General features: G+C 43.6%; 87 protein-coding genes and 3 tRNA genes (1 of these 90 running past the window's edge). 55 read left to right on the forward strand and 35 right to left on the reverse strand.

Going from position 1 to position 115,343, the window contains the following annotated elements; translation table 11 throughout:
- From gloA to ACTXGL_RS04955, 3 genes are all read left to right on the forward strand, one after another.
- A protein-coding gene (gloA, locus tag ACTXGL_RS04945) for a lactoylglutathione lyase (protein ID WP_443525277.1) crosses the window boundary here: on the forward strand, positions 1-559 show its 3' portion. 5 nt of this gene lie to the left of the window's left edge; 559 of the gene's 564 nt are visible here — the last part of the coding sequence; the start codon falls outside the window, past its left edge; the stop codon is at positions 557-559.
- Positions 560-638: 79 nt separating this feature from the next.
- On the forward strand, positions 639-1,613 hold the full coding sequence (locus tag ACTXGL_RS04950; RefSeq protein ID WP_443525278.1) for a mechanosensitive ion channel family protein: 975 nt from the start codon (positions 639-641) through the stop codon (positions 1,611-1,613).
- A gap of 85 nt (positions 1,614-1,698) precedes the next feature.
- Positions 1,699-2,829: a hypothetical protein gene (locus ACTXGL_RS04955; protein WP_443525279.1), complete on the forward strand. Its 1,131-nt coding sequence runs from the start codon at positions 1,699-1,701 to the stop codon at positions 2,827-2,829.
- 74 nt (positions 2,830-2,903) lie between these two features.
- Here ACTXGL_RS04955 and ACTXGL_RS04960 read toward each other — a convergent pair whose 3' ends face one another.
- The 3 genes from ACTXGL_RS04960 to ribA form a co-directional block, all read right to left on the reverse strand.
- Positions 2,904-3,377, reverse strand: a complete 474-nt coding sequence (locus tag ACTXGL_RS04960; protein ID WP_319051174.1) for a c-type cytochrome — start codon at positions 3,375-3,377, stop codon at positions 2,904-2,906.
- A 398-nt stretch (positions 3,378-3,775) separates the two neighbouring features.
- Positions 3,776-4,762: an oxygen-dependent coproporphyrinogen oxidase gene (gene hemF / locus ACTXGL_RS04965; RefSeq protein WP_443525547.1), complete on the reverse strand. Its 987-nt coding sequence runs from the start codon at positions 4,760-4,762 to the stop codon at positions 3,776-3,778.
- A 31-nt stretch (positions 4,763-4,793) separates the two neighbouring features.
- A complete protein-coding gene (gene ribA, locus ACTXGL_RS04970; protein ID WP_443525280.1) occupies positions 4,794-5,483 on the reverse strand; it encodes a GTP cyclohydrolase II in 690 nt (229 codons plus the stop codon).
- A 590-nt stretch (positions 5,484-6,073) separates the two neighbouring features.
- Between ribA and dxs the strand changes: the two genes are divergently transcribed.
- Both dxs and ACTXGL_RS04980 read left to right on the forward strand, forming a co-directional pair.
- Positions 6,074-8,128, forward strand: coding sequence for a 1-deoxy-D-xylulose-5-phosphate synthase (gene dxs / locus ACTXGL_RS04975; RefSeq protein WP_443525281.1), 2,055 nt, complete (start codon positions 6,074-6,076; stop codon positions 8,126-8,128).
- 351 nt (positions 8,129-8,479) lie between these two features.
- Positions 8,480-9,307 carry an inositol monophosphatase family protein gene (locus tag ACTXGL_RS04980; RefSeq protein ID WP_443525283.1) on the forward strand — a complete coding sequence of 276 codons (828 nt, stop codon included), beginning with the start codon at positions 8,480-8,482 and terminating at the stop codon, positions 9,305-9,307.
- A gap of 98 nt (positions 9,308-9,405) precedes the next feature.
- Here ACTXGL_RS04980 and ACTXGL_RS04985 read toward each other — a convergent pair whose 3' ends face one another.
- Both ACTXGL_RS04985 and ACTXGL_RS04990 read right to left on the reverse strand, forming a co-directional pair.
- The gene (locus ACTXGL_RS04985) at positions 9,406-10,845 is read right to left on the reverse strand and encodes a WS/DGAT/MGAT family O-acyltransferase (RefSeq protein ID WP_443525284.1); all 1,440 of its coding nucleotides are present in this window, start codon (positions 10,843-10,845) and stop codon (positions 9,406-9,408) included.
- A gap of 120 nt (positions 10,846-10,965) precedes the next feature.
- A complete protein-coding gene (locus ACTXGL_RS04990) occupies positions 10,966-11,748 on the reverse strand; it encodes a thiazole synthase (RefSeq protein WP_443525549.1) in 783 nt (260 codons plus the stop codon).
- A gap of 464 nt (positions 11,749-12,212) precedes the next feature.
- Here ACTXGL_RS04990 and gspE point away from each other — a divergent pair, with 464 nt between their 5' ends.
- Positions 12,213-13,766, forward strand: a complete 1,554-nt coding sequence (gspE, locus tag ACTXGL_RS04995; RefSeq protein WP_443525286.1) for a type II secretion system ATPase GspE — start codon at positions 12,213-12,215, stop codon at positions 13,764-13,766.
- Between the two features lie 215 nt (positions 13,767-13,981).
- Here gspE and ACTXGL_RS05000 read toward each other — a convergent pair whose 3' ends face one another.
- The gene (locus ACTXGL_RS05000) at positions 13,982-14,653 is read right to left on the reverse strand and encodes a DUF4442 domain-containing protein (protein WP_443525287.1); all 672 of its coding nucleotides are present in this window, start codon (positions 14,651-14,653) and stop codon (positions 13,982-13,984) included.
- Positions 14,654-14,865: 212 nt separating this feature from the next.
- Here ACTXGL_RS05000 and ACTXGL_RS05005 point away from each other — a divergent pair, with 212 nt between their 5' ends.
- The 23 genes from ACTXGL_RS05005 (at position 14,866) to ACTXGL_RS05115 (ending at position 40,135) form a co-directional block, all read left to right on the forward strand.
- Positions 14,866-16,386: an McrB family protein gene (locus ACTXGL_RS05005; protein WP_443525288.1), complete on the forward strand. Its 1,521-nt coding sequence runs from the start codon at positions 14,866-14,868 to the stop codon at positions 16,384-16,386.
- A gap of 15 nt (positions 16,387-16,401) precedes the next feature.
- Positions 16,402-17,937: an McrC family protein gene (locus tag ACTXGL_RS05010; protein ID WP_443525289.1), complete on the forward strand. Its 1,536-nt coding sequence runs from the start codon at positions 16,402-16,404 to the stop codon at positions 17,935-17,937.
- Between the two features lie 287 nt (positions 17,938-18,224).
- Positions 18,225-18,301: transfer RNA gene (locus ACTXGL_RS05015), tRNA-Pro, on the forward strand.
- A 107-nt stretch (positions 18,302-18,408) separates the two neighbouring features.
- Positions 18,409-18,485 (forward strand) — tRNA-Arg (locus tag ACTXGL_RS05020).
- A gap of 39 nt (positions 18,486-18,524) precedes the next feature.
- Positions 18,525-18,600, forward strand: a tRNA-His gene (locus ACTXGL_RS05025).
- Between the two features lie 465 nt (positions 18,601-19,065).
- Positions 19,066-20,001, forward strand: a complete 936-nt coding sequence (locus ACTXGL_RS05030) for an AraC family transcriptional regulator (RefSeq protein ID WP_319051165.1) — start codon at positions 19,066-19,068, stop codon at positions 19,999-20,001.
- Positions 20,002-20,338: 337 nt separating this feature from the next.
- Positions 20,339-21,385 carry a hypothetical protein gene (locus tag ACTXGL_RS05035; RefSeq protein WP_443525290.1) on the forward strand — a complete coding sequence of 349 codons (1,047 nt, stop codon included), beginning with the start codon at positions 20,339-20,341 and terminating at the stop codon, positions 21,383-21,385.
- A gap of 72 nt (positions 21,386-21,457) precedes the next feature.
- Positions 21,458-22,660 carry a type II secretion system inner membrane protein GspF gene (gspF, locus tag ACTXGL_RS05040; RefSeq protein ID WP_443525291.1) on the forward strand — a complete coding sequence of 401 codons (1,203 nt, stop codon included), beginning with the start codon at positions 21,458-21,460 and terminating at the stop codon, positions 22,658-22,660.
- 514 nt (positions 22,661-23,174) lie between these two features.
- Complete coding sequence (gene gspG, locus ACTXGL_RS05045; RefSeq protein WP_443525551.1) at positions 23,175-23,612, forward strand: type II secretion system major pseudopilin GspG; 438 nt, start codon at positions 23,175-23,177, stop codon at positions 23,610-23,612.
- A gap of 260 nt (positions 23,613-23,872) precedes the next feature.
- Positions 23,873-24,439, forward strand: coding sequence for a protein-disulfide reductase DsbD N-terminal domain-containing protein (locus ACTXGL_RS05050; RefSeq protein WP_443525292.1), 567 nt, complete (start codon positions 23,873-23,875; stop codon positions 24,437-24,439).
- Between the two features lie 47 nt (positions 24,440-24,486).
- A complete protein-coding gene (locus tag ACTXGL_RS05055) occupies positions 24,487-26,634 on the forward strand; it encodes a cytochrome c biogenesis protein CcdA (protein ID WP_443525293.1) in 2,148 nt (715 codons plus the stop codon).
- Between the two features lie 391 nt (positions 26,635-27,025).
- On the forward strand, positions 27,026-28,477 hold the full coding sequence (locus ACTXGL_RS05060; protein WP_443525294.1) for a phospholipase A: 1,452 nt from the start codon (positions 27,026-27,028) through the stop codon (positions 28,475-28,477).
- Positions 28,478-28,518: 41 nt separating this feature from the next.
- Entirely contained in the window at positions 28,519-29,367 is an 849-nt protein-coding gene (locus tag ACTXGL_RS05065) for a ComF family protein (RefSeq protein ID WP_443525296.1), read from the forward strand.
- 272 nt (positions 29,368-29,639) lie between these two features.
- Positions 29,640-30,134, forward strand: coding sequence for a pilus assembly FimT family protein (locus ACTXGL_RS05070; RefSeq protein ID WP_443525297.1), 495 nt, complete (start codon positions 29,640-29,642; stop codon positions 30,132-30,134).
- The gene (gene pilV / locus ACTXGL_RS05075; RefSeq protein WP_443525299.1) at positions 30,134-30,700 is read left to right on the forward strand and encodes a type IV pilus modification protein PilV; all 567 of its coding nucleotides are present in this window, start codon (positions 30,134-30,136) and stop codon (positions 30,698-30,700) included. Before ACTXGL_RS05070 ends, pilV begins: the two co-directional genes overlap by 1 nt.
- Positions 30,700-31,683 (forward strand): PilW family protein, encoded by a 984-nt coding sequence (locus tag ACTXGL_RS05080; protein ID WP_443525300.1) that lies wholly within the window; start codon positions 30,700-30,702, stop codon positions 31,681-31,683. The genes pilV and ACTXGL_RS05080 overlap by 1 nt, the downstream gene beginning before the upstream one ends.
- A gap of 21 nt (positions 31,684-31,704) precedes the next feature.
- Positions 31,705-32,580 carry a pilus assembly PilX family protein gene (locus tag ACTXGL_RS05085; RefSeq protein WP_443525301.1) on the forward strand — a complete coding sequence of 292 codons (876 nt, stop codon included), beginning with the start codon at positions 31,705-31,707 and terminating at the stop codon, positions 32,578-32,580.
- A 31-nt stretch (positions 32,581-32,611) separates the two neighbouring features.
- A complete protein-coding gene (locus ACTXGL_RS05090; RefSeq protein ID WP_443525303.1) occupies positions 32,612-36,604 on the forward strand; it encodes a pilus assembly protein in 3,993 nt (1,330 codons plus the stop codon).
- 12 nt (positions 36,605-36,616) lie between these two features.
- Positions 36,617-37,165, forward strand: coding sequence for a type IV pilin protein (locus ACTXGL_RS05095; protein WP_443525304.1), 549 nt, complete (start codon positions 36,617-36,619; stop codon positions 37,163-37,165).
- Positions 37,165-37,614: a type IV pilin protein gene (locus ACTXGL_RS05100; RefSeq protein ID WP_443525305.1), complete on the forward strand. Its 450-nt coding sequence runs from the start codon at positions 37,165-37,167 to the stop codon at positions 37,612-37,614. Before ACTXGL_RS05095 ends, ACTXGL_RS05100 begins: the two co-directional genes overlap by 1 nt.
- Before the next feature lie 413 nt (positions 37,615-38,027).
- Entirely contained in the window at positions 38,028-38,558 is a 531-nt protein-coding gene (locus ACTXGL_RS05105) for a pilin (RefSeq protein ID WP_443525307.1), read from the forward strand.
- A 154-nt stretch (positions 38,559-38,712) separates the two neighbouring features.
- Complete coding sequence (gene tfpZ, locus ACTXGL_RS05110; RefSeq protein WP_443525309.1) at positions 38,713-39,456, forward strand: TfpX/TfpZ family type IV pilin accessory protein; 744 nt, start codon at positions 38,713-38,715, stop codon at positions 39,454-39,456.
- 229 nt (positions 39,457-39,685) lie between these two features.
- A complete protein-coding gene (locus ACTXGL_RS05115; protein WP_443525311.1) occupies positions 39,686-40,135 on the forward strand; it encodes a pilin in 450 nt (149 codons plus the stop codon).
- 133 nt (positions 40,136-40,268) lie between these two features.
- Here ACTXGL_RS05115 and fdxA read toward each other — a convergent pair whose 3' ends face one another.
- Entirely contained in the window at positions 40,269-40,592 is a 324-nt protein-coding gene (fdxA, locus tag ACTXGL_RS05120; RefSeq protein WP_194363584.1) for a ferredoxin FdxA, read from the reverse strand.
- Positions 40,593-40,793: 201 nt separating this feature from the next.
- The gene (gene mutS / locus ACTXGL_RS05125) at positions 40,794-43,799 is read right to left on the reverse strand and encodes a DNA mismatch repair protein MutS (RefSeq protein WP_443525553.1); all 3,006 of its coding nucleotides are present in this window, start codon (positions 43,797-43,799) and stop codon (positions 40,794-40,796) included.
- Between the two features lie 575 nt (positions 43,800-44,374).
- Here mutS and secA point away from each other — a divergent pair.
- Together secA and ACTXGL_RS05135 are read left to right on the forward strand one after the other, a co-directional pair.
- Positions 44,375-47,173, forward strand: coding sequence for a preprotein translocase subunit SecA (secA, locus tag ACTXGL_RS05130; RefSeq protein ID WP_443525313.1), 2,799 nt, complete (start codon positions 44,375-44,377; stop codon positions 47,171-47,173).
- A 216-nt stretch (positions 47,174-47,389) separates the two neighbouring features.
- Complete coding sequence (locus tag ACTXGL_RS05135) at positions 47,390-47,920, forward strand: hypothetical protein (RefSeq protein WP_443525314.1); 531 nt, start codon at positions 47,390-47,392, stop codon at positions 47,918-47,920.
- Positions 47,921-48,038: 118 nt separating this feature from the next.
- Here the strand turns inward: ACTXGL_RS05135 and ACTXGL_RS05140 are convergent, their stop codons facing one another.
- The 5 genes from ACTXGL_RS05140 to ACTXGL_RS05160 form a co-directional block, all read right to left on the reverse strand.
- Positions 48,039-48,611, reverse strand: coding sequence for a YsnF/AvaK domain-containing protein (locus ACTXGL_RS05140; protein WP_443525315.1), 573 nt, complete (start codon positions 48,609-48,611; stop codon positions 48,039-48,041).
- A 205-nt stretch (positions 48,612-48,816) separates the two neighbouring features.
- Positions 48,817-49,665, reverse strand: coding sequence for a DUF2382 domain-containing protein (locus ACTXGL_RS05145; protein WP_443525316.1), 849 nt, complete (start codon positions 49,663-49,665; stop codon positions 48,817-48,819).
- A gap of 398 nt (positions 49,666-50,063) precedes the next feature.
- Positions 50,064-51,245, reverse strand: a complete 1,182-nt coding sequence (locus ACTXGL_RS05150; protein ID WP_443525317.1) for a thiolase family protein — start codon at positions 51,243-51,245, stop codon at positions 50,064-50,066.
- A gap of 130 nt (positions 51,246-51,375) precedes the next feature.
- Positions 51,376-52,734, reverse strand: a complete 1,359-nt coding sequence (locus tag ACTXGL_RS05155; RefSeq protein ID WP_443525318.1) for a homoserine dehydrogenase — start codon at positions 52,732-52,734, stop codon at positions 51,376-51,378.
- Between the two features lie 285 nt (positions 52,735-53,019).
- The gene (locus ACTXGL_RS05160) at positions 53,020-53,889 is read right to left on the reverse strand and encodes a DsbC family protein (RefSeq protein ID WP_443525320.1); all 870 of its coding nucleotides are present in this window, start codon (positions 53,887-53,889) and stop codon (positions 53,020-53,022) included.
- Between the two features lie 443 nt (positions 53,890-54,332).
- Between ACTXGL_RS05160 and ACTXGL_RS05165 the strand changes: the two genes are divergently transcribed.
- The gene (locus tag ACTXGL_RS05165) at positions 54,333-55,265 is read left to right on the forward strand and encodes a DUF808 domain-containing protein (protein WP_443525321.1); all 933 of its coding nucleotides are present in this window, start codon (positions 54,333-54,335) and stop codon (positions 55,263-55,265) included.
- A 160-nt stretch (positions 55,266-55,425) separates the two neighbouring features.
- Here the strand turns inward: ACTXGL_RS05165 and ACTXGL_RS05170 are convergent, their stop codons facing one another.
- Entirely contained in the window at positions 55,426-59,586 is a 4,161-nt protein-coding gene (locus ACTXGL_RS05170; protein ID WP_443525322.1) for an Rne/Rng family ribonuclease, read from the reverse strand.
- Positions 59,587-60,178: 592 nt separating this feature from the next.
- On the opposite strand from ACTXGL_RS05170, the gene ACTXGL_RS05175 reads away from it, so the two are divergent.
- The 3 genes from ACTXGL_RS05175 to ACTXGL_RS05185 all read left to right on the forward strand — a co-directional run bounded on the left by ACTXGL_RS05175 (position 60,179) and on the right by ACTXGL_RS05185 (position 62,624).
- Positions 60,179-60,334, forward strand: a complete 156-nt coding sequence (locus tag ACTXGL_RS05175; RefSeq protein WP_443525323.1) for a hypothetical protein — start codon at positions 60,179-60,181, stop codon at positions 60,332-60,334.
- A 430-nt stretch (positions 60,335-60,764) separates the two neighbouring features.
- Positions 60,765-61,775 carry an RluA family pseudouridine synthase gene (locus tag ACTXGL_RS05180; RefSeq protein WP_443525324.1) on the forward strand — a complete coding sequence of 337 codons (1,011 nt, stop codon included), beginning with the start codon at positions 60,765-60,767 and terminating at the stop codon, positions 61,773-61,775.
- A gap of 135 nt (positions 61,776-61,910) precedes the next feature.
- Positions 61,911-62,624 carry an HAD-IA family hydrolase gene (locus ACTXGL_RS05185; protein WP_443525325.1) on the forward strand — a complete coding sequence of 238 codons (714 nt, stop codon included), beginning with the start codon at positions 61,911-61,913 and terminating at the stop codon, positions 62,622-62,624.
- 80 nt (positions 62,625-62,704) lie between these two features.
- Here ACTXGL_RS05185 and yihA read toward each other — a convergent pair whose 3' ends face one another.
- Positions 62,705-63,460: a ribosome biogenesis GTP-binding protein YihA/YsxC gene (yihA, locus tag ACTXGL_RS05190; protein ID WP_443525327.1), complete on the reverse strand. Its 756-nt coding sequence runs from the start codon at positions 63,458-63,460 to the stop codon at positions 62,705-62,707.
- Positions 63,461-63,851: 391 nt separating this feature from the next.
- Here yihA and ACTXGL_RS05195 point away from each other — a divergent pair, with 391 nt between their 5' ends.
- The 4 genes from ACTXGL_RS05195 (at position 63,852) to ACTXGL_RS05210 (ending at position 67,016) form a co-directional block, all read left to right on the forward strand.
- Positions 63,852-64,196, forward strand: a complete 345-nt coding sequence (locus tag ACTXGL_RS05195; protein WP_319051136.1) for a c-type cytochrome — start codon at positions 63,852-63,854, stop codon at positions 64,194-64,196.
- A gap of 320 nt (positions 64,197-64,516) precedes the next feature.
- The gene (locus ACTXGL_RS05200) at positions 64,517-65,185 is read left to right on the forward strand and encodes a c-type cytochrome (RefSeq protein WP_443525329.1); all 669 of its coding nucleotides are present in this window, start codon (positions 64,517-64,519) and stop codon (positions 65,183-65,185) included.
- Between the two features lie 338 nt (positions 65,186-65,523).
- Complete coding sequence (locus ACTXGL_RS05205; protein WP_443525331.1) at positions 65,524-66,657, forward strand: hypothetical protein; 1,134 nt, start codon at positions 65,524-65,526, stop codon at positions 66,655-66,657.
- On the forward strand, positions 66,645-67,016 hold the full coding sequence (locus ACTXGL_RS05210) for an RnfH family protein (protein WP_443525333.1): 372 nt from the start codon (positions 66,645-66,647) through the stop codon (positions 67,014-67,016). The genes ACTXGL_RS05205 and ACTXGL_RS05210 overlap by 13 nt, the downstream gene beginning before the upstream one ends.
- Before the next feature lie 52 nt (positions 67,017-67,068).
- Here ACTXGL_RS05210 and ACTXGL_RS05215 read toward each other — a convergent pair whose 3' ends face one another.
- Entirely contained in the window at positions 67,069-67,488 is a 420-nt protein-coding gene (locus ACTXGL_RS05215) for an outer membrane protein assembly factor BamE (protein WP_443525334.1), read from the reverse strand.
- 323 nt (positions 67,489-67,811) lie between these two features.
- On the opposite strand from ACTXGL_RS05215, the gene fur reads away from it, so the two are divergent.
- Positions 67,812-68,246 (forward strand): ferric iron uptake transcriptional regulator, encoded by a 435-nt coding sequence (gene fur, locus ACTXGL_RS05220; RefSeq protein WP_443525335.1) that lies wholly within the window; start codon positions 67,812-67,814, stop codon positions 68,244-68,246.
- Between the two features lie 111 nt (positions 68,247-68,357).
- Here the strand turns inward: fur and ACTXGL_RS05225 are convergent, their stop codons facing one another.
- Positions 68,358-69,479 (reverse strand): PilT/PilU family type 4a pilus ATPase, encoded by a 1,122-nt coding sequence (locus ACTXGL_RS05225; RefSeq protein WP_443525337.1) that lies wholly within the window; start codon positions 69,477-69,479, stop codon positions 68,358-68,360.
- Positions 69,480-69,598: 119 nt separating this feature from the next.
- Entirely contained in the window at positions 69,599-70,654 is a 1,056-nt protein-coding gene (locus ACTXGL_RS05230) for a type IV pilus twitching motility protein PilT (protein ID WP_443525339.1), read from the reverse strand.
- 363 nt (positions 70,655-71,017) lie between these two features.
- Here ACTXGL_RS05230 and ACTXGL_RS05235 point away from each other — a divergent pair, with 363 nt between their 5' ends.
- Positions 71,018-71,755, forward strand: coding sequence for a YggS family pyridoxal phosphate-dependent enzyme (locus ACTXGL_RS05235; protein WP_443525341.1), 738 nt, complete (start codon positions 71,018-71,020; stop codon positions 71,753-71,755).
- Between the two features lie 213 nt (positions 71,756-71,968).
- Here the strand turns inward: ACTXGL_RS05235 and paeA are convergent, their stop codons facing one another.
- Together paeA and ACTXGL_RS05245 are read right to left on the reverse strand one after the other, a co-directional pair.
- Positions 71,969-73,243, reverse strand: coding sequence for a polyamine export protein PaeA (paeA, locus tag ACTXGL_RS05240; RefSeq protein ID WP_443525342.1), 1,275 nt, complete (start codon positions 73,241-73,243; stop codon positions 71,969-71,971).
- A 212-nt stretch (positions 73,244-73,455) separates the two neighbouring features.
- Entirely contained in the window at positions 73,456-75,147 is a 1,692-nt protein-coding gene (locus tag ACTXGL_RS05245) for an NAD+ synthase (protein WP_443525343.1), read from the reverse strand.
- 812 nt (positions 75,148-75,959) lie between these two features.
- On the opposite strand from ACTXGL_RS05245, the gene ACTXGL_RS05250 reads away from it, so the two are divergent.
- The 3 genes from ACTXGL_RS05250 (at position 75,960) to epmA (ending at position 79,485) form a co-directional block, all read left to right on the forward strand.
- The gene (locus tag ACTXGL_RS05250) at positions 75,960-77,117 is read left to right on the forward strand and encodes an AI-2E family transporter (protein WP_443525344.1); all 1,158 of its coding nucleotides are present in this window, start codon (positions 75,960-75,962) and stop codon (positions 77,115-77,117) included.
- A gap of 86 nt (positions 77,118-77,203) precedes the next feature.
- The gene (locus tag ACTXGL_RS05255; protein WP_443525555.1) at positions 77,204-78,385 is read left to right on the forward strand and encodes a 4-phosphoerythronate dehydrogenase; all 1,182 of its coding nucleotides are present in this window, start codon (positions 77,204-77,206) and stop codon (positions 78,383-78,385) included.
- A 77-nt stretch (positions 78,386-78,462) separates the two neighbouring features.
- Positions 78,463-79,485: an EF-P lysine aminoacylase EpmA gene (gene epmA / locus ACTXGL_RS05260; protein ID WP_443525345.1), complete on the forward strand. Its 1,023-nt coding sequence runs from the start codon at positions 78,463-78,465 to the stop codon at positions 79,483-79,485.
- A gap of 171 nt (positions 79,486-79,656) precedes the next feature.
- Here epmA and ACTXGL_RS05265 read toward each other — a convergent pair whose 3' ends face one another.
- The 6 genes from ACTXGL_RS05265 to ACTXGL_RS05290 form a co-directional block, all read right to left on the reverse strand.
- Positions 79,657-80,295, reverse strand: coding sequence for an SDR family oxidoreductase (locus ACTXGL_RS05265; RefSeq protein ID WP_443525346.1), 639 nt, complete (start codon positions 80,293-80,295; stop codon positions 79,657-79,659).
- 275 nt (positions 80,296-80,570) lie between these two features.
- Positions 80,571-81,020 (reverse strand): YaiI/YqxD family protein, encoded by a 450-nt coding sequence (locus tag ACTXGL_RS05270; RefSeq protein ID WP_102093310.1) that lies wholly within the window; start codon positions 81,018-81,020, stop codon positions 80,571-80,573.
- On the reverse strand, positions 81,020-82,372 hold the full coding sequence (locus ACTXGL_RS05275) for a 5-(carboxyamino)imidazole ribonucleotide synthase (protein ID WP_443525348.1): 1,353 nt from the start codon (positions 82,370-82,372) through the stop codon (positions 81,020-81,022). The genes ACTXGL_RS05270 and ACTXGL_RS05275 overlap by 1 nt, the downstream gene beginning before the upstream one ends.
- Positions 82,373-82,553: 181 nt before the next feature.
- Positions 82,554-83,105 (reverse strand): 5-(carboxyamino)imidazole ribonucleotide mutase, encoded by a 552-nt coding sequence (gene purE, locus ACTXGL_RS05280; RefSeq protein ID WP_443525349.1) that lies wholly within the window; start codon positions 83,103-83,105, stop codon positions 82,554-82,556.
- Positions 83,106-83,204: 99 nt separating this feature from the next.
- Entirely contained in the window at positions 83,205-84,170 is a 966-nt protein-coding gene (locus ACTXGL_RS05285) for a metallophosphoesterase (RefSeq protein WP_443525350.1), read from the reverse strand.
- 136 nt (positions 84,171-84,306) lie between these two features.
- Positions 84,307-84,915, reverse strand: a complete 609-nt coding sequence (locus ACTXGL_RS05290) for a rhomboid family intramembrane serine protease (RefSeq protein WP_319051118.1) — start codon at positions 84,913-84,915, stop codon at positions 84,307-84,309.
- Positions 84,916-85,297: 382 nt separating this feature from the next.
- Here ACTXGL_RS05290 and ACTXGL_RS05295 point away from each other — a divergent pair, with 382 nt between their 5' ends.
- On the forward strand, positions 85,298-86,995 hold the full coding sequence (locus ACTXGL_RS05295; RefSeq protein ID WP_443525351.1) for a hypothetical protein: 1,698 nt from the start codon (positions 85,298-85,300) through the stop codon (positions 86,993-86,995).
- A 461-nt stretch (positions 86,996-87,456) separates the two neighbouring features.
- Positions 87,457-89,037, forward strand: coding sequence for an OmpA family protein (locus tag ACTXGL_RS05300; RefSeq protein WP_443525352.1), 1,581 nt, complete (start codon positions 87,457-87,459; stop codon positions 89,035-89,037).
- Between the two features lie 117 nt (positions 89,038-89,154).
- On the opposite strand, the gene nagZ is transcribed toward ACTXGL_RS05300, so the two are convergent.
- Complete coding sequence (gene nagZ, locus ACTXGL_RS05305) at positions 89,155-90,240, reverse strand: beta-N-acetylhexosaminidase (RefSeq protein WP_443525354.1); 1,086 nt, start codon at positions 90,238-90,240, stop codon at positions 89,155-89,157.
- A 585-nt stretch (positions 90,241-90,825) separates the two neighbouring features.
- Between nagZ and ACTXGL_RS05310 the strand changes: the two genes are divergently transcribed.
- Positions 90,826-93,036, forward strand: coding sequence for a carboxy terminal-processing peptidase (locus ACTXGL_RS05310; protein WP_443525356.1), 2,211 nt, complete (start codon positions 90,826-90,828; stop codon positions 93,034-93,036).
- Between the two features lie 568 nt (positions 93,037-93,604).
- Here the strand turns inward: ACTXGL_RS05310 and ACTXGL_RS05315 are convergent.
- Positions 93,605-94,090, reverse strand: a complete 486-nt coding sequence (locus tag ACTXGL_RS05315) for an FKBP-type peptidyl-prolyl cis-trans isomerase (RefSeq protein ID WP_319051113.1) — start codon at positions 94,088-94,090, stop codon at positions 93,605-93,607.
- A gap of 324 nt (positions 94,091-94,414) precedes the next feature.
- Here ACTXGL_RS05315 and ACTXGL_RS05320 point away from each other — a divergent pair, with 324 nt between their 5' ends.
- Positions 94,415-96,430, forward strand: coding sequence for a M61 family metallopeptidase (locus tag ACTXGL_RS05320; protein WP_443525357.1), 2,016 nt, complete (start codon positions 94,415-94,417; stop codon positions 96,428-96,430).
- A gap of 171 nt (positions 96,431-96,601) precedes the next feature.
- Here ACTXGL_RS05320 and copM read toward each other — a convergent pair whose 3' ends face one another.
- Together copM and ACTXGL_RS05330 are read right to left on the reverse strand one after the other, a co-directional pair.
- Positions 96,602-97,468: a CopM family metallochaperone gene (copM, locus tag ACTXGL_RS05325; protein WP_443525358.1), complete on the reverse strand. Its 867-nt coding sequence runs from the start codon at positions 97,466-97,468 to the stop codon at positions 96,602-96,604.
- A 215-nt stretch (positions 97,469-97,683) separates the two neighbouring features.
- Positions 97,684-98,295, reverse strand: a complete 612-nt coding sequence (locus ACTXGL_RS05330; RefSeq protein ID WP_443525360.1) for an rRNA large subunit pseudouridine synthase E — start codon at positions 98,293-98,295, stop codon at positions 97,684-97,686.
- Between the two features lie 455 nt (positions 98,296-98,750).
- Here ACTXGL_RS05330 and icd point away from each other — a divergent pair, with 455 nt between their 5' ends.
- On the forward strand, positions 98,751-100,010 hold the full coding sequence (gene icd / locus ACTXGL_RS05335; protein ID WP_443525361.1) for an NADP-dependent isocitrate dehydrogenase: 1,260 nt from the start codon (positions 98,751-98,753) through the stop codon (positions 100,008-100,010).
- Positions 100,011-100,397: 387 nt separating this feature from the next.
- Here the strand turns inward: icd and ACTXGL_RS05340 are convergent, their stop codons facing one another.
- Positions 100,398-102,617, reverse strand: a complete 2,220-nt coding sequence (locus ACTXGL_RS05340; RefSeq protein ID WP_443525362.1) for an NADP-dependent isocitrate dehydrogenase — start codon at positions 102,615-102,617, stop codon at positions 100,398-100,400.
- A 606-nt stretch (positions 102,618-103,223) separates the two neighbouring features.
- On the opposite strand from ACTXGL_RS05340, the gene ACTXGL_RS05345 reads away from it, so the two are divergent.
- The 4 genes from ACTXGL_RS05345 to ACTXGL_RS05360 all read left to right on the forward strand — a co-directional run bounded on the left by ACTXGL_RS05345 (position 103,224) and on the right by ACTXGL_RS05360 (position 108,891).
- Entirely contained in the window at positions 103,224-104,603 is a 1,380-nt protein-coding gene (locus tag ACTXGL_RS05345) for a GNAT family N-acetyltransferase (RefSeq protein ID WP_443525364.1), read from the forward strand.
- A 99-nt stretch (positions 104,604-104,702) separates the two neighbouring features.
- Entirely contained in the window at positions 104,703-105,203 is a 501-nt protein-coding gene (locus ACTXGL_RS05350; protein ID WP_443525365.1) for a chorismate--pyruvate lyase family protein, read from the forward strand.
- A 468-nt stretch (positions 105,204-105,671) separates the two neighbouring features.
- On the forward strand, positions 105,672-106,928 hold the full coding sequence (glyA, locus tag ACTXGL_RS05355; RefSeq protein WP_319051105.1) for a serine hydroxymethyltransferase: 1,257 nt from the start codon (positions 105,672-105,674) through the stop codon (positions 106,926-106,928).
- A 427-nt stretch (positions 106,929-107,355) separates the two neighbouring features.
- Entirely contained in the window at positions 107,356-108,891 is a 1,536-nt protein-coding gene (locus tag ACTXGL_RS05360; RefSeq protein ID WP_443525368.1) for an alanine/glycine:cation symporter family protein, read from the forward strand.
- Positions 108,892-109,026: 135 nt separating this feature from the next.
- Here the strand turns inward: ACTXGL_RS05360 and gltS are convergent, their stop codons facing one another.
- The 4 genes from gltS to ACTXGL_RS05380 form a co-directional block, all read right to left on the reverse strand.
- Complete coding sequence (gltS, locus tag ACTXGL_RS05365) at positions 109,027-110,301, reverse strand: sodium/glutamate symporter (RefSeq protein WP_443525370.1); 1,275 nt, start codon at positions 110,299-110,301, stop codon at positions 109,027-109,029.
- 130 nt (positions 110,302-110,431) lie between these two features.
- Positions 110,432-110,866, reverse strand: a complete 435-nt coding sequence (locus ACTXGL_RS05370) for a barstar family protein (protein WP_443525371.1) — start codon at positions 110,864-110,866, stop codon at positions 110,432-110,434.
- A gap of 58 nt (positions 110,867-110,924) precedes the next feature.
- A complete protein-coding gene (locus ACTXGL_RS05375; RefSeq protein WP_443525373.1) occupies positions 110,925-111,725 on the reverse strand; it encodes a ribonuclease domain-containing protein in 801 nt (266 codons plus the stop codon).
- 151 nt (positions 111,726-111,876) lie between these two features.
- Positions 111,877-113,178, reverse strand: coding sequence for a glutamate-5-semialdehyde dehydrogenase (locus tag ACTXGL_RS05380; RefSeq protein ID WP_443525375.1), 1,302 nt, complete (start codon positions 113,176-113,178; stop codon positions 111,877-111,879).
- A 435-nt stretch (positions 113,179-113,613) separates the two neighbouring features.
- Here ACTXGL_RS05380 and ACTXGL_RS05385 point away from each other — a divergent pair, with 435 nt between their 5' ends.
- Positions 113,614-113,913, forward strand: a complete 300-nt coding sequence (locus tag ACTXGL_RS05385; protein WP_443525377.1) for a hypothetical protein — start codon at positions 113,614-113,616, stop codon at positions 113,911-113,913.
- Positions 113,914-114,316: 403 nt separating this feature from the next.
- Positions 114,317-115,114: an ABC transporter ATP-binding protein gene (locus tag ACTXGL_RS05390; protein WP_443525379.1), complete on the forward strand. Its 798-nt coding sequence runs from the start codon at positions 114,317-114,319 to the stop codon at positions 115,112-115,114.
- The last annotated feature ends 229 nt before the right edge of the window (positions 115,115-115,343 follow it).

The following is a 115,343-nucleotide window of genomic DNA, read 5'->3' on the forward strand; positions in this document are numbered from 1 at the left end:
TGCTCCCTCTAACAATAATGACTCAATCATAAACCAGCCAGCCAGCAGCGTTAGTACTGATGGCGTTCAATCAATCTCCGCGCAAACGACAGGATTTACCTTTAACCATACGATGCTACGCGTCAAAGATCCCGCCAAATCATTAGCGTTCTACACGGGCGTTCTGGGTATGACACTGCTTGCGGTCAAAAAGTTCCCTGATATGGGGTTTGATTTGTATTTCTTAGCAAAATTGACCGAGAGCGAGCGTGAAAACCTACCATCCGGTGAGGATTTAGAAATTTTTGCGTTCCGTCAGCGTGGTATTTTAGAGCTGACTCATAACTATGGCACTGAGACAAAGCCAGGCTTTAGTTACCATGATGGCAATCAAGACCCGCAAGGTTTTGGTCATATTTGTTTTAGCGTACCGAATTTAGAAGAGGCGGTTGTTTGGTTTGATAAGAACGATGTCGAATTCAAAAAACGTCCAGAAGATGGCAGTATGAAAAACATTGCCTTTATCAAAGATGTCGATGGCTACTGGATCGAAATCGTACAAGCTGATTTGATGTCGTAATTGAGATATTGTAATTAGCAATGCAGCCAGTTATTTATCCCTTAAACACGCGCTAAAACAATAATAGGAGTAACCCTTTATGCCCACCCCTGATGTGAGCCGCATATCGAACACGCTAACCGATGGTGTGACCATCTATCAACAAGTGGTCTATACCACGCAAGATTTGGCGAGCGGCTTTATCGAGCGCATTCCATACTTTGTGGCGGCGCTTATTGTTCTGGGTATTTTTTGGCTATTGTCTATTGTATTCAAAAAAGTGGTACATAAAATACTAGGCGCGCGCGTGCGTCATCAAAACTTGGTAAAGGTGTTCCAGCGGATAGGCGGGGCACTTATTTTGTTTATTGGCTTTATGATTGCCATGGTCGTTGCTATTCCAGGATTTACGCCTGCTAAGCTCATCGGTGCGCTTGGTATCGGTTCGGTTGCGATTGGTTTTGCCTTCAAAGACATTTTCCAAAACCTACTCTCTGGTATTTTATTGCTGATATCAGAGCCATTTCGTATTGGCGATCAGATTGTCTCAGGGGACTACGAAGGTACGGTTGAAGATATCAAAATTCGTGCAACGACCATTAAAACGTATGATGGTAGGCAAGTGGTTATCCCAAACTCGGAGCTGTATACCTCGGCATTGACGGTTAATACTGCTTATAAACAGCGTCGTCTACAAGTGGCGGTTGGTATTGGTTATGAGGATGATATCGAAACCGCAAAAGCTGAGATCTTACAAGCACTAGACAAAGTCAGTAGCGTATCAAAGAAGGCCACACCTAGCGTAATTGCGACAGGGTTCGGTGGCTCGTCTATGGATCTGATGGTACGCTGGTTCATCGAAGATGGCACGCAGGCCAACAAAGTCACCTCGATTCATCAAGTGATCGTCGAGATCAAAAACGCTCTTGATGCAGCAGACATCAATATTCCGTTCCCAATCCGCACGATAGATTTGAGCGACCCTTCAGTAAAGTCTATTGTTAAGCAAATAAACGAGCAACAAGGTGAAGACGCTAACCACACTAACGAAACCAACAAACCGGTGACCGAGTAGCTTGGCTGGTACAGAGTTCTCATTTGACCCGCTGCATCCCTCAGTGACCGATAGAAATCTCGCTGTCGGTATTATGAGGCTCGATATGGCTGGACAAGAGAGCGACGGTGCTTTCAATGATCTGACGGCGGCAGCAACGGCTACCTTTAGTCAGATCGTCCAGCAGAATCTAGCGGTACAGGTCGAATCCTTTTCTTTTGCAGGTCCTAGTCTTAACTCGAGCGAAAACGGTTATTTGGCGCTTGATTTCATTCAAATCGGTATCAATGAGAAAACCGAACGCAAACTTGCTTTTCTGCTTATCATTACGGACGTAGAAGTTGCAGCGGCGTCGATGTCCTATCTTTTGGCCCTTCCTTCACAAATCACCAATGTCGCTGTGATCTCAACGCGCCGTTTGATCGCCTATGGAGAAAACAGCACTCCTAAGCCAGCGCTACGTACCGAGCGTTTAGCCAGCCTAATGTTGCATTGTTTTGGACGGCTACTCAATCTCAACTACGCAGACACACCAACCAACTATATGGCACGCGTCCAAGTGCCAGATGATCTTGATACCATGCGGCACTTCACAAGTACGCAGTATCAGCAAATGAGTAAAAACTTGCCACGTGAAGCTAATGATCGTTACTCTGAAGGCAGTAAATTTGCTTTTATTATGCGGCATGCTTTTGGTAATCTTCCACGTATTCTTCGCGGGGCTATTCGCGCCAATCCTTTGCGTATCGCTACCAAACTGCCAACCATGATCGCAACCGCGCTATCAGTGATTATTGTGCTCATCTTCGGCGGCGAGACTTGGGACTTTGCAGCCTCGGTCTCTTATAGTCAGTTAATGATATTTGTAGTAGCAAGTTTTTTGGCAGCCACGTTTGTACTGTATCGCGCTTTTTCCTTTCGGCTAGTATCCACGCGGCGAGGGCAGACGTCAGAGAGCTCTGTGGTCACGGCTGGAGCGACTTATGTCGCACTGATGCTGACTTTGATCTGTCTGTTTTTTATGTTTGGTGTGCTCATGTATGGTGTGGTGGTCTTTGTGTTTCCAGACCCATTGATGAGTACATGGACCTCTGACAAGGATAGCGCAACCTTTGCAGCTCACATGCGTCTAGCGGCTTTTTTGGCAGCTGTAGGGATACTATCAGGCTCGCTAGGTGGATCAGCAGACTCGCGCTCTGTGGTCCGCAATGTACTGTTTGCGGCTGACGAAACTTAATTTCAAAAACGAAAAAACCACGCTATTTTTGATAGGGTGGTTTTTGTTTGGCTATTTTTTATGAGTGCATAGTGTTAGTCATTCTTTGCTCTAAATTCTGTGTGGCACGATTTGCAGCTTGCACCCACTTCACCAAAAGCAGGCTGAACGTCACTGGCACTCGTAGCTGTCTGTGCAGCAGCGCTCAGATCAGCAGTCACTTTTTGGAAATTATCTGCTTCAGCACTGAAGCCATCAGCATTTGACCAAACAGCTTCAGTCGCGTTACCCATAGATTCTTGGTTTTCAAAATGACTCCAAGGACTTGAAGCGTCTTCTGCTAAGAATGCGGCTTGTTCTTTGAACACTGCAGCATCGAATGTATCAGGCGCTTTGACCATATCACCCATGACGCCCATCGCATCGCCCCAGCTTTTCATACTGTCTTGTCGTGCTTTGATATCAGAATCATCTGCTGGACTGCTACAGGCGGTTAAACCTAATGCAGCTGCCATCAAGGTAATGCTGAATAAAGACTTTAAAGATTTGTTGGTGTGAACCTGTGCCATATGACTTACTCCTTTAAACTTGGCCAATCGCAGACGTCATTGTAAACGCTCACTTTGCCTAAAATATTATTATAAAAATACTGCCGAAAATTCTTTTATGTACAGTGACCGTCAAAGAACTTCTCTTATTGTAGCCGTTATCTGCAAAATGGTGATGATATAGTTGTTATATCCTCGTAAGCGTTCAGGTTATTGTGAAGATGTTTAAGACGTGTAGACTCAGTGCTCAGTTTTTTTGTTTTTATACTTTTGTTTTTTGCTGTAAAAACGCAATAACGTACACGATAAATAGAAATTTTTGAACGAAAAAAGTCAGCTATTGCAGCTGACTTGATGGGAGTTCTTTAAAAAAACCAGAACTCCTGATAATGATGATAGCAAGTACTGACAAATACGAACTATTTATGGACCTCTAATGCCAGCCAATTACGGGGCTTCAGATAATAGTCAGTCAACTCAAACTCAGGCGTGCCTTCAGCAGGCTCGAGGCGATAATGCCAGCTAGCAAGTGGCGGCATACTGACTAGTATAGATTCGATACGTCCATTACTTTGTAATCCGAACAACGTCCCACGATCGTAGACAAGGTTGTATTCAACATAACGACCACGACGATAGAGCTGAAATTCACGCTGCTCATCAGTATAAGGGGTATTTTTACGCTGCTCAAAGATGGGCATGATGCCGTCAAGATAACCATTACCAACTGCTTTCATAAAGTCAAAGCAAGTCTCAAAATCCCAGCCGCGACTCTCGGTACTGACGTCATCATAGAACAGGCCACCGATACCGCGTTGTTCATCGCGATGACGCAGATGAAAATACTCATCGCACCACTGCTTGAAATCAGCATAAATATTATCACCAAATGGCGCACATAAATCATGGCACACCTGATGCCAGTGCACGCAGTCTGCCAAAACAGGATAAAAAGGGGTCAAATCAAAACCACCACCAAACCACCAAATAGGCGCTTCGCCTTCTGCTTCTGCCACAAACAGACGTACATTGGCATGGCTGGTCGGCACGTTAGGGTTTTTGGGATGGACAACCAGTGAGACGCCCATCGCCTGGGCTTTTCGGCCAGCGATATTAGGATGGCGTGCCGTCGCTGAGGCTGGCAGATTGTGGACATGAATATGGCTGAACATCACGCCTGCTTTTTCGATGACCGCGCCATCGGCCAACACGCATGACCGACCGCCACCGCCTTCTGCACGCTCCCAATTATCAGGAACAAAGGTGGCATTGCCGCCACCATCACGCTCTTGCGCCTCTAGAGAGTCACAAATACGTGCCTGCAAATCAACCAAAAACTCACGTACTCGCATGATGTCGCTGTTGGTTGGCGTTGCTACTGAGGCGATCTCGGGCAAGTCTGTCATGTTGTCTGTGTGTGAAATACTCATAAGCTGTCTATTTGTTTAGGTGTATGGCTGTATTAAAGTCTTTGTCGAGACTGAGGTCTTGATCCAGTAGATGTCCCATTCTGTCGCGCTTAGTTGCTAGGTATTCAGCATTCATGTCGTTTACGCCAACGAGCATGGGCACACGTTCAACGACATCGATACCGTGCTTGGTCAGATAAGCAACCTTATTTGGGTTATTAGTGATGAGTCTCACAGCGTCAACGCCGATATGTGCCAGCATCGGCCCGCACATGTCATATATACGCGCATCAGCAGGCAACCCTAACATGAGATTGGCATCTAGCGTATCGTGTCCTTGGTCTTGCAGGGCATAAGCGCGAATCTTGTTGGTCAGACCAATACCGCGACCTTCTTGACGAAGATACAAAATTGCACCGCACCCAGCTTCTTGTATCGCTTGCATCGCGCTGTTGAGCTGCGGACCACAGTCACACTTCAATGAGCTAAAGGCATCACCCGTCAGGCATTCAGAATGAATACGAACCAGTGGAACTGGAGAGACCGAGTCAGTATTGATTGAGTGCTGTGCAGTCGTGCTGCTGGTCTCTTGATCGACCGCAGACAGGCCAGCGGTCAACATCACATGCTCTTGACCCTCGTCGTTCTCAAAGATATGAATATCGAACTCGCCGTGACGAGTTGGTAATTTGGCACTAGTGATAAATTGATATGACATTACTGTCCTGCATAAGCCTATAATCGTGGCGGTAAAGCGTCTGTGATGTCTGTACTAAAACAGCGACGATATCCTAACCTATATAATTTGGCTAAGATATTATCAGTATACCCTGTTCGTAAAGAGCGCGTGCTTATTGTATTTATTATAAAAACACACAAAGTTCACATACGACGCACGATGATTAAAGCGACAATTAAAAAAAAATGCTATTATGCCATACTATTTTGACGGATACAGTGACAAGTCTATACCCTTACATTACTATGTCGTCACTAACATCCGATATTGATGCAAACTAATAGGGCATAATAACAGTCTCTAACACAGCCCTGAATATAGTCCTTAGCGGTGAAGCACACAGTATCAACGCACCACGCAGTATCAAACACGTAGTCTTAAGGCATGATCTACTAGGGTAGTGTGCTGACGGTATACGTAGCGCAGCTATATACACGTAAAAGTTGCATGAATAATTATATGGTCGATTACATCAATAACGATGTAGATATTATTGGCGTGCCTTGGTTGTAGTCTTAACTATACTACAGGCGCGTCTTGTCAGCAGATTGGTAGGTATCGTACGGTTTATGCAGCAGTCACCTCACTCCCCAAAGTCTCAGTCCCTATCTGCATCAGTATCTGATCCTGCTGCCCAGCTATCGAGCTTACAGCAGACTTATACTGTGATCCCACGTGTACGCCCTAATACGCCATTGCTTGATTCGATAGATTCTCCCTCTGATATGAATATGTTGTCATCAGCTCAGCTAATTACGCTAGCTGATGAGCTGCGTCTTTTTTTGCTGTATTCAGCCGGTCAGAGTGGGGGACATTTTGGCGCTAATTTGGGTGTGATTGAGCTGACCATTGTGTTGCATTATTTGCTTGATATGCCGCAAGATCAGATTGTATGGGATGTGGGGCATCAAGCCTACGCGCACAAAGTATTGACTGGTCGCCGTGATCAGTTGGCGACCATTAGATCTAAAGATGGTCTGACGGCATTTCCTGAGCGCGCTGAGTCTGTTTACGATACTTTTGGTGTGGGGCATTCATCGACTTCTATCTCAGCAGGTCTGGGCATGAGTCTAGCGCTACGCTATCAAGGCCGAGCACAAACGGTTGCTTGTATCATTGGTGACGGGGCAATGACAGGCGGCATGGCGTTTGAGGCGATGAACGATGCCGTACAACAAGACGCTGATCTACTGGTTATCTTAAATGATAACGACATGTCGATATCTTGCTCTATTGGTGGCTTTTCACGGCATTTAGCAATGCTTTGGGAGTCAGGCTATCAAGTCGATATTTCTGATACAGGCGAGCCGATGCTGTGTAAGCGCCCTGACATGCAAGCATTTGACCGTCGTAAACGTCATACCGAACATCGCGCCGTACCGCAGTTAGAAGACAATTTGTTCAAAGCGATTGGCTTTGCCTATTTTGGTCCATTCGATGGGCATGATATTCCTGAACTCTTGCGAGTGTTGTCATTAGCAAAGCAGATCAAAGGCCCAGTCTTGGTACATATATATACCACCAAGGGCAAAGGCTTTGCGCCAGCAGAATTAGATCCGGTTGGTTATCATGCGATTAGTAAGCTACCCGCCGAGAGTCATGATGACACGCCGAGCGAGTCTATAGAACCAACTAAACAATATGCAAAACCTGCGCTGAAGTACTCGCAAGTATTTGGCAAGTTCTTATGTGATAAAGCGGACGAGGACGATAAGCTGTTGGCAATCACGCCTGCTATGGAAGAAGGCTCAGGGATGATTGACTTTGCTCGTCATTTCCCAGAGCGTTTTTTCGATGTGGCTATCGCTGAGCAACATGCCGTCACGCTAGCTGCAGGTATGGCAACCCAAGGCGTTAAACCTATTGTCGCGATTTACTCGACGTTTTTGCAGCGCGGTTATGATCAGCTGATTCATGATGTGGCTTTGCAAAATCTTGATGTGATGTTTGCCATCGATCGAGCAGGGTTAGTGGGTGAAGACGGTGCTACGCACGCTGGCGTGTTCGATTTTGGGTTTTTGCGTGGTATTCCTAATGTCATCATTGCAGCACCAAAAAATGAGAACGAGTGCTACCATCTGCTCAATACCTGCTATGAATACCAAGGCTGCACTGCTGTGCGTTATCCGCGCGGCACGGGTACTGGCGCTGCTATCGAGCAACCAGCACAAGTTTATAAAATTGGTGAAGCGGTTGTCGAGTCAGTCATTGGCAACGATGATGCGCCTCATAAGCTTGCATTACTGGCATTTGGTACGATGGTGGCAACAGCACAGCAAGCAGCTGAGAGCATAGCCATCGACACCACGCTGGCGTGTCAGGTACATGTGATCAATATGCGCTGGGTAAAACCTCTAGATACGGCGATGATTGAAAGATTGTTGGCGCAAGGGGTAACTCATATTGCAACGCTAGAAGAGCACATGGTTATGGGCGGCGCAGGTAGCGCGGTAAATGAGTATTTACTCAATGAATCTACAGCCTTCAAACGTCAGCGTCCGTCAGTTAGTAATATAGGAATTTCTGATCGCTTTATCGCTCACGGCTCGCAAACAGAGCAATTGGCAGACTGTGGTCTAGACGTCGCTGGTGTGATAGGGCAGCTCAAGCAGCTCTTGTCATAGCACGGATTATTTCATTCTATGATTGTGTCACTCAATACTTTAAATATACATTGAATGACACAGATATTAGCTCTCTAAACAGAGCAAACGCCTGCTAGCCGTAGGTGCTAACTTTTTTACAACTTGCGCAGTGTCTGTGGCTACCAAAACATTGGTATCGTCAGCGTAATGGTTTTTTCGTTTTTATCGAACAATTTTAGTATAATGCGATTGTCGTTTATAAGTTTTCATTTATGAAAGGCACGTTTTTAAATCGCATAGATGTGGTGTGATGCGGCGGCTGTTTGGCATGTTGTGGGCACAGAGTTGGTCTTATTTTTTATATTCATTCATCAAGCAAATAGGTTATTTATGGAACCCATGGTCGTCATCGCAGCGCGTACTGCTGAAAAAGTTGGTAAAGAGATTTTATATGCGCATCAAAACCGCCACAAAATTGAGTTAGATATTGAGTCTAAAGGACTTGATGGTCTGGTTACGCGTATCGATCGCTTTAGCGAAGAGCTCACAATCGAGACGCTAAAAGCCAGCTACCCTGATCATTCGTTTTTGGGTGAAGAGTTTGGTATGCAAGAAGGTCGCGGTGAAGATGCTGACTGGTGCTGGATTATCGACCCACTAGATGGCACCAAAAACTTTGTACATGGTGTACCGCAGTTCTGTGTATCTATCGCTGTACAGCACAAAGGCGTCACCCAACATGGTGTGGTCTATGATCCTGTTCGTGATGAGATGTTCTCAGCCAGCCGTGGTAAAGGCGCGCGCTTGAACAATCGCCGTATGCAAGTGAGCGAACGCAAAACCATTGATGGTGGTTTCTTTACGACTGGTCATCCGCTTGAGCGTAAGCGTAATGGCGAAGTGGTCTCTTTTGCTAAACAGCATTTTGAGAGCTTACAAAAGGTATCTGAGGCAGGTGGTCAGGTACGTCGTATGGGTTCAGCTGCGCTTGATCTATGTTACGTTGCGGCTGGTCGTTTTGACGGTTATTTTGAGATGTCTATCAAGCCTTGGGATATCGCAGCAGGTGAGTTGATTGTGACTGAAGCACGCGGCGTTGTGGTTGATCACACGGGCGCGCACAACTCTATGACGTCAGGTTCGATCTTTGCTTGTAACGTTAAGCTGCTCAAGCCATTGATGCAGACAGTCGTGCCAATCTGGGGCAACGCTATCTAAGCGCAGACGAAATGCGCAATTATCCAACAGATAGCTAATAGCACTGGGTTATCTGAAGAGTAAATAGCTGTTATCCAAACAACAAAAAGCTGGTTCCGTTATGGAGCCAGCTTTTTTGTTTTATTATCACCCTTGTAGCCACTTTTGTCTTCAACAGTAATGCCTTTAAACGCCATCTCTTTACTGGTGGTCTCTAGCAATTGCAATTCTTCCTCTATCAGCATCAGCATGTCCTGTACACGCGGCAATGCTTTGCTACATGCAGTTATACCAAACTCAATCCTATCCAAATAACTGGCTAAGGTGATATTCATGGCTTGACCATTAAATACGATAGAAGCGGGGTACAAAGACTGCAAACGTGCACCATTCCAGTAGAGAGGTTTCTCAGAGCCTGGAACGTTAGAAATAATTAGGTTAAACGCCTGTTTTTTAGGGAACAGCCCAGTCGCTAGATTAATACCTTCCCATGCGTATGAAACGATACTGTAGTTAATGACTTGCGCTTGATTCATACGGCGAAAGCGGCGCTTGCCGTTATTCATACTACGGTGGATCAGCTCTACTCTACGCATCGGATCGTCTAAATGCGTGCCCAAGTTTGCCAATATAAATGACAATTGATTGCCCGATATGCTGTTGTCAGTGCGTAGTGACATGGGCACAAAAGCAATGAGCGGCTTGCTTGGCAACGCATCCATGGATATCAGATAACGACGTATAGCCCCAGCACAGACGGCTAGAACCACATCATTTCTACTGATTTTGAGTCTGTCAGCAATCATATTGAAGCGCTGTATATCATAGGACTGCGCCGCGATTCGGCGCGATGCTGATATACGCTTATTTAAGATACTCATCGGCGCATCAAACGTACCGACATAGCCTTCATCACCGTAGTTCTTGAGGTTATCTACCAACTCTGTAAATACCGGTTTGATGGTTGATATCTGCTCTTTTAAGATCTTTTTGATGGATCTTTCGGCAGGCAAGATAGCGTTGACTTGGTTACGGTGGCGCGCCATCAGTGACCACACGGGTAGCGTGACAGGCTCAGCAGGAGACTGCGATAAGGACTTTTTGACCAGACGCATCGCAGCGATACCATCAACGAGTGAGTGATGAATCTTAAAATACCAAGCAAATCGTTCAGGACCGCCTTCTACCTCTGGCTCAATCCCTTCAATGATATGACATTCCCACAGAGGCATCGCCCGATCTAGCAGTCGTCCATGCTCTCTTGACACATACATCAACAGCTCACGAACGCGCCCAGGACTTGGAAGTGCGACATGGTGAAAATGGTGCTCCACATCGAAATCTTTGTCTTTTTTCCAAAACACCAAATGCTCTAGCACCTGATTAAACGGGAAGCTTGGCGGCACATCAGAGTTTTGCATTTGCTGTACCAGCTGATAGACAAAATCACTATCAGCACCTTCTGGTAATTCAAATAAAAACAATCCGCCAACATGCATGGGCTGTTTACGCGACTCGAGAAGTAAGAACAACTGGTCGACTGCTGTGAGAAGTCGCATAATAAATCCTTTTATGACGATAATGAATAATAAATGATAGCTGACAGAGCGCTGAACAAAGAGTCTTTCTGTCTTATTGTTTTATAATTGGTTTTTATAAGGGTGGTTCAGTCTAACTACTTACTGAAAGAAGTACCCTGTCTGCGGTGAGCTGGCCGTCGCCATCTTACGCATCGGCATACGACCTGCCATGAACGCAGCGCGACCTGCCCATACAGCATGCTTCATGGCATGTGCCATCATAACTGGGTTTTGGGCGTTAGCAATAGCAGAGTTCATCAGGACGCCATCACAACCAAGCTCCATAGCAATCGCCGCATCAGACGCTGTACCGACCCCTGCATCGACCAATACAGGCACTTTGGCATTTTCGATGATAAGACTGAGTGTATGACGATTCAGTAAGCCAAGTCCAGAACCAATCAAGCTGCCAAGTGGCATAATAGCGACGCAGCCCATGCTCTCTAGCTCTTGTGCGACGATCGGATCATCTGAGCTATAAACCATGACTTCAAAACCATCATCGACCAATACCTGAGCTGCCTTCAATGTCTCGGTAACGTTGGGATAAAGAGTTTTTTCATCGCCCAATACCTCAAGCTTGACCAAATTATGTCCACCTAATAGCTCGCGAGCCAGCTTGCACGTACGAATGGCTGTTTCGGCATCGAAGCAACCAGCAGTGTTGGGCAAAATGGTGTATTTGTCAGGTGAGATGACATCGAGCAAATTAGGCTCATTGCTATTTTGACCAATGTTGACACGACGAATAGCAACGGTCACGATCTCTGCTGCTGAAGCGGCAATGGCTTCTCCGGTCTCAGTCATGTCTTTATATTTGCCTGTACCGACCAATAGACGGGAGGAAAAGGTACGACTACCAACGGTAAAAGTATCTTGCAAAAGTGGTGTCGGGTGAGTAGCAGTGCTAACGTTCTCTGACATAACTAAAAATCCTAATGGCGAGCGGGCGAGGTAGATATAATCGGTTGAAAATAATTCAGACATAAAAGATATAGGCGCAAGTACGGCAAGTCATTGCCGAGCAACGCCCCTACATGGTATGACATTGATTATAGCGAAATATCATGAGCCGTCTTTATAATATTAAAAAGTGAAATAGACAATAATAGCGCACCATCAGCAAAATAAAAAATCGATGTCTATATATAGCGTAACCTTAAGCGAATGGTGATAGCCAAAATTGCCCACCGCATAAAACAATACGCGTCTAAAACAAAATGCTATTATAACAAACTCATCCAATCTTACTTGCACTCTTTTTGGTTTGGTCAGTGGTGTACAAGGTGTTTACAACGCTCGGCTATGATTTGGTTTTTGATACTATTTTTTATTAGGTCGTCTTTATGATGCAGTTACCGTACAGTTTTGCGAAACGCCATCAGATTTTGGCGATACTCGCGATTGACCCTGAGTTGCCGCCGACGTTAGTACTGACAAAAGCCACACCATTATCTGCAATTAATGAAGCGGTGCGGTTTTTGCAGCAGCAAGGTAGCCGCAGCGTGCCTACTTACGAAAGTATCAGCGCGGATGACTTTGAAAAACGTATGAACGCCGCTTACGCTGGCAACACAGGAGAGTCGCAGCATATCGCCGCTGGTCTTGAAGATAATCCTGACCTTGATAGCCTAGCAGACAGTGTCCCCGAAACTGAAGACCTGATGGATCAGCAGGACGACGCGCCTATTATCCGTCTGATCAATGCATTACTGTCCGAAGCCATTCGTCTAAGTGCATCCGATATCCATATAGAGACTTTCGAAAAACGCTTGGTTGTTCGCTTTCGTGTCGATGGTGAGCTAAAAGAAATCATCACCCCAAAACGCCAGCTGGCGCCATTATTAGTCTCGCGTATCAAAGTCATGGCAAAGTTAGATATCGCTGAAAAACGTGTACCGCAAGATGGTCGCATTAGTTTGCGATTGGCAGGGCGCGAAGTAGATGTGCGCGTATCGACACTGCCATCGAGCTTCGGCGAGCGCGTGGTGATGCGACTATTAGACAAGCAAGCAGGTCGCCTAAATATGACGTATTTGGGGCTGTCTGATAATGATTATACCGAGCTTAAACGTTTGATTCATCGTCCACATGGCATTATTTTGGTGACAGGGCCGACGGGTTCAGGCAAGACCACCACGCTGTATTCTGCATTGACTGATCTGAATGACCAAACTCGTAATATCTTGACCGCCGAAGATCCCATTGAGTTTCAGCTGGATGGTATTGGACAAACGCAAGTGAATAATAAAGTAGATATGACCTTTGCAAAGAGTCTACGAGCGATGTTGCGCCAAGACCCCGATGTCGTGATGGTAGGTGAAATTCGTGACTTAGAGACGGCGGAGATTGCTGTACAGGCTTCTTTGACAGGGCACCTGGTCTTGTCGACATTACATACCAACACGGCTATTGGTGCAGTGACGCGCTTGCAAGACATGGGTGTTGAGCCATTTTTACTATCGTCTTCGCTCATTGGTGTGGTAGCGCAGCGTTTGGTGCGTACTTTGTGTCCACATTGTCATGACTGGCAGGCAGCAGATACGGAGCAAGCCAAGCTTTTTGCCGAAGTTGGCATGGCGTCAGATGCAGATGATAATAATGAAAAGGCAGTCAACACGTCCATTCGCTTACCGAAACCCGTTGGCTGTGATAAATGCAATCAATCAGGGTTTAGAGGTCGTACCGCGATATATGAAGTCGTGCCAGTTGATGATACGCTGCGCCGTATGATCCATAGCAATACTGCTGAGTATGAGCTAGAAGAATATGCGCGCCTACAAACGCCATCGATTCGCGCCGATGGTCTACGTAAAGTGATAGAGGGGCGAACGACGTTAGAAGAGGTGCTGCGAGTCACAAAGGAAAGCGCAGTAGCAGATGACGAAATACTGGTCTAATTCTGATCTAAGTTCGGTGATATACAAATGATTGGACAAGACAGCTAATAAGCAAAAATAGAGCAGTGGTGACTGATGTAGTGAGTACAAGACGACCAGCGAGGCTGTAGATAGATAAGTGCGCGATGTGAACATCGCGCACTTATCTCATTGATTGCCAATAGGTAACCTGCATTACAAGAAGTAAATAGCACAGGTTACCTCAATCCAACTCATTATTTACTATCAACGGTCTCACTTTCTACAGTTTTGTCCGCCGAGCCTTTGCGACGTGCTTCTAGCTCAGATTTTGGAATCCAGGCCCAAGTCATCTCGACTACGATAGGGTCGCGGTCACTGTCAGACTCACGATCATCAATGAGGCAAGGAATAACCATTTCACCCTTTGGTGTATTTAAAATCTCCAAGCGCTGCTCATCAGAGAGACTAGCCACCGCCGCAATTTGACCTTTTTTGATCGGACGATAAAAGTTAACCGAGTAGGATTTGATCAGTAGTATACGATCAGAGGGTAGGTTTAAACCCAAAATAAATCCTGTTGCTGTTTCAGCCAGCAAGGTAATGGCTACTGCATGAATAGAGCCAATATGGTTCTGTACCGCTTTGACATTGTTGAGGCTGACGACCACTTGGTTTGGTTCGACGGTTTCGTAGTACACACCTGTCGTCCCTACGTAAGGCACGACTTTACCAAAGGCTTTAGACAAAATGCTTGAGCGTGCACTAGCAGGTAGGTATTTGGTGACAGATAGTAGTTTGGTAAATTGATTGTTAATAGGTTTTAGCGTACTGCTGGGTGTTTCGGTGGGTGGTTTTTTGTTGTCAGAGACTTTGGCTGGTCGCTTACCAGTTAGCTTGGCGGGTAGGTTTTTTAGTAATCCTGACATACAAAATTCCTTAATGTAGATAAATCGAATGATGTTTTTTGATAACGGCAACTGTGCGTAAAACCACTATAAACACTATGGTACATTAACGGCTACCTTTCGACTATTATTAGCATGAACTGCTGCGCTTATAAAATAGCAAGACAGTCAGCTAACCCGTAGATACCTTCACGCTTGTTACCCGCGTTATAATGACACGATATGATTATTTTATGAATGCTTCAATGCTGGATGCCGCTATGTCTGATATGTCTACTCCTGAGCCAACCAATATCATCTATACTGGCGTCGCAGGTACAGGGAAAACATATCGACTGCTCCAAATCGCCAAGCAATACACTGATTATCTGCCTGAGATCAATGGGGAAGAGCTGCTCGGGCAGTTGTTACAGGACTCAAGCTGGCGTGAGGTACTGTGTTTGGTGTTTTTGGACCTACACGCGGAGCAGCAGGATTTGGTAAAAGTCAGAGAGTTGGTTAATCATCCATTTTTTATTACTAAAGCTGCGCAAAACGCCCGCGAGAAAAACCTAGAGAGTACTGCTTGGCTAGAGCTGCGCAGACATAGTCCTGTAGACTCTAAAACCGTCAGTTTCGACAATCGTGCCAGCCAAGCTTATTTTGATAAGGACAACAGCGGTGCATGGTATTTACTGCCTGAGAGTATGACGCTACTAAATGAGCTGTCACAGCAACTAGCAGAGTTCCAGCAGGCACAGCGTGATCACAAAGCTAAGCTCAATCAAAACATCGGTCAGCAGCGATTTAGTATGGTGAGCTTCCATCAAGCCTATGGTTATGAAGAGTTTGTTGAAGGGATTCGCCCTGTCATGGCAGGCTCTAACCAAGCACACAATAACCAGGTAAATAATAATCAGGTAAATAATAGCCATGCCAATCAGACGCAAATGAGCTACGCGGTACAAGACGGGGCGTTTTTGAAGTTGTGTCAGCGTGCGGCGCGCGATCCTCAGCAGCGTTACGCGATGCTGATTGATGAGGTCAACCGCGCCAATGTCTCACGAGTATTTGGTGAGCTGCTCAGTTTGATTGAGCCAGATAAGCGTGCAGGCAAGCCAAATGCGATGACAGTGAATCTCGCATATTCAGGACGTGCTTTTAGTGTGCCTGATAACGTCGATATCTATGCCACTATGAATACTCAAGATCACTCGCTTGCGCCTCTCGACATGGCACTACGTCGACGCTTTCGCTTTATCGATTGTCCGCCGCAGCCTGAATTATTACCTATAATTAGTAGTAAGCGTAACGCAGCTGATAGCGTAGAGGCTGACACGATTGACCTGGGTAAATTACTAACGGGGCTCAATACACGTATTACACAGACGTTAGGAGTAGACGCTTGTCTAGGGCATGCGTTTTTATTATCAGTTGAGAGTTTGACCCAATTACAATCCGTTTTAGTCGAACAGATTATTCCCCAACTGGCACAAGCTGCTGGTGGTCAAGTTGCGGCATTACAGTATATTTTTCAGGATGAGCAGCAGCCAATAAGCGCGCAGTTCATTCATGACAGTCATGTGCTGGTCAATAATAAACCACAAGGTTCGGTGAGTCATCAGCAGATTATGGCCAACCAAAACCATATGTTCACAGGGCAAGACAGCTTTCTTAGTCAATCCATGAACATGAGCAGCTACATAATCAATGCAGACCTTATCGCAAAGACTGGTAAATTCAACCAGCCCTCTATCTATCAGCGTCTGTACTAGCAAGGTGGCTGACTTATGATAAACGACAGCGTATATCACCAAAAAGGCTACAATAAAAGCTACGATGAAAATATCATTCGTACTTATACGCCTCGTAAGAACGCTAAAGCAAAAAACGTCAAAACCAATATCATCACCGTGTTCGAGCATCAACGCCTGACCGCGCATGATTTTTTGCATGTGTCTGATTTTCAATGGTTGATGGCGCAGGAGTTTGCTGTATTTACCATCAAGCGTAAGCAAGGACAGTGGCAGCTCAAGGTCGGACATTATATAGGCATTATTTTACTGCCTAGTGGCATGACGCTTGAGCTACTACCAAAGCTGAATACATCCATTCAGGACGATGATATCGCTCAAACGCGTCGCTGGGTACAAGGCATGCTATCCGACTTGACTCGCCTTGATAGGCCAAAGAGTTGTAAGCTGCCCAACATGAAAAATCTCGGTCAATTCGCTCATCCATCAGTACAATTACCCATAGAAGCACCGCCGTTGTCGGATTGGCTGATTACGCAATTTTTACAGCGTCTAGTACACTATCAACCAACCCAACATTATCAGGAGCGTGTCCAAAATCAGTCTTCCGTACAAGGGCGACTACTCATCAAAGAGCAGCTAAGACGCAATAGCACGCAGCCGCATCGATTTGTCTGTGAAAGTAGTATGCTGAGTCATGATATGCTGGCCAATCGATTGATAAAAAGCGCATTAGTCTACTTGATGCCTTTATTTCTACAATCTGGATATTCGACGCTCTTGCAGCAGTGGCAGCACTTGCCTACGCTCGACCAACGTGAGATGCAGCGCTTAGCGTCAATATATACTCAGGCAACAAAGCAACTAGACACTCTGCCACTACAAAGGCAAAAACTGCAAGCTGCTCATCAACTGTTAGATTTGGCTTATTGGTTATTACGGCAGTCAGCTGCTGCAGCAGGCTATGGTGTTGACTCAACCAAACCAAATCGACCCCCACTGCGCTTGTGTTTGTTGATTGATATGAATCAAGCATTTGAGCAGTGGGCAAGTCAGCGTATCGCATCGATGTTCCAACGATTAAGTAATCACTGTCGTCCCTTGTATCAAACTCAAAGTGTTTGGCTAAACGATGCAGAAGGGCGGGCATGTCTATCTATAAGACCTGACCTACTGATATATCAAATGTCTGATAATCACTACCAGGGTCAGAGTGATACTGATCAGGATGATAGGGCAGTGACTAGGACTACAATGACTAAGACTAGAGGTCACTACAGCCATGTTATCGATATCAAATGGAAATACTTACCTCATAGCAATGCTATTAGCGCGAGCGATGCTTATCAATTGACCAGCTATGCACAGGCTTATCAAGCAGGGCAGGTTTGGATGGTTTATCCCGTATTAGGAAATGAGAGGCAGCCAGTGGCACTCAAGCAGCAAATTCATCAAGCTCTTGATACCGATAATGATGATGGCTCAAGTGATGCGCATTTGTGGTTGATACCGTTTGATGTATTGACAGGGACAGTAAACGGTAATGGGCGACCACATTTGAATAGAGCATAATGACGCTAGTAGTAATACAGGCTATAGCTGATAGGCAGACTGAATGATTAAGATTGCTATTTAAAAGCTACCGATTAGAGACTGTCCATTAGAAGTCGTCGCGATGTTTTTGTGATAATCTGCTTTTTTAAAGAATTTAGAGATTATTTTAAATTAATTGAAAATAGGTGTTGACACAATCGCCTTTTCCCCTTAATATGTGCACCTCGATAGCGAGGAACATTAACAAGTTAGCGGCATTGCCAACAACGAGTTACTCAACAAGCTATCGTGATAATAGAGAATTTCGGAGTGTGGCGCAGTTTGGTAGCGCATCTGGTTTGGGACCAGAGGGTCGTAGGTTCGAATCCTATCACTCCGACCATCTATTTTAAGAGCCTTACAGGCTTTTTTTTATGTATAATGGTTTAGTTTCTGATATAGTAAAAACTGTATTTTTGACTGAATGTGGTATATAAAAGTCCTCTAAGAGCGCCTGTAGCTCAGCTGGATAGAGCATCTCCCTTCTAAGGAGGTGGCCGCAGGTTCGAATCCTGCCAGGCGCGCCATTTAGCCTGCAAATCTTGCCTTATCAGGCAATAGTTATGGCGGTTGTAGCTCAGTTGGTAGAGCCCCGGGTTGTGATCTCGGTTGTCGTGGGTTCGAGTCCCATCAGTCGCCCCATTTATTTTGTATTATCCGTATAAACATTCTATATTTATACCAAAACCTATAAGCAATACCATTCGCCACTGTTGGCGTTTTTTTATGTCTGTTTGTTTTTCATCCCTCTGTAGCCTCCTACAATATTGAACCGTTCGAAGTGCCCATACTTTGTTGGTTTACGTCCTTTGTCTTTTGATATTCATATCGTTGTAGGTTTTTTCCAGAAGCCTAGATTCACTGTGTCTGCTCTATTATTAATTAGTAATACTTATGAGTGAATGGACACGAAGTTTCAAATCGGGCATTATGCTTATGTTTCGATTTATTCATCACACTAATTGTGTCGTCAACTGAGGTGTTAGGCACTGGCATAAAATAGCGAGTCAAAATATCCTATTGATTACGTTAGCGTTCAAAAGTATTTTAAATATATCTACATTTTTAAGCTTTATTATTGACCCTGTATGATTGAGGAACTGATTAATGGACGCATTGAGCGTATTGCTACAAAACGTGCACTTATTTGAGACCAAGTATTATCGTTTGAACGGTGCTGGCAATTGGTCTTACTCTATTACGAGAAAAGACACTATTTTGTTTTATTTGGTGATGTCTGGCGGTTTTTGTATTGATGTTGGTAATGGTCTAAGAGAAGCCCGCGCTGGTGATATGATTATGATCCCCAATGCACACAAGCATGTGAGCTATGCGCTCAATCATAATGGTGATGTTGCCGAACCGCTTGATGAGTTATTGATTAACAGTAAAGATCGTACGCTTGACATCGATGGTGACGGTGACCCTAATTCGTCTTTGATACTTATCGAATGCAAATATGACAAAGAGATGATTAATCCTCTACTGTCTGTACTACCACCGATATTACCCGAGCTCAATGATGCCGCCGATGGTCGTTTTGAGGTCATTGATGTAGAGATTAAGCTGCTGACCTTGGAGGCTGAGCGTGAGCGTATGGGTAAAACCGCTGTCATCAATCATTGGGCGAGTATCATGATGATTGAGTGCTTACGCGTCTATATTGAGAGCTTGCCTGAAGCCACCGAAAACTGGCTCAAAGCAATGAAAGATCCGTTTTTGACCAAGGCGCTAGCCGCGATGCACGAAGCACCAAGCCAAAGCTGGACCATTCATAAGCTTGCAGAAGTAGCAGGAATGTCACGATCTAGCTTTGCTCAGCGTTTCAAAGACACAGTCGGCATGCCGCCGCTCACGTATCTGATCGATTACCGCTTGCGTTTGGCAGCGCGATATTTACGCTTACAGCAGAACAGTATCAGCCGCATCAGTGATATGGTGGGCTATGCATCCGACTCTACCTTTAGTCAGGCATTCAAGCGTGTCTATGGGGTCTCACCAAAAGCGTACCGACAGCAGTATCAACAACAAAAACTCGCCTAGGTCAGTTTTGCTATATCGGCAGTATCTATTTATAGAAGCACTAAAGTCTATAAAAGCGCTAAAGCGACCAACATTGCTTTAGCGCTTTTTGCTTCGATTAACTCTTTTAGTTTTATCCGCGATCTTTTATATACTGAGCAGGTATAGAGACACAGTATCTGATAGTTAGACCGTGCTATTTCGGTTATACAAAGCTGACAAGGCGTGCGTGTTCAGGTACTATGAGATAATGAGTCGTCGAAATATGAGCGTGTGCGTTTAGCGCACGATGTATAGCTGAATGCCAGCCATACAAAAGGATCTAGACGATGTTTATTTTTGCTGCTGATGGTATGTTATGACTGAACCGACCGCAAAGCCAAGTACAGAAGCCAATAGCCAACAAGGCGCTACTGCAACTGCTAAAAAAGAAAATAATACTGATAGAGATAATTTGATTAGCACACAATCAGCGCAGCCAGAAGATGTGAGACAAGTTCCTGATAAGGCGGCACTATTGACCTTATTTACTTTATCAGATGCCAAAGAAGAAGCGTACGACTTAGGCGCTACAGAGCAGTCCAATACCCATAGCTCAACCAGTCAGTCGCCTGCCAGTGAGACATCTGTCGCGGCACAGCGAGTCGCTCTTTATCGTACTCAGCATGAACGTACCCGGCTACTATATATGGCATCTGCCAATACGCGCCCCACATATTTGGTACAAACCCTCAAATCACAATTTATAGAACATCAGCAATACTTGCTTGCTCAGCAGCTCGATAAGCGTGGTCTGATGGATACGGATATGCTTGAACGACTCTGGCAACAGCTACATGTGGTCGATGATATCATCGCAGATATCGTGCGTCATATGCCTGCTCAGCAGCCAGCAGGCTGGCAGCTCACCACTCAGGATGGACGCAACCCACTGTGTTTTGCCACGGTCGGTAAACTAAAACATGGCAAGCCCGTTCGCGATCAAGGTAGTCTCAACAGCTACGTACTTGGTCACTTTGGGGTAAGTAGTTTCACTTATGATCGAGGTTATTATATCGGTCATGTGGTTGGGTACCTATTTAGCTGTTATTTTTGCGCGCATCTATCGGTCAGTTATGGTGTAACGGCGCTTGGTCAGCAAGTAGTCGCCGATTATGACTATGCTAGTCTTGAGACCCCGCATATGGTTAGACTGCTACAAGGCCTGGATGGTTATTGTAAAAAACGCATTTATCAATTGGCGGTTATTTGTGCACGTTTGAGCGTTTTTGCTAGTGACAAACGTATTGAGCGTATGCTGATCGCTGAGGTCAATGATTTTGATAAAAAGTTACAGCAGCAGCACTTGGATGTTTTATTATTACAAGGCTTGATGCCTGATAGTAACGACTCAACGCCGCTTTGATAGGTATGAAGCCTTCTGTTAAGTCGTACGCTATGACCGTTTACCTGTGACCCACTTAGGATATCTGCTGCTATGCCCGCTTATCACTTCAAAGCGCTTGATGACCATGGCAGTGTCCAAAAAGGCTTGCTAGAAGGGGACTCGGCGCGGCAAGTTCGTCAGCAGCTGCGTGATAAGCGGTGGACACCAGTCGAAGTCAGCGCTGTCAATGACCGAAAAAGCCAAAGTAAAAACCGTTACAAAAAACCATCTGCTTATGAGCTGGCGCTGCTCACACGCCAATTGTCTGTGTTGCTGGCGGCTGGTATTCCACTCGAGGAGACTTTGGCTGCGGTCGCCAAACAATCACCAAAAACTCATATCAAATCTTTGATGCTCGCTGTACGCTCACATGTCCTAGAAGGGTTGAGCTTAGCACGAGCACTACAACAAGCCGCTAGCTTTCCGCCACTATATATCGCCACAATTGCAGCAGGCGAAAAATCAGGTCATCTTGATCTCATCCTGAACCAGTTGGCAGACTACACCGAAAACCGTTTTGCCCTCCAAAAGAAAATCCAAGGCGCCATGGTCTATCCGGTTGTACTGATGGTTATGGCAATTGCGGTGATTATGGGTCTAATGAGTTTTGTGGTGCCCAAAATTGTCAAAGTTTTTGAGCAGTCCGAGCAAGCCCTACCATTGATTACCCAAGTCGTTCTGACCTTATCGAATATCATTACTCAGTGGTGGTGGCTAATGCTTCTGGTATTGGCAGGGGCTGCATTTTTATTCTACCGTTTTGCTCAAACGCAGGCAGGGAAATTGACCATTGATAGTGTGGTACTTAGATTACCGATACTGGCCAGGTTGTCCAAAGGATTGAATGCCGCGCGATTTGCTAGCACCCTTGCGATATTAGTACGCTCAGGCGTGCCACTGATTGAGGCATTGCATATCGGTGCTGCGGTCACGACCAATTTACATATCCAAAAAACGATTATCACTGCTGCTGATAGAGTCACAGAAGGCTCAAGCTTATCTAGTCAGCTAGAGAAATCTACTTATTTTCCACCGATGATGGTGCAGATGATCAAAAGTGGCGAAAACTCAGGTGAGTTAGAAAATATGCTAAGCCGTGCTGCCAATATGCAAGAGGCAGAAGCAACCAACTTCATCAGTACTTTGCTGTCATTGCTCGAGCCTCTGATGCTGGTATTGATGGGTGTGGTCGTGATGATTATCGTTATGGCGGTTATGCTACCTATTGTTAATATGAATGACTTGGCAGGCTAGCAAGCAGTCACTTGAACGGCTGACACAAATCCGATATCTCTATCTTACCTATACGGCACATCTTGCTAAACTCTGAGCGAGCTTTCTTAAGATTTGCTTACTGTTGTATATTATTGTCTATGATATAGTTTTACTAGGGTAAATCTGAGCACCACGCTATAGTAAAAGTAGGATGAAGCGACAGTTATAGACCTCACTGTTTATTCAATACTGACCATAATGACAATCTGAGCACCGCGCTGGATAAAAATAAAACCATGGTTTATAGTGATAATGATGTAGGATATTACTGATAAGATCTGACAGTAGTAAGCGCCACTAGAATGCTACTGTTACCACTGACATAACTGTGATGACCAAAGCGATGACTATGACTGACAATTTTCAAGTGAATACGATTCCAAAAAGTGCCCATATTACAAACAATGCTAAAAACAATAATAACGCCAAAATTAACAACAGTATATTAGATGACTCAGCTACTGTAAGTGTTCATCAGAGTCTGTCTTCAACGATGCCGTACAGTTCAGCACATAGATCTATGCAGTCAGGGTTTACTCTGATTGAAATCATGGTCGTCATCGTGATCTTGGCTATCTTAGCGGGTTTGGTCGTACCTAAAGTCGTCGGACAAAGCGATAAAGCTCGTGTCAAAACGACTGAGACCGCGCTAGCTACTGTTTCAAATGCACTAGATATGTACAAAGTCGATAATTCACGCTATCCAACGACAGCTCAAGGATTAGAGGCACTGACAACACCGCCTGCCGATGCAAAGAATTACCCTGAAGGTGGTTATATAAAAGGTGGCTATCCGACAGATGGTTGGGAAAACGAAATGCAATACGTAGCCCCAGGTAGTGAAGGTCGTCCTTATGATTTGTTTTCATTGGGTGCAGATGGGCAGCAAGGTGGCGAGGGTCAGGATGCTGATCTTTACGCTCAGCTATAAGGTTTGATTGTACAAACGCTTATGAAACCCATAGCATTATATTGTTTATAAACGTATTTGGTCACTTGCTCATATTTACTACCCTCTAAATATCAACCAATAATCCCTTATTGGTTGATATTTTTTATCAGCTTATAAAGTGCTCATCGTTCAATATGAGTGATGTACTGAGCGCTGATATTTTTATCAGCATGTTTATGCTGAGTTTATGCTTTTACTGCCAGGCTTTTACTGCTAACCATTATCAGAGGTAACGATTTATGCCCATTAAAATGCCAGCACCCCAAATAACTGCACTTAATAGACGCATTTCCAAATGCTGCGCGCTTGCACTTACTGTCACCAGCACCTCACTGATAGCCGCGTTATCAATGACATCAATAAGTGTACAGGCTGCAGGATTGAGCGATTTATTTAATAGTAGTAGCTCATCGCAATCAAAGTTTTTGCCGGTGGATGAGGCTTTTCAAGTCCTCAGTAGTGCCAAGGTAACATCTAAGGGTACACAATTATCTATTATCTTTGATATCACGCCAGGGCACTATGTCTATAAAGATAAGCTGACTGTAAGCTTTCCTAAAGGTGTGATTGCAGCCCCATTTATTTTTAATCAGGCACCCGTATCAATTGATGATCCGACCTTTGGTCAGGTTCCTGTATTCACGCAAAGAAGTATCGTTGCAACCACAACGCTGACGACCAGTAGTGGTAAGGGAGCGAAAAATGTCCCCATTATGATTGGCTGGCAGGGCTGTGCAAAAGCTGGATTATGCTATCCACCAGAAAAAATCAAAACCAAGATAAATATTGCTGCAACGCGCAGATAAGTATCGCGCAGGTCGATTCACATATTAGTCATAACAGGTAGCTATTCATGTCCATCAAGGCGCCATCACAACCTTTCTCACGAACTGCTAAAACGTCTCCAAAAAAATCGTACGTATTAGCGTTTGCTATTGCGAGCAGCTCGCTGTTAACTGGTTTGGCACCAATAACAGCGCAAGCTGCAGGATTGAGTGATTTATTTGGCAATAGTCAAAGCAACGCACAGTCGAAATTCTTGCCAGTGGATGAGGCTTTTCAGGTCATTAGTAGTAGTACACCTACCCACACAGGCACGCGCCTGTCTATCAATTTTGATATCACGCCCGAACATTATGTTTATAAAGATCAAATAAAACTCACGCTACCGGCTGGCGTGAATGCAACCCCTTTTACCTTTAGCCAACAGCCATACTCAATCGATGATCCGACCTTTGGGAAAGTGCTGGTGTTTGATCAAATCAATATGGTCGCAACGACCATATTGACCAGCAATAATGGCACAAGCATGAGTGACGCAGCGATTGTCATTGGCTGGCAAGGCTGTGCAAAAGCAGGGCTGTGCTATCCACCCGAAAAAATCAAAACTACAGTTAACATCGCAGCGACGTCACCGCAAACGAGATCAAGTAACGCTAGTATTGATAGCGCTGCTGCAAGTAGTAGTCTGGCTGATGTGACAGCATCAACGAATGACAATGAGACGACATCGATAGAGGCTGGTATAGCCAATACAACTCAGTCTGATGACGATCAAGCATTGATAGATGATGACGTTATTGACTATGACCTCATTGATGACAGCACTTTAGAATACGACTCTTTAGATGGCAGTACGTCGACGACCACGATTTCTGGGTCAGATACGAACATCTCAGGCAGCGCGACCAGTAGCGAAAACGTCGCTGGCAATACGCTGGTCGATGGTGATCCTTTTGGGCTTGCCTCTCATCCTTGGCTTGCACTGGTGTTGCTATTCTTAGCAGGTCTGGGTTTGGCATTGACGCCCTGCGTACTGCCGATGCTACCCATCGTTGCCAATATCGTGGCCCGTGAACAAAACCCAACTGTCAAACGTGGCATTATCTTAACCACCAGTTATGCGATTGGTGTAGCCACTGCCTATGGTGTTTTGGGTGCAGTTATTGCGGTGTTTGGGGAGTCACTAGGTATTATTGGGTGGTTGCAAAACCCGATTATTCTTATCAGCTTTGCCGTGGTTTTTGTATTATTAGCGCTATATATGTTGGATGCGTTCACCGTACGCTTGCCACATGTGCTAAGGAGAAAAATGCAAAATCTAAGCCAAGCAGGTGACAGTAAGCTGGGTAGTACGGGGGGCAGTTTGATTGCTGGTTTCTTGTCAGCATTGGTAGTATCTCCCTGTGTCTCTGCGCCACTGTTCGGTGCGTTACTCGCCGTTTCGACTATTGGCAGTCCGTTGTTGGGCTTTGCTGCTTTATTTATGCTGGGGTTTGGTTTGTCAGCGCCGCTTATCTTGATAGGTGCTACCCAAGGCAAGATCATACCAAAGGCAGGCGAGTGGATGAACTGGGTCAAACAAGGCTTTGCCTTATTGCTATTCGCTGTGGCATTGCTCCTCATCGAGCGTGTGTTTATATCACCAGTCATGCTGATGGTATGGGCATTATGGTTTATGGTGGTAGCGATATGGGCATGGAGTTGGCTGGGTAAAGGTCGTATGCTGACCCAAGCGTTGAGTCTCATTGTGGGTATTTGGGCCACTTGTTTGATCGTGGGTGCAGCACTAGGAAATGATGATAGCTTACATCCATTAGCGTCATTGAGCGCCGCGCCAATGATGGCACCGTCGAATGCTACTTATCCAGTAGGTAGCAATAGCGCAAAAGATGAGAGGATCACGACGCTTACCGAGCTAGATACTATCGTTGCCTCCAACCCAAAAGTAATCGTTGATTTAACTGCCGACTGGTGCGTTGAGTGCCGTATTATGGATAAAAATTTATTTCATAATCGTCCAGCACAAATGCAAGACTGGCAACTGGTCAAGCTCGATATTACAGAAACGACTGAAGATTCCAAAGCTGTTTTGTCTCGCTATAAACTATTTGGTCCACCAGCGTTGCTTTACTATCAAAATGGTCAATTGGTTAATCAGCAAGTGGGCGAAATCGGTCGCTTGGAGTTTGAGCAAACTCTAACAACGCTGAATAACTGATAATGAATAACTTTTAATCAATAAGTAGATTTAATCATTTGAGTAGAATCCTGATTTAGGATTAATAATAAAGAGCAGCCGGTGTACCGTAATAACCGTACATCGGCTTTTTAGTGTCATTAATTCATGCTTGTAATATCTTATACCGATATCTATTTGGATAGAGATTAGGATTTTCTGATCGTATTTAATATGCCGATAACGCTAGTATAGTCTTTATATTTTCATTACAATAAAGTAACAATAGTGCAGGGATAGATCAGTCCGTCAAGACTGTCTTTGGTGTTTATGTACTATTGATTTCTTCTTGTTTTTAGCGGTGACGCTAACGGTTATACCAATTAATTCACATACTCTGCTAGCGATAATGCTGGTTAGATAAAGGACATTTATGTTTGCCCACATCACCACTCAGCGTCAATTACAACGTACCAATGTAATCAGTCGTAACGCCAGTAGCCAAACGAGGCATACTCATTTGAGTGTTGCCGTTGCTATCGCTTTGAGTTGTACAGCGGTACAAGTACAAGCAGCTGACAATAGTCAGACTTACAATGAGCTGCCAGTACCAGAAGCAGCATTTGAGTACGGCAGCGTGGAGACGGCTCAGAATACTAGCAATAATGAGACATACACGAGCGTCACTGCCCAAAGTGGCAACGTGATTAGTAAAGAGTTTATTGCTCAACAAGCAAAGCTGTTTTCTGACTGTACGCAAGTTCAGAGTAGTGCTGCCCGTTTGGCATGTTTTGATAAGGTGGCTGAGCAAGGAAAAACCCCAAGCTATACTACGACCAAACAGCCTGTTGATTTGGCAAAGACGTTTAAAACGACCATTTCAGGTAACCCGCAGGTTGTCTTTGTAGAAGAAAAATCAACCAATACTTTCAATGGTAACAGCACAACTACAGGTCTAGCCGCCACTCAACAGACTGCTGCTAAGCGTATGGATACAGATGCAGATAGTGAACAAGAGATTCAGGTTTTAGATAGCGTAGGCGTCACTCAAACAGATATCGAAAAGTATACACCGCTGAGCCTAGCGTATGATCTGGATCAAAATAGCGAGCGCGGTACTTGGACAGTAAGACCATACCGACCGACGTATTTGCTGCCGTTGTTTTATACTTTTGATCCTAACTTAAACCCAAGCACACCTTCTCAAGACATTGAGCCTTTTGACTCTAATGACATACGTGAAACTGAGCTGAAGTTTCAGTTATCACTGAAGAGTAAAGTAGCAGAAGATTTATTCGATACCAGTGCAGATTTATGGTTTGGCTATACTCAGGAGTCGCATTGGCAGGTTTATAACGAAGACAACTCACGACCGTTTCGTGCCACCGACTATCAACCAGAGATATTCTTGACCCAACCTGTGACAGCAGACCTTCCCTTCGGTGGACGTTTACGTATGTTAGGGGCTGGTGCTGTGCATCACTCAAATGGTCAGGATGATCCATTATCACGTTCATGGAACCGTGCTTATCTGATGGCAGGGGCAGAGTGGGGTAAGCTATCCGTCATACCGCGTCTCTGGGCTCGCGTGAATAGTGACAGTAGCAGCGATGATGACAACCCAGATATCGAAGATTACATGGGTTATGGCGATATCAAATTCTTATATGATTTGCCAGACCAGCAGAGTGTCAGCGGTACTTTGCGCTATAACCCAAGCACCAATAAAGGTGCTGCACAAATCGATTATATCTATCCATTGTCAGAAAACGTCAATGGTATGGTGCAGTTGTTCCAAGGGTATGGCGAGTCTATTGTTGATTATAATCATGAAAACACCTCTATCGGCTTTGGTATTGTGCTTAACGATTGGAAAGGTCTCTAATATAGCAGAGCCTTATCATGCATTATGATGATAAATAATCTATGCACAACTTAGCACCGTATCAAACTGGACTGTGGTTGGCAGAGTATATAGATATACGCTGCCAGCTATGCCGTATTTACCGTAGTACATTAGCACCTCAGCTAATACCGCATCACGCGCTATCTAACGCTGGTCACTCGCCAAGCACAAAACATGAGAGTACAAAATCTAAGCTCGCATTGGTAACTAGCGACGCTTTGCTTACTCGTATTCATCATCAGATCAGACTTCGCGTAAGCAGTGGCTTACTTTGTACTCACTGTCACCATAGTATCGCGTGGCTCCCAGAACCTTTTGACGTTGATATCGCTTTTGGTAAATCGCTATCCATACAAGCGTCTACTTATTATGACTATCCAATACGCCAAGCGATTCGGGCATTCAAGCATCATGAAGACATGACCAAGCTACCTTTATTACTACATGTCATACGCCAGCTGCCACGCCCGCATGGCTGTCATCAGCATAATAGTGTGATTGTCGCTATGCCGACCACCGATCAACGCCTAGCCAAACGAGGTTTTGATCCTGTCAGTATTCTATCCGCGCAACTATCAAAGCACTGGAACATTCCATTGTGGCACGGTGTTCAGCGCATTGACGATACGATGAGCCAGCAAGGCCTGACACGTGCTGAACGCCTAAGTAACCTAGATAATGCTTTCGCGCTCTCACAGAGCCCTCCTACAAAACGCTTATTATTGTTCGATGATGTCTCAACGACAGGTGCAAGCTTACAGGCTTTAGCGCGAGCATTTATCGGACCTGAGCATCCAAATACGATAAATGCTCAACGCTATAGTAACTACCACATTTCAGCATATGCTTTAGCGCATGGTAGTCAATAGTGTTAATTAAGCTATCTATTTGAAATCATTAATATATTGCTAATTCTTTGCCTTCACTATATATTATTAAATACGTATATAGTTGTTGACACACTGAATAGGGATTTTTGTCGTTTTGTATATAAACTCAACAGAATGTTATGGAACAAAAATTGCATGTTATTAGTTAAGTTAACTACAAAATCATTAGCAAAGACGACATCAGATTTTAGTTATTTTAAAACAAAAACTGATAAGAGACAGACATTAGCGGTGCTAAATAGGGATTTGATGTGAATGCATCTGTGAATAATCGACAACCCAACAGACTGATGGCTAATTCAGGTTTTACCTTAATTGAGCTCATGGTGACAATTGCGGTACTGGCTATCATTGTAAGTATTGCCGCACCAAGTATCAGTACTCAGCTTGCCAACCAGCGGGTTAAATCAACGGCTTCTACTATTACTAGTATATTGAAAGACGCTAAAGTCGAAAGTGTTATTCGTCGCCAGAATATTCAAGTCGTATATAGCGATACTGCAAAAACTATTGTATTGAAAAACACCAGTGGTACTGTGTTGACCAGTTATGATATTAACTCTAGAAGCACCGTATCTATTACTCCTAATTCAACCAATACGGTAACTTTTCAGCCGAATAAAGTGACTGCTAATGGCGTCAAAGTCACTTATACCATTTGTGATAATAATACAGCCGCTACACCTCGAAAAATTGAGGTTAGTACGATAGCAAGCATTAGTCACAAACTAGAAGGAACTTGCTAGTGAGAAACTTAGGTAATCAGCATGGTGTAGGCTTGGTAGAGGTGCTAGTAGCGCTACTATTACTAGCAGTTGCAGTGCTTGGATTCTCAGCTATGCAAATGACTGCAGTAAAAGCTACTGATGAAAGCCTCATGCGTACACGAGCACTAGCTATTATGAGAGGGGGCGCGGAAACAATGCGTGCAAATTCAAGCGGAATAAGCGCTTTCAAAACAGCTGTAAATGGTAGCACTGACTCTGTAACAATAGATGGCGCTGTAATCACAAAGGACAGTTGTATCAAAAATACAACGGGAGCACCTGTCGCCGCAGACAGTTGCACTATTAATCAACTAGCAACACGTGATGCCTTATTGATGAAGTCATACGCGGTGATAAATGATATCAAGTTAGGTTTAGTTCCTAATGGGTGTCCTGGTACTTCAGGTGAACAAGAGCGTCAATGCTTTGTAGCTAGCTGGGGTGATACTACTGTAGCTCTAAGTGATAGTGATACAAATGCTTGTGCTTATGCGAATGGTACTTATAAAAATGGTGCAGAGTGCTTTATTATGGAGGCTTACTGATGCTGAACGTTGACAGCCATAACAACAGTAATTGCAAGCAGTCTGGTTTTACTCTAATAGAGCTTATGATCTCATTAGTGCTAGGTTTGATTATCTCCGCCGCCGTCGTACAGATATACACAATTAGTGTAAAAACAAGCAGTGTGCAATCTAGTGGTAGCGAGTTGCAAGATGCTAGTGTGTTCGGTTTGCAGCAGTTAGAAAAGAAAGTTCGTTTAGCTAATTTAGGTAACCCAATTACGAGAATAGACGGAACGACTGCGAAGGGTGGTATTGTGTTAACAGGCGCCAACTTAGGTATTACTACTACGCCATATACTGACACTGGTTACTTGACGAGACGTGCGGGTGATGCGGTTGGTGGTACGAATGGCTGGACAGGAGTCTCAAATACTACTGTTAATAGTGATCAACTGACAATCCAATATACAAATATAACGGGTAGCCCATTCAGTGACTGTGAAGGCTCAGCAGTTGAGGTAAACGATATTGCTATTGAGCGTTATTTTCTGCGACCTGTTACGAATGACAGTAGTAGTGGCGCCATCAAAGACCTAGTGTTAGCTTGTGATGCTGGAAGGGTTGACTTTGCAGCAGGTAAGATCAGAACGATAAGTGGTACAGACGCTCGCAACTTTGGTCAAGCTGGTCAAGAATTTATTACTAATGTAGATCAGTTCAAAATCTTGTTAGGTGTCCAATATGATTCGGGTGTCAATGCAGGTCAGACTATGTACTTACCAAGTAGTGCTTATCTATCGATAACTGCGAACAAACCAGCAATAACATCAGTAAAAATAGGTCTAATTGTTCATGGTAGCACTCCTGTTTTAGGTAGTGATGATCAAACTTCGTTTACACTGTTAGGTCAGAATAATGCACTAAAGACAGATACTACACGTCAAAAACAAGTACGCGCGACTTATGAGACCACAACGCTATTACGCAACGCTCGTGTAGTCAATGTGAAAACCAGCTTATAAATTCTGGTAAGGAGAGTAAGAGTGACGATCCATCGCGATTCACCAAACCCAACCGTGAAAGACGTTAAAATGACTCTCGGATATCGGCATACCGAGCGCGGGGCAACGTTAATAGCAGTACTACTATTCTTAGTCTTGATTATGCTCGCTGGTGCTATAGCAGTGAGACAAAGCAATACAGATCTCAAAATAGCGACAAGCGATCAGATCAATACAGTATTATTACAGTCTTCAGATAGTGCCAATCAAAAGCTCGAAATGATGCTCAATGGTAGCTCAACTTCTACTGAATACCTAGATGTGACAAGTGCATCAGGTGTGTTTGGACATTTTCTATTGAATGATGAAAATGCAACTAATGAGTTTATTTACTGTTTCAACCCTCGTACCAAAAAATATCTGACATCCAATGCTACTGTTATGGTAAAGGGAACTGCAGCAAATCCTACAGCCTATTGGAGTGGTTTGAACAATGGTATATGTGATTACAACAGCGCTGACGGCTATACCAGTGCTAGGCAAACGGTTGTTACTCAAATGAGTGTCACTGTTGCTCCCGTTGATCCAAATGCCGAAAGATTTGGACATATGGTCATTGGTAAAGAAATCGAAGATAGAACCAGCAAAAAATTCACATTTGATATTAGATCTGCTTCAGCATTGCCATCCTATAGTGAACCTAAAGCTAATGGAGATAATTGTTTTGCACAAACCAGCATTAAAGATAACGTCGTCGGTAGTAAAAAATCACTGAGCGATTGTATGCTCGCTGCCGACACTCCAAGCAAAATGTTATATGAGCGAGCAGATGTTGAAAACATCTCTTCTTCTACGAAGTGTATCCCGTTTGGTAAAGGCACATTAAATGCAGAATGTGTCCTAAAAACTGCGCCATAAATAGTTTATTTATTATAAAAGGATAGAGGTTATGAAACGACTAAATACTGTATCGCCAATGAGTGGCAAAGTTACGTTACCTTTAAAGTATCTAGTCGTTGCCATGGCTGCTATGGTGGCTCTGCCAGTCGCACAAGCTGATGTCGCGGGCAAGAAAATTGGCGATCTAGAGATATACAAGGCGGCTGAAGGTGGTAAGACGACTATCACTATGATGTTAGACACATCAGGTAGTATGACAGCAGCCCAGTCAAATGTAGGCGCATCTGCCTGTGACTTACCTGCTGAAGTCTCTTCTAGCGACATCACAATAATGACAGAACCATCTGCAACAACGCCGTCTTATACGAGAAGATATTGTGAGACTGACGGTGAAAAAAGATACTTTTATAGGAGAACTTCTGGGTTTTTTAGCGCTACGCGATGGTATCGTTGTGGTAGCAACAACGGATCAGGTAGTGTAAATATAAATGCTTGTAATGGCAATGCTGAAATAAATACACCTTCAACTAATGGTTTTGAACAAGAAAGTAGCGGTAACTTCTTTAACACTACAACTTACTACTACAAAACTAATGGAGGTGATAGATACTATGACCGACTAACTCGTCTTAAAGATGCCATTTTTACTTTAATGGATAGCACTCAGTTAGACTCTAATAAGGTGGCTATTGGCATTGGTCAGTTTTCTTCTCAAAGCGGCAGTAATAACGTGGTGGAGCTCAATTCAGACGGCACTGCTAGAAATACTGATGGTAGTAGTGGTAAGATATTATTACCTGCCGCTTTACTAGATGATGCTCAACGTCAGAATATAAGAAACGTTGTTGCTGCTGCAGGTGGTGGTAACGGGACGCCCACAGCTAATGCTTACGCAGAGGTTGGCGCTTATATGTTAGGTACCAAAACAAGTGGTACTGGGAGTGGTTTCAGTAAATCGTCATCATCCTCCAAAAATAGTAGTAATTATATTAGCCCGCTTTCATCTCCCTCGAGTTGTGATGGACGTGGTATTTATTTCTTAACTGATGGTGCTCCAAATAGTTCAGATAGTCCTTTAGCACTGATGAAAACCGCTTTAAATCGTAGTTCTTTTAGCTTATCTACGGTCACGTTACCGGATGGTAGTCAGAATGATCATGGTATGCCTGAGGTTGGTTCGTTTGCCAAAGCCTTACGTGATCCTACCATTAACCCTTTAGGAACAGATCGTGAAATCTATACAGCAGTAGTTGGTTTCGGTTCGGTATTTAATATCGATAGAGCGGAGGACGATAATAGAGATCCAGCAGATCGCATTATTCGTAACCTTCCTTATACCAATCCAAGAACTGGCATCACTGCCAATCGAGACTTTTATAATTGCACAAAATTCACAGATATCGATGCAAGAAACGCTTGTAATTGGGGTGAAAAGACAACTGCAGCATTGCCAGGCGTTGGTGGTTTTGGCGAAGGGGGCTTCTATTCTGCACAGTCTACCGAGGATATTGTTAGTAGTATTACCACGTTCGTTAGCGATTTGAATCAAACACTACCTTCCACGCCATCAGGGACTATTATTATCCCAGACGATCCGTATCGTGCCGACAGTCAGCTCGCTGTTGCCTACTATCCAACTATACAGCCCAAAGTTGCTGAAAACTCAGTGATTTGGGAAGGTAACCTAAAGAAATATAGTTTAAACGAAGGCACGCTATATGGTAAAAGTAATACTAAGCTCTTCAAAAATATAGCAGGAGAATTAAACCCAGCAGCACAGGATTTATGGTCAGACATTAACTATGCTGGCCTCAATGATAAAGTAGAGTCTGGTGGTTTTTATTCTCAGCTAAGTACACCAGCAACTGGTCTTGCCTCTGTTAGAACTCTATATGTAGAAGATTGGGAAAATAGTACTAGCAAAAAGCCAGTATTGAAAAAGGTGAGTGTCAATGCTGCAGGTAAAGTGTTAGTAAATAACACTGCTTTGACAAATACATCCTTTATAGATACAGCAACCTACAATGAAGCGACGTTGAGAAAGCTACTGAACTTTTTAGGTTTTGCTAATCTTCCAGCGACAACGGTCAATGTGAAGGATATGACGTTGACCAGCGCTAATGCAACCCAACCTATCAAAGTACTAGGAGCGACGATACACTCGACTCCTGCTTCAGTATCATATTCAGCAAACTTAGATGAAGATGGTAGAGTCAACACTACTCGTGATGATTACGTACTATTTGGTTCATCAGAAGGTGGTCTGCATTTGGTTAATGCTGACAATGCCAGTACTAGTGGTGATGGCGGTAAAGAGAAGTTTGTCATTATTCCAAGAGAGATGCTGATAGATCCCGAAAAATCAGCAGCATTAGTCAAAGACGCAACCAAGGCTAGTACGGGTTCACCTAATTTTGGTGTTGATGCACCTTGGATGGTCAGTGCTGACTATAAATACGATTTTGAAGCCAAACGTGTCAATATTGACACTACTGATGGCAAAGGTGTCTATGCTTATGGTGGTCTACGTATGGGCGGCGAAGCTTTATATGGTCTGAACCTCATTGACAATGACAACCCTAGTATGATGTTTGCAATTACACCAGCGACTTCAGGTTTCAGTCGTATGGGTCAGATTTGGGAAAAGCCTACTAAGGCTAAAATAAAAACAAGTACTGCTGCTAGTGATAAAGGTACAGATGTTCTAGTATTTGGTGGTGGTTATGACATGTGTTATGAAAATGAAGGTTTTCAAGTGGGTTTGATTGACTCTATATTGGGTGGCTGTGCGTTGACGGCGACCACGCAGGCGAAAGGTAATGCTGTCTATATCATTAATGCTAAAACAGGCGCTCTTATTTGGTCAGCCTCCAGTGATTCAAGTGCTACGAAAACAGTGCCTACCATGAAAAATAGTATCGTCGCTGGCGTGACCACGTTAGATCGTAACAATGATGGCTTTATGGACCATATTTATTTTGCTGACTTAGGTGGTCAAGTATTCCGTGCCGACTTTACCAATGCAGGGTTTATAAAACCATCTGCGACAGCCACAGCATCGTCGCCTGAAAGCTCTTTCACCAATACGCGGGTCACTCGGGTTCTGCAAAGTGCTTATACTGGTTCTGATACCAAATACAATCATCGCTTTTATGAGCGTCCAGTCGTTAGTTTCTATCGTAATCCAGTGAGTAGTAGCTTATTTGCACTTGTAAATGTCATTTCAGGCGATCGTAGCTCACCTCTATCTAAGATACGTGATCTCAGCAAAGCTGACAGGCTTTATGGCATCATGGATACTGATGTTACAAAGGTAGACAGCATTTTTTATGCAAGCAACTTTACAGCAGCAAATAACGCTAATGGTCAAAAAATAGCTGATTTAACAGCTAATAGCTCATCAACTAGTAATTTGACTCAATTACCTAACGCGATTGGAACTCTGAATGCTGCAGGTTATACATTGGCGCAAAAGAATAGTGCAATCTCGGTACTACAAGGAACATCAAAGAATGGATGGTACATTCCGCTAACGAACTTTGATGGCTATGGCAACGTCAGATATACCAAAGGTGTAGGAAAGTCTGAAGTGATTGATAGTTTTTTGTACACTACCGTCTATAACCCAGATATGAACTATGGAACGGTAGATTCTTGTTCTGCCAAGATTACTGGTGGTTCAGAGAGACAACTATATTGTCTACCTTATGGTATTTGTACTGATGATGCATCCAAAAATGGTTTAGGTGGGTTTGTCCGAGCAGGTAAAGGTATTCAAGAGCTTACTTTAGGTCCACGAAGTTCAACACTCTCTAATCAGCGTTTGCTTATTGGCACCAGAACTCTGGCAGAACGTGCGAATGATCGTGTGAATTTTGGCTCTGATACAGATAAAGGGCTATTTAACGCAACATCAAAACCTAATGGGCTGAATCAAAACTTATCAGCTGCTGATTTAATTTTGGGAAGTGGTACTGCTCCTGATTTTATATTCAACGAAAGATTTACCCTTCAACCAAAAGTATGGTACGAAGTAGACTGATGAGACAGCCGTATGAAGAAATTATTTAGGCAACAGATAGGTTTTACCCTCATTGAGTTAATGGTTGTGATTTTTATCGTCGCTATTTTGGCTGCGATAGCGATTCCGTCTTATAGACAGTATGTCGTTCGTAATTCAGAGCTACAAGCGCAAGCACGTATGCAACAGCTTGAGATAGAGCTCAATCGTTGGCGTGCTACTGCGCTTACTTACAAAGGGTTTCAACCTAGAAAGCTAGCTATTGATGGTACGGTTAGCAATGGCTACGACGATGCACCTACTAACCAAACAATCTATGTGCCAGCAGGTAGTAATAATAATAATTACCGCTACAAAATTCGTCTAGTTGATGCAAGTACGGACGCCACTCTAGCACCTAATGCAGTGGGTTTTTCTGTTGCAGGTAATGCGTGGCGAATGCTTGCTGAGCCCAATTCTAGCCTTACAGGCTCTAATGCACACCTTCTTATGCTCGATAGTACGGGGTTAAGGTGTCAGAGCAAAGATAGAACGGTGAAGATAACTTCTACTGATTGTGGTACGGGGGAGGAAAGTTGGTAATGTCTATAATTACAAAAGCATATAAGCCACAACATGGTTTTACTTTGATTGAGATGATGATAGTCGTCGCTATTATTGGCGTACTTGCTGCGATTGCTTATCCTAGCTATCAGCAATACGTTATTAAAACCAAACGTACCGATATGATGAGTGAAATGTACAATATTGCTTCGGAAATTGAGAGTCGAAAATTAGCTCAAGGAAGTTATAGTGTTATCAGTACAGGTGTCATAGCAGATTTTGCTACAGCATATCCAAGGCAGGGAATTAAGCTATATGATGTCACTATCACAAATCCACTTGTCACTAAATGGACAATTACTGCTACGCCAAAGTCTAATACTCAAATGGCAAGCGATGGTAATCTAACGCTTAATTATCAAGGTATAAAGTGTCGAGGTAACAGTACTAACAAAAAATGTGGTACAGATAAAGAGTGGAGTAATTGATAATAATAGCTTCAATCTCACATGCTGACAAAAAATGTCAGTTATATTTATCTCTATTTTTTGCAATTTACATAAACTGACAATTTTAAGCAATAAACTGGCAATAATATTGAGAGCTCCTATATAGTCAGCTGTGCTATACCTCTAAAAAGCTAAGCTAGTATATCTAATAGATAAAACAGGTCATAAATTAAACGCTAAAAAGTGACAAGCATTAATAATGATATCAGTTCAGAAAAATAAACGAATATTCTAAGCGATTATAGAAAGTTGGCACACTACCTGCAACAACAATAACAAGACAGTAGCTAGATTGAATCCTTAGACTAGGCTGTCAAACATAATCAGTGGCAATGATAGCTAGGTAAAGTCCGAAACTATATTGTCATTACTATATCGTAAAAGGAGTTCTTATGAACACTGTACAGAAAGGTTTTACCTTAATCGAACTAATGATTGTTATCGCTATTATCGGTATTCTAGCAGCAGTAGCATTACCTGCTTACCAAGATTATACTAAGCGTGCAAAAATTGCTGAACCAGTATTAGCAGCTTCTACCTGTCGTACGACAGTTACAGAAGTATACCAGTCAGCCAGTAGCTTACCAGATGCTAATGAGTGGGGTTGTGAAGTAGGATTACCAGAGCGTCCAGGTCCAGATACTGCTGATGGTGAAGCAACTACTTTGCCTGCTGCGCCTTCTACAAAATATACAGCTTTAGTAGAAACAAACGACACTGGTGTTATCACAGTAACGACCAGTGATGCTGATGATTTAGGTGATGCAGCTAGCAAGACTTTCCAACTAGTACCTAAAAATGCTGCTGGCGATACTATGGATGCAGACGATTTAGGTACTACGGTAAATGCTTGGATCTGTGGTCCAGGTGGTTCTGATTCTATTAGTCCAAAATATCTACCAGGTTCTTGCCGTGGTGAGTAATCAAAATTAAGTAGGATTAACTTCTTATTTAACCTGATGGGTATAAGAAAGCCAAACATAATGTTTGGCTTTCTTATGCGTGGAAATCAATTTTAGTATTATATGGTTTATTATTGATATCAAGGTATTATGCCAATTCTAAGACGAGACTATTATGTATTCTAAAGTAGATGTGTTTCGAAATAAGTTAAGAGCATTTTCCATTCATTTTGCTTTTAGTATAGTACTGGTTTTGGCAGCTTATCTATTGGTCCAGCTACTTTGGTATCCCGCACCGTTATTTAAAGCAACGAATGCCAGTAAGCTATTTGTGATGATACTAGTAGTAGACTTGATACTAGGTCCAATATTGACCTTCGTCATTTATAAAAAGAACAAAAAAACTTTACGTACAGATTTAGTGGTTATTATATTGGTTCAATTAAGTGCTCTATGCTACGGCTTGTATTCAATGTATGAAGCGCGTCCTGTTTGGATCGCTTATGTAGCTGATAGGTTTGAGCTGGTTAGAGTCAATGATATTATTGAGGACGATAGGCAAAAACATAATTCGCCAAGGTTTGGTCCAGAATATATTTATGTTGATTTGAGCCAACTTAATGAGTCTAAGCAGTTAGACTCTATACTCAAAGAGATTCAATATAATATTAGCCCAGCTCAAAGACCTGAATTTTACAATGATTTTGACTTAGCTAAGCCTTTGATAATAAAAAATAGCCAAGATGTTGCCTTATTAAACAATTACAACGACTCGGTAGAGGTAACAAGGATATTAAAGAGGTATCCACTGGCAAATAGTTTTATACCACTAAAAGCTAACGCTGTCGATATGACCGTACTTATAGATATAGAGAATCAAGGACGAATTATAAAAATTGTCGACTTACACCCTTGGTAATAACATTATTTGTTCAATAACGATTTAATTTTCATCATGAAGTTAGACTTAGTATTTAACTGACGTAAGATTCGATTAAAATCTAAGTCAAAAAATGCATAAGTTATGAGCTTGGCATATCTTGTGCAACGTTAGAATACCATTCGTTAAAGGGTTTGTCGTTGTTATGCTATCATCTAAATTCAATCGATATTTTGAAACTCAGTCGGGATTCACTCTAATAGAGTTGATGATAGTAATTACTGTTATTGGCATTCTTGCTGCAATCGCATTACCTGCTTATCAAGACTATACAGTCAAAGCCAAATCATCAGAAGTAATGTTAGCAGCCTCTGCTTGTCGTACGTCAGTAGTAGCTGCAGTACAATCCTCTTTAGCAGCTGATGTGTCTAGTATTTTACCTAATGCTTGCGATGAATTCACTGCGACTCAGTACGTAAAAAGTGTCACAGTAAGTAGCAATGGGGTCATTACTGTATTGGCTGACGAGGCAAACTTATCTACACTAACTGGCACAACGAATGCTTTGACGCTAACCCCTATCCAAACTGGTAATAATGCTTTAGTAGGTATCACTGATGGTGGCAAAACTATTGCAGGTTGGCGCTGTGGTTCAGTAGCAGATGGCACAACCATTCCTGCTAAATATTTACCTGGCTCATGTAGAGGAAGTTATTAGTTATTTAATGGTTAATTTATAGAGGAAGGTAAGCAAAGCCTAATCTAGTTTGAGAAGTCTACTAAACAGCACAATAAAAAAGGCTGAAGAAATACTTCAGCCTTTTTTATTGGAAGTGAGTTTTATAAATAAGCTACCTCTCTAAATACTGAATCTTACCTTCCACGCCATCCCACTTAGCCGCTTCTGGCATTTGTCCTTTCATCTCAGTGATGTTCGGCCATTTTTGTGCCAGCTCTTCGTTGAGCTGAGTGAACATCTCTTGATCTTTTGGCACTTCGTCCTCTGAGAAGATCGCATTGGCTGGACACTCAGGCTCGCACAGCGCGCAGTCGATACACTCATCAGGATCGATGACGAGGAAGTTTGGGCCTTCATAAAAGCAGTCCACAGGACAGACTTCTACACAGTCGGTGTATTTGCAAAGAATACAGTTATCTGTAACGACAAAGGTCATAGCGAGGTCTACCTGTTGTTGAATTGGCTGATATAGTCAATTTTTAAAAGCGTTATTGCGTCAACGTCACTTGACGTAAGGTGTAGACGTACACTCGGTCGCATTGCAGCGCTTTTAAATTTGATCAACTATAAGGGCTATATAGAATAGTGAAAAAATAAATCGTATTTTAGCGCCTTTGCTACTATTTGACAATTCCCTTTAATGACTAATGATTTTCTTTAAATGATATAGCATATCATGCGCTTGTTTGGGTGTTAGGCTATCAGGATCGATAGCGCTTAGTTCATCTTGTAAGCTAAATAGCTGATTTTGTTTTGGATTATCTAGTACGCCTTCCGCTTGTGCAATATGGTTTATTTTGTGATTTGGAGCGTCACTATTATAACCCTGTGCTCGTTTATCCGTTACTGACTTAGCTAATTCATTTTTATCATCAGTGGTTTTCTGATGATATGCTTTTGAGTCATCTACTTTGAGGCTATCCATTACTAAGTGCTCGGCTAAGTAGCGTTTGGCATCATCTAGCACGTGAGTGGGAATGCCAGCCATCTTTGCGACATGTAATCCAAAGCTAGAGCTTGCTGCACCCTCCTTAATTTTATGAAGGAGTAACAACTGCCCATCGACTTCGCTAGTGGCAACATGGACATTACGGATATTGTTGTGATGACCTTCATCGCTGTGTACCAATTGTGTCAGCTCAAAATAATGAGTGGCAAATAATGTCAGGCAACCGATCTCTACTAGGCGATTGACACAAGCGTGAGCAATGGCCAAGCCATCAGTGGTCGCCGTACCGCGTCCGACTTCATCCATTAATACGAGCGATTTATTCGTTGCTTGGTTTAAGATATTAGCGGTTTCTATCATCTCTACCATAAAGGTCGACTTGCCGCCTGCTAAATCATCAGCTGAGCCGATACGGGTAAAGATACGATCGATATCACCGATATGAGCGTGCTCAGCGGGTACAAAGCTACCGCAATGAGCAAGCAAGACAATCAGCGCAGTTTGGCGCATATAAGTGGATTTACCGCCCATATTGGGACCAGTAATCAGGAGCAGTCTTTCAGGATGTCCTTTTTCAGCACTATTAGCACTATCAGCATGGGCGCTACCTAGCGTACAATCATTGGCGACGAAGTGTTTGGTGCTTAATGAATGATTATTGTTGTGGTTGGCGTTATTCTGACTCAATGCAGCTTCGACCACAACGTGACGACCTTGGCGAATATCAATGTTGCTTTGATTATGAGCGACTAATTCGTCTTTATCTTTCGACCTATGACCCATGACTGGACGTTGCCAGTTATAGGTTATGGCAAGATCTGCCCAGTTACTCAGTACGTCTATTTGGGCGATAGCAGCACTCAGCTGTTGTAGATCCGCCAGACTTTCATTTAATTGATTCAGTAGCTCTTGGTATAATTGTTTTTCACGAGCTAGTGCCAAAGATTGCGCGCTCAGATATTCTGTCTCGACTTCTTTTAGTTCATCGGTGATAAAACGCTCGCTACTCTTGAGGGTTTGCCGACGGATAAAATGAGCCGGAGCGTTCTTCGCTTGCATTTTAGGTAGTTCAAAGTAAAAGCCACTGACTTTATTAAAGCCTACTTTTAGACTGGGCAATTGATTGTCTTGACGAGCCTGCTCTACCATTTTATCTAGTGTGGCTTGGATATTGTCATGAAGATGAGTGAGACGATCGAACTTATCGTCATAACCCGCTGCCAGCATGCCACCATCACGTATATGTGCAGGTGGCTCTGTGATGATGGCGCGCTCGATCACTTCAGAGACAGCCTGAACAGCAGGTAGCTGAGCGGGCATTTGCTGCATCAGCATAGGTAGCAGTCCAGTATGGTCATGGCTAATACCTGCATCTACGAGTAAAGTTGTAAGCTGGACGCTACTAGAGATACCATCGGCGAGCTTGCGCAAATCGCGAGGTTTTGCGCTCATTAGCCCGATACGGCTACTAATGCGCTCGATATCACCAATGGTATTAAGCGTGTCACGTAAGCGGGTTACCAATGAACTGTTTCTTGAATTTTGGGTAGTTTGAGCGGATTTGCTATCGGTCTTTAATAAGACGTCTATTGCATCAAGACGCATATCGACATGTGAATGTTGACGAAGCGGACGCTTCATCTGCTGCATGAGCAGTCGCTTGCCCATTGGTGTCTGGCAGTGGTTGAGGACCGATATCAATGACGTGCCGCTGCTACTAACAGGGGTAAATAGCTCAAGATTTTGCTGACTATTAGCATCGATAATTAGATAGTTATCACTGTGCTCAACGATAAGCTGATTGACCTGTGGTACATGTCGCTGCTGAGTCTGGCGTGCATAGTGAATCAACGCCGCGCAACTAGATTGTGCCAGTATATTATCTGCAATACCCAAACCATCGAGACGCTGTACTTCAAACTGCTGACAAAGCGTGTCACTAGCGTGCCCACGATGAAAATCATTGGCAGCAACTTCTATGATAGGGCAGTCAAGATGTTGCCGTAACCACAGTGTCCACTCTGTATCATTGCTTCCAATGCTATCGCCGAGCGCTTCGCTAATGATACATTCACTAGGTGCAAACCGTGCCAACACCGTCAGCATCTGCGTCTGCAAGCTATCTGCATCGTCTTTGTCAGCGCTCAGGGTTTGCGTGGTTAGTGTGCCAGCGGCCAAGTCCATTTGACTGACTGCCGCCTGTATGGTCTGGCTGCTATCTTGAGTTTTTACGCTAGTAATATCGATAGCGACTACAGTAGGTGTATGGTTTGGCGCAATCAGAGCATCATCAGTAATAGTGCCTGCTGTGAGTGTTTTGACGACTTCGCGGCGCATGATGCTACCAGCTGCCGATTTACTTTTACTCTTTTTTTGTTTGTCACCCATGTTAGTTAAGCTTGCGCTATCGTCAGCGACAGGGCTACTGACGGCGTCGTCTACTTGCTCACAGACCACCACGGTTTGCCCAGCCGCAATCAAGCGTGCCATGTAGCTATCGGCTGCATGAAACGGTACACCCGCCATCGCTATCGTATTACCTGCTTTGTCATTACCGCGGCGAGTGAGTGTGATATCTAATATTTGCGCGGCAATTTTGGCATCATCGAAAAACAGCTCGTAGAAGTCACCCATCCGGTATAGCAGCAGTGCTTGTGGATAGTTGGCTTTCATGGTTAGATATTGCACCATCATCGGCGTATGATTTGCTAGGTTATAGACAGCATTGCCTATGCTCAAATGGTTAGAGGTGTCTGATTTTGACAAGGTGTTATCTGTTGTAGTAGGCGCTAACGTGTGTTTTTGTACAGGTGGCTTTACGGTCATGCAGAGTCTCTTATAGTACTGTAATGAGTGATGATCAGTGTATTGTGGTAGATGCTTTATAGCGTTGCTTGTTTGATATATGAATGTTGACTTAATAGGTGCGTCAGCTATTTATACATAACTGGTTCAGTTATCAATTCTAGATTAGTATTTACCGATAGAGCTATACGAGAGTCAAAGCAATGGCCAACCAATAAAGTCATGCAAAACGCTAAGAAACGTAAGCGGGTATGCACTATTTTAACACGTCCTGCGTGGTTTTTACCGCAGCAAATATCTACTCGCTGCCCTTGTATCCATCAGCGCCATAACCATATATAATGACGGCACACTTAATTGGGCGATACTAAATTAGGTAGTACTTAGTCGAATGAAGACAAGGCCGCGAGCTAAGCTTTGGCTAATGCGCACTAATTATCGAATATTCCATAGGTCAAAAAATTATGTTATCAAAGATTATAGGCAGTGTGGTTGGCACTAAAAATGACCGCGAATTAAAACGCATGCGTAAAGTGGTCAGTAAGATCAACGCAAAAGAGGCTGAAATACAAGCCCTGTCTGATGAGCAACTACAACAAAAAACCGAAGAGTTTAAAGCACGCCATCAAAAAGGCGAAAGCTTAGATGCACTATTGCCAGAGGCATTTGCCGTTTGCCGCGAAGCATCATTACGTGTCAATGGTATGCGTCACTACGATGTGCAGCTGATCGGTGGTATCACCTTGCACGAAGGCAAAATCGCTGAGATGAAAACGGGTGAAGGTAAAACCCTAATGGGTACCTTGGCGATGTATCTAAACGCTATCAGTGGTAAAGGTGTCCATCTGGTTACGGTCAACGATTATTTGGCTGCTCGTGATGCTGAGCTAAACCGCCCACTATTTGGGTTTTTGGGTATGACCGTTGGTGTTATTTATTCGCAGCAGCCGCCACAAGAAAAGATCAATGCTTACCAAGCAGACATTACCTATGGTACCAATAACGAGTACGGCTTTGATTACTTGCGCGATAACATGGTGTTTAAGCTAGAAGAGAAGAAACAGCGCGCACTAAATTTCTGTATTATTGATGAAATTGACTCAATCTTAATCGATGAAGCGCGTACACCGCTGATTATTTCGGGTCAAGCTGAAGATTCATCACGCATGTATGCGCTGATCAACACCATTATTCCTGTGCTGATCCGCTCAAAAGATGAAGAAGCCAACAAGAACAACGAAGAAGAAGATTTCTGGATTGACGAAAAAAATCGCCAGATTGAGATTAGCGAAAAAGGCTATGAGAAAATTGAGCGCTTCTTAATCGAAGTAGGTGAGCTTGGTGAAAACGAAAGCTTGTATAGCCCAAGCCGCTTGCCACTATTGGCTCACGTTCAAGCAGCCATTCGTGCGCATCATGTCTTTGTCAAAAACGTCCACTATATCGTCGATGAAGGCGAAGTGGTTATCGTTGATGAGAATACTGGTCGTACGATGCCAGGTCGCCGTTGGTCAGAAGGTCTACATCAAGCAGTAGAAGCGAAAGAAGGTGTGGAGATTCAAGCAGAGAACCAAACGCTTGCAACGACGACGTTCCAGAACTACTTTCGTCTGTATGACAAACTGTCTGGTATGACGGGTACTGCTGATACCGAAGCAGCAGAATTTAAGTCTACCTATGATCTAGATGTCATCGTTATTCCAACGCATGAGCCCATTGCTCGTATTGATATGGATGATCAGATTTTCTTAACAAAGTTAGGAAAGTACAAAGGTATCATCCGCGAGATTAAAGAAATTCAGGAAAAAGGTGCGCCAGTATTGGTTGGTACGGCGACGATTGAAGCCAGTGAGGAGTTGTCTTACTTACTCGATCAAGGAGGCGTCAAACATAATGTCCTAAACGCCAAGCAACATGAACGTGAAGCGGAAATCATCGCGCAAGCAGGTAGTCCAAAATCAGTCACGATTGCAACTAACATGGCAGGTCGTGGTACGGATATTATCTTAGGCGGTAACTGGCAATCATTTATCGAAGATATTGATGCGGTCAGCCCGGAGGAGATGCAGCGTCTAAAAGCCCAGTGGCAAGTCAAGCACGATCAAGTTGTGGCCGCTGGTGGTTTGCATATTATTGGTTCTGAGCGTCATGAGTCACGCCGTATCGATAACCAGTTACGTGGCCGTGCTGGTCGTCAGGGTGACCCTGGTATGTCACGTTTTTTCTTATCGCTTGAAGATGACTTGATGCGTATTTTTGCAGGTGATCGCGTGGTCAACATGATGCGCGCAATGGGTCTAAAAGAAGACGAAGCTATCGAGCATAAGATGGTTTCTAGATCGATTGAGAACGCACAAGGTAAGGTTGAGAGCCGCGATTTTGATGCTCGCAAAAACCTACTGAAATACGATGACGTCGCCAATGAGCAGCGTAAAGTGATTTATGGTCAGCGTGATGATCTGTTGGCTGAGATGGAGCTATTAGAAGCCATCGAAGTGATGCATAAAGAAGTCTACAATGCCATGATTAATCAGTTTATTCCGCCTAGCTCTATTGATGATCAGTGGAACGTCGATGGATTAGAAGATGAGCTTGAGGATGAATTCAAGATCACAATGCCGATCAACGATTGGTTAGATGAAGACCGCCGATTAGATGAAGAAGGGCTACGCGAGAAAATCGTTCAGACGGCGATAGATCGTTATCACAGTCGCCGTGAGCAGATGGGTGAGCAAGACGCAGCTCAGCTTGAGCGTCACTTTATGCTACAAAGCCTAGATAAGCATTGGAAAGAGCATTTGACACAGATGGATCAGCTGCGTAAAGGGATTCATCTACGCGGATATGCACAGAAAAACCCTGAGCAAGAGTACAAGCGTGAATCGTTTGAGCTGTTCCAGATGATGCTGGGTGCAATCAAGTCTGAAACCGTACAGGACTTGTCACGCGTACATATACCAACCAAAGAAGAGCTTGAAGCACTAGAAGCTCAGCAGCGCGAAAATGCCGCTCACATGCAGATGCAGTTCGAGCATGATGATGTCGATAACTTGGATAGCAGTGCGAACAGTGCCACCGCTCAGCCGCAACCACAGAACCGCAATACTACTGGTGCAGCAGCAGCTGGCGTAAGTGCAGCTATTGCAGGCAACCCGAGTAATGCCAACGAACCAAATCCATACGCTGGCATGAATATCAGTCGTAATGCCCCTTGTCCTTGTGGTTCAGGCCTCAAGTATAAGCAGTGTCACGGCAAGATCTAAGGATTGGTCATCATAAAGCAATACCTTTGAGCTGAAGAAGAAAAGCCCTTATCTAAATCAGGTAAGGGCTTTTTTATGTGAATACAAAGCTTTCTTGCACTGACATTTACTCTTATATGTCTAGCAGACAATTTGTATTGATTATTTACAAATTCAGCATAGGCGTGAATTTGTGGACACGCTATAGTGTTTAGCATATCTATTTGGGAGAGAGTTATGAGTTTAGAATTATTAAAACAGTTGCGGACTTCAGTAGCGTTGACAGGACTACTAGCTGGCGCATTGACGATCAGCGCCTGTCAGCAACAATCAGAGCCAGAAGCAGGTATGGAAGGCGTTAGTACAGAAGAGTCTGTGCCTATGTCTGCTGAGCCTGCTGAACCGAGTGACGTTGTGGTCAATAGCGAAGATGCCTCACTCAATGAAGTAGAGGATGACACGGTTGCTTCTGTTAATAGCGGCGTGACACAGATACTATATTTGTGCTCGCCTGAGTTGAAAGTTGATGCAACCTACAAAGAAGAAACCAATCAAGTGGTGGTTGCAACTGATATGGGTACAGTAACATTGAATCAAACCAATGAAGGTACTAACCCTGAAGTGTTTGAAGTGGCAACATCTATCGATGGTGGTCAAGGATTTACGCAGTGGCGCGTCGCCCACGAAGCGCGCGATACAGGTGTGATGCGTACGGCTGGTACTGATGAGGCAAACGTTGATACCTTTGAATGTAATAAAGTCTCATAGTCAAGCATTAGCGACTTTAGAGCAAACAGGAGCAATAAAAAGCAACGCGAGTGAGCGTTGCTTTTTATTGTCTGTGTCTGTAGCTTTTGCGGGCTAATAAAAAAAGTCAGACTCTCATTTATTTCAAACGAGTAGAGTCATTATTCTGTGACTCGTGCGCCAAGAATCCCTCTTCAGTGACTTCTAGCTCTTCATGCTTGAGCTCTACTTGAATGCTATCGGTATGTACGTGCGTGCTCTTATTGACATCGATTTCTTGAATAGCATAAGTGTCTTTAGTAACCGTAGCTACTTGACGTGATAAAACAATTTCAATTGGCTCATCACCGATCTCTACTTGTTTACCATTAACAGTCACTACTGCCTTACTATCTAGCGATGGCTCAACATGACGCAATATATCTTTTTCATCATAGTTACCTGAGAGCAAATCTTGACTCTCTGTATCATGGTACTCAGTACGAATAGTAATATATTCTTCTATAAGCTCAATGGGTACGTTGATGGTTTTTGTGCGCGTATGTTTGGTGACAGTCACTTTACCCACATCCAAGCGCTCTTTATTTACAACTGGTCGTTCTTCTAATAGCTCTAGATGCCCAACATTGACCACGTTCGATGTATTATCAGTTGGCAGGTGTTGCTCATTGTCTAAATTGTCTTGGTACAGATCGCTGTTGTTAGTAGACATGATTATTTCCTTATGGTGTGCGAGCAATGAATGATAGATTTTTAAAATTATTTATATTGTATAAGATACTAAATATAGCGCGTGTATCTCAGTATGAATCGTGCAACAGATTATATAAAGAGTGGTAAAGAAACTAACCCACAAAAAAGACCAGAGTATAACTCCGGTCTCTTTATTAAATATAAGCGTGTATTTACTTTACACATTACATACCGCGGGCGCGGCGTACGTCATCTGCAGTAATATCATCACGATTTACTAGATTGCCTTCACGATCAACCACATTACCGTTGTTGTCTACGTCTAACTCTTCACGTTGGATAGTTTCAACAAGAGTCTCTGTATGACGATCTGTTGTTTTACCAACATTTACTTCTTCAGTTACGTAAGTCTCTTTGGCCACACGGGCACGTTCTGCTTCTAGCTCAACTTCTACCGTTTCACTTACATCTGCGTCGCCGATACGACGGTCTGTTGGACGATCGACACTAGTACGTTGGATATCAGCATGCTCTTCTTCTAGCTCTACTTCAACATTACGCTCTTCAGTGACGACGTGTTTGCCTACTTTTACTAGACCAGCTACGATGCGGTCTTTATTTACTGTTAGACGCTCTTCTAAAAGCTCTAATGTATTTGGTGCATCATAAGAATGATCTGCGATATCTACACGCTCTTCAGCTGGTAGGGTATCAGCAGTAAAAGTTTGACGATCTTTTTCGTACTGCTCTTTGTAGCTGTACTGATAGTCATGGTCATAAGCTTCCATCGCCTCTACTTGTGATTTAGTCAAGCTATCAAAAAATACATCGTCACCTACAATACGTGCTAAACCTGCTGGTACTAGTACTTCTTTTGAGCTAAACCAGCCACCTGCATCAACGATCAAATAGCGAATGCGGCCAGTGGTGTCTTCTACTAAGGCACCTTCAATTTTACCAATCTTTTCTTCATTCACACCGTAGGCGGTTTTTTCTGTTGGATCATAATAGTCATCACCGATTAGGTCGCGGTGAGTGGCTTGGATATCTTTTAAACGGATTAGCTGGCTCATTATTGTCTTCCTTTTATATGAGTTTATAGTTTTAAAATTAATAGTTATTTTTAAGTTTTAACGCAATATCATTTGTATTACAAAGTTAGGATTAAACTATGGGATTAGCTCTCTCATCAACTTGTAGCTATCCTAACACCATGATTTTGGATGAGATATATGAGCAAGGTAGCAAAGTGTGCACTTGCCGTAATTGCGTGTAATAGGGTGTAAAGTCTACAACATAGATGACGTGGAAAAAGAACATGTCTTTACAGAAGCAGACGATAGGTAAAGTTGAGCAGAGGATAAACAAAAAACCGCAGCGCCATTTGCGCTACGGTTTTAGAAAAATAGTAAATTATAAAAATTAAAGGGCAATTCGTGCCTAGAATCATTGTCTACAAGACAATTAGCAGTTAAGGCAACTCAATCGCAACGGCTACAGCTTCGCCGCCACCGATACATAGGGTTGCAACCCCTTTTTTGCCACCGGTACGCTTAAGAGAGTTGATAAGGGTAACGAGAATACGCGCACCTGAACAGCCTACTGGATGACCAAGGGCACAAGCACCGCCTTCAACGTTTACTTTGGCATGGTCGATTTTTAGCTCGTCCATAGCAGCCATAGTGACCATAGCAAAAGCTTCGTTGATTTCCCATAGGTCGACTTCATCCACTGACCAGCCAGCACCTGCGAGTACTTTTTCAACTGCGCCAATCGGTGCAATCGTAAATTCGCTTGGATGACGTGAGTTTGATGCAGTTGCAATGATACGAGCCTGATAATCAAGACCTTCCGCTTTCGCTTGTGATTCTTTCATGACGACAACAGCAGCAGCACCATCTGAGATTGAGCTGGCATTTGCCGCTGTAACCGTACCGTCTTTAGCAAATGCTGGACGTAGGGTAGGGATGCGATCAGCATTTGCTAGGGCTGGTTGTTCATCAGTATCGACTGTCTGTTCGCCTTTACGAGTTTTGAACGTTATAGGCTCGATCTCATCTTTGAAATGATCGTCTTTGATCGCTGTTAGAGCACGGTTAAGTGATTCAATAGCAAACTCATCCATTTGCTCACGCGTATAGCCTTTTTCGTCTGCCATTTCTTGAGCAAACATACCCATTAGCTTACCCGTTTCAGCATCTTCTAGACCGTCTAAGAACATATGGTCTTTTACTTCTTTGTGACCCATACGGTAGCCACCGCGCGACCCTGGCATCAGGTAAGGGGCATTGGTCATTGATTCCATACCACCAGCCACAGCAACATCGAAGCTGCCAGCTTTGATACCGTCGTGCGCTTGCATGACTGCTTTTAGACCTGAACCACATAGCTTGTTGATGGTCACAGCACCAGTCGAATCAGGTAGACCTGCTTTACGCATTGCTTGACGAGCAGGGCCTTGACCCAAACCTGCAGTCAAAATACAACCCATTATCACTTCATCGACGTTATCAGCACTAACGCCTGAGCGTGTGAGAGCGGCTTTAATGGCAGCAGCGCCTAAATCGGTAGCGCTGACGTCTTTTAATACGCCTTGGAATCCACCCATTGGAGTACGTGCACCGTTTAAAATTACAATTGAATCATTTGACATCGTTATTATTCCTTATTACGTGTTTTGTTTAAAAATTTTGCTGAATGGATCAGACATTGATCAGCTAGCTGCACTTGTATGACTACAAATATTTTTATTACTAAAAGGACCGATTCATTCAGTATTTTGTTTACGCTAGCTCATCTAAGCGAATGCGTACTACTTTATCAGTAATGGTATCGAGTTTTTCAATTTTTTCGATAGCTAGGTTCATCCGGCTCTCAACGACAGGCAAGGTCAATATAATCACAGGCACTTGACCGACTTTGTGAGCAGGCTTTTGCAAAATAGCATCGATATTGATACCAGCATCACTTAGGATGCGAGTGATGTCTGCTAAGACGCCAGGGCTATCGTAAGCATGTACGCGTAAGTAATAACCAGTAATCATCTGCTCAGCGCGTAATATTGGCGTGTCCGATAACTGTTCAGGGATGAATGCCAAATGCGGCACATGATGTCCGTGATTATTTTGATCGCTGCTGCTTTGATCGTCATTATCTTTGCTGCCAAGTACACGGACTAAATCCATGACATCTGCCATCACGGCAGAAGCAGTAGCGCCTGCACCTGCACCATCACCGCAATAGAGTGTTTGTCCAAGTGGATGTGAGTTGACCAACACGGCGTTTTTGACGCCATTGACATTGGCAAGTAACGCATCCTGCGGAATAAGCGTTGGATGTACACGCAGCTCAACACCAGCATCGTCGTCGTTACCTTGACCATCACGCCGCACTGCAAATCCTAAGTGCTTAATACGATAGCCCAACTCCTCGGCATAGTTGACGTCTTGTAGAGTAATACCAGTGATGCCTTCACAGTAAACCTTGTCAAATTGCAATGGGATACCAAACGCAATAGAGGCGAGCAAGGCCAGTTTGTGCGCGGCATCAATACCTTCAACATCAAAAGTCGGATCTGCTTCTGCATAACCAAGTTCTTGTGCTTCGCTCAATACATCAGCAAATGGACGACCCTTGTCGCGCATTTCGGTCATGATAAAGTTGCCAGTACCGTTGATAATACCTGCAAGCCAATCGATTTTATTGGCAGCGAGAGCTTCACGCATCACTTTGATGATTGGGATACCGCCTGCCACTGCTGCTTCATAGGCAACGTGGACATTGTTTTCTTCAGCAAAAGAAAAGATCTCATTGCCATGCTCAGCCAATAAGGCTTTGTTTGCGGTCACTACATGCTTGCCATTTTTGATAGCCTGCATGATGACGTCTTTTGCTAGGGTAGTGCCGCCAATCACTTCAATAACGATATCGACATTGTCGCTTGCCGCAATTGCCATCAAGTCACTGTTTTGCGTGATGTTTGTATCGATATCATCACGCTGACGACGCGTACCTACTTCGGTAATAATAATGTCGCGTCCACTACGGCGTTTTAGCTCATCTAAATTGTCATTGATTAGGTTGATCACGCCTGTTCCGACGGTTCCTAGACCAAGTATCGCTAGTTTGATGGAATTGCTCACAGTATCCTCAAGAGGTTGAATATAATGAAGTAAAACGCTGTGACAGTGCCAAATGAGCCTGCGGTACTAAACCGACAGTCTGTGCGCATTTTCTATGGCAGCCTCGCATACATACTTCATCATAGTTGAATAAAAAATGCTCAGATAAAAGGGTATTGCTGATGTTGCATCGTGCTTTATCGTATCATACCGACAAGCAGTTGTGACGTCTACACAATGTCGCCAAGGTCATATCGTCTACTGTTGATAAAACGATAATAGCAGTGAATTTTGCCAAAAAAATCATCAGTTAGCACCGACGGCTTGCGCCAATTGTGCCGCAGGTAGGTAGCCGCCCACTTGTTGTCCTGTCTCAGTAAAAATAGCTGGGGTGCCACGTACGCCAAGTCTTGACCCTAATGCCATATGTTCTTGTACTGGGTTTGCGCAGTTGGGGGCTTGCACATTGGCACCCATTTTTGCCTGATTCATAGCGGCGTTGCGGTCTTGACTACACCAAACTGCTTCCATTTTTGGTACCGACTCTTGGCTACGTGGCCATGCCAAGTAACGTACTTCAATACCGCGGGCATTGATATCATCCATCTCTTCGTGCAATTTACGACAATAACCACAGTCTGCATCAGTAAAGGCATAGACAACAGCGGTGGTCGCCCCTTTTGCTGGATAAATAATCATCTCTTTTTTGTCCACTGCCTTTAGCGCTTCTTGTGCAGTATTGGCGACCAAAGCGGCACTAATATCAACGGGTGCAGCATCACCAACGGCTACGATTTGTCCTTGGATAATATGCTTGCCGGATTTATCTGTAAAGAAAGACGGTAGTCCTTCAGCCGTCACCCAATAGATACCATCCATATCTGTCGGTACTGCTGAAACGATATTTTCTTCGATACCAGATGCTTTTAAATTTGCTTGTAATGCTTTGACAACGGTAGGGTCATTGTCAGCTGATGTTGCACCAGTTGATACTTTCCCAGAAGCAGCTTGAGCTTGTGTAGCACCGACCACGCTAGTATTGCTGGTTGCGTCCGCTGAATTATTGGAGCAGCCAGCAGCAACACCTACCAGTAAGGCACCCATCACAACACGAGAGAGGATAGTACGAGAAAAACGATTATATGTAGTGGTCTTTTTGCTAATAGGTGATGGCATACGGGTTTCCTATAGGCATCGCGCCTAATGATGAGTTCGTTATATAACAACACTATATATAAAAATACTATGAACGTTTATCTATAGTGGTGTGTCTTAGTAGTATTTTAAAGGTCTAACTTTAAAGGTCTAACTTTAAAGGGCTAACTTTAAAGGTCTAATTTTATAGACATTTTTATGACTTGTTGATGGTAAAGGGTAGGTGGTGAGTTTCTCTATATTACCATAATTGTAGATAATGACAGCGGCAGTACATCAGCCAATTAGTGCAAACAATACTAACTTTAAAGAATGGTTGCTAACGTGAGCTAAAAAAATAAGATACATTTGTACTATTTAATATATATGCCTGCCCTTGTAATCTACAGCTAATAGCATCGTTTTTATAATAATTTATATCATTTAACGATTTATCTTTAACAAATTTGCTTTAAGGAGCACGCATGGCAGGTGCCAGTTTATTAACCTTACTCGATGACATCAGCATCTTAATGGATGATGTAGGCGTCATGACCAAAATTGCTGCCAAAAAAACCGCAGGCTTAGTTGGCGATGATTTGGCACTTAACGCCGAGCAGGTCACAGGAGTTAAGCCAAGTCGCGAGCTTCCTGTTATTTGGGCAGTTGCCAAGGGCTCGGCTGTGAATAAGGTGATTTTAGTACCAGCGGCGCTCTTGATCAGCTATTTTATACCGTGGTTGATTACCCCACTATTGATGATCGGCGGGTTGTATCTGAGTTATGAAGGGGCTGAAAAGGTCATACACAAATTTTGGCCAAAGTTATTGCCTCATGATGAGGAGCAAAATGCCCGCTTAAAAGCCAATGCAGATGACAATATAGACTTGGTTGCGTTTGAAAAAGACAAAATTAAAGGCGCGATACGCACCGATTTTATTTTATCGGCTGAGATTATTGTTATCTCTTTAGGCGCGGTCACAGCTGCTGGTGGCGATATCGTTCAAAAAGGTATCGTGCTCTCGATAGTAGCTGCTGTGGTGACCGTCGGTATTTATGGCTTGGTTGCAGGTATCGTCAAGATTGATGATGCAGGTTTACATCTTATTGAGAACTCACAAGCAGGTGACAGCAAACGCAAGTTTGGTGAGTTTATGCTTGCAGCAGCACCGAAGCTAATGAAGTTTTTATCAATAGCGGGCACAATTGCGATGTTCTTAGTGGGTGGCGGTATTATTGTTCACGGTATCGGCTTTTTGCATCATAGTGTAGAAGATATTGCTCATCTTACTGGGGTGTTCGAAGGATTGACCGCGTCATTATTGAATGGACTGGTCGGACTAATCGTTGGTGTTATCGTGGTAGCCATTGTGACGACTATTAGCAAAATGCGTGGCGGCGATGCTACTGCGCACTAACTCAGTCATTGCGCCGTTAGCTATGTATTAGGTTAAAGAAGTTAAGTTGAAAGCAAGCTAAGATTATTAAACTAAGATCATCACGCCAAAAAGATAGAAAGCCCCGATACTTATAAGTATCGGGGCTTTTACATTTAAATGACTTTTATATTACCGTGCTTTAGCTATCATCGCCGGTGTCATCAGCTTCTGCTTTTTCTACTTGTGTCGGTTTTTTATGCTCAGACTTAGGCTTACGACTGCGTGCCTTTGGTACTTTTGGCGTAGTCAGATTAAACATGCCTGTCTGCGGCAGTAATTGCTCAGCCACATTCTCGATCATATTTTTATAGCTGGCAATAGTCGTCTTAGATTTGGCTGCCTGACTATCTTCTTTACTTGCTTCTTTAGTAGACTCTTCTGCTTGAGCGTCGGTAACTTGCTCAGCTTCAGCTTCTACATTTTCAGTCGCTGATTGAGCATTCTCAAGCTCTAGTAACTGTTCGCTATCAGTGCTGACATCATCTGTCTGCTCTTGATTCGCTAATGCAGTTGCCTCAACGTTATGCGCGTCCACTTCAGCAGTATCTTGCTTGGTCTCTACCGACGGTTCTTCATTTTCTGAAGTTTGCTCGGTAGGGACATTTAAGACTGCGGACTCTTGAGTGGATTCTTGATAGTCAGGATGTTGACCACGTGGATCATTACTAGCACGCTTATTGATAGTACGTGGCTCTACGTCCGTCTTGCCTTGAGCTGCTGCAAATTGACTAACGGCTTGCGTCATCGCTTCAAAGCGCATCAAATACTCAGCTGCTAGTGGCTGATAACCGTAGTTACTAAAGTCAAAGCTCTGACTGGCCACTTCACTGTTGCTAATACTGTTTTTATCTTCAGCAGCATTGCCAGTAGCTTTTGCTTGCTCAGCATGCAAGGCAACCGTTGCGATAAAGCAGTTGATAACGCCATCTTCTGCCAAGCGAGCTGGCGCGTCTGGCAGCGTTGTACGTATAAACTCACCAACTGTACCGCGTATTGCAGGAGCACTTACCACAGCAGAATTTGCTACTTGAGGTGTTTGCACTGCTTGGGCTTGCTTGCTCTTTACGACTCGTGGATCGTTACTGGCTTGACCAAACTTCTCAGCAGTCACGTAACGTGCACCAAACAATGCCTCATGTGTCAGCTCAAGTGCTGAGTTACTCATGGCATTCTCGTTCGAGCGCCTCTCCTGGGCTGGAGCTTGCTTAGATGCTTCTGTCTTACTGTCACTATCGGTCGTATCAGCTGTCTGCTGCTGTTTTGAAGTCTCTTCCGTTTCTTTTGCATCAGCAGTTACCGGTGTTGGCGCTTCCGATTTGCTTTCGGTGTTACTTGTAGAACTCGATGATGCTTCTACAGGTGCTTTTCTTTCTTTAGCAACTGGCTCATGTACAGGTGTCTCGTTCTGTACCTCAGCTTTGGTAGCATCATCCTTATCATTATTAACTTTACGCTCTGGCATTTCTACCGTGCTTTGCTTATCGTCACTTCGCTTATCCGCCTTTTGAGCCGTGGTATTTTGCTTTTCAGCGTTTTGCTCACTGCCACTAGGTTGTTGGCTAGCAGAAGGCTGTTGAACAGCGCTTTCTTCAGTACGCTCGTTTTTCACCGTACTGTTTTTTTGGCTATGCCTATCGTTAGGTTGAGGTTTTACCTGTGCAGACTTGCTGTCATCTAAAGACAAGTGCACGACTTCTGACGCTTTTAACGCAGTGGGTGCTTCGTTGACCTGTAGCACGACTTCGTTAGGATCTTGACTACGGCGCGTACCAGAGTGGTTTTTGCTATTGGCGGCATCGCTGTTCTTAGAGTTTTGCTGCTTGCTTTGCTCAATATTGTCAGCCGTTAGCGTCTCACCGCGCTCCAGCTTGCCACGTGAGCCACGTTGGCTATGCGATTTACGCTTAGCACGAGTCTGCTCATCAGGCTTTTGGCTGGTTTCGTTCTCAGTCTTGTCAGCTTTGTTCTGCTCATTCGCGCTGCGATTGCTGTCTTGACGATTGTTGCGATTGCGATTGTTATTACGTCTGTTGTCTGGCTGACGCTTTTCTGGCTGATTTTGGTCCTGACTGTCATAGGATTTACTATCAGCGCTATTGTCCGTATTACTGACGTTGTTAGTATTCTCGTCAGTTGTCTCTTTTCTTTGACGCGGTTTAGAAGATCTAGACTTACGGGTCTTACGTCTTCTTCTGTCCTCGTTATTGTTTTCATCAGTATCACTGTCGTTGTTGCGACGAGCTTGCTGACGGTTGCTATTACTATCTGACGATTGACTGTCATCATTTTGACTATTGCTTCGTTGAGCTGGTTGCGCACTATTTGTGCCAGCACTATTCAACGCATTACTATCAACTTGACCGAATGAGCCTAGGCTTTGGGCCCCAGTGTTTACTAGTGCTTCGATAGCTTCAGCGGCATCACGACTGCTGACACTAGGTGTTGTGGACGCTTGCGGCGCCTGAGCAAATAGGTTGGATAACCAAGCAACGGCTTGTGGTTGAGCAGCCGTTTCGATATTTTGAGTCTGCGGCGCGACTGGTACGGAGTTGCTCTGGGTTTTGCTATCTTGCGGTGCAGACACAGTATCATTGGTATTTTTATGATTACGGCGATCATTGCTATGATTTACCGTCTCATTTTGCGTTTGTGACGCTTTGCTCTGCTGCGTGTTTGGTCGGTTTGGTTTGTTGCTGTCATTTGGCGTTTTGCGTGGCTGGCGAGTAGGCTGCTGCTCAGGACGTTCTTTTTCTGCAGTTTGCCAGTCGACATTGTAGCCAAGATCGCTGTGCTCTTGTTCTTGAGCGTCAGTGATACGCTCATAGCTCGATGGTGCAAAACCATCACGGTTAAAGTGTAGCTTGAAGTTTGGTGATTCTAGATGAGCATGTGGCAAAATCGTGATACGCGTCCCACTGTCTTGCTCAAGATACACCAAGCTGTCGCGTTTTTCATTCAGTAAGAATGCTGCGATGTCTGTAGGCACTTCTGCTTGTACTTCACCTTGACGCTCTTTGAGCGCAATTTGCTCGATTTGGCGCATAATAGAGAGCGACAACGAACGTAGGTCACGAATCATACCATTGCCATGGCAACGCGGACAGATATAGCCAGTCGACTCTTCTAGTGAAGGACGTAGACGCTGACGGCTCATTTCCATCAGACCAAACTTAGAGATATCACCGAATTGTACGCGCGCCCGATCATATTTGGTGGCGTCAATCAGACGTTTTTCCACTTCTTTTTGATGTTTGTTGTCATTCATGTCAATGAAGTCAATGACAATCAAACCACCCATATCACGCAAGCGAAGCTGACGGGCAATTTCATCAGCCGCTTCTAGGTTGGTATGATAGGCAGTCTCAGCGACGTCTGAGCCTTTGGTTGATTTGGCTGAGTTGATATCGATAGAGACCAGTGCTTCTGTTTGATCAATAACAATTGAGCCACCTGAAGGCAGACGCACTTCACGCTGATAGGCGGTTTCGATTTGTTTTTCGATATTAAAGCGCGAAAACATCGGCTCATAATCAGTATACTTGCGTAGCTTCTCGGCTTGCTTTGGCATCACCGCATCGATAAAGCCCGCCGCTTCAATGTAAGCGTTTTCGTTATCGATCCAAATCTCAGCGATATCATCACGTAGATAGTCACGCACAGCACGAGTGACCACCCCCGCTTCTTGGTGAACCAAGCGCGGTGATGGGTATTTTTGGTTTTGTTCTTGGATAGCTTGCCAAATATTGAGCAAGTGATTTAAATCATGCTGTAAATCTTCTTGAGTTTTACCAATACCTGCCGTACGAATGATGACGCTCATGCCTTTTGGTAAATCAAGATTGCTTAACATGCGCTTCATGTCTTCACGCAGTTTGCCTGAGATCTGACGTGAGATACCGCCGCCACGTGGGTTATTTGGCATCAAGACTAGGTAGCGACCAGCTAATGAGACATACGTCGATAGGGCAGCGCCTTTATTGCCGCGCTCTTCTTTTTCGACTTGAACAATAAGCTCGTCGCCTTCTTTGATCAGCTTTTTGATGTTTTCGTCACGTGGGTTGCCGCTTAGGTATTCGGCAGAGATTTCACGAATTGGCAAAAACCCTTGACGCTGTGAGCCATATTCAACAAATACGGCTTCGAGTGACGGCTCTACACGGGTCACGTGACCTTTATAGATATTAGATTTTTTTTGCTCGCGGGTACGGTTTTCTAAGTCAAAATCGTACAAGTGGTTGCCTTTACATAAGGCGACACGAATCTCTTCGTTTTGGGTGGCGTTGATCAAAATGCGTTTCATATTTATATCCTATATGAGTACGCATAACAACGATAAGACAGTCTTTAGAACATAGTGGCAAGTGTGACTAATATTATATTAGCGTTTACAGATATTAATTAACGGTAAAACGTAAATCGTGGGTCTAATAAAGCACAATGGCTTATTCAATGGCTTTTTTTACCTGAAGTGGTTAGCGATACTCATGTCAATGTAAATAATATAGGGTGTAAGGCTATGGTATTTGTATGTTGTCATCAGTAAATTTAGTACATATAGCGAATTCACCAAGCCTAGTTAAAGTCAGTACATTTTGTTGGTCGTGATTTTGGCGCACGTTGTAAGCGTGGGCGATGGTCAGTTGCAGTGTTCAAAAGTACTCATACTAAAAAGGCGTGATGATGTTGCCATTTATCCATCAAAGTCTAACAATAATATCGCGATCGTGGTGGCTATTATATATAGTTCGTCAGTCAGCGATTATCTATTCAGGTAAAGCGATTGGTTACTCTTTGTTTATCGTTCTTTGTGTGTCGTTAATCATATCTTGGGTGTCTCAAGGTTAGGGGTTGCGGCTGTGGTTATCAGCGGGGCGTACTTGGCAAACAGAGTAATGAGCCAGCTCATCAGCATGGTATTGTATTTACATTTTGTCGTCATCTGTTTGACCACCAATACTTCGGCAGCTATCGAGTTACTTTTCGATCCTAACGCTATGCTACCCATACTTGCTCAACTACGCTGGCATAAAGAACCATCAGATAAGTAATCATTAAATAATAAATAGTTATCAAGTAAAGTCGTTGTCATGCAGTTAGTGAGTCAATGTGGTGTTGTCATCCGTTGATAAATAGATTTGTTGTCATATTTACGAACGCGATGGTGTTTAGTGTCACTATTTATTTTATGGTATCGAATAACATTCAATACAGTGTTTTTAATTTATGGAGCGATATCTGGTAAGTAATACCTTTAAGTAAATAATGCGCCCTAAATCAGATCAAACGTCTAATATCAGCAAGGTAAATAGCATGGACCTCTTTAATAGCAATCAGTAAATACTGAAAAGCAATAAAACGGTGACCAGCTATCTGAAACAACAATGATTATTGTCGTAGTCTCTGCTTAATTGTCGCTCAACATGCTAAACTATAACAAATCTTTGTGTAAACACCTAACTAAAAATGACAAACTCAAAAATGACTGACGACGCTCCTACCCACGAAGCCCCTGCTATTTTCAATAGCAAAACACGCCCGCAAAGCGCTGACGATGAGATTAGTAACTTTGGCAAGGTAAACTACCTTGAAGTGACACGCCATCAACACGATCAGCGTTTGGATAACTTTTTGTTGAATCGCTTAAAGGGTTTGCCAAAACCGCATATCTATAAAATGATTCGTTCAGATGAAGTGCGCGTCAATAATAAGCGCTGCAAGGCCCACGACAGAGTACAACGTGAAGACGTCGTGCGTATCGCTCCTGTGGAGCTGGCGACACGCGAAAAACCAATCATCAGCACTGAGTTTGCTAAGAGCTTGCTGGCACGTGTGGTCTATGAAGATGAAGGCCTGATTGTGCTAAACAAACCTTCTGGTATTGCTGTGCATGGCGGTAGTGGTTTGGACTTTGGGGTGATCGAAGCCATGCGTGAAGTGACGGGTAAAAAATACCTAGAGCTGATACATCGTATCGACAAAGATACCTCAGGGCTATTGATGATCTCTAAAAAACGCTCAACGCTAAAAGTGTTGCAGCAGCATTTGGTCGATAAGACCATTCAGAAGCATTATTTATGCCTAGCGAAAGGGCAACCTGCACTTAATGAGCAGCGTATTGATGCGCCATTGCTACGTTATACACTAGCCAGTGGTGAGCGCCGAGTCAAAGTAGACAGCCAAGATACGCAGGCAAAAGAAAGCCAGACTGATATTATTGTACACGATCGTTTTGTGATGGTAGGTCAGCCAGTAAGTGTGATCGAAGCCAAGCCAATGACAGGACGTACACATCAGATTCGTGTGCATTTGGCACATATTGGTCATGCTATCTTGGGTGATGACAAATACAATGTCCATGATAAATCGGGCGTGCATCGCCTATGTCTACACGCATGGCGCCTAGATATCCCAGGCTACAAGACTATTACTGCGCCATTGCCAGACGATATGGCAGATTGGTTACCAGAGACAACGCAGTTGCCTGAGTAAGTTTAAGGCAAGCACTGCGGCTTGACCTATTAGGTCATTGCTAGACCACCAAAACGTCACGAACTCTTATTTTTATGAATAAGCCGCCGTGACGTTTTCGTATCTCCTATTACTGTTATTCGTTAAGGTAAATTCATGACTGTACCAATGACAACCAAAATTACAGATCTTGCCAAAAATGCTCAATCTGTAAACGAGCATCATCTCTCTGATAAGACACTGATTATTTTTGATTGGGATGGTACGTTGATGGATTCAATCGGTTTGATCGTTGAGTCTATGCATGTAGCGGGAGAGGCGCACGGGTTTGAAACCACTGATAAAGCGGTTAAAGACATCATTGGCTTGAGTTTGATAAATGGTATAGAGATTTTATATCCTCATGCCAACGAGTCGCAAATGCTCGCCATTCAACAGAGCTACGCAGAGTATTATATTGCCAACAGTCATGCGACGCCGCTATTTGAGCCGATAGAAAATATGTTGCAGACTTTGCAGCAGAAGGATAAAAAACTTGCAGTCGCCACTGGTAAAAAAAGAAAAGGGCTAGATCGTGTGTTAGATGCCTCAAAGAGTCACCATTATTTTGTGATGACGCGCTGTGCTGATGAGTCAGGCTCAAAACCTGATCCGCAGATGTTGACCGATATCTTGGAATATACGCAGCAGCAGATTTCTGACGCTGTGTTTATCGGTGACAGTATCTACGATATTCAGATGGCAACGGCATTGGGTATGACCAGTATAGCGGTCAACTATGGCACGGCAACGAGTGCAGAACTTGCCGCACAAAACCCTACTTATCAGGTTGATACCCCGCAGGCATTGGTCGAGCTATTGTGTGCTTAAATAACAGTATCATTATATTATATAAAAAAAGGGTTTATCGTTATTATCGATAAGCCCTTTTTAACTCAAAACTATCGTATTTATTTATCTTCTTCTTGAGTACCTTCTTTTTCAATGGCTTCTTCTAGTTCAGCACCTTCTAATAACGCAAAAGAGGACTCAATGATTTTATCGGCATCGAGCTGATACTCGTACCAGTTGCCCATGATACCCGCCAGCTCATCAAGACCTTCTTTTCTGAGCGCCGAGAATAACTGAATAGTACAGTTCAAGCCTAGTTTTTTGAGTCTTTTGCGCGTATTGAGTAGGGCGTTTTTGGAAGCGCCGTATTTCAGCTTATCTGCTTTCGTCAATAGAATATGTACCGGCAGCTCGCCATCTTTTGCCCAATGCAGCATCTGCTCATCAAAAAACTTAAGGGGGTGACGAATATCTGTCATCAGCACCAATCCTGCCAGGCTTGATCGTGATACCAAATACTCTTCTAGCTCAACCTGCCATTCTTTTTTCATCTCAAGTGGTACAGCGGCATAGCCATAACCTGGCAAATCGACCAATCGTCTGTCAGTGTCGCCGATACTAAAAAAGTTAATCATTTGCGTACGTCCAGGTGTTTTAGACGAACGAGCCAGTTGACGCTGATTGGTCAAAGCGTTGATGGCCGAGGATTTACCAGCGTTCGAGCGACCTGCAAAGGCGACCTCTAAGCCCATATCAGGCGGACAAAGCTTAAAAGTAGGCGCTGATGTCATAAATTCAGTTTGTTGAATTTTTTGACGAGACTTGGTGTTGAACAGCGCATGTTCGGCTGCAACATCTGTAAACGGGGTATTCATAAATGGCTCATTAATCTTAAAAATTGGATACGGTGATAAAACGTTAGTTTTTGGATATTAAATTGGTACTGAAATGCAGGTAATGTATGAAAGCTATTTGCTCTCAATAAATTCAATCTAAATCACTAGTTATACACTATAAAAGTTACGACTTTACATTGGTAGCTATTCTATACCATTACCTGTCTTACTTATTGAAATAACTGCGATTAGCATCATATAAATAGTAGAATAACATTAAAGTTAATGGTTCATAAGACAAGTTGATGGCGTTAACAAAGCCACATCCAATTTGCCTATGTTTACATGACATATATTGTTACAATGTTTAGTGAAAGACGTTTAATAGAACGATTGATGAGACACGTGAAATATCACGAGGAGGTGCTCCATGTTTTCAATCAATAAACTTCTTAGTAAAGGTCATGCGGCTATGACCGCTAGTGGTGCTGCATTCTTTTTGAGCATTGCCATAATTAGCAGTGCAAGTGCGGCTGACGTTACTAACATAGCCACCACCTATGATAACTCATGTGCAGCCTGCCATGATAGTGGCGCATTAAATGCTATTAAAAAAGGCGATAGTACCAAGTGGCAGCAGCTCATCGAACAAAAAAGCATGCCGACGCTTATTCAGTCTGTTAAAGGTGGTATGACGCAGATGCCAGCAGGTGGTCTCTGTGACACCTGTAGTGATGATGACTATCGAAAACTCATCGAGTATATGAGTCAGTAGTCAGCTTATAAATTAAGCCCAAGTATATGAAACAAAGCGCTGGTCTTGTGGCCTTGATGCGCTTTTTGTTTTTGTGTGGTGCTTTAGGCTGTATCAGTTAGAAAACTGATGAATACTATGATTAAGTAGGCAAATGATACAAAGTCTTGCTATAATAATCGAAAATAAACCCTGATATTAGTAAGTACTTTTCAGACTGCTTGTGTCCGATACCTCAAAATATGCGCCATGCTCATTGTTAAAGAGACGGCTATATCGGGTATCCTATCCATGCAATCATTCTAGATAATGCTTACGCCGAGCTAGTAGGATTTGTATCAATGAAAAAGTTAATCGCTGCTGCCAGCTTATGCGTTGCAAGTTTCAGCGTACAAGCTGCTATTGTTGTTCCTGAGCATGATATCGAAGCAGGTCAGAAAATTGCAGAAACCGTTTGTGCTGCGTGTCATGGTCTTAATGGTGTCAGTGTTGTTCCTGCACAGCCAAACCTTGGTGGCCAAAACGTAAAGTATCTATACAAACAGTTGGTCAACTTTAAAGCAGGCTATCGCAAAAACGGTATCATGCAATCACAGGTTGCAAACTTGTCTCAGCAAGATCTGGCTGACGTGGCAGGTTATTATGCTACTCAAGCGCCTTGGGGTGTTGGTTACGGCAACCCTGCAACCAACCAAGAAGCAACCAAGTTGTTTTTGGGCGGTGATAAGTCACGCGGTGTCATTGGCTGTGCCGGTTGTCATGGACCAGATGCGGCAGGTAATACTTGGGCTGCGTTTCCAAAGCTAGGCGGACAGCACGCTGAGTATATTTCTACCCAGCTAAAACTATTCCGTGCTGCGGGACGTGTTGATGATATCGATAGCGATGACCAAAAACGAGTCAATGATGCTGCTAAAGAAGGCGAGATGGGTATGATGCAAACGGTTGCATCGAAGCTATCAGATCGTGACATTCGTATTTTGTCAGACTACGTGAGTGCTATTCATTAATTGAGTCGCATTGATGCATACTAGTAACAGCCACTTGTAGATAAAATGGCTAAGTACTTCATTTTGTATCTACTATGCCTGAACTATTAAACCCCGTTTTCGGGGTTTTTTTATAACTGTTTGTCTCTTATATCAGACAAGCAATAAAAGCTTAACTCCTTTACAGATGCCTATCATTGGTCTGTATAATTACAAATTATCATTATTCACTTTATATCAAATTTAAAAACATGATTAGCCTTATCAAATTCGCTTAGTCTACAGTGCGTAGTACTTGTAGCGACTTCTTCTGCTACTCAAGTTTTTGTCGATGATATCAGATCGTTTGGATTGAGATTATGATGACCCGTTCTGCCTCTTATTTTATCGCGGCGCTGTTACCGTTACTCCTGTTTCGTTGGTTTGCACCGACGTCAATTGGTGAGATTGATTTTTGGTTACTATGGCTGCTAGCAATGGTAGTCGTTGCATTGCCAGTGGTTTATGCTGAGATTGCATTGGCCTACCGCAGTGTAGAGGGGCCGCTAGCTGGTATGCAAAAGCTGACTCGTGAAGCTGATGCGAGCCCAATATGGCGAAGCTTTGGTTGGCTTGCGGCATTGGTTTCTATTGTGATCGCAGCATTGATTATATCAGGTGCCAGCACTGGTATATTAGGCGCGCTTACTGAGCTAAATAGTGTACCCAATATACCAAGCTTTGCTGTTGCTGCTGGGTTGATGGTTATTGCTGTCTTACTAAGTTTATTAGGCGTGGCACCATTACCCATTGGATTAGGACTGATGGTAATCGGGCTGGTACTGGGTGTCGCAAATGGTGTGCCAAATGCTGGTTTTGCCATGACGGATATCAGCTTGGTGGAATGGGCACGCGCAGTGGCACTTGCATTGGTCAGTGTCGGTGCAGGTACAGGGCTGTACTGGTTCGCTCAGAACTTGGTTAGCAAACAAACAGTCACAGCAGTAGAAACCAGCGATCAGCAAGCACAAAGTAGAGCTGCCGCTCGTCACTACCGTGCAACGAAATTGGTATTACCGATTTGGATATTACAGCTAATGGTGGGTGTTGTAGCCTTGTTTATCAGTGGTATGTCATTACCTCCGATTGGCCAGCTATCATATTGGATCGGGGTGCTGTTCGTGGCAAGCTACCTATTACATTACAGCACACAGCAGTTAACGCATAAATTTGGACTGTTAGTCAGTTTAATAATGACTTTTGCTTTAGCGTTGCTACTGGTAGTTGCCATTCCAACCCAATGGCTGGTAGGTATCTTAGTGATAGTTAGTAGTATCGCTGTATTGTTATTATCGATATTTGCAGGTTGGCAGATGAAAATCAGTCATCTACGCAAGTCATTGAATTTTAGCAATGAAGCGTTCTATAACTTGTGGCGCATAGCAATACGTTTGGTGGTGCCATTAGCATTACTGCTAGCACTGATAGGTTGGGTGATGCAGTGGCTGAGCTAACGGGGAATACCAATAGTAATAGTACGCCGCAATCTGTTGAGTCCAAGCTAATGACGGTATATCTGGCGTATGCTGAAGATGAGCGGTGTCAACATTACTTGGCGTTAAAAGTCATATCTGGAACCAGTCTATACGACGCACTGAATCAAGCAGGATGGTTAGAGAAGTTTGCAGAATTAGCAGAGTGGTGTGAGCAAGTCAAAGATGTGGCTACGCCAACGGCTAAACGTTGGCATGTAGGTATCTATGCACAAAAACAGCCGCTCAGTTACGTATTACAGCCTTTTGACCGTATTGAGGTGTATCGCAGTTTGAGCGCTGATCCAATGTCTCAGCGCAAAAACAAATCTCGCGGATAGATGATTAGCAGTTAGCGCTCATAGCTTTCATTGGATCTCATACTCTCATCGACTATGATGCTGGTAAGCTTTCGATACCTTCGATACGCGTGACCAAGCCATTATCATCGAAGTAAACCACTAAGTGCTGGCTGGCATTTTTGACATCAGTAATACCTTTGCGGCTACCTTCTGTGCCTGCTTTATAATCGTAGATATAATCCCAGCGCTTAGGCTCAAGGGTATCTCTGATCGCAGGGCTACCAAGAATATAGAGCACTTGGTTTTGGTTCATGCCTACTTTTAGTTTTTGTGCTTGTACTTGAGTAATCGCTGTGCCTTGTGGCAAATCAATCTTATAAACACTCAATAATGAGCAGCCAGACATAGCGACAGTAGCGCTAAGCATGCTGGTCATGACAATTTTGCGTAATACACTGGCATGGCTCAACGGACGAAAATTTAATGTCTTTATCATGGTAAGATGACTCATAAGAAATGAATTAGGCGCGGTCAACGTTAGATGATGCAAGTCTGACCGACAATCTTGAACAAATGATACGTCATTTACTTGCAATTGCCTACCACTTACGACATTATTTACCAAACACTACCTGAGCGATTTTATTATTTATATTTTAAATTCATGCGCTTGCATGGTGTCATCGAAAAAACAATAAGCAAGAGATTCGCTTCAGTAGCGCTGTTTTTATAATATTAAAATCACTTATATTCAAAAAAATAATCCTTAACGATTATTCGTCTCCTATTTTTAGTTTTTAATTTGCTAAGACTGTCACAGTCAGAAGGGATATTATGGCTTCTTTTACCAATCAAGATTTACGCAGAGCAGGATTAAAGGTCACGCTACCGCGCATCAAAATTCTAGAACTATTAGAGAGTGCAGAACTGCATCATATGAGCGCAGAAGAAGTATATAAAGCGCTGATCGAGCAAGGTGAAGATGTTGGTCTAGCTACAGTCTATCGTGTGCTGACTCAGTTTGAGCAAGCAGGTATTGTTGAGCGTCATAACTTCGAAAACAATCTGTCAGTGTTTGAAATCACCCAAGAAGAGCATCATGATCATCTGGTCTGTGATGTTTGTGGCAAGATTATTGAATTTCACAATGAGGTGATCGAGGAAGAGCAGCTGAAAGTAGCGGAGATGCACGGCTTTAAACTCTCAGGTCATTCGCTAGTATTATATGGTATCTGTGCTGACCAAGCTTGTAGAGACAGTGCAAAGTAACGGCTTTATGGTTTTATAATCTTTTGGCTCGTTATCAGCATATTTATATCAAAAAGCCCTCGTATCAGTAACGGGGGCTTTTTTAGTTATTTCACTATCATACTATATGGTCTAACTGACATCCAACGATAGGCTATCAGCACCTTCATCTAAATTGGCCTTACCGTTTTTGCTGCTAAGTTTGATCTTTAGGCGCAAGTCATTAGGAGAGTCAGCATGGAGAATGGCTTCTTTGTAAGTGATTTCCCCTTGTTCATACAAGTCAAATAACGCCTGATCAAAGGTTTGCATACCGCTGTCTCTTGAGCGCGTCATGACATCTTTGATCTCGTGTACCTCACCTTTACGAATATAGTCACTGATCAGCTGAGAGTTCAATAAGATTTCAATAGCCGCGCGGCGTCCTCTGCCGTCAGGAGTTGGGATGAGTTGCTGAGCGATAATGGCTTGCAAGTTCAAGGATAAGTCCATAAAGAGCTGATTATGGCGACTGGTTTCAAAGAAATGAATGATACGGTCAATAGCTTGGTTAGCATTGTTGGCATGCAGGGTAGCAAACACTAAATGTCCTGTCTCTGCATATTGAATCGCATAGCTCATGACCTCACGGTTACGAATCTCACCGATCAAGATAACATCTGGTGCTTGGCGTAGCGTGTTCTTCAAGCCAGCTTCAAAGGAGTGGGTATCAATACCGACTTCACGCTGAGTAATGATACAGCCACGGTGTTTATGCACAAACTCGATAGGGTCTTCAATCGTAATAATATGGCCATGCGAGTGCTGATTGCGATGTCCTATCATCGCCGCAAGGGTAGTGGATTTACCTGTACCCGTCGCGCCTACCAGCAAGATGATACCGCGCTTTTTCATGGATAACTCTTTGAGCGCTGGTGGCAGGCGTAGCTCTTCGACCGTAGGAATTTTATTTTCAATTTTCCGTAGAATCATTCCTGCCATATCGCGTTGTATAAATGCACTGACTCGAAATCGTGCTTGCTGTGCTTCATCAGTGATCGCAAATTGACACTCGTTCGTTTCTTTAAATTCTTGTTGTTGGCTTGGTGTCATTACTCCTTTAACCAATGTCATTGTTTGATCAGCACTTAAAGGGGTTTTGCCCACAGGCAAAATTTTTCCATTTACTTTCATGGAAGGTGCTACATCAGCAGTAATAAAAAGGTCAGAACCATTTTTATTAATCATTAATTGCAATAATTTATCAATGTCCATATCGTACCTGCATTTGATGTAAGTAGATTAAATATTATTTGAAGTTATATTTTAAAAACTATAAACAAAAACCAATAAAACCTAGCCAGCATTACTCCTTTTATTTGGCTTAAATTGTATTATAAAAATGCCTCAGGTTGCTTAGCATAAGGACGAGCCACATCTTTACTAATTGTGCCTTTACCTACCAAATTCTTTAGGGTTTGATCGAGTGTGATCATACCTTCACCTGCACCCGTTTGAATGGCAGAATACATCTGAGCAATTTTGTTTTCGCGTATCAAGTTACGAATAGCTGGCGTCCCTAGCATGATTTCGTGAGCTGCCACACGGCCACCGGCTTGACGACGCAACAGTGTCTGTGAAATCACGGCCTGCAGCGACTCCGATAGCATGGCACGAATCATATCTTTTTCAGCAGCAGGAAAAACATCAATGACACGGTCAATCGTTTTGGCAGCTGAGCTGGTGTGCAACGTACCGAACACTAAGTGACCTGTTTCTGCTGCTGTCAGTGCCAGACGGATAGTCTCAAGGTCACGTAGCTCACCGACCAAGATCACGTCTGGATCTTCTCGCAATGCTGAACGCAATGCCGGCTCAAAACCCAATGTGTCACGGTGCACTTCACGCTGGTTGATCAGGCTTTTCTTTGACTCATGAACAAATTCAATCGGATCCTCAATCGTTAAAATATGCTCTTTACGACTTTCATTGATATAGTCAATCATCGCCGCAAGGGTAGTGGATTTACCCGAGCCTGTTGGACCGGTGACCAATACTACGCCGCGTTTGAAATCTGAAACACGTCTGAAAACATCTCCCATTCCCAAGTCTTCCATCGTCAAAACTTTGGATGGAATCGTACGAAAGACCGCACCTGCACCGCGGTTTTGATTAAAAGCATTCACCCGAAAACGAGCTAAATTGGGGATTTCAAAAGAAAAATCTGTTTCAAAAAACTCTTCAAAGTCAGCACGCTGCTTGTCATTCATAATGTCATAAATGAGCTGATGAACCATTTGGTGAGTCATCGCAGGCATATTGATACGGGTCATTTCACCATCGGTACGAATCATCGCAGGCATACCTGCTGAAATATGTAAATCTGATGCCTTGTGTTTTACGGTAAAACGTAGCAAATCTTCAATACTTAAAGCGTTTTTTTCAGCCATAATTCGATATTCCTATCAATCAGTCAGCGTAAGACAAAAGAGCATGAGAGCACGTGATAAACTATCGATCAGTCACTCTATACAATCACGTAGTAACTACGAGTCAACCAGTACGCAGTCTTTATGACTGCTATCATATTTAGTAGCATATGTTAATGCATGTAACAATATCATAACAAGACTATGAGTATTTAACCATCCACTCCTGAATAAAATATAAAATTAATTATTTTCAAGCTCAATTTCCATATAAAAAATAAGTGATTTACTTTATTGATGAGATTTAATTACCTTATTTACTATTCATAATAAAGATTTTCTGCACAGACTATTAAAAAGCTAAAAAAAACGAGATCCTGATATATGACAAATACGACAAAGACAAACTGCAATATTGATAATCAAATGTTGATTGATAATTGGCAGCAAGTAAAAACACAAATGACTCAAGTTTATGAACAAGCAGCCGATCATGCAGACAGATCTGCCAATCATACGACCTTGCTAGCAGTTTCGAAAACCAAACCTGCTAATATGGTGGCAGCTTTAGCCAAGCAAGGACAGCGGGACTTTGGTGAAAACTACCTACAAGAAGCTATCGAGAAAATCAATTCGCTAAAGTCACAGTCTGAAGGTGACAAGATTGTGTGGCATTATATCGGTAGTATCCAGCGTAACAAGACGCGTGATATTGCAGAGCATTTCGATTGGGTACAGACTCTTGAGCGCGATATTATCGCTAAACGCTTGAATGATCAGCGCCCAGCTGATCTAGCACCACTGAATGTGCTGATACAACTTAATATCGATAATGAGGAGAGTAAATCAGGCTGCTTACCAGAACAACTACCAGAACTGATCACAGCGATTCAAGGATACGAGCGTCTACAACTACGTGGCTTGATGATTATCCCTGCCAAAACAGACACAAATGCCTTTGCTCGAACCAAAGCACTGTTTGAGGAGGTCAAAATCAGCTACCCAGAATTAAAGGCTTGGGATACGCTTAGCATGGGGATGAGCGGTGATATAGCAGAGGCAATAGACAATGGCTCTACCATGGTACGCGTTGGTACGGCTATCTTTGGGGCGCGAGACTAGGGCGTGTCCCTTAAGCTGAATAGTAAGCAGACTCAGAATGGTTTAATCGCTGTCAAGTTATTCTGAGTCGCTTGGGAATGTTTTGATGCTATTGCTATTGGCTATACGGTTTTGTTAGAGCTATGGGCTTTTTTTATGACAGCTATAAAATGAGTATGTACTCTCAAAGTTTGTGTACTCATCTGATGGAATAAAAACTTACTCATTTATTGGTTAAGTAGCCTCTTCTAACTTGGTCACTAACATTTGAGTGATTTTGAGATTATCAGTCGCAATAATTTCAAATCGATAATTGGCATACTCAATAGTATCGGTCTTTTTTGGGATTTTTCGGAGCATATACATCATAAAGCCGCTGATAGTTTCATAGTTCTCACTGCGTGGTAAGTCGACAATGTCTAAGGCGCGAATGACGTCTTCGATAGGTGTCATACCATCGATGAGCCATGAGTTGTCAGTACGCTGAACGATAGGTTGCTCCTCAAGCGTCACAAGCTCACCCATCACAATACTCATCACATCTTTGAGCGTGATGACACCAACCACGAGCCCGTATTCATTGACGATAACCGCAAAGTCAGCGCCAGTAGATTTGAACATCTCTAACACTTCAAACAAAGACAACGTATCAGGCACAAACAGAGCGGGCTTTAATAAAGTTTTATTGGTGACGCTAACCTCTTGCTGGTTTAGCACCAATGCCAAAAAGCTGCGTGACTCTACATAGCCGACGATATGCTCTAAATCATCATCATGACAGACCAAGAACTTGTTGTGTGGCTGTGCAATCATGATCTTTACTACATCTTCGGTACTGGTATTGGTATCAAAATAAACGATGTTTTCGCGTGGGTTCATAACTGAGGTGACAGTACGCTCTTGCATATCAAAGATATTTTCTATGAGGTGGTGTTCTTGTTTTTTTAGCACACCAGCCTCGGCACCAGCATCCATGACGGCATAGATATCTTCTGGGGTCATATCATCTTGACGTATAGTTGAGATACCCAGAAAGCTAAACAAAATATTCGCAGCGCCATCGAATACCCATATGACTGGTTTTAATACAAAGATTAATAATATCATTGGGCGTACCAGTCGTACGGCTAACGTCTCAGCATTTGACATTGCCAAACGTCTAGGCATCAAATCGGCAAGTAAAGAAAACAAGCTGGTGATGAGCACAAACGATATGACTGATGCTACTGCCTCGCTACCTAATAACTGCTCAAGATAAGGGCTAATGGCTGATTCACCCACGGCACCCGCAGAGATTGCTACTGCATTTAGCACCACCTGCACAACAGTAATAAAACTACCAGGGTGCTCCTGCATTTTGAGAACATCAAAGGCACGGACGTCTCCTTCTTTTGCCATAATTTGGAGTTTTATTTTGCGTCCAGCGGCAATGGCAATCTCAGTAGCAGAAACACAGGCACTCAAGGCAAGCAGTAAAAGAAGAAACACACTAGCGGTTAGCAAACTCATGACGTACTCGAAAAAATAAATAAAGACAATTAAATGAGAAATAATCGGTGGGAGGGTACAAAAGAAAATCGTTATTTATGAAGATTGTTGATATATAGAAACCAAAAAAGCTGGGCAAGCACCCAGCTAATCGTAAAATTCAGGACTGTGTAAAACCAGCTAACTAGCCCTTAGCAATTTCTACATTTTAGAAGTTGCTAGGGATGCAATATTTAGCCTTTTATTGACCATTTATTGACTAATGGATAACGACGCTCACGTCCAAAAGCCTTGTGGGTAATTTTCGTACCGATAGGAGACTGCAAGCGTTTGTATTCGCTGTTGTCTACCATCTTGATGACTTTTGCCACCATGTCAGCGTCGAAACCTTTATCGATAATTTCCTGATAGCCCATATCTTCATCGATATATGACATCAAAATACTGTCTAATACATCATAATCAGGCAGGCTGTCTTGATCTTTTTGATCGGGACGCAGTTCAGCTGATGGCGGGCGAGTGATAACGCGCTCAGGAATGACGGGGGTGTCTTCTAAACGATTGCGATAGCTTGCCAATTTATAGACTTGTGATTTGTACACGTCTTTTAAGACATCAAATCCACCTGCCATATCACCATATAAGGTTGAGTAACCAACGGCTAACTCTGATTTGTTACCCGTCGTGATGACCAGATGACCAAACTTGTTAGACAGTGCCATCAATACGACACCGCGAGCACGGGCCTGGATATTCTCTTCAGTAGTGTCAGCCGGTGATTTATTGAACAATGGGGCCAATGTATGACGGATACCTTCAACAGCATCAAAAATAGGACATACGGTATAAGAGACATTCAAGCGACGCGCTTGAGCCTGTGCATCTTCTAAACTGATCTGAGAGGTGTACTCATATGGCATCATGACCGCGTAGACTTTATCAGCGCCTAGTGCATCAACAGCGATACAAAGCGTTAGTGCCGAATCGATACCACCTGATAATCCAACGATAATGCCAGAGAAGCCAGAATGATTGACATAGTCGCGTAGACCGACGACTAATGCTTGGTACATCTCTGACTCACGGCTTAGTGTTAGCGGTGCTTTAGCTTGGCTGTCAAATTTGGCAGTCTTTACATCTAAAGTGGATAATAATAGTTGATTCATAAAGCGCGGTGCTTCATGGGCCACGCTACCGTCTGCTTGTACGGTCATAGAGCCGCCATCAAACACCAGGTCATCTTGACCGCCAACAGCGTTGACATAGACGATAGGCAGATTGTTTTCACGGCTGCGTTTGGCAAGCATGGTCTTACGGTTGTCTTGTTTTTCAATCTCAAAAGGTGACGCATTTAAGCTAACAATGAGGTCAGCACCTTGTTTCTTGAGTTCGGCGATAGGTGCTTTTTCCCATAGGTCTTCGCAGATGAGCAGACCGATAGTAATGCCTTTATAGTCAAATAAAACTTGATTACGACCTTTGTCAAAATAACGACGCTCGTCAAACACGCCATAATTTGGCAAAATTTGCTTATGATAAAAGCCTTTTTGATGACCGTTGTGCAGGATAGCGGCAGAGTTGAACGTACCGTGATGGTCGACATGCGGATAGCCGACAATCATAACGATATCATCGATATCGCTCAGGGTAGATAGGGCGCTCTTGACACGACCTGATAAGCTTGGACGTAGTAATAGGTCTTGCGGAGGGTAGCCAAGCAAAGCCAGCTCTGGGAATACAATGACGTCAGCCCCTTGTTCGCGAGCTTGTAATGCAAGGGTACGCATTTTTTCGACGTTGGTTGCGATATCACCTACCAAAAAATGTGATTGGGCTAAAGCAAAGGTAACAGTATCTTGTGGTTTATTGGTCTTGCTGGCCTCGTTTGAGGTGTTAGAGTTTGGGTTATCAGTGTCTTTTGACATTGTTATTGTTCCTATCGATATATTATTAAAATGTGGTGAATTTTTATTGGTTTAAAATAAGTCCTAAATACATTCAAAAAGTCGCTTTAATCTACCACGCTCGAATATTGAGCGGATATAAAGAGTCTAAATCTGGCATAAGCGCTAAGACAATGTGTAAAAGTTTGCTCGCTATGCCTGCTGTCCCAAACAATCGCGCCATCTTAAAATTAGCGCTTGTGATAGTCTAGATGACAATGATACAAGAGGATCTGGATCCTGCCTTATCAGATATAGTGTCTGTGCCAACGGCAAAAATATATGCGTGCAAATACACTTAACTATATTGAAAAGCTGAAAATAATTGCTTTAGTATAACATCAATTGTCATGACAAATAGAACGCACCAGTGAATTCCCTTATAAGATAGCAGTTTAATAGATGCATACAAAACTGGTTTTGTATGCATCGTTTTTACACACCAAATCCATGCATTATGCGCTAGTTATTGTGGTCATCATCTAGTAAGCTTGCACAGACAAAGTTGTAAGTAAAGATTACAACATAGCGTTATATAATTATCGTACTTTATTGCATAATAAAGCGTAACAACGGCGTTTTTCATTATGTTTTTATAAGAATGATAGTCTGTAAATATCTGACACTATCATGTGATTTATTAGCGTCAACGTCGTTTTTATTGTTAAATAAATAAGCTACCACACTCGCCTATGGATACCGTTTATGGATACCGTCTATAAGCTGATGTTCATCACACATTTATAAACTTGCCAGCAAGCTGTCGTTTGCTGTCCGCTCTTGGTTTATACGCTATGATTGAAAACTGGACAAAAGAATTTATTATTCAGCGCCTACTTGCCATTACGTTGTTGGTTGCGCTATTCGTATTATGCTTTCAAGTGGTACAGTTTTTTATTGTGCCTGCACTGTGGGCTGCGATTTTGGCATATGTGACGTTTCCTGTTTATAAGTTTTTTCACGAAAAAGTTAAGTTAAGTCCAGATTTTAGTGCTGCGATTATGACGGTGAGTATCTCCTTGATGATAGGTATACCATTGGTTGTCGGTGTTTTTATTTTGCAGCAAGAAGCCCTGAGTCTCATTAGCAATTTGATATACCGTATCAAAGTGGGTTATTTGGATGTGCCTGACTCACTCAAAGAGCTGCCTATTATTGGGCAGCAAGTCAAAGATGTGCTGTGGCGAATCAACAAGAACCCAGAAGGGACATTAGAGACGTTTCGCCTCTGGGTTCAGTCGCATCTGTATTATGGCAAGATCGCATTTGATGTGGTGTTTAGTGCGCTGGCCAAACTTGGTATGGCACTGATGACCTTGTTCTTTTTTTACCGTGATGGCACCAGTTTGGTACGCCAGATTCGCCAAGCGCTGCGCAACATCATTGGCAACCGCATCGATGGCTACATTGACTCTGTGGGTACAACCACGCGCGCGGTCGTATACGGTATTGGGCTGACAGCACTCGCGCAAGCGACGCTCGCTGGCATTGGCTATTACTTCTCTGGTGCGCCAAGCCCTATTCTATTGACCATCGTCACCTTTATCATTGCATTGATTCCATTTGGGACCCCATTCGTTTGGGGCGGCGTATCGATTTGGCTATTGAGCCAAGGACATACTGCAGGCGGTATTGGCTTGGCTCTATGGGGCGTATTGGTGATCAGTTGGGTGGATAATTTGATTCGCCCTATCGTCATTAGTGGTGCGACCAAAATTCCTTTTATTATTATTTTTATCGGGGTATTGGGCGGTCTGACTGCATTTGGTTTTGTTGGGTTGTTTATCGGTCCTGTGGTGCTGGCCATCGGTCTTGCCGTATGGCGCGAGTGGATATCACAGCACAAGAATGAAATATTTGCTCAGCAAGAAGTTATGCTCTCTGAGACTGGTGCTGTAACGCCAGTACCTAGGCCAGAACAAGAAATAGTTGGTAAAAACGAATCTACATAGCAAATCTATATGGATAGAAAAGATTGCTAACAACAAACCCGAACGTTGCAGGCACTATAGGTAGTAAGGTGAATAAGATGAGCAAAATTAAGGGTATTACTATTGTTGCTGATAGCAATATTGCTAGTCTAAGTGAGTTTTTTAACGCTGAGACGCTGGGTAAGCTGACTGAGAAAACCGTCAATATCATAAGCACTGCTGGCCGTGATATTGATGCACATTTGATTGCTGAGGTACAGCCAGATATATTGCTAATACGTTCTGTAACGCGGGTAGATGAGGCATTATTGGCTGACAATCATAGCGTGCAGTTTGTGGGTTCGGCAACTATCGGTACCGATCATGTCGATCAAGACTATCTCACCATGCGTAATATTACTTTTGCTAATGCAGCAGGCTGTAGTAAGCATTCTGTGGCTCAGTATGTGTTGACGTCTATTTTGACGTTGCGTCCGCAATATTGGCAGCAGTCGACAACTTCTACGAAGCCTATGACACTAGGCATCATTGGACTTGGTAATATTGGTAGTACGCTTGCTCAGTATGCACATGATTTAGGATGGCAAGTACTAGGTTATGATCCCTTAGTCCCAGCGTCCACAACCAATAACGCTAGCCTTGAGCAAGTCCTGTCTCAAAGCGACGTAGTCAGTCTACATGTGCCTTTGACGACCGAGAAAGCCGATAGTAATCTTCGCGGGAGTGAGTACCCAACCTATCACCTTATCAATGCAGAGGCATTGGCAGGGATGTCCGCTGATACGATACTGATTAATAGCGCACGCGGTCCTATCATTAATGAAAATGACCTAATGAGCGATATTGATCGTACTGGGCGACAAGTGGTACTAGATGTGTTTGAGTATGAACCAAAAGTTGCTGCAAGATTATTATCGAAGCTTGCTATTGCCACGCCGCATATCGCTGGCTACACGCTAGAAGGTAAACTGCGAGGCACACAAATTATTTATGATGCCTTATGCGCGACGCTTGCGATAATACCTGTCCAGTCGATGTCTAACCTGCTACCACTCAATATGTTTCTATGGTCCGAACTAAAAGCATATCCAGACAGACTGGCTAAGTTCTATGACATCATGCAAGATGACGCTGCATTGCGAAACAAAGTATCTCATAATGTGTCTAGCAATTTATCCAGTAAGACATATAGCAATGTATCTGATGAACAGATGACAGGACAGGTCAATGGGGATGATTTTGATCAGCTGCGTCGTGATTATCATCTTCGCCGTGAATGGCAAGCTTGACGTATCAAGTGGACCACTTAAGAATCAAGTAATTACGTCATTATCCATTTATTATTCGTGAATCACAGTAGACCGTCATGAGCAAACCAAACAGCATGCCCAGTCACGACTCAAAGCCAAACTACGCACCAACCATGACACTTGCGATGGCACAGCAGCGTGCGCAGTTCATCGGAAATATTCGGCAGTTTTTTACGAGTCGCCAAGTGCTCGAGGTGCAGACACCGCTTTTATCACAAGCAGGTAATACCGATACTTTTTTACAATCAGTAGCAGCGCAGGTGACCTACCAAGATCGCCCGCGCACTTACTACTTACATACGTCTCCTGAATTTGCAATGAAGCGTTTATTAGCCAGCTGGCAAGTACCTATTTATCAAATCTGTCCTGTCTTTCGAGATAACGAAATAGGCGTGCGCCATAATATCGAATTTACGATGCTCGAATGGTACCAACCTAATTACAGCCTAGATGACATGGCAGGTGAGCTTAATGAGTTGTTGGCGGCGCTTTATGGTCATTCGATTGTGATGAGTCATTATCGCTATGTTGATGCCTTTATGGATTTCGTTGGTATTCACCCACTGACAGCGAGTTTAGCTGCGCTACAAGCAGTAGCAGAAGATAGTGGTCTGACAGGGTTTGATTTCAACAACACTGACGATAGCGAGGAGAGTCGTCGCCAGAGCTGGTTGGATTTGTTGTTCAGTCATGCAGTAGAGCCAAATCTGGGACATGATTTGCCAACGTTGATTATAGAGTATCCCCCTGCGACGGCGGCATTGGCAAAAACGGCTTTAGATAAAGAGGGCAATAAAGTCGCAAAGCGTTTTGAGCTGTATATCAATGGCATTGAGATTGCTAACGCCTATGATGAGCTGGCAGATGGTCAGGCATTGCGAGCACGCTTTGAACAAGACAATCAATTGCGTCAGCGTCATAATCTGCCCCAAATTCCAATCGATGAGCACTTATTGGCGGCGTCTAATGATTTAGTACCTTGTAGCGGTATCGCAGTTGGTGTTGATAGGTTACTGATGGTCATAACAGGTGCAAGCAGTTTAGAAGAGGTGATTCCTTTCCCTAGTGGGCAAGCATAATGAGCTAGTAGATTTTTAATTTATTTGTAGACCAAACAACAAAAGGTCGTTACTGATGTACCAACTAAATGTGGGCAATCTGGTAACGACCTTTTTATAAGTTATATCTGTCAACTAATATATTAAATGATAGCTAATAGCTACCTATATGATAGTAGCTTATAAAGTACCTTATACGGTAGCGACTGCCTCATTGATGTCGATATCACCATTATGTAGATTGAATACCTTACCTATGGTGTTATCTGCTGTGAGTACAGCAGCCAATGTCGTCGCAACGTCTTCGATGGCATTTTCGCCAGAGCTGGTATCATTAATAGTAATTTTACCAGTACCTGCGCGCTCTTTTAGTGCACCCGGTTGTACAATCGTGTAATCAAGCGCACTGTTGACCAACCAATGGTCTGCATAATGCTTGGAGATATAGTAATCTTTTAGATCTGCAATACCAGGGTTTTCGTCCCATTTTTCGGTCTCTAGCGAGAATACAGAGCTGAGCATAATATAGCGTTTGATACCTTTGTCCTCAGCCGCCTGCATCGTTTTTACGGCACCGTGCAGATCAACTTCTAATACGTTTTTGCCACCAGATCCTGCCACAAAGTAGACCGCATCGATATCTTGATCCAATTGTTTTGCGATCGACTCTTTACTTGCCATGATATCTAAATCTAACTGAGTGTAATTGTTGCTATCAAATAACTTCTCTTCCTGACGGGTTGTTCCAATGACTTGATGATCATCAGCCAATAGCTGCTTAACCAAATCACCACCTACACGACCACTAGCACCGACGACTAAAACTTTCATAATAATTCCTATTTTTTATCTAAATTTTGTTGTTTGATTTTCTTATAGAATGTTTATACAAATACTATTTATATAAAAACTATTTATCTCAAAAACTGAATATAGCGTAACAAAAATAGGCAGCACGCTTCGTTATAAAGCGTGCTGATTGAATGGTGTTTGGTTATAGAGTGTATATGGTTTGCAAGGAAGTCAGCAAAGCTGAAGGGGTATCGTCCTAAAAGGGATTTGTTCTACGAGCATACAACAAATAACTGCCAAGGGAATGAGGAGCTCTAACGAACCAGACGATTGAGACCGTCAGCAAAAGCTTTTTTGTCACGGTCGCCATACGGTTTTTGTCCACTCATTTCTTGTAGCTCTAACACGCCAGTGCCTCGCATGGTGTCCATAAAATCACGCATGTTAAGCTTTTGTTTGATGTTGTTTTTATCATAAACCACGCCGCGCGTCGTCAGTACCATACCACCTTTGTCCAAGATGTCATTTGCCAAAGGAATATCACTGGTGATAGCTAAGTCACCTGCTTGTATCTGCTCAACGATATAATCATCAGCCTTATCAAAACCTGATGGCACCACAGTCATGACTAGTAGGGGCGATTTGCGTAGCTTGATCGGCTGATTGGCCACAAATATTGCCATAGTCTTGGTACGCTCAGCTGTTTTGATAATCAAGTCTTTGGCAATCAATGGCACTGAGTCGGCATCTACCCAAATTTGCATTATTTTTTGGCCTTCTCGGTATCTGATGAAGGGACTGATAGACGGTCTGGTTGGCTGTCTTTATTTTTCAACTCATCGTCTGTATTGTCATTCTGATCATCATTCGTAGCATCGCCTTCTACCGTTTTGGTTTGCACATTGACACTCGCATACTCTTTATCGAGCCCTACCTTATTCGGCAATATAGAAACCAGCTTTGCCATAGCAGGTTCTAAATCAGTTACGTCATTGGGCATTAACGTGATATGAGCAATCTTGCGATCGTCACGCTCAGCTTTGTGATAGCTATGATAATGAGCGCCATCGATATTTAGAACGGCACTGATATCAGGATACTGTCCCAATACATTGACCATAATTGATGGATGCACGTTATCTGTATCGCCTAGTGGTAAGTTGACTACGGCCCGGATATGGTTTTCGAATTGGCTAGTAATGGCGCCCTCGATACTCCAGTGACCAGAGTTGTGTACTCGTGGGGCGATTTCATTAGCCAATATCGTATTGTGACCACGAGCGTCTTTGGTGACAAACAGCTCAAGTGCCATGACACCGACATAGTCTAAGTGGTTCATGACTTTGGTAATGGCATCTGTTGCTTGTTCAAACAGGTGGCTTGTACCAACCGCAGGTGCTTGAGTTTTCGCCAAAATACCGTTGTGATGATGATTTTCGACCAAATCGTAGCAGCGTACCTGACCGTCTTGCGCTCGTGCGGCAATGATAGAAACCTCACGGCTAAAATTAATAAACCCTTCGGCAATCAGCGGCGCAGGCGTTGGAGTGAGCGAGCCTTTACCGCTGACCGCATCTTTTAGCTCAAGCCAAGCCGCCTTAATGTCGCTGTCTTGTTTGATGACGAATTGTCCTTTGCCATCATAACCTCCGCGACTGGTTTTCAGGACGATAGGCAAGCCCAACGTTTCACAAGCATGCTTGAGCTCAGTCTCGGAACTAACTTCCAGAAAAGGCACTGTCGCAATATCGAGCGTGTTAAACATCTGCTTTTCTTTTAGACGATCTTGAGCGATATCGAGAGCAATCAGTGGCGGGAACATGCCTTGCTTACTGCCAGATTTTGACAAGCCAACCAGTTGCTCGACCGTAGACGTTGGTGTGTTTTCAAACTCCAAGGTAAACACATCAGCGGCTGCGATAAACGCTTCTAATTGATCGCTATGAAAGACACGGCCGTATAAGCTGGCAGGGCATTCTGGGTTGTCTTCTAAGAATACGCATTGGTAGCCGAGTGGCATCGCGGCTTCGGCAAGCATCATACCAAGCTGACCACCGCCTAAAATACCGATGGTACGAATGGTTTGGGTAACAGGATAAGCGTTTGCTGTAGTCATGGCAGGCTCTTTGAATAAAAGTGAATGAGGTCTGATGTATATTAAAAGTTAAAACCCAATGGGTGAAAATAGGAAAAGGTGCACTGTATGCACCTTATCTTTAGTAGGACTGAATCAAAAATAAATAATAGCAGCCTTATGCTATCAAAAGTACTCGTCAATCTATATGCAATCGATACATTTAGGTATTGATAATACCAGGTATTGGGCTAGCAAGAATGGTGTCGGTTTGCGTCTGGCGCATGTGATCGAGCTTGGTCGCAATCGTATCATCATGTAGTGCCAATACCTGAATCGCAAGTAGAGCAGCATTGTAAGCTCCAGCAGACCCAACCGCCAATGTCCCAACCGCGACGCCTTTAGGCATCTGTACGATAGACAACAGACTGTCCCAACCACTCAGCATTGAGGATTTTACCGGCACCCCAAAAACAGGTAGTGGTGTTTGGCTTGCGCACATACCCGGCAGGTGAGCGGCACCGCCTGCACCAGCAATGATGACTTGCAGACCATTACCTTTAGCATTCTTGGCATAATCAAACAGTCTGTCAGGTGTACGGTGTGCAGAAACCACTTCACAATCAAAAGCAATATCAAAGTCTGCTAGCAATTGTGCGGCCACGCTCATGGTCGCCCAATCCGACTGCGAACCCATGATAATGCCAACTTTCGATTGACCAGCAGGAGAGGTGATAGGACCGTTCTGGTTAGCAGCAGTATTTGTGGTGCTCATGACTGGATATCCTCAAAAAGACCATCATACAAAAGTTTTGCTATAGTCGTAAAGCCAAGTTTGATTTTTAATACTTGCTTAGTATTAAGAGCCGCAACATCACTGGTTTATATCTGTTTTTTTATCATGATAATGCTGTACAAAATGAGACGCTGCTAAGGGTAGGGGCTGGTTGGTATCAAGCTGATAACAAGTGAGGTAACCACTATCTACAGCTGCCGAATAATCAGTACAAGCAACTTGTGGACTAAGCGGTGCGGGTGTACCTGTCAGCCAATAGTGACCGACAAACACAGGTTTATGTGTTTTGAGCGCAAAATCAATATTTTCAGCGAGTGCATTGGCCGGTATTTGTGCCATTGCTGATGAGGGTACGCGAGCAACCTCGCGAAGCGTACGTTTATTTAGCTCATCAAGCCACCAGCGTACCCGCACTCGCGAGCGCTTCGTGCCTTCTTTATCAACCATTACGATGCCGTCAGGCAAACCAGTTTCGACGCCCTTTAGTACGCGCTCCAATGCATCGAACTCGACAGTATCTTCTTTGGCAGTTGCGAGCAGACCGTCAGTAGTTAGGCAGTTATCATCAGTCAAAAACGGTTTGAGGATATCCATACTATCTACGTCCCAGCATGCATGTACAAAACAAGCATAGTCTGTCTCAATCCATAAAGGTATCTCATACAAACGCTGTAACCAATACTTATGTAGCTCTGAGCCAAACGCGGCCTCTGCTAAAAATGCTTCGTGCTGACGCTTATGTATAGCATTATGCGTTCGTAGATACTCAGTCTTATCATCAGGATTGAGCGTAGAATAAGCCAATGCATTGTATTCATGATTGCCCATTACTGCATCAGCCACGCCCGCATCTATCATAGAAAAGACAATCTCAAGCGTTGCCAACTGCTGCGAACCACGGTCAATCAAATCCCCAATGAACAATGCTTTATGGCCCGTAGGCGGGACAAAATGCTGACCATTATACTCGTAACCCAATTGGTTTAATAAACCGACCAGCTTATCTGCATAACCATGAATATCACCGATAATATCTATAATCATAACGAATAGTTAAATCTCACATATAAAAGTAAATGGTTGATAAACAGCTGGATGCTAAAGGTTGTTTATTCTGATGCTCTTCATTCTAATAATGCTCCTAATTCTAACAACGCTCTTCACTCCAAATAAAGTCAGTCTAAAAACCAGGCGATAATAGAGCATTTATAAAATGGGGCAGCACTTTGGGTTCCAAGATAATTGTGGCAACGACACCGAACGCGCCGCCCCACATATGGGCCATGTGATTGATATTGGAACCACCGCGTTTGTCAGCATAAATACTATAGAACACATAAGCGACAGCAAATAATATTGCAGGAATCGGAATAACGGCAAACAAATAAATGCGTTCCCATGGCGCTAGCAAAATGAAAGCGAATAAAACGGCTGATACGCCGCCTGAGGCACCAAGGCTTAAGTAACTGGCATTGTTTTTATTTTTCAGGTAGCTTGGAATCATGGCCACAACAATAGCCAACACATAAAAAACGACAAAACCATAGCCGAATAAGAATGAGCGATACAGACCTTCGATAGCTCGACCGAAGAAATACAGCGTAAACATATTGAAAAGTAGATGCATACTATCGGCATGAATGAAGCCATGCGTCACAAAGCGATCCCACTGTCCATTGTTTACAGCTGGTGGATAAAATATGAGTCGATTGAGTAGCTTTTTGTTTTGCCATGCCAACAAGCTGACAATAACCGTGATAATGATAATAAGGGTCGTATGGTTTAACAAAGGATAATCCTTAGGCCGCGCCTGATGTGTGACAATGCGATAAATGACAGTGTTCAAAACCTAAGCGCTAAGGCTGAATGAAAACTAAATATGACCGATAATTAACGTACTAATAATAAATCTAAGCTATTCGTAGAGTAATAAAACAATACTAACAGTAGTTATCAGGTTGCAAATGTTTATTATGTGACAAAACGATGCTTTTTTATGCTTTTATAGTGAGTAATGTAGCAGTGTATCATGTGAGTTGAGTAAACAATCTATAGATGCGGCATCTTAAGTACGATTAGGAAGGCAAGAGCAAAAAGCGAGTGTTATACATATAATTAAAGACGAGCAATTAACCTTTGTAAATTTCAAAAGCCGAACGAGGCGGTGACTTATGAGTATTATTGATCAATTAGAGCAGACGGTTACCCCAGCTGTATTGGGCGAGCGCAATAGTAGCGATAGTGTGGCATATATCAGTCTTCTGGAGCAATTTTATGCGGTCCTAGCTGCGCGTTTGGCGGTGCCGCAGGTTTATTCGCAATTGCTGCGTAACGATCAAGTAATAGCTAACGACAATATTCCTGAAAAGCCTTTATTTGAGCAGTTGTGGCATAGTGAGGTATTACAAAATACAATTATTCAAGAGCTGTCAGCCACACATCATATTGATGAGTCAGTCACTGCCCAATTACTGATCAATGCCGCACCCTTAGCGTATCGTGAGCTAAAGACACTTGCTAATGGGCAGTTTTTACCAGCATTTTTACAAGCAGAGCAGCCTTCGCTACGCCCATATCTACCCATATGGGCAAAACCAGTTATTACATCTACTCTAGACGTAGATAGTAAAAGTAATGTCAGTCAAGACATTCCGTCAGCTGCTATGGCGGATAACTCTATCGGACCATTGAGTGATAGTACGTCAACTATGTTAGATAGACTTGATGATCCCAGTCTGAACACCAGCACTGTTCCTACTATTACAGCCGCTGCAACTACAGACCCTGATGGCGGACAACCTCGTGTAGGATCTACTGACGGATTGGGTGAAGAGACTCGATTCGGTAGTGACGATGCCATTCATGCCAGTCCAGCAGCACATCATTTGGCAGAGAACGGCAGCCTGAAGCGAGAGCAAGTACGCACTCGTAATCAGCGAAACGATTTGCTGATACGGGTGTTTTTGTTGATAGTAGCACTTGCCGGGCTTGCGCTTGCTGCATGGGCATTGCTGATCAAGCCCAACAATGACATACCAGTAGAGCCTATTGCTGCTGCGCCTGCGATATCAGCGCCTGCACCCGAACCAGTAGTAGAAGCGATGACGCCTGTCGAGTTCATCATTGGTGTTGATGATAGCGGCAATCTCTATACTTGTAGTGCCACAGTCGGCGACGTAGGACTGCAAAGCACATTGCAGCAGGCACTCAATACAAGCTTTGGAGAGCAAGCAGGTATTTGTGAATTGACTATACAAGATGGGACAGCAACTACTATTGCTAATATGCCAGTGGACGTACTTCCTAACGTCTTAACCATGCTCAGATCAACGCCATTTGCACGTCTACAGTTACAAAACGAACGTCTTATAGTAGAGGCACCAGATAATATGCTACTACAGCAATTGGTGACAAACATACGCAGCTTAGTACCCGCTATGGCAGTTGATAGTACTGCACCGTTGCCACTACCTAATAATAACGCTGCATATGGTATGGGAAGTACTGATGGTGTGAACAATCAGTTTGATGGTGGAGCAGCCTCTAATAATCAGTATAGTAACGATGGTACTGGTAATGGCTCTGTAGAGTATCAAGCGCCTGACGATAACACTGGTGATCGCGTGATACCGGCGCCGCTACCTAATAATGGTAACAACAGAGGGCTCAATAACAATCCAAGCAGTAATAACCCAAACAGTGGGCTGCCTAACATACCAAGCAATAGCCCAAGTAGTATGTCTAATAACATGCCTAGCAGTGCTCCTTCTAATAATAGAACGAGCAGACCGTCAGGTCCTATCTCTGAATCAGAAGTAGATGACATGGCGAGCAGTGTCATCGTCGCTGAGCCTGCCCAAGTGAGATAGCTAAGAGGTCAAGGAGTCCAAAGGTCAAGTGGCTAAAAGAACAAGAGCTATAACGGCAAAAAGCAGTATAGGTTTCTATACTGCTTTTTGCCGTTATAGGTTAACAGTACCTTCTCTGTATATTCGAGAGATAAAGTTTTTAAATCTACACCGTTCGATATGAAAGCAAGCTCCAACAACTAATTGTTCAACTGTTATTGATATGTACCCAAGTGCTTGTATAGTTACGAGTACCAACTCAAACATTACTTAACGTATCATTTGTACAACAACGCATCGACTGTGAACCTTCTCTTAATAATTTTATAATGTTTGAAATAAAATGCAGTAGCGCGACTACAGTAGACTGACAACAGAATTTTTGCATAATGAATTTTGATGTCATGTTTTAGCTTTACTTGGCGGTCTTATGCATTGAGTAATCGGATGATACAAATAAAAATTAAGAGGAGAGTTATATTATGGATATTATCAGTCATTTGACACGTACGGTCAGTCCTGCGGTACTAGCGGACGATCATAGTCCTGCTAAGAAGAACCTGCTGGAACAGTTTTATGCGATTTTTGCCGCTCGCTTAGCGAATGATGAGACCTACAATCGCTTTGCCAATGAAAACATTGCGCGTGATGACGACGCCTTTTATAATCGCGTATGGACAGAAGGGGCTCATCGCGATCAAATCTCCCGTGAGCTTGCTCATGAACACAACGTTGACGAGACAGCCTCTCGTGGCTTAGTTGCGATGGCAGCACCACTTGCCTTTCATGAAATAAAAAGTCTGGCCGGTACTACGCCTGTACCTCAATTTTTAAGTAATAATCTGAGTAGCTATCAGCATCATATTCCTGCATGGGCAGCTGCTGTATTGCCTGCGAGCGCAGTTGCTGCTACACCCATGTCCGATACTGTCAGCACTGCACCGCTACACAAAGAAGAAGAACCACAAGGTAGCTTTATGAAAGCGCTACTACCGATTATTGGTTTGATTATTTTGGGGGCATTGGCTTGGGCCTTACTTCGAGGTTGCCAGGAAAATCCAGAGCCTGTTGCTACGCCAGCGACTACCATGCAGAAAGATGAGCAAGGCAATGAACAATCAGTGATGGCAGCTGATATTGAGCCTGCATCGTTGCGAATTGCTACTGGCGAAAATGGTACGCTTTACGCCTGCCGCATGAACGTAGGCAATGAAACGCTACAGACCAATGTAATGAATGCGCTAACTGGTGCATTTGGCGATGAAGCCAATAAGTGTCGCGCCGACGTTGATGATAACTTTGCCATAGACATGCCAGCTGCCGCTCAACTTGCCACTATATTACCTATCGTCAAAAATGTCCCAAATGCCAGTATGATTATTAAAGGCGATACCATCACGGTCAACGCACCTGACGATGCGGCATTGGCCCAATTAGTATCCGACTTACAAGCAGCTGCACCCGCAATGATGGTAGAGGCTGAAGGTCCATTAGACCTACAAGGTGAGATTGACGATAGTGTGGCTGCAGCAGATGTCGCAATGAACAATCTAGGTGAAAACCCAGATCCACGTGACGTTGCTCGTGCTTTGAGTATTCAGGTTATCAATTTCCAAGTGGATGAAGCTGTCATTCCTGATGTCAATAAAGCCATTTTAGACCGCGCTGCAAAAATCATTGACGACGTACCTGACTTGAACTTGATGATTATCGGTCATACAGACAGTCAAGCTTCTGATTCTTATAATATGGAGCTGTCTCGTGAGCGTGCTGAGTCAGTGAAAGAGTACTTAGTGGCTCAAGGTGTCGATGCAAGCAAGTTGACGACCAAAGGTATGGGTGAGTCAGATCCTATCGCAGACAATTCAACCGAGCAGGGTCGTTTCCGTAATCGTCGCATCGAATTTATGGTTAATGACGAGATGGTTGATCCAAACGATGGTATGACGATCAATAGTGATTCGTTAGACCCAGATTTGAATCCTTTAGACAGTAATAATGATGATTTGCTACCAGATGGTGATGACGCCACGCAAGATACGGTAGTAGATCCAACAAATTAATCTGCAAACCTCTGATCACACGATAGTTAAAAGTAAAAAACCGCCTTTATACAAAGGCGGTTTTATTTTATCAGCGCGTTAGTGGTTACCTATTACTGATTATCTATTATCGAATACCTATTTGTAATAAGTAGGGTCTATCGGTTCTTTTAACTCTCCAGTAACTTGCGTGTCAGCAGAGGCGTCAAAAAAGGTGTGAGTGACGTTATTCTTTGCTTGTTGCCAGTAATCAAAATGCTGGCAAGTAGATTCAAGATTGCCTTGCCATTCTGGTATATTGCCGCACATGGTTTTGATGCGTTTTTGATTGGGATAAGACAACTCCTGTGCCGCAGCAGCAGCCTCATGAACGGCCACGCGGTCATTACATACCAATGCAATATCGCAGCCAGCCTCAATAGCGGCCTTGACACGCGCGCTGACATCGCCAGCTGCCTGTGCCCCAGCCATCGACAAATCATCAGAGAAGAGTACACCATCGAACGCTAATTGATCGCGAATAATATCTTTTAGCCAAATTTTTGAAAACCCTGCAGGCTTATCATCTACTTGCGAGAAAATCACATGTGCTGGCATAAGGGCATCGAGCAGTGGTAGCGTTTGGGCAAACGGTTGCATATCACTATTGATGATCTCATCCAAGCTACGTGTATCGATGGCTTCTGACACATGAGAGTCAGGGGCAATAGCGCCGTGACCTGGGAAATGCTTACCAGTGGTGGCCATGCCTGCTGCTTTCATACCGCGCATAAACTGTGTCGCAAGTGCGATAATCGCTTGTGGCTCGTGATGAAAGCTACGGTCACCAATGACTTGGCTGATACCATCTCTGTCTAGTACAGGCGCAAAACTCAAATCAATCCCTACCGCCAATACTTCAGCTGCCATTAGGTAGCCGCAGTCATACGCACAGCTAAGTGCACGACTCGGATCTTGATTAAACAACTCGCCAAGTCTGCCCATTGCTGGTAAGGGGGTAAAGCCTTCACGTAGCCGTGCAACGCGCCCACCTTCTTGGTCAACACCAATCAATATATCGGGATTGTGATAACGTATATCGTCGCACAGTGTACGTACTTGGGCGGCATCGGCTACATTACGTCCAAACAGTATGACCCCGCCGACTTGTGCTTGTTTGAGTAAACTGACATCCTCAGCGGTCAGTGCGGTACTATCAATATCAATCATTAAAACGCCGTACATTGCATGATCCTTATTCTTCTTTATATTGTTATATTATGGGTCTGATGAACTCTAAATGTCTACTCACTCGCAGGCCATCGTCAATAGACTTTATTATGACAGCTATTATCAAATGAACCTAATGTACGAATTATAGACGTCAAATCAGTCTATTAATCATCATCGAATAGAGGTTGATAGTCTGCATTTGCTCTAAGTGAGAAAAGTGATAGAAAGTTTGGTATGTGTAGGCGTAGCGTGTAAGATTGCTTATACAGTTTGAGACAGTTCAGTATTATTGCTCATGATAATATTATTCAATTTAGAGTATATATTAGTGGGTAATAACAGTAGCTGTAAGCTTCAAAGGCTATAAAATATAAAGAGCTTCAAAAATAACATCGTTGTAAAAATTATGGAAAGATACAACGACAAAAAAATCTTATAACAATAAAAGTATAGAAGAGCGTAAGCTCAAGACGACGAGTAATGAAAATAATCAGTATTGATAGATAATCACAGATTCAGAGTTTTTAGATTTTAACAAAACAAACAATATCCCCAATTCCAAACAAATCACTAACTTCAAATAACTAGGTACATATGATGAAAAAACAACCAGCACAGTGGTTACTCAGTGCAGCGTCAGTGGGCATAGCCGGTATTATCCTGACACAAAGTTACGGTACTGCAGTCGCAGAAACCAATACAGGAAGTTTTGTTCAGACGCCTGAACAAAAAGTCACTACCCGCCAAGTCGCCGCCTTGCTGGATCGCAGTCATTACCTAAACCAGCCGTTAGATAGCAAAACGGGCAGCGAGATTTTATCAATGTATATTGATAGCCTTGATCCAAACCATACGTTGTTTTTGCAGTCTGATGTCGATGAGCTGAAAAAAAAGCACGCGGCTGATTTTGGCGCGCGTCTCAAACAGGGTGATCTATCCGCAGGGGTAGAAGTCTATGATCGGTATCGCAAACGCTCAAATGAATACTTTGCGATGGCAACGAAAATGTTAAAAACAGATATCGATCTGACAGGTAATGACACCATCATACTTGACCGCGAAAAACTGGGTCACTTCAAAACCAAAAAAGAACAACGAGACTACTGGGCGCGTCAGCTGAAATTTCAGTTGATGAGTATTACGCTAGGGCAAGAAGACGAAAAAGCCAAAGAAGCTGTGTTCTTAAACAATCCAGATATCACACGTGGTCAAGACTTAGTACGCAATGATGAGCGTACACCAAGTGAGATTTTGCAGAATCGTTTGTCACGTCAGCAGGAGCAGTTCAAACGCCTCAAAGACGATGAGATCATGGAAACCATCTTGAACACGGCAATGCTGACGTATGATCCACATAGCAACTACTATGCACCGATCCAAGCGACTGAGCTGCAAATCCAATCTAGCTTGCAGTTAGAGGGAATCGGTGTCTCTATCCGCCCTGATCGTAAAAACCCAGACTATACTCGTATTGTGACTTTGGTAGATGGAGGGCCCGCTGCCAAATCTGGTCAAATTAAGCCCAATGACTTAATCGTCGGTATCGCAAAAGATGGCGAGAACATGACTGACGTGGTCGGGTGGTCAACGCGTGAGATTGTCAGCTTGATTCGTGGTAAGCGTGGCACCTCGGTCACTCTTAAGCTACGTCAACCAAATACACCAGATGCTAGCGCCCGTACGGTTACTGTCGTACGTGACATTATTCAGCAAGAAGAGTCTGGCGTGACTCAGCGTGTGGTAGAGGTGCAGCGTCCTAATATAGATGAGACACCCAAACGTATCGGTGTGCTTGAAATACCAAGTTTTTACTTGAACTATCGTGCGCGCCGTAACGGTGAGGATTATCGCAGTGTCAGTATCGATACCGAAAAAGCACTGAAGGAGTTGAACAAAGAAAACATCGATGGCTTGGTTGTCGATCTACGCAACAACCCTGGTGGCTCTTTGGATGAAGTTGCCAAAATGCTCGGTATGTTTATTAAGAGTGGACCACTGGTACAAATTCGTGATAATCGCGGTAACATTCAAGTATACCGTGACAATGATGGTGGCGAGCAGCTGTATGATGGCAAAATGACCGTCATCACCAATTTGGCATCGGCATCAGCCAGTGAGATCTTTGCTGCTGCCATTCAGGATTATGGCCGTGGATTGGTCGTGGGTAGTACCACGACAGGTAAAGGCTCAGCACAGATTCAGCTCGATAGCTTGGCGCTGGGTTCTGCTACCTTAACTCAGCGTAAGTTCTATCGTATCACTGGCGGTAGTACTCAGAACAAAGGCGTGGTACCTGATGTTGAATTGGTCAACATCTATGACGACGCCACCTTTGGCGAGCGCGCGCAGAAAAAAGCACTACCTTGGGATACTATCAGAACGTCTCCTTATAAGCCTGAGGGTAAATTTACCAGTGATACGCTTGCAACACTCAATCAGCAGTCTAAGGTTCGCCAACAGAAAAACCCGCAGTTTACTTATCTATCGACACTCAATGACATACGTAACATGGATGATGAAAAGAAGCCTGTTCGTTTAGACATCAACAGCCGCCGCGCTAAAATGCAGCTCATAGAAAAGCGCTCATTAGAAGCAGAAAACAAGCGCTTGATCGCCACTGGTGAACGTCCATACTCTAACTGGAATACGTACCAAGCTGCAATGGATGCAAAGTTCGAAGAGCGTAGTCGCATGAAAGCTGGTGAGCGTCCAGAGTTACCAGAAGATGAAGCATTTATTAATGAAGCTGCTTATCTCATGCTTAGTGCTGAACATACAGCAATGCTAAGCCCGCAAGAAAAGCTATAACCAATTATAAGTAGCTATGATTTCCATGTAAGCATATGCTTACATGGATTGACGTTCAGACTACTTACTAATGATAGAGCAATCTGCGATTATAACTGTACGGCACGATTGAACGGAATGGTTCATTGATACTAGGGATTGGTATCTTAAGGTCGCATCAGGGATAAGTGGTTTGCTGATTAGGGATGATAAGGCTGGATGCCTGTCAGTTATGAGATACCCCGGGATTAGGTATCGCGTAACGCTAACATGGATGGTTGGTAATAAAAGCCGCATGACGCTTGTCGTTATGCGGCTTTGTTATGTCTGAAACTCATGAATACTCATTGGTTGTTATTTATAAATAGCACAATTGAGCTTGAACAAAGTCTGTTGAGTATTCAACTTTTCAGATCACTCTATTTACTTGGTAGATTATTTATTCGACAAAGCATCTATTTGATAAGTCACCGATGATGACACACGCATAAAAAAAGGTCAGTAGACATAGTCACTGACCTTTTTGATTGAGCGACAAGTCTAATAATAACTCATCACTCAATAGCTGTTCACTGTACTCTAGGAGAGATTAGTGCTCAACGCCACCTGCACCATGTACATGGCCGTGGTTTAGTTCGTCTTCAGTTGCTGCACGTACTTCTTGGATCTCAACATCAAATGTCAGACGCTTACCAGCCAATGGATGGTTTGCATCAACAGTAACTTCTTGCTCGTTCACGTCAGTTACAGTAACTAGCATAACTTGACCACCAGCTTCTGACTGGAACTGCATACCAGGCTGAATGTCATCAACGCCTTGGAAGTTCTCACGTGGTACGTGCTGTACTGCTTGCTCTTGATACTCACCGTAGCCATCAGCAGGCTCAACAACTGCGTTGACTTTTTCGCCAGCAGATTTGCCTTCTAATTGTGCTTCTAGGCCTGGGATAATGTTGCTGTGACCATGTAGATAAGCAAGTGGCTGACCTTCTGGTGATTGGTCAAGGATATTGCCTTCGTCGTCTTTTAGCGTGTAGTTAAATTTGACGGCAGTGTCTTTTGCGATAGTAGTCATAAAATATCCTAAATATATCTATGTAAAAAATTAAATGCGGTTGCAATAAACCTAAAAAAGCCAATCAGCAAGCCAAATAGCCACGATATTAGTCAATTATCATCAGTTTATTAAAGTAACTTTAGCAGTTAGCATCTTTAATTGAGATGGGTCACATGAGTTTCAAGGCAAAAAACATAAAAAAAGCCAATTAATGCCCCAATTTACAATAATAACTGTTATTTTCTATAGTTGATGGGTAGCTATGGGCTATTTAAGGTTTGGGAGTTGCGTTTTTTAGAACTGGCTTCTACCATAATGATAAAAATAAGGAAGAGAGAGACGATGACTTCATTTACCAATACTGCCAACAATCAACCAACGAGCGATGTGTCCATCAGCCACAATGATGCCAAGCGACTGCCCTTGATCAGTTATCGGTTCGATTTTGCGCGTTTTTCTGAGCATTTGGTTGATGTGTCACTGACCTTTACGACAACCTCAGCCGCGCCTCAACTTTGGCTACCAGCATGGATACCAGGCAGTTATTTGATGCGTGAGTTTGCCCGCAATATTACTGCGGTACACTATCAAATCATAGACAGCCAAATAAAAGAGGGTGACGAGTCCTCCAAGACTTATCGCGCACAAAAAATAGATAAACATACGTGGCAACTCCCAGCTGTACAGGCAGGACAAACGGTAAATGTCGCGTACGAAGTCTACTGTTATGATTTATCAGTGCGTACGGCGTATGTTGACCAGCAGCGTCTGTATGGTAATTTTACCTCGCTCGCACTCGCAATTGATGGACAAGAGCTGGAACCCGTACAGGTCAGTTTGATTGTACCTGCGGCATTTTTGCTAGATAAAAAAGAGAATAATGTACTCTTGGCGTGTGGTTTGGCAGCTACTCATCTGCGTGTTGAAGGTCAGGACACAGATGGACAGCACAGTTATCAGTTACAGGCAGACAACTACCACGAGCTGATCGACTATCCTTTCGAGATTGCAGAGCAGCAAAAATTTGATTTTATTATCAAGGATAATCAGCATGAGACGCTGCAGCACAGTTTTTATCTCTCAGGTAAGCATAGCGCCAACATGGGCAGGCTACAGCAAGATGTCACTCAGATTTGCCAGACTTATCTAGACTGGCTGGGCGATGCGCCATTCAATGATTATACTTTTATGACCTTTGCCAGTGGTCAAGATTACGGCGGGCTTGAGCATATTAACTCTACTAGCCTGATTACGCCGCGCCGTGACTTACCAAATATGGATGAGCCAAAACTACCCAGTACCGATTATCAACGGTTCTTGGGCTTATGCAGTCATGAGTATTTTCACTCGTGGTGGGTCAAAACAGTGCGTCCCGATGTCATGATCGATGTTGATCTACGCCGCGAAGCATTTACGCCTCTGCTTTGGGTGTTTGAAGGATTTACCTCTTATATCGATGATTTTATGCTGCAGGCGTCTGGTGTGATCGACAAGCCAAGCTATCTGAGATTATTGGCAGAACAAATCAATCGTTACTATCAAACACCTGGTCGCAGCAACCAAAGCGTGGCAGAGTCGAGTTTCGATGCGTGGATCAAGCTGTATCGTACTGACGAAAATACGGGCAATGCAGGTATCAGCTACTACAACAAAGGTGCGCTAGTGGCATTGTGTTTGGATCTGATACTGCTAAAAAACACTGATGGTCGCTATCGTCTCTTTGATGTGGTCAAAGCGTTCTATACTCAAGCCAAGCAAAAAGACAATAAACGTATCGGTATCAGTAGTGCCGATATGGGTACGGTGATTGGGCAGTTCATGCCGCTAGCAGAGTGGGAGGATTTTGAGCATCGTTATGTTAATGGAGTAGAGGAGCTACCCATTGAGACGTTGCTAATCGAAAACGGTATCAAAATACAGGCAAATAAAAAGGAAGTGGCTGATAAACATGTGCCTTGGGGCATGCGCTGTAGCGAAACGCCAGTCGGACTCAAGGTCAATCGTGTGATGCGTGGTAGCGTGGCTGCCAGAGCTGGCATCTCAGCACATGACATCATTGTTGCGATTGATGGTATAAAAGCAGACAGCAAGCAGTTAGCTTCGCTTAGTAACGCTAAGCGTCCTATCGAGTGTTACTTGTTCCGCCGTGATGAGCTGATGTGTGTTCAAGTACAACCAACTAAAGCGCATCAAAAAGACAGCATAGATAGCAATGATGCTAGCGAAAAGTCATTCCCTCACAAGATCGGTCTATGCTTAGCAAAAGAAGGCAAGGCTTTACAAGGCAATGGCGATGAGGCGCAAGCAGAAGCAGGCTGGGAGATGTGGCTAAATGTTATGAATCATCAGTCAGATTAGATGTATCAAGTGGTGTGTCAACATTAGGTGCGCTAGTATAGCTCGCGATACGCAACGCCATTCATAACCTATACCGCACCGACAAATGCTGCACTGACGATAATCCCCCAACAAGCAATAGTGCTTGTTGGGGGATTGTCATTAGTAGCTTACTGCTTCCCGATATTCTTACTACTGTGCCTCAGTACTTTTATCAACACGGTTATTATCGGTGTCTTCACTGTCCGAACTTTCGTTTTCAGTAGACTGGCTATCAGGATCCATAACGTCAGTGCTGTTCTTAGTGCTATTCAAAACTTGAAGCGCTGCAATCCAATTTTGCATGATATCAATTTCTGCTTGTTGTGTATCGATAATACTCTGTGCCAATTGGCGCATTTCCTCATCGGTGCCGTACTCGAGCTGGACTTTTGCCATGTCTACTGCGCCAATATGATGCGGTAACATACCCCGTGCAAAGGCCATATCAGGCATAGGATCGGCAATACCTAATGTCATATCACCATGCATATCTTCCATGCTTTTGGCATATGCCTGCTGCATGGCAATCGTATTAGGCTTAGGTTTGGGTGCATCAGGGTGGCTGGCTAGCCATTTATTTAGAATATCAATCTCAGCTTGCTGTGCGGTGATAATGCCTTGAGCAAGCTGGCGCATAGCCTCATCAGTACCGTATTTTAACTGGATTTTTGCCATCTCTATCGCACCGCGATGATGCCCAAGCATACCTTTGGCAAACGCAGTATCAGGGTCGTTATAACCCATTCCAACCAGCATCTCAGCATGCATATTGGTCATGGTTTTCTTGTAGTCTCTAAGAATATCAGTCATCTCGGAACCATCCGCGACGTTTACATCGTCTTGTAATGTATCCTCGCTCATGCCGTCATGCTCAGCATGAGTAGTATCAGTCACTGGTGACGTGCTTTCTTCAACGGGTGCTGGTTGATTGTTCTCTGCTGCTGGTTGACACGCGCTCAGAAAAAGCGCCGCGAAAACGCTGGTAGCCAACAAAGCAAAACGATGAGAAGCAATCATGACATATTCCTATTATAAAATAAGACGATAAATGGATAAGACCCACTTGATACAACTAATGGCTATACATAACCAATGACGTGCCGAATTTTAGCAGATAAACCTTACCCATTCGAGACGCTATGTTTAATAGGTCGTAATATCTTTAGATTATATGAAATTATATATCGGTAACTGAGCAACGAGCAACTCAGCAACAGACAGCTAAGTAGTGTTCACTGATTGATAATACCCAATTGCTGATAATGTGCGCTATCTAAGGAGATGCGCACAAACTCACCAACCCCTAGATTGTCAAGTTCAAACCCTGCAACCGACCAACGGATCAAGCGTAGACAAGGTAGACCAACATGAGCAGTCATGCGTCTAACTTGACGGTTTTTACCTTCGTAAATCGTCATCATCAGCCATGAGTCCGGCACACTTTTACGCTCACGTATCGGTGGGTTACGCTGCCAGAGCATCATTGGCAACTCATCTTCACGGACGTGTTTAACAGTGGCGGGCAGGGTCTTACCATCTTTTAGAATCACGCCTTTACGCAGTTTGCTCAGTTGCTCGGTAGTAGGAATCCCCTCGACTTGTACTAAGTAAGTCTTACCTTGCTTGCGTCCAGCATTGGCCTTGGGTGGATGAGTGATTGCTTTATTGACACGCCCATCATCGGTCAAAATAAGTAGACCCTCTGATGTGGCATCAAGCCTACCTGCCACACGTAAAGACTTATCGGTAAAGTACTCAGATAGGGTAGTGTGATCGTTATTGCTGTCATCTCTGAACTGACTTTGCACGCCATAAGGCTTGTTGAATAAAACGAGACTAGACATAAAACGATATTTCCTAGTATTTGGTGAGTGGTGGTCTATTGTAGCCTATGTCTTATAAGGTCACGCCAGTATTGAGTAATCGGCATTAAACAATCAGCATAGCCGTCTTGTCAGTGACAGAATAGATGTCGCATCATCCGCTACAAAAGTAGGACAGTGGTCATATAGGTTTATTGCTATTCTAAATCCATATCTCAATAGTGGTTTTTTGTATTTTTGGCGAGATAAGCATTCAGTTTGATTGCGATGTTACTTTCGTTTTAGCTTTTGTCGCTTAAAACTATTTTTAGTACGGTTCAAACCAATGATACCAGGACTACAGTTATCGCAGCTTTGCTCAGTTAATATTTGTTCAAATCATAAGTTTTTAAGCGTTATAACGATAAAAAACCGTTGGCATAATAGCGTGTTCAAATCATTTTCGATCTATAACAGACAACCAAGGAGTATCATCTATGTCATATGATAAGGTTATCGTACCAAGAGACGGCGAAAAAGTGACCGTAAATGCTGATTTGTCGTTAAACGTCCCCAATCATCCGATTATTCCGTTTATTGAAGGCGATGGTATCGGGGTAGACATCACACCCGTCATGAGAAAGGTGGTCGATGCTGCGGTCGATAAAGCCTATCATGGCAAAAAATCTATTGTGTGGATGGAAGCGTATCTCGGCGAAAAAGCGGCCAAGATATACGACGGTGATTATCTACCAAGTGAGACGTTAGAGATTTTAAAAGACTATGTCGTTAGTATCAAGGGCCCATTGACCACGCCAGTGGGTGGTGGCTTTCGCTCACTCAATGTGGCAGTACGTCAGGAGCTCGACCTATATGTTTGTCAGCGTCCAGTACGTTGGTTTGAAGGCGTGCCAAGCCCGGTTCAGCATCCTGAGCTGACAGATATGGTTATTTTTCGTGAAAACTCAGAAGACATCTATGCTGGCATCGAGTGGAAAGCAGGTAGCGAGGATGCTAAAAAAGTTATTAAATTCCTAAAAGAAGAGATGGGCGTGACCAAGATTCGTTTTGATGATAACTGCGGTATCGGTATCAAACCTGTCTCAAAAGAAGGCTCCCAGCGTCTAGTACGTAAAGCAATCCAGTATGCTATTGATAATGATTTGCCAAATGTGACACTGGTACACAAAGGCAATATTATGAAATTTACTGAAGGGGCATTCAAGGATTGGGGCTACGAGCTGGCAGCAGAGCGCTTTTGTGCTGAGCTATTAGATGGTGGCCCATGGATGACGATAAAAAACCCAAAAACCGGCAACGACATCATTATCAAAGATGTGATTGCTGATGCGTTTCTGCAACAGATTTTGATGCGTCCTGCAGACTATTCTGTAGTCGCAACGCTCAACCTAAATGGCGACTATATCTCTGATGCGCTAGCGGCTGAGGTCGGCGGTATCGGTATTGCGCCAGGAGCGAACAAAGGCGGTGCTATCGCAGTATACGAAGCGACACATGGTACCGCGCCCAAATATGCTGGTCAAAACAAAGTAAACCCAGGGTCATTGATACTATCTGCTGAGATGATGCTACGTGACATGGGCTGGTGTGAGGCGGCTGATCTTATCATCGACGGTATCAAAGGTGCGATTGCAAACAAAACAGTGACGTATGATTTTGAACGTCTCATGCCCGACGCTATCTTACTCAGTACCTCTGAATTTGGTAAAGCAGTCATTAAGCATATGGATGCTTAGCGATATACGTGCTGCGCCATAGAAGTTTTAAATCATATAAGTGCTCACAGCACCGCGTTCTATTAAACATCATTAAAAGCCATTTGCTGACGTAGGTGGCTTTTTTTTGTGTACTTGAAAACTGAAAAGGTAGAATAAAGCTAATAATTATGGTTTTGAGTATGAAAGGTGAACGATAAGGTCAACCTTTTACATAGGGTAATGTATAAAAGCGAGCGTTCCATATTTTTAGAGCGCGCATAAAAAACACCTCAATGTCCTAAGACCATTGAGGTGTTTGATTTACAATGACTGTAAATAGCATAACCATAACCGGCATAACTAACTTTGACTTTAAAGACTAAAGACAATTATGCTCAATTATCTCGGCACAGCTATTTAAACAAACTATAGCGATGCCAATGCGTCGTTAAACAATTTGCTTGGACGCATTACTTGTGTCGCCAGTTTTTCGTCAGCATAGTAGTAGCCTTTGATATCTACAGATTTGCCTTGAGCATCATTGAACTCTTTGACGATAGCCGCTTCGTTGTCTTGCAGATTTTGCGACAGCTCTGCGAACGTCGCTTTTAGTTCCGCGTCTCGATCTTGCGCCGCCAGCTCTTCTGCCCAGTACATGGCAAGATAGAAGTGACTACCACGGTTGTCCAGCTCGCCTGTCTTGCGTGATGGCGACTTGTCGTTCAATAGCAACTTCTCAGTTGCGGTATCTAACGTGTCAGCCAACACTTTGGCTTTGGCATTCTTATCATTTGTCGCCAGATGATCCAGAGACTCTGTCAATGCCAAGAACTCGCCCAAAGAATCCCAACGTAAATGGTTTTCTTCTGTGAGCTGCTGAACATGCTTTGGTGCAGAACCGCCAGCGCCTGTCTCAAACAAACCGCCGCCTTTCATTAATGGCACAACCGATAGCATCTTGGCACTGGTACCTAGCTCTAGGATTGGGAATAAGTCAGTGAGGTAATCACGTAAGATGTTACCAGTAGCAGAGATGGTATCAAGACCACGAGCGACACGCTCTAGGGTATAACGCATGGCGCGAACCTGAGACATGATTTCGATATGTAAGCCATTAGTGTCATGATCTTTTAGATACGTTCTGACCTTTTTGATCAGCTCGTTCTCATGTGGACGGTATGGATCTAACCAGAAGATAACTGGTGTATCTGAATCGCGCGCACGGCGTACCGCAAGTTTTACCCAATCTTGGATAGGCTCATCTTTGGTCTGACACATGCGCCAGATATCGCCTTTCTCAACGCGCTTTTCTAGCAATACTTCATCGGTATCCACATCTACAATGCGAGCAGTACCCGCATCGCTAGATTCAAATGTTTTGTCATGTGAACCATATTCTTCAGCTTTTTGAGCCATCAAGCCAACGTTAGGCACGGTGCCCATTGTTTTTGGATCAAAGTTGCCATGCCACTTGCAGAAATTAATCATCTCTTGGTAGATACGAGCAAAGGTAGACTCTGGCATAACGGCTTTACAGTCATACATTTTGCCGTCTGCACCCCACATCTTACCACCTGAGCGAATCATCGCTGGCATAGAGGCATCAACGATGACATCACTTGGCGAATGGAAGTTGGTGATACCTTTTGAAGAGTCCACCATCGCCAGACGCGGGCGATGCTCTTGACAGGCATGTAGGTCGCGCTCAATCTCTTCGCGTTTTGATGATGGTAGGGTTGCGATTTTGTCGTATAGATCTGCCATACCGTTGTTTACATTTATGCCTAGCTCATCAAAGAACTCGCCATGCTTTTCAAAAGCTTCTTTATAGTAAATACGTACCGCGTGACCAAATACGATAGGGTGTGACACCTTCATCATGGTGGCTTTTACGTGCAGTGAGAATAGAATACCAGCTTCGCGGCAGTCTTCCATTTCACGCTCATAAAAATCTAGCAACGCGGCTTTGCTCATAACCATCAAATCGATGATTTCTTTATCAAGTAGCGCAAGTTTAGGTTTTAATACTTTTGTGGTGCCATCATCAAGTAGTAGCTCCATACGTACGGTACGGGCTTTGTCTAGCGTGATTGATTGTTCGCCATCATAGAAATCGCCACCATGCATGTGTGATACATGCGTGCTTGACCACTGTTTCCATTCGCCCATAGAGTGCGGATGTTTTCGGGCATAGTTTTTGACTGCTTTTGGCGCGCGGCGATCTGAGTTGCCTTCACGAAGTACTGGGTTGACAGAGCTACCTAGGCTCTTGCCATAGCGCTTACGCAATTCTTTTTCTTCATCAGTTTGTGGATCTTCTGGGAAGTCAGGTAGTGCAAAGCCTTTGCTTTGTAATTCTTTGATAGCGGCTCTAAGCTGCTGTACAGAAGCACTGATGTTAGGTAGTTTGATGATATTGGTGTTTGGGTCTTGAGTCAGGCGACCAAGCTCAGCTAAGTTGTCAGGAACACGTTGCTCTTCAGTCAAGTACTCAGGGAACTCGGCCAATATACGCGCGGCAACAGAGATATCACTGCTCTCAACAGAGACGCCTGCAGTTTGCGTAAACGCTTTAATAATAGGTAAAAAAGATAGAGTCGCCAGCGCTGGGGCTTCGTCAGTTTTTGTATAAATAATTTTTGACATTTTATTTAGATCTTCCTTTAGTTGTCGTTAATAATAAAGCTCAAATACAGTGTTGAAGATGGGTCAATGATACTATGCAATAATGAATGATATCGTTCGATCAAGTACGTTGTATGTAGCTGCTTAGCAATATTCAAGTTAGCAATATTCAAGACGGGTAAAGCATTTTCTTTTAATAATATTTATTCAAGCAGCACTCTTAGGCAATACGTCAACTGTGATGCGATATTGCTTAAGAGTCATTCACTGACGGTATATTATAATCAATCCACTATAAATCCAATAGGTTGTCAATCATATACGATGAACTAAGTATACTGTTTTAATCCATATCCTATGATTTCTAATTGTACTAAGCTAATAACAACCTTATTCTACCAGTCATCGGCTTCGATATCATCTTTTCCATACAACTACTGTCTTTTTATGGGCTTTTATATCGACCCAAATGCTACAGCAACCGCGTAATAAAAAACCATCGACCTCTCAATCGGTGGTTTTTTTATTACGCCGCAATAATTTTTGCAAATTGTGACAGCAAAACTGCAAAAGTTTGCTAGGCTAGGTCATCAACAGATAGATTATCTATATATAGCGACGATGAATATGAGTTTAGAGTATGCGCTGATCAATGATACCAGTTGGCAGAGCCAGACAGAATGGCAAACGCCAGATACCCCTTTTATGTCATTTGAGTTTTGGCAAGCTTTGACTGACACTGGCGCGATTGGTGAGCAAGCAGGCTGGCTACCAATATTTATTTTGGTACATCGAGTCGACGATCATGCTGATAATGAAGACAGTACCGATGGCTCAGTAAGCAGCACTGCAAACAATGCATGGCAACCTGTGGCCGTGATGCCTGTATTTATAAAGGGTCATCATCGGGGTGAGTTTGTATTTGATCATTCATGGGCGGAAGCTTACGCGCGCTATGGCGTAGATTATTATCCGCGTTTGGTCACCAGCGTGCCCTATACACCGATTACGGGTCAGCGTCTTTGGATAGCAAAAGGGCAAACCCTAAACGACGATATCCTCAAAACAGCCATTGCAGGTATCGACGATATTGCCCAGCAAGTGGGTGCCTCAAGCTGGCATGGGCTATTTGTCACTCCTACGCTGGCATCTATTGCTACCACCTCTATGCCTACTGAAGTTGATGTAGAGCGTGCGATAGTCGCACAAGAGAGTGGTATTGATGCCGTGCCTATCGAGATGCCTATACTCGAGCGCCAAGGCTGCCAGTTCTTATGGCAAAACAAAGACTTGCTCAATAACAGTCAACCATTTGCTGATTTTGATGCGTTTTTGATGACGCTAAAAGCCAAAAAACGCAAAACCATTCGTGCCGAGCGCCGTAAAGTTGCAGAGCAAGGTATCACCTGTGAGCGAAAGTGCGGCGATGCAATCAGTGAGGCAGACTGGAAAGCTTTTTATCATTGCTATGTCATGACCTATGCGGTGCGTGGACAGCAGCCTTATCTCACGCTAGACTTTTTTATGGCATTGGCAGCGAGTATGCCTAGACATATTATGCTCGCACAAGCGTTTGATGCTAGTGGTGAGATTATCGCGAGTAGTCTGTTCTTATATGATGACCCTGATAGCGATAATCAGAATCCTGATAGCGACAATGTTGATGTTAGTGATAATGCAACCTTGTATGGTCGATACTGGGGTGCGCTAGGGGAGTATGACAGTTTGCATTTTGAGCTATGCTATTATCAAGGTCTTGAGTTTGCCATCGAGCAGGGGTTGACGTTTTTTGATCCTGGGACACAAGGAGAGCATAAACTGGTTCGAGGATTTATTCCAACAACGACGCACTCTATCCACCGTATTTATGATCCGCGGTTTGTACCTGCGATTGGTGACTTTTGTATGAGAGATCGGATGCATATGGCACAGTATCGCAAGCAGGCGTTTGAGGCGCTACCTTTTAACGCGGATAATATGCCTGATTTTAATAGTAGCAACTCATAGCAGTCACTTATAACGGCAATCAGCCATGGTGAATGCTGCTTCTACGCGCAAGCACCTTTTAACTATCAAATACCTATCAAAGCGTACCAGCTATCAACTATGACCTGTAACCAGTCTCATTCTACTCATTATCTACCACCTACCGAGCTGTTACCTTGGCTGGGTGCCAAAGGCTCTCTCACTGCTATGCTAGAAGAGAGGGCAGGGCAGCCACTGCGGGTAAAACGTAGCTTTGAGGGCTATCGACAGCTGTCTTTAATGCAAAAAAAGCAACTGGGTATCATAGGTGGTATGTTAGGACGACCGCTGCTGGCATGGGTGCGTGAAGTACACCTCTATGGCTGTGACGACGCGCCATGGGTACAAGCCCAAAGTATCTTTCCTCTATATAGTTTGCAGGGTCAGGCACGTCGTCTTCAGCAACTAAAAAACACCCCTATCGGCTATGTACTATTCAAGCGCTGCCGTACCTTGCCGAACGAGCGTTTTATTAGCCATACGAGTGACGGTTGGCAACGGCAAACGCGTTATGACTGGTATGGCCGCACACTCATGATTAGCGAAACGTTCTTGCCTGCGTTTTTATCTAAAGATCTATAAAAATATTTCATGCCTTTATCAGTATGAAAAGGCAGTCAAGCGAAAATTCTCAATGGGTAAATCCTTTATTTTGTTGGCTATTTAGCTGCGTTATATGACCATTTAATTCGCTCATCTTAAGGTGAGGTTTTTTTGCGCTCATCGCACAAATTTTCATGTTACACTTAATCTTTCGCAGTGATATCGATGCAAATGTATATCGATTTTATTGACGAATCAGTCAAGTTAATAGCAGGTTAATCGCCTGTGTTTGTTCTTATTTTATTCTTTGCTAATAGACGCCATTCACAATAGTGGACATACCATAAGACAGAACGTAAAAAGACAACAGATTGTAGAAAAACAGAGTGCAGAGGTGTTTAACATACCTCAAGCGACGTTGACGCATTAGTTGTTTTATTGTGGGCAGGCTATCAGCTTCTTTTCAATGACATTTTTTCAATGACAGTCACTACTTAGGACATCACTATGTTTAAAGATATTTCTATCAAAGATTTTGATCCAGTACTTGCTGAAGCCATGGCCGCAGAAAGCGTTCGTCAAGAAAACCATATCGAATTGATTGCGTCTGAGAACTACTGCTCACAAGCAGTAATGGAAGCGCAGGGTACTGACCTGACCAATAAATACGCGGAAGGCTATCCTGGTAAGCGTTACTACGGTGGTTGTGAGCATGTGGATGTCGTTGAACAATTGGCAATTGACCGTGCAAAAGAGTTGTTCGGCGCTGAGTATGTCAATGTCCAGCCACACTCTGGTAGCCAAGCAAACTCTGCGGTGTTTTTAGCATTGCTAGAAGCAAATGACACCGTACTGGGCATGAGCTTAGATGCTGGTGGTCACTTGACGCATGGCGCGCACATTAATTTCTCAGGCCTGAACTACAATGCTGTACAGTATGGGTTGGTAGACGGTACTGGTTTGATCGATTATGACCAAGTAGACGCTCTAGCACGTGAACACAAGCCAAAAATGATCATTGCTGGCTTTTCAGCGTATTCACAAGTAGTCGATTGGCAGCGTTTCCGTGACATCGCTGACGAAGTAGGCGCGTATCTGTTGGTAGATATGGCACACGTTGCTGGTCTGGTTGCAGGCGGTGTTTATCCAAACCCAATACCTTTTGCTGATGTAGCCACCACTACCACGCACAAAACCCTACGTGGCCCGCGCTCAGGTATGATCTTGTCACGTGATGAAAAATTGGCTAAAAAGCTTAATTCTGCGGTATTCCCAGGCAACCAAGGCGGTCCGTTGATGCACGTCATCGCGGCAAAAGCGGTCTGCTTTAAAGAAGCGCTAGAAGACAACTTCAAAACCTATCAACAGCAAGTAGTCAAGAATGCACAAGCAATGGCGAAAGTCATCCAAGAGCGCGGCTATGACATCATCTCTGGTGGTACTGAAAACCATCTAATGCTGATCAGCCTCGTTAAGCAAGAAATGACCGGTAAAGAAGCGGACAAGTGGCTTGGTGATGCACACATCACTGTCAACAAAAACGCAGTACCAAACGATCCAAAGTCACCATTCGTGACCTCTGGTATCCGTATCGGTACGCCAGCAATCACGACTCGTGGCTTTAACGAAGCACAAGCAGCTGACCTGGCAGGTTGGATCTGTGACGTGCTAGACAGTCGCGGTGATGAAGCAGTTGCAACTGAAGTACGCGGTAAAGTAGAAGCGATCTGCAAAGAGCTGCCAGTGTACGAGAAGAACCAGTAAACTTAAATCTATACTGATTAAGTCAGCGCTACTTAAAAACTGCCAAAATAAAAAACCGCTTAGCATTTGCTAGGCGGTTTTTTGTTGTCCTCTATAAATATTAGATCATCTAGCGCAACTTTGTGCTGGTATTATCATCTAGTAATTTTAAGTCTGTTATGTACACCTCAAACCACTATCAACATTATTTGATAAATACAGTGGGCTTGTCTGACTTTAATTGTCAATATAAGAACGCTAAGTTGATGTTTAGTCGAGAAAAACATATAAATTTTTTTTGTTTATACAAGAGTATTAGTATATAGTCAGCATTGAACATTTAGTAATAATACTAATACAAAGTATAATAAATAATTACACTTTGTATTAGTGTCGATGTAATTGATTAAGTAACGATATAAATATTATTTTTACTAAAGGGATTTATATGAAAAAACAATCTTTAGTCGCAACGATGCTATTACTTAGCACTACTCTTGCTCAAGCAGCAGAGCAATCAGGTTTAGCAGCATTTGGGGCAGGTCTCGACAGTTTCATGGCCAGTATATTTGGCTGGTTCGTTGATCTTATTTTCTTCTCAGTACCGCTTGGGGACGTTAGCTTCCCACTCATTGTAGGTTGGTTGTTGGTTGCCGCCTTAGTCTTTACCTTTTACTTTGGCTTTATTCAGTTTCGTCTTGTAGGGTTATCTCTGAATATCGTCAGAGGTAAATATACCGATCCTAATCCTGCTATTAAAGAAGAAGGCGAGGTTAGTCATTTCCAAGCCTTGGCGACTGCTCTATCAGGCACGGTCGGTCTGGGTAATATTGCTGGTGTAGGTGCCGCCCTTGCTATTGGTGGACCTGGTGCTACCTTTTGGATGATCGTGGTTGGCCTGTTCGGTATGGCATCTAAGTTTGTAGAGTGTACGCTAGGTGTTAAATACCGTACTATACTGCCCTCTGGTGCCGTATCAGGTGGACCTATGTACTATCTAAGCCGCGGTATGGCTGAACGTGGTATGGGCGGATTTGGTAAGGTTTTAGCCGTTGGTTTTGCCCTTATGACGATACTAGCAACCTTTGGTGCTGGCAACATGTTTCAAGGCAACCAAGCCTTTGCAATGGTAAGCTCTACTTTTTCTATTCCTACTGAGTACAGTATAATCTTTGGTGTTGTCTTAGCGGTTTTAGTCGGTTCGGTCATCCTTGGTGGTATGCCTCGCATAGCAACCGTTACCGAAAAAGTCGTACCCTTTATGGCTTTGTTATACATTACTATGGCAGTAATCGTACTGGTTGCTAACTTTAACCAAATTGGCACAGCATTTGGAGAGATTTTCACAGGTGCCTTCACTGGTGCTGGCGTGGCTGGTGGCTTTATCGGTGCGTTGATTCAGGGTTTAAAACGGGCAACTTTCTCTAATGAAGCAGGTGTCGGTTCAGCCGCTATTGCTCACTCCGCGGTAAAAACAAATGAGCCTGCAACTGAAGGTTTGGTAGCTTTACTAGAGCCTTTCATTGATACGGTTGTCATTTGTACTATGACTGCGTTAGTGATTACCATCTCTGGTGTGAACACAGCAGCAAACTTGCAAGATCAAGCGATCACTGGTGTAGAGCTAACCCGTGCCGCCTTTATGCAAACGGCTCCAATTTTTCAGTATTTCCTAGCCTTAGCTGTAATCATGTTCGCATTTTCAACGATGATTTCATGGTCATATTATGGTCTAAAAGCTTGGACTTACCTCTTCGGTGAAGGTAGAACTAAAGAAATAATATACAAAATTATATTTTTAGTCTTCGTCGTTATCGGTACTGTCATACAGTTTGGTTTTGTTATCGACTTCGCAGATGCGGCTCTGTTCGCTATGGCGATCTTTAACATCATCGGTCTATACTTCTTGATGCCAATTGTGAAAAAAGAAGTGAATTCTTTCGTCGCTCGTGTGAAGAGTGGTGAAATCAAAAAGTATAAATAGTGGGTTTGATTAAATACGCTATGATAACTTGATAATTAAAAAAGCCCGCCAAGATGAGTCTTGGCGGGCTTTTTGATGTCTGGCATTCTTGATTTTATAGACAGCTATCAATCTTCAATCTACGACAGCATTAGCCTACATAAACGGCAACTTGGTAAATATCTGCAATATCGTCGCATTGACGATATCGACAAAGAACGCACCTACCATTGGCACGATTAAAAACGCTTTGGGCGAGGGCAGATAGCGATCCGTAACTGCTTGCATATTGGCAATCGCCGTCGGGGTCGCCCCCATACCAAAACCGCAATGTCCTGCTGATAGTACCGCCGCATCATAGTCTTTGCCCATGACTTTAAAGGTAATTAGGTAAACATAGATAATCATAATGATGGTCTGTACGACCAATATAATCAATACAGGACCTGCCAAATCGGTCAATTGCCATAGTTTCAAGGACAGCAATGCCATCGCCAAAAACAGACTCAATGACGCATTACCAAGCACATCAATCGAGCGGTCAAACATATCAAAGTTGAAGACCATGGTTAGTACATTACGTATGATCACGCCGCCTGCCAGTGCCCACACGAATGTCGGCAACTCAAACCAAGTGCCTTCAGCAACTATGGCCATCACATCGGCAAAAGCCAAAGCGCCTGCAAATAGCGCCAAGGTTTCGATAGTAGAGGACGCCGTGATAAAGCGCATGCTATCAGGTCTCTCAAAGATATCTTTATTACTACCTGCCGACTCCTCATCGTGTTTCGTGCTATACAGCGACTGATTTCCTGCGACCTTTTCTATATCGCTTGGGTTCGGATTAGCAGGCGCAGGCTTTAGGCCAAGTCGATTGATCAAACGACGCGCCACGGGACCACCGACGATGCCGCCTGCGACCAAACCATAAGTCGCAACAGCGATACCTAATGTGGTCGCGCCAACCACGCCGTAGTCCTCTTCTAATGTAATGCCCCAAGCCCCAGCAGTACCGTGGCCACCCGTCAGAGCGATAGAACCTGTGACCAGACCGAGTAGCGGATCAAGCCCTAATGCACTTGCCATAGCCACACCAACGACATCTTGTAGCACGATAAATACGGATACTACGATGGTGAAGATCAATAGCGGTGTACCACCCGCTTTTAGACGACTAAAATCAGCGCTCAGACCGATAGAGGCAAAAAACATCAACATGGTGGCAGTTTGTAGCCCTTGATGAAAGTTGAAGCTATATCCCCAAACCATATTGAGAACATAAACAACAATCGCTGCGACTAGACCGCCTGCAACAGGCTCAGGAATATTGAAGTCTTCTAAAAACTTGACTCTCTTTACCAAAAAACGCCCCAGCAGTAGCACTAAGGTCGCGAGTATCAGGGTGTAATAACCGTTTAAGGTAATCTCCATAGGTTAATCCTTTGTATAAAATAAATTAACCTGAATTCGGGATAAATATGGCTTTATCTCGAATTCAGGTTTCTATGATTCAGGTTTTTATGATGATGAATGATTAACGGTGATTACTCTATTAACAACACTAGATCTCATCTGCAGATGGCATAATGATCCACAATTGTGGTTTGCCAAAGTCTCGATAGGCATCTTCAATGATGCACTTAAACATATTGAAGTCTTCGGTGTTTATACTTTTTGCTCCCGTCAAATCAAGCATCAGGTGCATCACATCGCTATCTGTCAGGCAGTCCCATGCACTGTCCCAGTTGTACGAAAAGTAATTAGGGAACTCACAGGCGCGGGCAAGACTCGTCAATAGCGTGGTTTTATCCAGTATGTCACCCGCCGGTATGGTAACAGCCTGCGCAGGAATATCCGCATGTAGTGCTGTACCGTTTTGGTTAATGTGGCTTTGATTAATACGGTCTTGATCAACATGGCTTTGGTTAATATAGTGGATGGCTTGGCTTATACTTTCTTGATCGATATTTGCTTTTTTTATATCTGCTTGTTTCATGTCCGTTGCTCCTTATCTATGCTGCATATCTGTTTGCTCAGTATTTGTTTGTTTAGCACTAAGGCACCTGCAGTCTTTGAAAACTATCGTAATGATCGATGGTCAAGTAATACACAGTAGGTGGATAACCCCCTGTGACGATACGACGTGCGCCGCGATGTGAGACGCCAGGTGTGGGTGCGGTGTACTCGCGGTAGTAGCCTTGTGACTGTGTCGGTAGTCTGCCTTCACGATTATAAAACGTCGTGCCATCCTTATTTGGGTAAGGGTATGGTCCACCTTGCTGGATGAGCGCAATCGTATTATCGACTTGTGCATCACCTGTTATGCTGGCAGCAGTGCTATTGGTACTGATTTGACTTGTACTATCTGAGGCAGTTTGCGCCGAGGTGGTTGACTCAACACTATTAGCAAATAACGTTGAGCTGATATCGCCAAAGAAATAGACAGCAATGGCGATAATAGCAATGAGACTAAATAGGGTAGAGCCTAGGCTTCTTTTATTTTGACTGCTGTTTTGACCGCCGTATTGAGTGTTATTTTGTCTACGATTTTGATTAACGGAGTTTTGGTTAATGTGATTTGAATGATTGCGTCGCTTGCTATCACTAGGTGTTTTACTGGGCGCATTTGGCCCAGTATCTGGTGCAATGCTCAGTGACGACGGTGTGACTTCGGTGGCTCGCAACTGGTTTTTTTCATTACGGGTACTATTGAAATACACGCTTTGACCAACCGTTATAGGCTCTACCAATCGTGCGTTACTAATATGAAAAAACACATCTTCACTTTGGTCATCTACATCGATAAAGCCATAGCCTTTATCCTGATTCCAGTGTTTAATCTTGCCACTTTGCATGGTTGCACCGCTCCCTATAATTTAAATGCCTATAATTTAAAAACCTATGACTCAAATATCTATAATTTGCATACCTATTATTCAAATGAAAAACGCCAGCAAAATTGCTGACGTTTTTGGTTACTCATGGGCGTAGTGAATGCTCGTATGATTACGCACGAGTCTCGCCATGACCGTAGACGATCCATTTTTGTGAAGTAAGACCTTCGAGACCGACAGGGCCACGTGCATGGATTTTGTCCGTTGAGATACCAATCTCAGCACCCAGACCATATTCGAAACCATCTGCAAAACGGCTAGACGCATTGATCATTACGCTTGCTGAGTCCACTTCGCGGATAAAGCGTTGTGATTTAGTATAGTTATCTGTGATGATAACATCAGTATGGTGACTGCCATGCGTATTGATATGCTCAATCGCCTCGTCAATGCCTGCAACAACTTTTACCGCGAGGATAGGGGCTAGATACTCGGTATCCCAATCCTCAGAGGTGGCAGCAGATAAGTGACCGTTAAGCTTAGCATTGTCATTTAGGATGGCTTGCGATTTGTCATCAAGACGCAGTTGCATGGCATCATCGGCAGCCACGATGGCTTCAGCAATCTTAGGCAGTAGCTCGCCTGCAACTGCTGCATCGACCAGTAACGTCTCCATCGTGTTACAAGTACCGTAGCGATGGGTTTTGGCATTGACACTGACGTTGATAGCCGTGTCTGTATCAGCATCGCTATCAATAAAGGTATGGCAGTTACCGTCTAGATGCTTGATCACAGGAACTCTAGCGTCGTTACTGATACGGGCAATCAGACCTTTACCACCACGTGGCACAATGACATCGACATAGTCAGTCATCGTAATCAACTCACCAACAGCAGCACGATCGGTGGTTTGCAATACTTGCACGCTGTGCTCAGAGAGATCGGTATGGCCAAGGCCTTTGATGATGCATTTCGCAATCGCTTGGTTCGATTCAAACGCTTCAGAACCACCGCGCAAGATAATCGCGTTACCTGACTTTAGCGCCAGCGAGGCCGCCTCTAATGTTACGTTAGGACGTGATTCATAAATCATACCGACCACACCCAGTGGTACGCGCATCTTGCCAAGATGAATGCCTGATGGCTGATAGGTCATGTCAGTGACTTCGCCGATTGGATCAGGCAGACCAGCCACGTCTTTAAGACCTTGAAGCATGCCATCAAAGCGCGCTTCATTTAGCTCTAAGCGATCGAGCAGAGCACTATCAAGGTCGTTCTTTTGACCGTTGTCCATATCGATTTTGTTGGCAGACAAGATATCTTGCTTGGCGTTGATGAGCTCATCATGAATCGCCATGAGTGCGGCGTTTTTATCGCCAGTATTGGCAGCAGCAAGGGCGCGAGAAGCGGCACGTGCTTGCTTACCAACAGAGTGCATGTAGGTTGTGATGTCTGTCGTATTTGCTTGACTCATAAATTATTTTCCTTATGTCATACAGGTTTTATATAGATAAAAGCGGTTCTAAATAAAAGCGCCTAAAAAGGCGAAAATTTGGCAAAAAAAGAAGTTTTGAATGCCTACTTACATAGCGGTAGGTCATTATGCTATTTAAAATAGAGTAGATTGCGGCGATAGTAAAGATGATTTTGTGAACAGCGCCCGCTTTACAACGTGCTGATCATCCTTTATTTAGGACAGCGCTGTGAGTTATTTAGTACAGTGCCATGAGCAATATCATATATTCTCCACTAGATAATGGTATCAATACTGCACTCTAACTTTACGTGTCTTTAACAGAACTGTGCTGTAAATACTAAGGTAGCCATGACGCATCATCAGTATAGTAAGCATTAACAAAGCAGCGCTAACAATAGATAGTGCTGGATCATAAAATAATGGAGAATGAACATGGCTACTAAAAATGCAACGTATAAAAATTGGTTGACGGCTGGATTGGTTGCAGGCGCGCTTGCGCTCAGTGCATGTAGTAAAGATGAGACACCGATGGAAACACAAGCTGATACGACTGTGGATGCGCAAACGAGCGTTGAAGAAAGCGCCACAGCAACCAGCTCTGACGACGTCGCCGTTGCTACTGCTGACGACGGCATGGTCGTTGAAACGACAGATGATGTGGCGGTTGCCACCGCAGATGACGCAGAGGTGCTCGATGGTACGGAAGACTCAGAGCATGTATCGACGTACTAAGAGTTATAGCGTACCCGTTTTATGCTACATATGACGGGTGACGCGCTGTCATCAGCTGCTGATCAAAGGCTCAGTATCAAAGGCGCAGTGTAAACGCATAAGATAAAACCACGCCTAGTACGCGAAAGTGATAAAATAAAGCCCAGAGCGATAAATGCCGTCTGGGCTTTTTTAGGTCAACGGTTTATAAAGTAGCCATAATCAGTAGTAACGACTAACTGACTGGTTAAACACAAGATTTGCCTTTTTGCTGTGGAATAAGAGACAATGTGGCATTTTTTCTCTTGGCCTGCTCAGGCATAGGACTATTACGCTAGTGCTATAGATACCTATACTATTATATAAAGCTCATATTTATTTTTATTCGTGTTTTCACTCATATTTATTGGAAGTCTGCTGAACCATGCTTGATACTGCAAAAACCCCGACTCGGCCTATCGCCCTAGACTTACAAGACATCCATAAAAGCTATGGCTCACTAGAAGTGCTAAAAGGGGTATCTCTTACCGCCTATGATGGTGATGTTATCTCTATTTTGGGCTCATCAGGCTCAGGTAAATCAACATTGCTGCGCTGCATTAACTTGCTTGAAAACCCAAATCAAGGTCGCATCCTAATCGGCAATGAAGAGCTGATGCTCAAACCTGCCAAGTCAGGCGAGCTGCAAGCATCAGACGTCAAGCAGTTAGAGAGTCTGCGTGCTCGCGTGGGGTTTGTCTTCCAAAACTTTAACTTGTGGCCGCATAAGACCATTTTGCAAAACATCATCGAGGGACCGACGCAGGTGCTCAAGATTAAGAAAGCACAAGCGATTAGTGATGCTGAGCAGCTACTCGACAAAGTAGGGCTACTCGACAAGAAAGATGCTTATCCAGCCAACTTATCGGGCGGTCAGCGCCAGCGTGTGGCTATTGCCCGTGCACTTGCTATGAAACCACAAGTGCTGTTGTTTGATGAGCCAACCTCGGCATTGGACCCTGAGCTGGTCAACGAAGTACTTGCTGTCATGCGAGAGCTAGCAGAAGAGGGTCGTACGATGCTGATCGTCACCCACGAAATGCGTTTTGCCCGTGAAGTATCCAGTAAGGTGGTCTTCTTGCACCAAGGTGTGGTCGAAGAGATCGGTACGCCTGAGCAAGTCTTTGACAACCCTACCTCTGAGCGTGTCAAAGACTTTATGGCTTCACATCGCCCGAACTAATTCTGTATAAATCAGATGGTAGTAGAATCCTACTGCCATCAGATATTACCATTATCCAACTCTGCCACAGTCAAACCATAAGTCTAATAACTCCTACCACAATCAGAACCTATCACTATCGCATCTTGCCAAACGCAAAAATCACTATATCGTAACCATTGTTGACTCTTTATTACCAGATAATAACTGTGAGTATGCAAAACGTTTGTTTTTGATATTTTACTCAGGT

Origin of the sequence: Psychrobacter sp. T6-6, from assembly GCF_052258185.1 — a bacterium.
Classification (GTDB): Bacteria; Pseudomonadota; Gammaproteobacteria; order Pseudomonadales; family Moraxellaceae; genus Psychrobacter.

Bases quoted from the DNA above. Each gene is read 5' to 3' on its own strand.
- ACTXGL_RS04950 (WP_443525278.1), top strand. From the start codon at position 639: ATGCCCACCCCTGATGTGAGCCGCATATCGAACACGCTAACCGATGGT.
- ACTXGL_RS04955 (WP_443525279.1), top strand. From the start codon at position 1,699: ATGGCTGGACAAGAGAGCGACGGTGCTTTCAATGATCTGACGGCGGCA.
- ACTXGL_RS04960 (WP_319051174.1), bottom strand. From the start codon at position 3,377: ATGGCACAGGTTCACACCAACAAATCTTTAAAGTCTTTATTCAGCATT.
- hemF (WP_443525547.1), bottom strand. From the start codon at position 4,762: ATGACAGACTTGCCCGAGATCGCCTCAGTAGCAACGCCAACCAACAGC.
- ribA (WP_443525280.1), bottom strand. From the start codon at position 5,483: ATGTCATATCAATTTATCACTAGTGCCAAATTACCAACTCGTCACGGC.
- dxs (WP_443525281.1), top strand. From the start codon at position 6,074: ATGCAGCAGTCACCTCACTCCCCAAAGTCTCAGTCCCTATCTGCATCA.
- ACTXGL_RS04980 (WP_443525283.1), top strand. From the start codon at position 8,480: ATGGAACCCATGGTCGTCATCGCAGCGCGTACTGCTGAAAAAGTTGGT.
- ACTXGL_RS04985 (WP_443525284.1), bottom strand. From the start codon at position 10,845: ATGCGACTTCTCACAGCAGTCGACCAGTTGTTCTTACTTCTCGAGTCG.
- gspE (WP_443525286.1), top strand. From the start codon at position 12,213: ATGATGCAGTTACCGTACAGTTTTGCGAAACGCCATCAGATTTTGGCG.
- ACTXGL_RS05000 (WP_443525287.1), bottom strand. From the start codon at position 14,653: ATGTCAGGATTACTAAAAAACCTACCCGCCAAGCTAACTGGTAAGCGA.
- ACTXGL_RS05005 (WP_443525288.1), top strand. From the start codon at position 14,866: ATGAATGCTTCAATGCTGGATGCCGCTATGTCTGATATGTCTACTCCT.
- ACTXGL_RS05010 (WP_443525289.1), top strand. From the start codon at position 16,402: ATGATAAACGACAGCGTATATCACCAAAAAGGCTACAATAAAAGCTAC.
- ACTXGL_RS05030 (WP_319051165.1), top strand. From the start codon at position 19,066: ATGGACGCATTGAGCGTATTGCTACAAAACGTGCACTTATTTGAGACC.
- ACTXGL_RS05035 (WP_443525290.1), top strand. From the start codon at position 20,339: ATGACTGAACCGACCGCAAAGCCAAGTACAGAAGCCAATAGCCAACAA.
- gspF (WP_443525291.1), top strand. From the start codon at position 21,458: ATGCCCGCTTATCACTTCAAAGCGCTTGATGACCATGGCAGTGTCCAA.
- gspG (WP_443525551.1), top strand. From the start codon at position 23,175: ATGCCGTACAGTTCAGCACATAGATCTATGCAGTCAGGGTTTACTCTG.
- ACTXGL_RS05050 (WP_443525292.1), top strand. From the start codon at position 23,873: ATGCCCATTAAAATGCCAGCACCCCAAATAACTGCACTTAATAGACGC.
- ACTXGL_RS05055 (WP_443525293.1), top strand. From the start codon at position 24,487: ATGTCCATCAAGGCGCCATCACAACCTTTCTCACGAACTGCTAAAACG.
- ACTXGL_RS05060 (WP_443525294.1), top strand. From the start codon at position 27,026: ATGTTTGCCCACATCACCACTCAGCGTCAATTACAACGTACCAATGTA.
- ACTXGL_RS05065 (WP_443525296.1), top strand. From the start codon at position 28,519: ATGCACAACTTAGCACCGTATCAAACTGGACTGTGGTTGGCAGAGTAT.
- ACTXGL_RS05080 (WP_443525300.1), top strand. From the start codon at position 30,700: ATGCTGAACGTTGACAGCCATAACAACAGTAATTGCAAGCAGTCTGGT.
- ACTXGL_RS05090 (WP_443525303.1), top strand. From the start codon at position 32,612: ATGAAACGACTAAATACTGTATCGCCAATGAGTGGCAAAGTTACGTTA.
- ACTXGL_RS05095 (WP_443525304.1), top strand. From the start codon at position 36,617: ATGAAGAAATTATTTAGGCAACAGATAGGTTTTACCCTCATTGAGTTA.
- ACTXGL_RS05100 (WP_443525305.1), top strand. From the start codon at position 37,165: ATGTCTATAATTACAAAAGCATATAAGCCACAACATGGTTTTACTTTG.
- ACTXGL_RS05105 (WP_443525307.1), top strand. From the start codon at position 38,028: ATGAACACTGTACAGAAAGGTTTTACCTTAATCGAACTAATGATTGTT.
- tfpZ (WP_443525309.1), top strand. From the start codon at position 38,713: ATGTATTCTAAAGTAGATGTGTTTCGAAATAAGTTAAGAGCATTTTCC.
- ACTXGL_RS05115 (WP_443525311.1), top strand. From the start codon at position 39,686: ATGATAGTAATTACTGTTATTGGCATTCTTGCTGCAATCGCATTACCT.
- fdxA (WP_194363584.1), bottom strand. From the start codon at position 40,592: ATGACCTTTGTCGTTACAGATAACTGTATTCTTTGCAAATACACCGAC.
- mutS (WP_443525553.1), bottom strand. From the start codon at position 43,799: ATGATGGTGCAATATCTAACCATGAAAGCCAACTATCCACAAGCACTG.
- secA (WP_443525313.1), top strand. From the start codon at position 44,375: ATGTTATCAAAGATTATAGGCAGTGTGGTTGGCACTAAAAATGACCGC.
- ACTXGL_RS05135 (WP_443525314.1), top strand. From the start codon at position 47,390: ATGAGTTTAGAATTATTAAAACAGTTGCGGACTTCAGTAGCGTTGACA.
- ACTXGL_RS05140 (WP_443525315.1), bottom strand. From the start codon at position 48,611: ATGTCTACTAACAACAGCGATCTGTACCAAGACAATTTAGACAATGAG.
- ACTXGL_RS05145 (WP_443525316.1), bottom strand. From the start codon at position 49,665: ATGAGCCAGCTAATCCGTTTAAAAGATATCCAAGCCACTCACCGCGAC.
- ACTXGL_RS05150 (WP_443525317.1), bottom strand. From the start codon at position 51,245: ATGTCAAATGATTCAATTGTAATTTTAAACGGTGCACGTACTCCAATG.
- ACTXGL_RS05160 (WP_443525320.1), bottom strand. From the start codon at position 53,889: ATGCCATCACCTATTAGCAAAAAGACCACTACATATAATCGTTTTTCT.
- ACTXGL_RS05165 (WP_443525321.1), top strand. From the start codon at position 54,333: ATGGCAGGTGCCAGTTTATTAACCTTACTCGATGACATCAGCATCTTA.
- ACTXGL_RS05170 (WP_443525322.1), bottom strand. From the start codon at position 59,586: ATGAAACGCATTTTGATCAACGCCACCCAAAACGAAGAGATTCGTGTC.
- ACTXGL_RS05175 (WP_443525323.1), top strand. From the start codon at position 60,179: ATGAGCCAGCTCATCAGCATGGTATTGTATTTACATTTTGTCGTCATC.
- ACTXGL_RS05180 (WP_443525324.1), top strand. From the start codon at position 60,765: ATGACTGACGACGCTCCTACCCACGAAGCCCCTGCTATTTTCAATAGC.
- ACTXGL_RS05185 (WP_443525325.1), top strand. From the start codon at position 61,911: ATGACTGTACCAATGACAACCAAAATTACAGATCTTGCCAAAAATGCT.
- yihA (WP_443525327.1), bottom strand. From the start codon at position 63,460: ATGAATACCCCGTTTACAGATGTTGCAGCCGAACATGCGCTGTTCAAC.
- ACTXGL_RS05195 (WP_319051136.1), top strand. From the start codon at position 63,852: ATGTTTTCAATCAATAAACTTCTTAGTAAAGGTCATGCGGCTATGACC.
- ACTXGL_RS05200 (WP_443525329.1), top strand. From the start codon at position 64,517: ATGAAAAAGTTAATCGCTGCTGCCAGCTTATGCGTTGCAAGTTTCAGC.
- ACTXGL_RS05205 (WP_443525331.1), top strand. From the start codon at position 65,524: ATGATGACCCGTTCTGCCTCTTATTTTATCGCGGCGCTGTTACCGTTA.
- ACTXGL_RS05215 (WP_443525334.1), bottom strand. From the start codon at position 67,488: ATGAGTCATCTTACCATGATAAAGACATTAAATTTTCGTCCGTTGAGC.
- fur (WP_443525335.1), top strand. From the start codon at position 67,812: ATGGCTTCTTTTACCAATCAAGATTTACGCAGAGCAGGATTAAAGGTC.
- ACTXGL_RS05225 (WP_443525337.1), bottom strand. From the start codon at position 69,479: ATGGACATTGATAAATTATTGCAATTAATGATTAATAAAAATGGTTCT.
- ACTXGL_RS05230 (WP_443525339.1), bottom strand. From the start codon at position 70,654: ATGGCTGAAAAAAACGCTTTAAGTATTGAAGATTTGCTACGTTTTACC.
- ACTXGL_RS05235 (WP_443525341.1), top strand. From the start codon at position 71,018: ATGACAAATACGACAAAGACAAACTGCAATATTGATAATCAAATGTTG.
- paeA (WP_443525342.1), bottom strand. From the start codon at position 73,243: ATGAGTTTGCTAACCGCTAGTGTGTTTCTTCTTTTACTGCTTGCCTTG.
- ACTXGL_RS05245 (WP_443525343.1), bottom strand. From the start codon at position 75,147: ATGTCAAAAGACACTGATAACCCAAACTCTAACACCTCAAACGAGGCC.
- ACTXGL_RS05250 (WP_443525344.1), top strand. From the start codon at position 75,960: ATGATTGAAAACTGGACAAAAGAATTTATTATTCAGCGCCTACTTGCC.
- epmA (WP_443525345.1), top strand. From the start codon at position 78,463: ATGAGCAAACCAAACAGCATGCCCAGTCACGACTCAAAGCCAAACTAC.
- ACTXGL_RS05265 (WP_443525346.1), bottom strand. From the start codon at position 80,295: ATGAAAGTTTTAGTCGTCGGTGCTAGTGGTCGTGTAGGTGGTGATTTG.
- ACTXGL_RS05270 (WP_102093310.1), bottom strand. From the start codon at position 81,020: ATGCAAATTTGGGTAGATGCCGACTCAGTGCCATTGATTGCCAAAGAC.
- ACTXGL_RS05275 (WP_443525348.1), bottom strand. From the start codon at position 82,372: ATGACTACAGCAAACGCTTATCCTGTTACCCAAACCATTCGTACCATC.
- purE (WP_443525349.1), bottom strand. From the start codon at position 83,105: ATGAGCACCACAAATACTGCTGCTAACCAGAACGGTCCTATCACCTCT.
- ACTXGL_RS05285 (WP_443525350.1), bottom strand. From the start codon at position 84,170: ATGATTATAGATATTATCGGTGATATTCATGGTTATGCAGATAAGCTG.
- ACTXGL_RS05295 (WP_443525351.1), top strand. From the start codon at position 85,298: ATGAGTATTATTGATCAATTAGAGCAGACGGTTACCCCAGCTGTATTG.
- ACTXGL_RS05300 (WP_443525352.1), top strand. From the start codon at position 87,457: ATGGATATTATCAGTCATTTGACACGTACGGTCAGTCCTGCGGTACTA.
- nagZ (WP_443525354.1), bottom strand. From the start codon at position 90,240: ATGTACGGCGTTTTAATGATTGATATTGATAGTACCGCACTGACCGCT.
- ACTXGL_RS05310 (WP_443525356.1), top strand. From the start codon at position 90,826: ATGAAAAAACAACCAGCACAGTGGTTACTCAGTGCAGCGTCAGTGGGC.
- ACTXGL_RS05315 (WP_319051113.1), bottom strand. From the start codon at position 94,090: ATGACTACTATCGCAAAAGACACTGCCGTCAAATTTAACTACACGCTA.
- ACTXGL_RS05320 (WP_443525357.1), top strand. From the start codon at position 94,415: ATGACTTCATTTACCAATACTGCCAACAATCAACCAACGAGCGATGTG.
- copM (WP_443525358.1), bottom strand. From the start codon at position 97,468: ATGATTGCTTCTCATCGTTTTGCTTTGTTGGCTACCAGCGTTTTCGCG.
- ACTXGL_RS05330 (WP_443525360.1), bottom strand. From the start codon at position 98,295: ATGTCTAGTCTCGTTTTATTCAACAAGCCTTATGGCGTGCAAAGTCAG.
- icd (WP_443525361.1), top strand. From the start codon at position 98,751: ATGTCATATGATAAGGTTATCGTACCAAGAGACGGCGAAAAAGTGACC.
- ACTXGL_RS05340 (WP_443525362.1), bottom strand. From the start codon at position 102,617: ATGTCAAAAATTATTTATACAAAAACTGACGAAGCCCCAGCGCTGGCG.
- ACTXGL_RS05345 (WP_443525364.1), top strand. From the start codon at position 103,224: ATGAGTTTAGAGTATGCGCTGATCAATGATACCAGTTGGCAGAGCCAG.
- ACTXGL_RS05350 (WP_443525365.1), top strand. From the start codon at position 104,703: ATGACCTGTAACCAGTCTCATTCTACTCATTATCTACCACCTACCGAG.
- glyA (WP_319051105.1), top strand. From the start codon at position 105,672: ATGTTTAAAGATATTTCTATCAAAGATTTTGATCCAGTACTTGCTGAA.
- ACTXGL_RS05360 (WP_443525368.1), top strand. From the start codon at position 107,356: ATGAAAAAACAATCTTTAGTCGCAACGATGCTATTACTTAGCACTACT.
- gltS (WP_443525370.1), bottom strand. From the start codon at position 110,301: ATGGAGATTACCTTAAACGGTTATTACACCCTGATACTCGCGACCTTA.
- ACTXGL_RS05370 (WP_443525371.1), bottom strand. From the start codon at position 110,866: ATGAAACAAGCAGATATAAAAAAAGCAAATATCGATCAAGAAAGTATA.
- ACTXGL_RS05375 (WP_443525373.1), bottom strand. From the start codon at position 111,725: ATGCAAAGTGGCAAGATTAAACACTGGAATCAGGATAAAGGCTATGGC.
- ACTXGL_RS05380 (WP_443525375.1), bottom strand. From the start codon at position 113,178: ATGAGTCAAGCAAATACGACAGACATCACAACCTACATGCACTCTGTT.
- ACTXGL_RS05385 (WP_443525377.1), top strand. From the start codon at position 113,614: ATGGCTACTAAAAATGCAACGTATAAAAATTGGTTGACGGCTGGATTG.
- ACTXGL_RS05390 (WP_443525379.1), top strand. From the start codon at position 114,317: ATGCTTGATACTGCAAAAACCCCGACTCGGCCTATCGCCCTAGACTTA.